At 73.1% G+C, this 112136-nt stretch carries 108 protein-coding genes, 2 tRNA genes and 1 other RNA gene (1 of these 111 cut by a window edge); 62 read left to right on the top strand and 49 right to left on the bottom strand.

Features of this window, described 5'->3' with window-relative positions:
- The 3 genes in view from rsgA to ABD249_RS05415 are tightly spaced (at most 36 nt apart) and all read left to right on the top strand, a layout consistent with a single transcriptional unit that may run on beyond the window.
- Positions 1-870, top strand: the 3' portion of a protein-coding gene (gene rsgA, locus ABD249_RS05425) for a ribosome small subunit-dependent GTPase A (RefSeq protein ID WP_344341240.1). The gene continues 162 nt to the left of window position 1, outside the view; the window shows 870 of its 1032 coding nt (coding positions 163-1032); the start codon falls outside the window, past its left edge; the stop codon is at positions 868-870.
- A 36-nt stretch (positions 871-906) separates the two neighbouring features.
- Positions 907-1401: a DUF3817 domain-containing protein gene (locus ABD249_RS05420; protein ID WP_344341238.1), complete on the top strand. Its 495-nt coding sequence runs from the start codon at positions 907-909 to the stop codon at positions 1399-1401.
- A gap of 35 nt (positions 1402-1436) precedes the next feature.
- Positions 1437-2207 carry an inositol monophosphatase family protein gene (locus tag ABD249_RS05415; RefSeq protein ID WP_344341236.1) on the top strand — a complete coding sequence of 257 codons (771 nt, stop codon included), beginning with the start codon at positions 1437-1439 and terminating at the stop codon, positions 2205-2207.
- Positions 2208-2266: 59 nt separating this feature from the next.
- On the opposite strand, the gene ABD249_RS05410 is transcribed toward ABD249_RS05415, so the two are convergent.
- Positions 2267-2737, bottom strand: coding sequence for a VOC family protein (locus tag ABD249_RS05410; RefSeq protein ID WP_344341234.1), 471 nt, complete (start codon positions 2735-2737; stop codon positions 2267-2269).
- A gap of 46 nt (positions 2738-2783) precedes the next feature.
- Here ABD249_RS05410 and ABD249_RS05405 point away from each other — a divergent pair, with 46 nt between their 5' ends.
- Complete coding sequence (locus ABD249_RS05405) at positions 2784-3074, top strand: rhodanese-like domain-containing protein (RefSeq protein WP_344341232.1); 291 nt, start codon at positions 2784-2786, stop codon at positions 3072-3074.
- Between the two features lie 144 nt (positions 3075-3218).
- On the opposite strand, the gene ssrA is transcribed toward ABD249_RS05405, so the two are convergent.
- Positions 3219-3590: a transfer-messenger RNA gene (gene ssrA / locus ABD249_RS05400) on the bottom strand.
- A gap of 172 nt (positions 3591-3762) precedes the next feature.
- Positions 3763-4791 (bottom strand): 6-phosphofructokinase, encoded by a 1029-nt coding sequence (locus ABD249_RS05395; protein WP_344341230.1) that lies wholly within the window; start codon positions 4789-4791, stop codon positions 3763-3765.
- A 127-nt stretch (positions 4792-4918) separates the two neighbouring features.
- Between ABD249_RS05395 and ABD249_RS05390 the strand changes: the two genes are divergently transcribed.
- Genes ABD249_RS05390 through ABD249_RS05380 form a run of 3 tightly spaced genes read left to right on the top strand, consistent with a single transcriptional unit; the run spans position 4919 to position 8615 of the window.
- Positions 4919-6355 (top strand): hypothetical protein, encoded by a 1437-nt coding sequence (locus ABD249_RS05390; protein WP_344341228.1) that lies wholly within the window; start codon positions 4919-4921, stop codon positions 6353-6355.
- Positions 6352-7422, top strand: a complete 1071-nt coding sequence (locus ABD249_RS05385; protein WP_344341226.1) for a hypothetical protein — start codon at positions 6352-6354, stop codon at positions 7420-7422. The genes ABD249_RS05390 and ABD249_RS05385 overlap by 4 nt, the downstream gene beginning before the upstream one ends.
- The gene (locus ABD249_RS05380; RefSeq protein ID WP_344341224.1) at positions 7419-8615 is read left to right on the top strand and encodes a hypothetical protein; all 1197 of its coding nucleotides are present in this window, start codon (positions 7419-7421) and stop codon (positions 8613-8615) included. The genes ABD249_RS05385 and ABD249_RS05380 overlap by 4 nt, the downstream gene beginning before the upstream one ends.
- A gap of 57 nt (positions 8616-8672) precedes the next feature.
- Here ABD249_RS05380 and smpB read toward each other — a convergent pair whose 3' ends face one another.
- The 5 genes from smpB to prfB form a co-directional block, all read right to left on the bottom strand.
- Positions 8673-9149 (bottom strand): SsrA-binding protein SmpB, encoded by a 477-nt coding sequence (gene smpB / locus ABD249_RS05375; RefSeq protein WP_344341222.1) that lies wholly within the window; start codon positions 9147-9149, stop codon positions 8673-8675.
- Positions 9150-9219: 70 nt separating this feature from the next.
- Complete coding sequence (gene ftsX, locus ABD249_RS05370) at positions 9220-10134, bottom strand: permease-like cell division protein FtsX (protein WP_344341220.1); 915 nt, start codon at positions 10132-10134, stop codon at positions 9220-9222.
- Entirely contained in the window at positions 10131-10865 is a 735-nt protein-coding gene (gene ftsE / locus ABD249_RS05365) for a cell division ATP-binding protein FtsE (RefSeq protein ID WP_344341218.1), read from the bottom strand. Before ftsE ends, ftsX begins: the two co-directional genes overlap by 4 nt.
- A gap of 76 nt (positions 10866-10941) precedes the next feature.
- Positions 10942-12357 carry a 4-hydroxyphenylacetate 3-hydroxylase N-terminal domain-containing protein gene (locus tag ABD249_RS05360; RefSeq protein ID WP_344341216.1) on the bottom strand — a complete coding sequence of 472 codons (1416 nt, stop codon included), beginning with the start codon at positions 12355-12357 and terminating at the stop codon, positions 10942-10944.
- Positions 12354-13475 (bottom strand): peptide chain release factor 2, encoded by a 1122-nt coding sequence (gene prfB, locus ABD249_RS05355; protein ID WP_344341214.1) that lies wholly within the window; start codon positions 13473-13475, stop codon positions 12354-12356. The genes ABD249_RS05360 and prfB overlap by 4 nt, the downstream gene beginning before the upstream one ends.
- Before the next feature lie 265 nt (positions 13476-13740).
- Here prfB and mvk point away from each other — a divergent pair, with 265 nt between their 5' ends.
- The 9 genes from mvk to ABD249_RS05310 all read left to right on the top strand — a co-directional run bounded on the left by mvk (position 13741) and on the right by ABD249_RS05310 (position 22140).
- On the top strand, positions 13741-14691 hold the full coding sequence (gene mvk / locus ABD249_RS05350; RefSeq protein WP_344341211.1) for a mevalonate kinase: 951 nt from the start codon (positions 13741-13743) through the stop codon (positions 14689-14691).
- A complete protein-coding gene (gene mvaD / locus ABD249_RS05345; RefSeq protein WP_344341209.1) occupies positions 14688-15656 on the top strand; it encodes a diphosphomevalonate decarboxylase in 969 nt (322 codons plus the stop codon). The genes mvk and mvaD overlap by 4 nt, the downstream gene beginning before the upstream one ends.
- Positions 15653-16735 (top strand): phosphomevalonate kinase, encoded by a 1083-nt coding sequence (locus ABD249_RS05340; RefSeq protein WP_344341207.1) that lies wholly within the window; start codon positions 15653-15655, stop codon positions 16733-16735. Before mvaD ends, ABD249_RS05340 begins: the two co-directional genes overlap by 4 nt.
- Complete coding sequence (gene fni / locus ABD249_RS05335; RefSeq protein ID WP_344341205.1) at positions 16728-17807, top strand: type 2 isopentenyl-diphosphate Delta-isomerase; 1080 nt, start codon at positions 16728-16730, stop codon at positions 17805-17807. Before ABD249_RS05340 ends, fni begins: the two co-directional genes overlap by 8 nt.
- Complete coding sequence (locus tag ABD249_RS05330) at positions 17804-18847, top strand: hydroxymethylglutaryl-CoA reductase (RefSeq protein WP_344341203.1); 1044 nt, start codon at positions 17804-17806, stop codon at positions 18845-18847. Before fni ends, ABD249_RS05330 begins: the two co-directional genes overlap by 4 nt.
- On the top strand, positions 18844-19980 hold the full coding sequence (locus ABD249_RS05325) for a hydroxymethylglutaryl-CoA synthase (RefSeq protein ID WP_344341201.1): 1137 nt from the start codon (positions 18844-18846) through the stop codon (positions 19978-19980). Before ABD249_RS05330 ends, ABD249_RS05325 begins: the two co-directional genes overlap by 4 nt.
- A gap of 109 nt (positions 19981-20089) precedes the next feature.
- Positions 20090-20473, top strand: a complete 384-nt coding sequence (locus tag ABD249_RS05320) for a hypothetical protein (protein ID WP_344341199.1) — start codon at positions 20090-20092, stop codon at positions 20471-20473.
- 22 nt (positions 20474-20495) lie between these two features.
- Positions 20496-21713 carry an MFS transporter gene (locus tag ABD249_RS05315; protein ID WP_344341197.1) on the top strand — a complete coding sequence of 406 codons (1218 nt, stop codon included), beginning with the start codon at positions 20496-20498 and terminating at the stop codon, positions 21711-21713.
- A 115-nt stretch (positions 21714-21828) separates the two neighbouring features.
- The gene (locus tag ABD249_RS05310; RefSeq protein WP_344341195.1) at positions 21829-22140 is read left to right on the top strand and encodes a hypothetical protein; all 312 of its coding nucleotides are present in this window, start codon (positions 21829-21831) and stop codon (positions 22138-22140) included.
- A 15-nt stretch (positions 22141-22155) separates the two neighbouring features.
- On the opposite strand, the gene ABD249_RS05305 is transcribed toward ABD249_RS05310, so the two are convergent.
- The 7 genes from ABD249_RS05305 to ABD249_RS05275 are packed head-to-tail and all read right to left on the bottom strand — an operon-like array spanning position 22156 to position 26306.
- Complete coding sequence (locus ABD249_RS05305) at positions 22156-22620, bottom strand: hypothetical protein (RefSeq protein WP_344341193.1); 465 nt, start codon at positions 22618-22620, stop codon at positions 22156-22158.
- On the bottom strand, positions 22617-23066 hold the full coding sequence (locus tag ABD249_RS05300) for a hypothetical protein (RefSeq protein ID WP_344341191.1): 450 nt from the start codon (positions 23064-23066) through the stop codon (positions 22617-22619). Before ABD249_RS05300 ends, ABD249_RS05305 begins: the two co-directional genes overlap by 4 nt.
- Positions 23041-23433, bottom strand: coding sequence for a TadE/TadG family type IV pilus assembly protein (locus ABD249_RS05295; protein ID WP_344341189.1), 393 nt, complete (start codon positions 23431-23433; stop codon positions 23041-23043). Before ABD249_RS05295 ends, ABD249_RS05300 begins: the two co-directional genes overlap by 26 nt.
- Complete coding sequence (locus tag ABD249_RS05290) at positions 23433-23600, bottom strand: hypothetical protein (RefSeq protein ID WP_344341187.1); 168 nt, start codon at positions 23598-23600, stop codon at positions 23433-23435. Before ABD249_RS05290 ends, ABD249_RS05295 begins: the two co-directional genes overlap by 1 nt.
- 32 nt (positions 23601-23632) lie before the next feature.
- Complete coding sequence (locus ABD249_RS05285; RefSeq protein ID WP_344341185.1) at positions 23633-24577, bottom strand: type II secretion system F family protein; 945 nt, start codon at positions 24575-24577, stop codon at positions 23633-23635.
- Positions 24565-25428 carry a type II secretion system F family protein gene (locus tag ABD249_RS05280; protein WP_344341183.1) on the bottom strand — a complete coding sequence of 288 codons (864 nt, stop codon included), beginning with the start codon at positions 25426-25428 and terminating at the stop codon, positions 24565-24567. The genes ABD249_RS05285 and ABD249_RS05280 overlap by 13 nt, the downstream gene beginning before the upstream one ends.
- Positions 25425-26306 carry a TadA family conjugal transfer-associated ATPase gene (locus ABD249_RS05275; RefSeq protein WP_486303397.1) on the bottom strand — a complete coding sequence of 294 codons (882 nt, stop codon included), beginning with the start codon at positions 26304-26306 and terminating at the stop codon, positions 25425-25427. The genes ABD249_RS05280 and ABD249_RS05275 overlap by 4 nt, the downstream gene beginning before the upstream one ends.
- Here ABD249_RS05275 and ABD249_RS05270 point away from each other — a divergent pair.
- The 20 genes from ABD249_RS05270 to ABD249_RS05175 all read left to right on the top strand — a co-directional run bounded on the left by ABD249_RS05270 (position 26293) and on the right by ABD249_RS05175 (position 42145).
- Complete coding sequence (locus tag ABD249_RS05270) at positions 26293-27678, top strand: recombinase family protein (RefSeq protein WP_344341179.1); 1386 nt, start codon at positions 26293-26295, stop codon at positions 27676-27678. The genes ABD249_RS05275 and ABD249_RS05270 overlap by 14 nt on opposite strands.
- A 186-nt stretch (positions 27679-27864) precedes the next feature.
- Positions 27865-28182, top strand: coding sequence for a MerR family transcriptional regulator (locus ABD249_RS05265; protein ID WP_344341177.1), 318 nt, complete (start codon positions 27865-27867; stop codon positions 28180-28182).
- Positions 28179-28472 (top strand): hypothetical protein, encoded by a 294-nt coding sequence (locus tag ABD249_RS05260; RefSeq protein WP_344341174.1) that lies wholly within the window; start codon positions 28179-28181, stop codon positions 28470-28472. The genes ABD249_RS05265 and ABD249_RS05260 overlap by 4 nt, the downstream gene beginning before the upstream one ends.
- Positions 28469-30289: an AAA family ATPase gene (locus ABD249_RS05255; RefSeq protein ID WP_344341171.1), complete on the top strand. Its 1821-nt coding sequence runs from the start codon at positions 28469-28471 to the stop codon at positions 30287-30289. The genes ABD249_RS05260 and ABD249_RS05255 overlap by 4 nt, the downstream gene beginning before the upstream one ends.
- 289 nt (positions 30290-30578) lie before the next feature.
- Positions 30579-30914, top strand: a complete 336-nt coding sequence (locus ABD249_RS05250; protein WP_344341168.1) for a hypothetical protein — start codon at positions 30579-30581, stop codon at positions 30912-30914.
- The gene (locus ABD249_RS05245) at positions 30911-31102 is read left to right on the top strand and encodes a hypothetical protein (RefSeq protein WP_344341165.1); all 192 of its coding nucleotides are present in this window, start codon (positions 30911-30913) and stop codon (positions 31100-31102) included. The genes ABD249_RS05250 and ABD249_RS05245 overlap by 4 nt, the downstream gene beginning before the upstream one ends.
- Positions 31099-31413, top strand: coding sequence for a hypothetical protein (locus tag ABD249_RS05240; protein WP_344341162.1), 315 nt, complete (start codon positions 31099-31101; stop codon positions 31411-31413). The genes ABD249_RS05245 and ABD249_RS05240 overlap by 4 nt, the downstream gene beginning before the upstream one ends.
- Positions 31410-32963: a hypothetical protein gene (locus ABD249_RS05235; protein WP_344341159.1), complete on the top strand. Its 1554-nt coding sequence runs from the start codon at positions 31410-31412 to the stop codon at positions 32961-32963. The genes ABD249_RS05240 and ABD249_RS05235 overlap by 4 nt, the downstream gene beginning before the upstream one ends.
- A 42-nt stretch (positions 32964-33005) precedes the next feature.
- Positions 33006-34082, top strand: coding sequence for a phage portal protein (locus tag ABD249_RS05230; protein WP_344341156.1), 1077 nt, complete (start codon positions 33006-33008; stop codon positions 34080-34082).
- A 2-nt stretch (positions 34083-34084) separates the two neighbouring features.
- Complete coding sequence (locus ABD249_RS05225; RefSeq protein ID WP_344341154.1) at positions 34085-35725, top strand: hypothetical protein; 1641 nt, start codon at positions 34085-34087, stop codon at positions 35723-35725.
- A gap of 24 nt (positions 35726-35749) precedes the next feature.
- The gene (locus ABD249_RS05220) at positions 35750-36337 is read left to right on the top strand and encodes a hypothetical protein (protein ID WP_344341151.1); all 588 of its coding nucleotides are present in this window, start codon (positions 35750-35752) and stop codon (positions 36335-36337) included.
- Complete coding sequence (locus ABD249_RS05215; protein ID WP_344341149.1) at positions 36334-36708, top strand: hypothetical protein; 375 nt, start codon at positions 36334-36336, stop codon at positions 36706-36708. Before ABD249_RS05220 ends, ABD249_RS05215 begins: the two co-directional genes overlap by 4 nt.
- Before the next feature lie 4 nt (positions 36709-36712).
- The gene (locus tag ABD249_RS05210) at positions 36713-37159 is read left to right on the top strand and encodes a hypothetical protein (RefSeq protein ID WP_344341147.1); all 447 of its coding nucleotides are present in this window, start codon (positions 36713-36715) and stop codon (positions 37157-37159) included.
- A 3-nt stretch (positions 37160-37162) separates the two neighbouring features.
- Positions 37163-37687 carry a hypothetical protein gene (locus tag ABD249_RS05205; RefSeq protein WP_344341144.1) on the top strand — a complete coding sequence of 175 codons (525 nt, stop codon included), beginning with the start codon at positions 37163-37165 and terminating at the stop codon, positions 37685-37687.
- Between the two features lies 1 nt (position 37688).
- The gene (locus ABD249_RS05200; protein ID WP_344341142.1) at positions 37689-38930 is read left to right on the top strand and encodes a hypothetical protein; all 1242 of its coding nucleotides are present in this window, start codon (positions 37689-37691) and stop codon (positions 38928-38930) included.
- Positions 38931-38937: 7 nt separating this feature from the next.
- The gene (locus ABD249_RS05195; RefSeq protein ID WP_344341140.1) at positions 38938-39318 is read left to right on the top strand and encodes a hypothetical protein; all 381 of its coding nucleotides are present in this window, start codon (positions 38938-38940) and stop codon (positions 39316-39318) included.
- Positions 39315-40487: a hypothetical protein gene (locus ABD249_RS05190; protein WP_344341137.1), complete on the top strand. Its 1173-nt coding sequence runs from the start codon at positions 39315-39317 to the stop codon at positions 40485-40487. Before ABD249_RS05195 ends, ABD249_RS05190 begins: the two co-directional genes overlap by 4 nt.
- Position 40488: 1 nt before the next feature.
- Positions 40489-41088, top strand: a complete 600-nt coding sequence (locus ABD249_RS05185; RefSeq protein ID WP_344341135.1) for a hypothetical protein — start codon at positions 40489-40491, stop codon at positions 41086-41088.
- Positions 41089-41090: 2 nt separating this feature from the next.
- Positions 41091-41801 carry a M23 family metallopeptidase gene (locus ABD249_RS05180; RefSeq protein WP_344341133.1) on the top strand — a complete coding sequence of 237 codons (711 nt, stop codon included), beginning with the start codon at positions 41091-41093 and terminating at the stop codon, positions 41799-41801.
- A complete protein-coding gene (locus ABD249_RS05175; protein ID WP_344341130.1) occupies positions 41798-42145 on the top strand; it encodes a hypothetical protein in 348 nt (115 codons plus the stop codon). The genes ABD249_RS05180 and ABD249_RS05175 overlap by 4 nt, the downstream gene beginning before the upstream one ends.
- On the opposite strand, the gene ABD249_RS05170 is transcribed toward ABD249_RS05175, so the two are convergent.
- The gene (locus tag ABD249_RS05170; protein ID WP_344341128.1) at positions 42142-42576 is read right to left on the bottom strand and encodes a hypothetical protein; all 435 of its coding nucleotides are present in this window, start codon (positions 42574-42576) and stop codon (positions 42142-42144) included. The two genes, ABD249_RS05175 and ABD249_RS05170, sit on opposite strands and share 4 nt — an antisense overlap.
- 36 nt (positions 42577-42612) lie before the next feature.
- Complete coding sequence (locus tag ABD249_RS05165) at positions 42613-43017, bottom strand: hypothetical protein (protein WP_344341125.1); 405 nt, start codon at positions 43015-43017, stop codon at positions 42613-42615.
- A gap of 169 nt (positions 43018-43186) precedes the next feature.
- Between ABD249_RS05165 and ABD249_RS05160 the strand changes: the two genes are divergently transcribed.
- Positions 43187-43960 (top strand): DsbA family protein, encoded by a 774-nt coding sequence (locus ABD249_RS05160; protein ID WP_344341123.1) that lies wholly within the window; start codon positions 43187-43189, stop codon positions 43958-43960.
- Positions 43957-44547 (top strand): hypothetical protein, encoded by a 591-nt coding sequence (locus ABD249_RS05155; RefSeq protein ID WP_344341121.1) that lies wholly within the window; start codon positions 43957-43959, stop codon positions 44545-44547. The genes ABD249_RS05160 and ABD249_RS05155 overlap by 4 nt, the downstream gene beginning before the upstream one ends.
- On the opposite strand, the gene ABD249_RS05150 is transcribed toward ABD249_RS05155, so the two are convergent.
- From ABD249_RS05150 to ABD249_RS05140, 3 genes are all read right to left on the bottom strand, one after another.
- The gene (locus ABD249_RS05150; protein WP_344341118.1) at positions 44471-46003 is read right to left on the bottom strand and encodes a dynamin family protein; all 1533 of its coding nucleotides are present in this window, start codon (positions 46001-46003) and stop codon (positions 44471-44473) included. The genes ABD249_RS05155 and ABD249_RS05150 overlap by 77 nt on opposite strands.
- Positions 46000-47847: a dynamin family protein gene (locus ABD249_RS05145; RefSeq protein ID WP_344341116.1), complete on the bottom strand. Its 1848-nt coding sequence runs from the start codon at positions 47845-47847 to the stop codon at positions 46000-46002. The genes ABD249_RS05150 and ABD249_RS05145 overlap by 4 nt, the downstream gene beginning before the upstream one ends.
- Before the next feature lie 89 nt (positions 47848-47936).
- Positions 47937-50543: an IniB N-terminal domain-containing protein gene (locus ABD249_RS05140; protein ID WP_344341113.1), complete on the bottom strand. Its 2607-nt coding sequence runs from the start codon at positions 50541-50543 to the stop codon at positions 47937-47939.
- A 267-nt stretch (positions 50544-50810) separates the two neighbouring features.
- Here ABD249_RS05140 and ABD249_RS05135 point away from each other — a divergent pair, with 267 nt between their 5' ends.
- The gene (locus ABD249_RS05135; protein WP_344341110.1) at positions 50811-51860 is read left to right on the top strand and encodes an Hsp70 family protein; all 1050 of its coding nucleotides are present in this window, start codon (positions 50811-50813) and stop codon (positions 51858-51860) included.
- Positions 51857-53776 carry a LuxR C-terminal-related transcriptional regulator gene (locus ABD249_RS05130; RefSeq protein WP_344341107.1) on the top strand — a complete coding sequence of 640 codons (1920 nt, stop codon included), beginning with the start codon at positions 51857-51859 and terminating at the stop codon, positions 53774-53776. Before ABD249_RS05135 ends, ABD249_RS05130 begins: the two co-directional genes overlap by 4 nt.
- A 4-nt stretch (positions 53777-53780) precedes the next feature.
- Here the strand turns inward: ABD249_RS05130 and ABD249_RS05125 are convergent, their stop codons facing one another.
- Positions 53781-56594 carry a helix-turn-helix transcriptional regulator gene (locus ABD249_RS05125; protein WP_344341104.1) on the bottom strand — a complete coding sequence of 938 codons (2814 nt, stop codon included), beginning with the start codon at positions 56592-56594 and terminating at the stop codon, positions 53781-53783.
- A gap of 435 nt (positions 56595-57029) precedes the next feature.
- On the opposite strand from ABD249_RS05125, the gene ABD249_RS05120 reads away from it, so the two are divergent.
- On the top strand, positions 57030-57269 hold the full coding sequence (locus ABD249_RS05120; RefSeq protein WP_344341101.1) for a hypothetical protein: 240 nt from the start codon (positions 57030-57032) through the stop codon (positions 57267-57269).
- Positions 57270-57299: 30 nt separating this feature from the next.
- Here the strand turns inward: ABD249_RS05120 and ABD249_RS05115 are convergent, their stop codons facing one another.
- On the bottom strand, positions 57300-57530 hold the full coding sequence (locus ABD249_RS05115; RefSeq protein WP_344341098.1) for a hypothetical protein: 231 nt from the start codon (positions 57528-57530) through the stop codon (positions 57300-57302).
- A gap of 83 nt (positions 57531-57613) precedes the next feature.
- Between ABD249_RS05115 and ABD249_RS05110 the strand changes: the two genes are divergently transcribed.
- Positions 57614-57826: a hypothetical protein gene (locus tag ABD249_RS05110; protein ID WP_344341095.1), complete on the top strand. Its 213-nt coding sequence runs from the start codon at positions 57614-57616 to the stop codon at positions 57824-57826.
- Between the two features lie 16 nt (positions 57827-57842).
- Here ABD249_RS05110 and ABD249_RS05105 read toward each other — a convergent pair whose 3' ends face one another.
- The 4 genes from ABD249_RS05105 to ABD249_RS05090 form a co-directional block, all read right to left on the bottom strand.
- Complete coding sequence (locus ABD249_RS05105) at positions 57843-58103, bottom strand: hypothetical protein (protein ID WP_344341092.1); 261 nt, start codon at positions 58101-58103, stop codon at positions 57843-57845.
- Between the two features lie 108 nt (positions 58104-58211).
- On the bottom strand, positions 58212-59039 hold the full coding sequence (locus ABD249_RS05100; protein ID WP_344341090.1) for an alpha/beta fold hydrolase: 828 nt from the start codon (positions 59037-59039) through the stop codon (positions 58212-58214).
- Between the two features lie 103 nt (positions 59040-59142).
- The gene (locus ABD249_RS05095) at positions 59143-59862 is read right to left on the bottom strand and encodes a flavodoxin family protein (protein WP_344341087.1); all 720 of its coding nucleotides are present in this window, start codon (positions 59860-59862) and stop codon (positions 59143-59145) included.
- A gap of 58 nt (positions 59863-59920) precedes the next feature.
- A complete protein-coding gene (locus ABD249_RS05090; protein ID WP_344341084.1) occupies positions 59921-60667 on the bottom strand; it encodes an SDR family NAD(P)-dependent oxidoreductase in 747 nt (248 codons plus the stop codon).
- An 80-nt stretch (positions 60668-60747) separates the two neighbouring features.
- Here ABD249_RS05090 and ABD249_RS05085 point away from each other — a divergent pair.
- From ABD249_RS05085 to ABD249_RS05065, 5 genes are all read left to right on the top strand, one after another.
- Positions 60748-60830 (top strand) — tRNA-Leu (locus ABD249_RS05085).
- Positions 60831-60873: 43 nt separating this feature from the next.
- Entirely contained in the window at positions 60874-61620 is a 747-nt protein-coding gene (locus tag ABD249_RS05080) for a DedA family protein (protein ID WP_344341081.1), read from the top strand.
- Positions 61621-61707: 87 nt separating this feature from the next.
- Complete coding sequence (locus ABD249_RS05075; RefSeq protein WP_344341078.1) at positions 61708-63915, top strand: glycoside hydrolase domain-containing protein; 2208 nt, start codon at positions 61708-61710, stop codon at positions 63913-63915.
- A 51-nt stretch (positions 63916-63966) separates the two neighbouring features.
- Positions 63967-65241: a glycosyltransferase gene (locus ABD249_RS05070; RefSeq protein WP_344341075.1), complete on the top strand. Its 1275-nt coding sequence runs from the start codon at positions 63967-63969 to the stop codon at positions 65239-65241.
- Between the two features lie 143 nt (positions 65242-65384).
- A complete protein-coding gene (locus tag ABD249_RS05065; protein WP_344341073.1) occupies positions 65385-66743 on the top strand; it encodes an HNH endonuclease signature motif containing protein in 1359 nt (452 codons plus the stop codon).
- Positions 66744-66834: 91 nt separating this feature from the next.
- Here ABD249_RS05065 and ABD249_RS05060 read toward each other — a convergent pair whose 3' ends face one another.
- The 6 genes from ABD249_RS05060 to ABD249_RS05035 are packed head-to-tail and all read right to left on the bottom strand — an operon-like array spanning position 66835 to position 70715.
- A complete protein-coding gene (locus ABD249_RS05060; protein WP_344341071.1) occupies positions 66835-67299 on the bottom strand; it encodes a GNAT family N-acetyltransferase in 465 nt (154 codons plus the stop codon).
- Positions 67296-67982 carry a metal-dependent transcriptional regulator gene (locus tag ABD249_RS05055; RefSeq protein ID WP_344341068.1) on the bottom strand — a complete coding sequence of 229 codons (687 nt, stop codon included), beginning with the start codon at positions 67980-67982 and terminating at the stop codon, positions 67296-67298. Before ABD249_RS05055 ends, ABD249_RS05060 begins: the two co-directional genes overlap by 4 nt.
- 9 nt (positions 67983-67991) lie before the next feature.
- Positions 67992-68594, bottom strand: a complete 603-nt coding sequence (gene rdgB / locus ABD249_RS05050) for an RdgB/HAM1 family non-canonical purine NTP pyrophosphatase (RefSeq protein ID WP_344341066.1) — start codon at positions 68592-68594, stop codon at positions 67992-67994.
- A complete protein-coding gene (gene rph, locus ABD249_RS05045; protein ID WP_344341063.1) occupies positions 68591-69313 on the bottom strand; it encodes a ribonuclease PH in 723 nt (240 codons plus the stop codon). Before rph ends, rdgB begins: the two co-directional genes overlap by 4 nt.
- A gap of 1 nt (position 69314) precedes the next feature.
- Positions 69315-70148 carry a glutamate racemase gene (gene murI, locus ABD249_RS05040; RefSeq protein WP_344341061.1) on the bottom strand — a complete coding sequence of 278 codons (834 nt, stop codon included), beginning with the start codon at positions 70146-70148 and terminating at the stop codon, positions 69315-69317.
- Between the two features lie 9 nt (positions 70149-70157).
- Entirely contained in the window at positions 70158-70715 is a 558-nt protein-coding gene (locus ABD249_RS05035; RefSeq protein ID WP_344341059.1) for a GNAT family N-acetyltransferase, read from the bottom strand.
- A gap of 35 nt (positions 70716-70750) precedes the next feature.
- On the opposite strand from ABD249_RS05035, the gene ABD249_RS05030 reads away from it, so the two are divergent.
- Positions 70751-72040: a nicotinate phosphoribosyltransferase gene (locus ABD249_RS05030; protein ID WP_344341056.1), complete on the top strand. Its 1290-nt coding sequence runs from the start codon at positions 70751-70753 to the stop codon at positions 72038-72040.
- A gap of 36 nt (positions 72041-72076) precedes the next feature.
- Here the strand turns inward: ABD249_RS05030 and ABD249_RS05025 are convergent, their stop codons facing one another.
- The 3 genes from ABD249_RS05025 to ABD249_RS05015 are packed head-to-tail and all read right to left on the bottom strand — an operon-like array spanning position 72077 to position 75067.
- Positions 72077-72346, bottom strand: coding sequence for a DUF3039 domain-containing protein (locus ABD249_RS05025; RefSeq protein ID WP_344341054.1), 270 nt, complete (start codon positions 72344-72346; stop codon positions 72077-72079).
- Positions 72347-72350: 4 nt separating this feature from the next.
- Positions 72351-73784, bottom strand: a complete 1434-nt coding sequence (locus ABD249_RS05020) for a hypothetical protein (protein ID WP_344341051.1) — start codon at positions 73782-73784, stop codon at positions 72351-72353.
- Positions 73760-75067, bottom strand: coding sequence for an ABC transporter ATP-binding protein (locus ABD249_RS05015; protein ID WP_344341049.1), 1308 nt, complete (start codon positions 75065-75067; stop codon positions 73760-73762). The genes ABD249_RS05020 and ABD249_RS05015 overlap by 25 nt, the downstream gene beginning before the upstream one ends.
- Before the next feature lie 467 nt (positions 75068-75534).
- On the opposite strand from ABD249_RS05015, the gene ABD249_RS05010 reads away from it, so the two are divergent.
- The 4 genes from ABD249_RS05010 (at position 75535) to ABD249_RS04995 (ending at position 78725) form a co-directional block, all read left to right on the top strand.
- Positions 75535-76224, top strand: coding sequence for a phosphocholine cytidylyltransferase family protein (locus ABD249_RS05010; RefSeq protein ID WP_344341046.1), 690 nt, complete (start codon positions 75535-75537; stop codon positions 76222-76224).
- Positions 76225-76300: 76 nt separating this feature from the next.
- Complete coding sequence (locus tag ABD249_RS05005) at positions 76301-77098, top strand: ABC transporter permease (protein ID WP_344341044.1); 798 nt, start codon at positions 76301-76303, stop codon at positions 77096-77098.
- Positions 77098-77835, top strand: coding sequence for an ABC transporter ATP-binding protein (locus ABD249_RS05000; protein WP_344341042.1), 738 nt, complete (start codon positions 77098-77100; stop codon positions 77833-77835). Before ABD249_RS05005 ends, ABD249_RS05000 begins: the two co-directional genes overlap by 1 nt.
- A 17-nt stretch (positions 77836-77852) precedes the next feature.
- On the top strand, positions 77853-78725 hold the full coding sequence (locus ABD249_RS04995; RefSeq protein WP_344341039.1) for a hypothetical protein: 873 nt from the start codon (positions 77853-77855) through the stop codon (positions 78723-78725).
- 31 nt (positions 78726-78756) lie between these two features.
- Here the strand turns inward: ABD249_RS04995 and ABD249_RS04990 are convergent, their stop codons facing one another.
- A complete protein-coding gene (locus ABD249_RS04990; RefSeq protein WP_344341037.1) occupies positions 78757-80040 on the bottom strand; it encodes a CDP-glycerol glycerophosphotransferase family protein in 1284 nt (427 codons plus the stop codon).
- Between the two features lie 32 nt (positions 80041-80072).
- Between ABD249_RS04990 and ABD249_RS04985 the strand changes: the two genes are divergently transcribed.
- A complete protein-coding gene (locus ABD249_RS04985; RefSeq protein WP_344341034.1) occupies positions 80073-81137 on the top strand; it encodes a glycosyltransferase family 2 protein in 1065 nt (354 codons plus the stop codon).
- Here the strand turns inward: ABD249_RS04985 and ABD249_RS04980 are convergent.
- Positions 81134-83749 (bottom strand): CDP-glycerol glycerophosphotransferase family protein, encoded by a 2616-nt coding sequence (locus tag ABD249_RS04980; RefSeq protein WP_344342527.1) that lies wholly within the window; start codon positions 83747-83749, stop codon positions 81134-81136. The two genes, ABD249_RS04985 and ABD249_RS04980, sit on opposite strands and share 4 nt — an antisense overlap.
- 224 nt (positions 83750-83973) lie before the next feature.
- Entirely contained in the window at positions 83974-85503 is a 1530-nt protein-coding gene (locus ABD249_RS04975; RefSeq protein ID WP_344341032.1) for a S1C family serine protease, read from the bottom strand.
- A gap of 100 nt (positions 85504-85603) precedes the next feature.
- On the opposite strand from ABD249_RS04975, the gene ABD249_RS04970 reads away from it, so the two are divergent.
- Entirely contained in the window at positions 85604-86812 is a 1209-nt protein-coding gene (locus ABD249_RS04970; protein WP_344341030.1) for an aminotransferase class I/II-fold pyridoxal phosphate-dependent enzyme, read from the top strand.
- Between the two features lie 15 nt (positions 86813-86827).
- On the opposite strand, the gene ABD249_RS04965 is transcribed toward ABD249_RS04970, so the two are convergent.
- Positions 86828-87631 (bottom strand): carbon-nitrogen hydrolase family protein, encoded by an 804-nt coding sequence (locus tag ABD249_RS04965; RefSeq protein ID WP_344341027.1) that lies wholly within the window; start codon positions 87629-87631, stop codon positions 86828-86830.
- 69 nt (positions 87632-87700) lie between these two features.
- On the opposite strand from ABD249_RS04965, the gene ABD249_RS04960 reads away from it, so the two are divergent.
- Together ABD249_RS04960 and ABD249_RS04955 are read left to right on the top strand one after the other, a co-directional pair.
- The gene (locus ABD249_RS04960) at positions 87701-88021 is read left to right on the top strand and encodes a thiamine-binding protein (protein ID WP_344341025.1); all 321 of its coding nucleotides are present in this window, start codon (positions 87701-87703) and stop codon (positions 88019-88021) included.
- Entirely contained in the window at positions 88018-88731 is a 714-nt protein-coding gene (locus ABD249_RS04955; RefSeq protein WP_344341022.1) for an AIM24 family protein, read from the top strand. Before ABD249_RS04960 ends, ABD249_RS04955 begins: the two co-directional genes overlap by 4 nt.
- Positions 88732-88946: 215 nt before the next feature.
- Here the strand turns inward: ABD249_RS04955 and ABD249_RS04950 are convergent, their stop codons facing one another.
- The 5 genes from ABD249_RS04950 to ABD249_RS04930 form a co-directional block, all read right to left on the bottom strand.
- Positions 88947-91304 carry a hypothetical protein gene (locus tag ABD249_RS04950; RefSeq protein WP_344341020.1) on the bottom strand — a complete coding sequence of 786 codons (2358 nt, stop codon included), beginning with the start codon at positions 91302-91304 and terminating at the stop codon, positions 88947-88949.
- Between the two features lie 4 nt (positions 91305-91308).
- On the bottom strand, positions 91309-92532 hold the full coding sequence (locus ABD249_RS04945) for a hypothetical protein (RefSeq protein WP_344341018.1): 1224 nt from the start codon (positions 92530-92532) through the stop codon (positions 91309-91311).
- Between the two features lie 428 nt (positions 92533-92960).
- A tRNA-Met gene (locus ABD249_RS04940) sits at positions 92961-93037 on the bottom strand.
- Between the two features lie 63 nt (positions 93038-93100).
- A complete protein-coding gene (locus ABD249_RS04935; RefSeq protein WP_344341015.1) occupies positions 93101-96088 on the bottom strand; it encodes a UPF0182 family membrane protein in 2988 nt (995 codons plus the stop codon).
- Between the two features lie 121 nt (positions 96089-96209).
- Positions 96210-97274, bottom strand: a complete 1065-nt coding sequence (locus ABD249_RS04930) for a YlbL family protein (protein WP_344341013.1) — start codon at positions 97272-97274, stop codon at positions 96210-96212.
- A gap of 83 nt (positions 97275-97357) precedes the next feature.
- Here ABD249_RS04930 and ABD249_RS04925 point away from each other — a divergent pair, with 83 nt between their 5' ends.
- Both ABD249_RS04925 and ABD249_RS04920 read left to right on the top strand, forming a co-directional pair.
- Entirely contained in the window at positions 97358-98722 is a 1365-nt protein-coding gene (locus ABD249_RS04925) for a zinc-dependent metalloprotease (protein WP_344341011.1), read from the top strand.
- A gap of 73 nt (positions 98723-98795) precedes the next feature.
- Positions 98796-99566, top strand: a complete 771-nt coding sequence (locus ABD249_RS04920; protein ID WP_344341008.1) for a hypothetical protein — start codon at positions 98796-98798, stop codon at positions 99564-99566.
- Here the strand turns inward: ABD249_RS04920 and ABD249_RS04915 are convergent.
- Together ABD249_RS04915 and nudC are read right to left on the bottom strand one after the other, a co-directional pair.
- Entirely contained in the window at positions 99457-101142 is a 1686-nt protein-coding gene (locus ABD249_RS04915; protein WP_344341006.1) for an ATP-dependent helicase, read from the bottom strand. The two genes, ABD249_RS04920 and ABD249_RS04915, sit on opposite strands and share 110 nt — an antisense overlap.
- On the bottom strand, positions 101139-102038 hold the full coding sequence (nudC, locus tag ABD249_RS04910; RefSeq protein ID WP_344341003.1) for an NAD(+) diphosphatase: 900 nt from the start codon (positions 102036-102038) through the stop codon (positions 101139-101141). The genes ABD249_RS04915 and nudC overlap by 4 nt, the downstream gene beginning before the upstream one ends.
- 66 nt (positions 102039-102104) lie before the next feature.
- Between nudC and ABD249_RS04905 the strand changes: the two genes are divergently transcribed.
- Positions 102105-103202 (top strand): phosphotransferase, encoded by a 1098-nt coding sequence (locus ABD249_RS04905; protein ID WP_344341001.1) that lies wholly within the window; start codon positions 102105-102107, stop codon positions 103200-103202.
- A gap of 10 nt (positions 103203-103212) precedes the next feature.
- Here ABD249_RS04905 and ABD249_RS04900 read toward each other — a convergent pair whose 3' ends face one another.
- Both ABD249_RS04900 and ABD249_RS04895 read right to left on the bottom strand, forming a co-directional pair.
- Positions 103213-106386 (bottom strand): ATP-dependent helicase, encoded by a 3174-nt coding sequence (locus ABD249_RS04900; RefSeq protein WP_344340998.1) that lies wholly within the window; start codon positions 106384-106386, stop codon positions 103213-103215.
- Positions 106383-109409, bottom strand: a complete 3027-nt coding sequence (locus ABD249_RS04895; RefSeq protein WP_344340995.1) for a PD-(D/E)XK nuclease family protein — start codon at positions 109407-109409, stop codon at positions 106383-106385. The genes ABD249_RS04900 and ABD249_RS04895 overlap by 4 nt, the downstream gene beginning before the upstream one ends.
- Positions 109410-109507: 98 nt before the next feature.
- Between ABD249_RS04895 and ABD249_RS04890 the strand changes: the two genes are divergently transcribed.
- Together ABD249_RS04890 and ABD249_RS04885 are read left to right on the top strand one after the other, a co-directional pair.
- Positions 109508-109726: a DUF3107 domain-containing protein gene (locus ABD249_RS04890; RefSeq protein ID WP_344340993.1), complete on the top strand. Its 219-nt coding sequence runs from the start codon at positions 109508-109510 to the stop codon at positions 109724-109726.
- Positions 109726-110019 (top strand): hypothetical protein, encoded by a 294-nt coding sequence (locus ABD249_RS04885; protein ID WP_344340990.1) that lies wholly within the window; start codon positions 109726-109728, stop codon positions 110017-110019. The genes ABD249_RS04890 and ABD249_RS04885 overlap by 1 nt, the downstream gene beginning before the upstream one ends.
- 41 nt (positions 110020-110060) lie before the next feature.
- Here the strand turns inward: ABD249_RS04885 and ABD249_RS04880 are convergent, their stop codons facing one another.
- A complete protein-coding gene (locus ABD249_RS04880) occupies positions 110061-110777 on the bottom strand; it encodes a ferritin-like fold-containing protein (protein WP_344340988.1) in 717 nt (238 codons plus the stop codon).
- Between the two features lie 99 nt (positions 110778-110876).
- On the opposite strand from ABD249_RS04880, the gene ABD249_RS04875 reads away from it, so the two are divergent.
- On the top strand, positions 110877-112136 hold a 1260-nt coding region (locus ABD249_RS04875), incomplete at its 3' end, for a DEAD/DEAH box helicase (protein ID WP_425546284.1).

Raw genomic sequence — 112136 nt, 5'->3', positions numbered from 1 at the left:
TACACGGTCGTCGTGCGCGACGGCGAGCCCGACGAGGCGACGATCACGACCACGCGAGCCCGCGAGCTGCGGAAGCAGGCCATCGTCGCCGGCGACCGCGTCGACGTCGTCGGCGACACGACGGGCGACGAGGGATCCCTCGCACGCATCGTGCGCATCCAGCCGCGCACGACGCTCCTGCGCCGCTCGGCCGACGACTCCGACGAGTTCGAGCGCGTCATCGTCGCGAATGCCGACCTCATGCTCATGGTCGTCGCCGCCCGCGACCCCGAGCCGCGCCCCCGCCTGGTGCACCGCTACCTCGTCGCCGCCTACGACGCGGGCATCACGCCCATCCTCGTCGTGACGAAGACCGACCTCGCCGACCCCGCGTCCCTCCTGGCGAACTTCGAGGGGCTCGACATCGAGACGTGGCGCTCGCGCTCCGACGACCCGCCCGTCGCCGCGCTGCGCGAGCGGCTCGACGGCCACGTGACCGTCGCGGTCGGCCACTCGGGCGTCGGCAAGTCGACCCTCGTCAACGCGCTCGTGCCCGCCGCGGGCCGAGCGGTGGGCCACGTCAACGCCGTCACGGGCCGCGGTCGGCACACGTCGTCGTCGACGCAGTCGTACCGGCTCGGCAGGGGCTGGGTCATCGACACCCCCGGCGTGCGCTCGTTCGGGCTCGGCCACATCGACGTCGCCTCCATCCTCAAGGCCTTCCCCGACATCCAGGCCGTGAGCGAGCAGTGCCCGCGCGGCTGCACCCACCTCGCCGACGCACCAGACTGCGGCATCGCCGAGGCCGCGGCGCGCGGCGAGCTCGACCGCACGCGCGTCGACAGCGTGCAGGGCCTGCTCGCGACGCTCACGGTCGAGGATCGATGGTGACGGCGCGCGCATAGGCGCCGCTGGGAGGATGGACGGGTGACGTCCGACGCGCCCATCGCCTCCCGCTCGCCCATCGCCACCCCGCACGGCCTGTACCGGCTCGTCGCGATCGCCGAGGCGGTGTCGTGGACGCTGCTGCTCGCCGGCCTCGCCGTGCGCGCCATCAGCGGCGAGGGCGCGGGCGTGTCCGTCGGCGGCGGCTTCCACGGCTTCGTCTTCCTCGCCTACGCCGGCACCGCCGTGCTCATGACGATCCACCAGCGGTGGCGGCCGGGCGTCGCGGCCGTCGCGATCGCGAGCGCGGTCGTGCCCTACGCCACGATCCCCGTCGAGCGCTGGCTGCGCCGCACCGGCAGGCTCGATGGCGCCTGGCGGCTCGAGGCGACCGACGACCCGCGGGACGCACGGCCCCTCGACCGGCTCGTGCGCTCCCTGCTGCGCCACCCGGTAGCGTTCGCGATCGGGGCGATCGCGCTCGTCGCCGTCGTCTTCACGGTGCTGCTCGTCGTCGGCCCTCCCGGCGGCCGCTGACGCGTCCGGGCCTCGCCGCTCGGTAGCGTGGGGGCGTGCGCCACGCCGACGACCTCGCCCTCGCCCTCCGCATCGCCGACGAGGCGGATGCCATCTCGATGGATCGCTTCCGAGCGGCCGACCTGCGCGTGTCGACGAAGCCCGACGCCACCCACGTCACCGACGCCGACCAGGCGGTCGAGGCCCGCATCCGCGCCATCGTCGCGGCCGAGCGGCCCGGGGACGCGTTCTTCGGCGAGGAGACCGGCACGACCGGCGAGGGCTCGCGGCGCTGGATCGTCGACCCGATCGACGGCACGGCCCACTTCCTCCGCGGGGCGCCCGTCTGGGCGACGCTCATCGCGCTCGTCGTCGACGACGAGGTCGTCGTGGGCGTGTGCTCGGCGCCCGCGATGGGACGTCGCTGGTGGGCGTCGCGCGGCGACGGCGCGTGGGCGTCGCCCGGCGAGCAGCGCCTGCGGGTCTCGGGGCTCGCGACCCTCGCCGACGCCGCCATCTCGTACAACTCGATCCAGGGCTGGGACGGCGCCGGCCGCATCGACGACCTCGTCGCCCTGCAGCGCGACGTGTGGCGTGCGCGCTCCTACGGCGACGCGTGGAGCTACATGCTGCTCGCGGAGGGGGCGCTCGACGCCGTCGGCGAGTTCGACCTCAAGCCGTACGACATGGCGGCGCTCGTGCCCATCGTCGAGGAGGCCGGCGGCCGCTTCACGTCGATCGACGGGCAGGAGGGCCCGTGGCACGGCTCGGCGCTCGCGACGAACGGCGTGCTGCACGACGAGCTGCTGCGGCGCCTCGCGCGCTGACGCGCGAGCCCGCGGTCGAGCGCCGGCGAAGACCGCGTCGGCGGCGCTCCCGCGACGGCTCAGCCCGCGTGCGCGCGCTCGAGGTCGGCGACGACGATGCGCGTCATCCCCATGAGCGCCTGCGCGACGGCACCGGCGTTCGGGCCGGACATGAGCCGGCCCATCGACGACGGCACGATCTGCCACGACAGCCCGAAGCGATCGACGAGCCAGCCGCAGCGGCTCTCGCGGCCGCCGTCGGCCACGAGCGCATCCCACAGGCGGTCGACCTCCTCCTGCCCGTCGGCCTCGAGCACGAGCGACACCGCCTCCGACAGCGGGAACTGGGGCCCGCCGTTCAGCAGCGTCACGCGATGCCCGCCGACCGTGAGGTCGACGGTGAGCGCCTGGCCCCCCAGGCCGCCCGGGAAGGCGTCGTCGTCCGGATACCGGCTGACGTGCAGGATCTCGCTGTCGGGCACGAGGGAGACGTACAGCGCAGCCGCCTCCTCGATGCCGCCGTCGAACCACAGGGACGTCGAGACGCTCATGGATCGGAGCGTACGCCCGCGGCGGTCGCGCGGCTAGGGTCGAGGGATGCGCGAGATCACCGTAGATGACATCGCAGGCGACCCGGCGGTGCCGGTCGTCGACGTGCGAGAGCAGGACGAGTGGGATGCGGGGCACGTGCCGCACGCGATCCACATCCCGATGGGCGAGGTCGTGGAGCGCCTCGACGAGGTGCCCGACGGCGCGGCGATCATCTGCCACTCCGGCGGACGCAGCGCCCGCGTGGTGCAGTACCTCGAGTCGCAGGGCCGCGTGGCTGCGAACGTCGTCGGCGGCACGTCGGCGTGGATCGCCGCTGGCCACGACGTCGCGCGCTGAGGCCTCGCGTCGCGGACGCCCCGAGCGGTCGGCGCGTACGCGGCCGTGCGCGGACGCGAGCGGACACGGCGACGGCATGACGAAGGCCCGCAGGCGATGCCTGCGGGCCTCGAGGCTCCTTCGCGCGTGACACGCACCGACGGTTGGTGGAGATGGGGGGAATCGAACCCCCGTCCATCGCTCGGACCGTGCGGCTTCTCCGAGTGCAGTCTGAGGGTGTGCGTTCTGCTCGGCCCCTACCTTTGTCCCAGACACCTAGGTAGACGGGCCCAGTCACAGTTCGAGTCCCGCGAACCCCTGTGACGCAGGTTCGCAGCAAGCTCCCTAGATGACGCCGGGATCCGGGGCAGGAGCAGACCCGGTCCGACGGACTTCAGGCTCGCTTAGGCAGCGAGGGCGAAGTCGGTGCGCTTTGCGTTGGCACCTATGGTTTTCCAGGGATCGTTGACGAGATGACCCTGGGTCCTCGACTCGCTTCCCGCAGCGACTGAGGCGATGTCGAAACCGATCATCCCCGTGCTGCGGTGCGCGTCACGCGCTGTGGAGTTGTCAATCCGCCGCGGTGCGCGGCAGCCCTCCATCATACGTGCCCGGCGCGTGCTGCGGCAAGCGCGGCTGGGCGACGCCGCGCCACCGCGACGACGCGGCCCGCGCGGTCGACGCCCGCGTGCCGGTGCGCCGCGCCGGATCAGCCGAAGAGCAGCTCCGCCTCGCGGTAGCGCTCCTCGGGGACGACCTTCAGCGTGCCGAGGGCGTCGGCGAACGGCACGCGCACGACGTCGGTGCCGCGCAGCGACACCATCTGGCCCCATGCCTGGTCGTGCACGGCCTCGATGGCGGCGAGCCCGAAGCGCGTCGCGAGCACGCGGTCGGCGCCCGTGGGCGCTCCGCCGCGCTGGATGTGGCCGAGCACGGTCGAGCGCGACTCGATGCCGGTGCGCGCCTCGATCTCGGGCGTGATGAGCTCGGAGATGCCGCCGAGGCGAGGCCGGTTGAAGGCGTCGAGGCCCTTGTGCGAGTGCGCCTCCTCCATGCCCTCGAGGCGGAAGCCCTCCGACACGACGATGAGCGGTGCGCGGCGGCGGTCGTACACCTGCTGCGCCCAGTCGCAGATCTCGTCGATCGAGCGCGGCTGCTCGGGGATGAGGATCGCGTGCGCGCCGACGGCCATGCCCGCGTGGAGCGCGATCCAGCCGACGTGGCGGCCCATGACCTCGAGCACCATGCAGCGCATGTGCGAGTCGCCGGTCGTGCGCAGGCGGTCGCCGGCCTCCGTCGCGATCTGCACGGCCGTGTCGAAGCCGAACGTGTAGTCGGTCGCGTCGAGGTCGTTGTCGATCGTCTTCGGCACGCCGATGATCGGGATGCCGGCGTCGCTCAGTCGCTTGCCCGCCGCGAGGGTGCCCTCGCCGCCGATGGCGAGGACGGCGTCGATGCCGAGCCGCTCCATCGTGGTGGCGATGTTCGCCGGCCCGCCGCCGTCGCCCTCGAAGGGGTTCGTGCGGCTCGTGCCGAGGATCGTGCCGCCGACGCGCGAGATGCCGCGGACGGACGAGCGGTTGAGCACGCGCACGTCGCCGGCGACGAGGCCGCGCCAGCCGTCGCGGATGCCGACGAACTCGTGGCCGTGCTGCTTGATGCCGCCGAGCACGGCTGCTCGGATGACGGCGTTGAGTCCGGGGCAGTCGCCGCCGGACGTGAGGATCCCGATGCGCATGGCTCCATCTTCCCGTCCGCCGCGACGCGTGTCGAACCGGGCAGTTCTCCCCATCGCGGTCGCAGCGGGCACTGCCTACCCTGGAGGTCACGGTCGCACGGGCGACCACCCGCACGGATGGACGCGCATGGCAGACGAGGGCGCACCGGGGCCGAGCCCCGCCTACGACCCCTGGCGCGCCGACGGGGCGCGGCCGGACGCGCGCGCGGGCACCGGGCACGGCGTCCCGTCGCCGTCCGCGGATGCGGCGCCGGCCGGGCCGCGCCCGCCCGTGCGCAACGCCGACGGCTCGTGGACGGTGGAGGTGCACGACGACGGCGCGCACCGCGGCGCGTCCGGCGCATACCCCGAGCCGCGTCGCCCGCTCACGGCGGCGACGCCCGTGCAGCAGCCGCAGCCGTGGATGCAGCAGCCGGGCCCGGGCGGGCAGGCCGGCGCCTCGCAGGCCATGCCGCCGCAGGGGCCGCCGCCGCGCCGTCGCAGCCGCCGCCTCGGCCTCGTGCTCGGCATCGCGATCCCCGTCGCGCTCGTCGGCGCCGGTGCCGTCGCGGCGGCGCTCGTCGTGCCCGGCGTCCTCGTCGAGCGCGATGCGCAGGCCGCAGCCGACGACTACGCCACGCAGACGGCGGCGTGGGCGTCGGTGTACTCCGACGCGGCGCTGCAGCCGCTCGCCGAGCTCGACACCGCCGCGTTCGACGCGGCGCTCGCCGGCGTCGCGACGGGCGTGGGATCGGGCTCCTACGACGAGGTCGTGCCGGACGTCGCTCCCCTGCGCGCCTCGTGCGACGCGTTCGCGTCGCTGTCGGGCCAGGCCGCCATGCTCTCCGCGCCGCGGCCGTCGCTCCGCGTCGTCGAGGGCGGCGAGCGCAACGACGCGTACGCGCAGGCCGTCGCCGACGCCGCCGCCTCCCAGGGCCGCCTCGACGCGGCCGAGACGCTGGCCAACGACGTCGACGCCCCGTTCTCGGCCCTCGCCTCCGGGTGCGCGCTCGTGCTCGCCCAGGCCGACGCCGACGCCGCGTTCGCCGACGCCTACGACGCGTGGCTCGCGACGCTCACCGTGCCTCAGGGCGGCACCGAGCGCTACGACGTGAGCGCGAGCGAGTGGATCACGTTCACGTGCAACGCCGACACCGGCTGCGCCCCCTTCGTCGACCGCGCCGCGCGCGCGGCGTCGGGCGATGCGTGGGACGCGGCGTTCGTCGCCTACGACCAGGCCATGGCGCAGTCGTACCGCGACCACTGCCCGGCCGAGGACCTCCGGCCGGTGTGCGACGCGTGGGCGACGATGCACGACGGCAACGCGCAGCTCGCGGCCGCCGTCGGCGCCGCGTATCGCAGCGAGGACGTGACGGGCGGCGCCGTCGCCGGCGACGCCTCCCCCGCGCCCGACCTCGTGGCCGCCGTCGACGCCTTCGCGGCCGGCGAGCAGACGAACCGGGCGACGGCGTCGGCGCAGACGAGCGCGGCGACGGGTGCCGCGACGATGCTGCAGGTCGTCGCCGACGTCGTGCGCACCGAGGGCCAGGCCATCCGCGACGCCGCCGCCGTGGTGCGCGGATGAGCGACGAGCCGGGCGCGACGTCCGCCACCGCGCCCGCCGCCCCGCCGGCCGGGCCGCGCCGGAGGACTCCCCTGCGTCGCTGGCTGCCGCCGCTCGCGGCGGCCGTCCTCGTGGTCACCGCATGGATCGTGATCGCGAACGGGGCGGAGGCCGCGGGCGACGAGGCGCAGCAGTATCGGTACGACCGCGCCTCGTGGGCGTCGCGATCCGCGGAGGTGGCGTCCTCCTTCGCGAGCATCGATGCCATCGCGGCCGCGCAGGGCCTCGACCAGGCGCGCTTCGACGACGCCCTCGCGCCGGCGTGGTCGCGGGCGTCGCCGCAGCCCTGCGTCACCGACGCCTCCCTCGTGCCGTCGGCGGGCGAGGTGCCGGCGCTGCCCTCGCACCCGTTCGGGTTCGCGAGCGGCGCGTACGCGTCGGCCGCGGCGGTCGCCGACCGCGACGCGGCCGCGATCGCGGCCTTCGAGCGGCTGCCGGACGTCATCGCGGACGCCGCGACCGAGGTCGACGCCGTGTGCTCCACGGCCGGGTCCCTCGAGCTGCTGCAGGCGTCGGCCGTGCGCACGCTGCGCGACGGCCTCGCGCTCTCGTACCTCCGAGAGGCGTCGACCGACGAGATCGCATATGCGGTCGTGGAGGGCACGGGCATGGTGACCGTGCGCTGCGACGGCGTCGCCGGGTGCACGGGCATCGACCTCGAGGCGTGGGGCGTCGTGATCGCGGACGCCTGGACGGAGGACTTCGCGTGGACCGCGCAGTCGTACGCCGACGTCTACGCGACGTGCCCGGCGTCGCTCGCGGAGCCGTGCGCCGCCGTCGCCGCGGCCCACGAGGCGCGCGCCGACGCCGAGCAGGCCATCGCCGACGCCTTCCGGCTGCAGGATCCCGCGGCGATCGACGCCGCCTTCCAGCAGCGCACCGTCGCGTGGGACGCGGCGTGGGCGACGGCCGAGCAGGCCATCGCCGATGCCGGCGGCGACTCGATGGAGGCGCTGCTCGCCCAGGCGTGGGTGACCGCGCTCGAGCCGGTGGCCGAGTGCGCGCAGGAGGCGATCATCCGATGGTGACCGACGACGAGGGCGTGCAGCCCCCACCCGTGCCCGACGCATCCCCGCGCACGCCGACCGACGCCGACGGCGTGCAGCCCCCACCCGTGCCCACCGCATCGCCGCGCAGCCCGAGGGAGGGCGACGGCCCCGTCGGCCCGCGCTCTCGCCCACCGGCGCCGAGCGCCGCCGCACGCGCGCGACGCCTGGGTGCAGCCGCGCGACGGCACGCGCCGTGGGCAGCCGTGGCGGTGCTGGCGGCGATCGCCGTGCTCGTGCTGCTCGTCGGGAGGTTCGCGCCCGCCGCCGCGACGCAGTCGGCGGACTCGGTCGCCGCGTGGGACGCGGACATGGCCGCGCATCGCGGCGCGATCGCCGCGCTGACGAACGACGGCTCGCGCGGCGTGACCGCCACCGCGGTCGACGAGTCGGGCCTCTCGATCGACGACATGCTGCAGCCGTTGGACGGCGTCGACCTGCAGCCGGTCGTGTGGGCGTGCGGCGACGCCGACGCCGCCGTGCGGCTCTCGACGGCGGCGGAGGGGCTGGCCGTGCCGGTGCTCGGCCCGGGCGATCCCGAGTCGGAGGACTACGCGCGCGCCCTCTCGGAGTCGGACCAGCTCGAGCGGGAGCTCGCCGCCGCCGCCACGTACGCCGACGACGTCGCGGCCCTCGGCGGCTCCCTGGCCGCGGCGTGCGACCTCGCGGGCGAGCTCGCCCGGCCGCTGTCGGACCTCGAGGTGCGGGGCGCCGCCGTGGCCGAGGGCGAGCTCGCGCAGGTCGGCGAGACGACGACCGTGGTCTGCGCGGGCGCGTACGGGTGCCCGGCCGGCCCCGGACCGTCGCCGACGTACGAGTGGGCGGCCCTCGCCGACACGCACCGCGAGGTCGCGGCCGCCTTCGCGGCCGTGTGCCCGACGGAGCTCGAGGCGTCGTGCGCGCTCGCCGTCCCGGCGCTCGAGGCGCTCGCGAGCGACGACGAGGCCGTGCTCACGGCGTGGGCGGCCGCGAACGACGCCGACTCGACGACCGAGCAGCTGCAGGCTCTCCAGACGGCCCTCGACGATCGTGCCGATCGCTTCGAGGCCGCATGGGCCGAGGCGGAGGCCGCGGCACCCGGCGGCGACCTCGAGGGTGCGCTCGCAGGGATGCTCGCCGATGGCCTCGGCGCGCTCGGCGCGCTGATCGACGGCGTGCAGCTCGACGCGGTCTGAGGCCGCGGTCGGTCGCGTTCCGCGCGAGGGCGCGCCGCTCCGCGAGCGGATCGCGGGCTAGTCGCCGAGGCGGTTGCGGGAGCGCATGGCGCGGTCGGCCTCGCGCTTGTCCTGCCGCTCGCGCAGCGTCTGGCGCTTGTCGTACTCGCGCTTGCCCTTCGCGACGGCGAGCTCGACCTTCGCACGGCCGTCGGAGAAGTAGAGCGAGAGCGGCACGAGCGTGTAGCCGCCCTGCGACACCGCCGCCTGCAGCTTCTCGATCTGCGCCCGGTGGAGCAGCAGCTTGCGCTTGCGGCGGGGTGCGTGGTTCGTCCAGGTGCCCTGGCCGTACTCCGGGATGTGCACGGCGTCGAGCCACGCCTCGCCCCGATCGACGTACGCGTAGCCGTCGACGAGCGATGCACGGCCGGCGCGCAGCGCCTTCACCTCGGTGCCCGTGAGCACGAGGCCCGCCTCGTAGCGGTCCTCGATCGTGTAGTCGTGGCGCGCCTTCTTGTTCTGGGCGACGACCTTCTGACCCTGCTCGCGTACCATGATCGCCTCCTCGGGAATCGCATCCAGCGCAGCCCGCCACCGTAGCACGCGGGGCCGGTGCGGGCGCGTGTCAGACCTTGAGGTACCTGCGGATCGCGACGGCGGCCGCGAGGCCGGCGAAGAGCACGCCGAACCCGACGAGGCCCGGGGCGACGAGCAGGGCGTCGTCGAGCGAGACGACCGCGACGGTGCGCAGCGTCTGCGCGACGTAGCCCTGCAGCACGCCCTGCACGAGCGCGACGATCGCGGCGGCGGCGAGCAGCGATCCGACGAGCGCGGCCGCGACGCCCTCGAGGATGAACGGCGTCTGGATGAACCGGTTCGACGCGCCGACGAGGCGCATGATCCCGAGCTCCCTGCGTCTCGAGAACGCCGAGAGCCGGATGGTCGTGGCGATGAGCAGCACCGCCGCGACGAGCATGAGGATCGCGATGCCGACCGCAGCGAGGCTCGCGGTGTTGAGCACCGAGAAGATCGGCTCGAGCAGCGCGCGCTGGTCGCGCACCTCGAGCACCCCAGGCAGCCCCGCGGTCGCCTCCGCGATGACGTCGGCGTCCGCAGGCGTCACGGGGCTCACCCACAGCGCCTCGTTCATGGTGTCGGCCGTGGCGAACTCCGCGGTCGTCGTGCCGCCGAACTGGTCGATGAAGCGCGCGTACGCGGCATCCCGGTCCTCGAACTCGACGCCGTCGACGTACTGCGCGACGGCCGCCGACGCGAGCGCGTCCTCGGCGGCCTGGATCTGCTCGGGCGTCGCGGCGGCCTGCGAGCACGTCTCGGTCTGGTCGATGTCGTTGCAGAAGTAGACGGCGACCTGGGCGCGGTCGTACCAGAAGCCCTTCATCTGGGTGATCTGCATCTGCAGCAGCACCGCGGCGCCGACGAACGTCAGCGAGATGAAGGTGACGAGCACGACGGCGACGGCCATCGACATGTTGCGGCGCAGGCCCGTCCAGACCTCGCCCATGACGAGCGCGAGCCTCATCGTGCCGCTCCGAGGCTCGTGGGCTCGGCGACGACCGGGATGGGCGACGTCGTGGCGTACGAGCCGGCGACCTCGTCGCGCATGACGCGACCGGCGTCGAGCTCGACGACGCGCTTCTGCATCGCGTCGACGATCGACGAGTCGTGCGTCGCCATGACGACGGTCGTGCCGCCCTCGTTGATGCGCGCCAGGAGCGCCATGATGCCGGCGCTCGTCGCGGGGTCGAGGTTGCCGGTCGGCTCGTCGGCGAGCAGGATCGGCGGCTTGTTGACGACGGCGCGCGCGATGGCGACGCGCTGCTGCTCGCCGCCGGAGAGCTCGTGCGGGAGCCTGCTCTGCTTGCCGGCGAGCCCCACGACCTTCAGGACGTCGGGCACGGCCTCCGAGATGAAGCCGCGGCTCTTGCCGAGCACCTGGAGCGTGAAGGCGACGTTCTCGTAGACCGTCTTGGACCGCAGGAGGCGGAAGTCCTGGAAGACGACGCCGAGGTTGCGCCGGAAGTACGGCACCTTGCGGCTCGGGATGGAGCGCAGCCGCTGGCCGAGCACGTGGATCTCGCCCTGCGACGGCTGCTCCTCGCGGAGCACCATTCGGATGAGCGTCGACTTGCCGGAGCCCGAGGCGCCGACGAGGAAGACGAACTCCCCCTTCGCCACCTCGAGGGAGACGTCGGTGAGCGCCGCCCGCGCCGAGCGGGGGTAGGTCTTGGAGACCGCGTCGAACCGGATCACTCGACGAGGCTACGGCCGCGTGCGGCTCGAGGGCGGGCACGGGCGCGGCGCGGCGCGGATGCGCTCGCGCGGCGGCTCAGCCCGCGGCGCGCCAGTCTGCGATGCGCCCCGTCGCCTGCGCGAGCCCGAGGATGCCCACGTGCGTGCGCTCGGGCTGGCCCCAGTGGCTGCGCTCGTAGAGCTCGTGCCGCGCGCCGAAGCCGGTGCCGATCGCATCCCACAGCGCCCCCATGACCTCGAGGCGCTCGGCGGCGTCCGTGCCCGCCGAGCCGCGCAGGTACGGCGCGAGGTCCGGATGGTCGCCGAGCGCCGCGGCGGGGATCGGCAGGTGTGCGAGGCCGGAGGCGACGGCGGTCTCGAGCGTGACGCGCATGCGACTGTAGGCGTCGGGCGCGTACGCCGAGAACGCGAGCGCCGGCTCGACGCCCGGCCCCCACGCCTGACCGCCCTCGGCGTCGGCGGCGCCGACCGGCGCGGCCTGCTCGATCATGGCGTCGCGCATGCCGGCGACGACGTGCCGGAAGGCGATGACCTCGCCGAGCGCCGCCTGGACGCCGCGCAGCGACGACGTGCCCATGATCTCGCTCGCGCGCACCGCGAGCGCGGCGATCCACTCGAGCTTCGCCTCGAGCCGCGTCGCGGACTGGAAGGCGAGACGGGCGTTCCAGCCGACGGCCCCGCGGTTGTGGCCGAGCATCGTGTCGGCGTCGCGGATGAGCACGTCCTCCCACGGCACGAGCACGTCGTCGAGCACGACGAGCGCGTCGTGCTCGGCGAAGCGCCGCGCGAGCGGCTGGTCGTCGGTCGTCGGCACGCCGCGCGTGTAGAGCCGCAGGCCCGCTGCGCCGACGGGCACGGTGCAGGCGATGGCGAACGCGTCGTCGCGCACCTCGCCGCCGAAGTGCGACACGAGCAGCCGCTGCGCCGTGACGGCGCCGGTGACGACGGCCTTCGCGCCGCGCAGCACGAGGCCGTCGGCGCGCTCGTCGACGACGTGCAGCATGACGTCGGCGACCTGGTCGGGCGGCAGGTCGCGGTCGACGGGCGGGTTCACGAGCGCCTGCGCGTAGTGCGTGACGGCGCGCTGGTCGCGGTCGAGCGTCGCGAGCACGGCGTCCGCGCGGTCGCCGTAGAAGGGCGCGTGCGCCGCCATCGACGTCAGGACCGACGCGAGCATCTCGGGCGTGCGCCCGAGCCAGCCGTGCGTCGTGCGCTGCCAGCCGCGGATCGCCTCGCGCTGGGCGCGCAGGTCGTCGCGCGAGCGCGGGATCGCGTAGAACGCGTGGGTGCGCACCCCGCCCGGCGTCGTCGCGAGCAGCGTCTCGGCGTCCGGTCCGTGGAGCCGGTCGTAGAGCGAGGCGATCGTCGCGGCCGCGCCCGCGAAGGCGGGATGCGTCGCGACGTCGTCGACGCGCTCGCCGTCGTGCCACACCGCACGACCGTCGCCGAGCCCCGCGAGGTACTCGGCACCGGTCTGCGGCCCGTCGGTCACGAGTCGGCCTGCTCCTGCTGCTGCTGCTTGCGCCAGCGGATGCCGGCGGCGATGAAGCCGTCGAGGTCGCCGTCGAACACGGCGGACGGGTTGCCCACCTCGTGGTCCGTGCGCAGATCCTTCACCATCTGGTACGGCGCGAGGACGTAGGAGCGCATCTGGTCGCCCCACGACGCCGTGATGGTGCCGGCGAGCTCCTTCTTGCGCGCGGCCTCCTCCTCGCGCTGCAGCAGCATGAGGCGCGACTGGAGCACGCGCATCGCGGCGGCGCGGTTCTGGATCTGCGACTTCTCGTTCTGCATCGAGACGACGAGGCCCGTCGGGAGGTGGGTGATGCGCACGGCGGAGTCTGTGGTGTTGACCGACTGGCCGCCGGGGCCCGACGAGCGGAAGACGTCGACGCGGATGTCGCCCTCGGGCACCTCGACCTCGTCGACCTGGTCGAACAGCGGCACGACCTCGACGGCCGCGAACGACGTCTGGCGCTTGCCCGCCGCGCCGAAGGGGCTCATGCGGACGAGGCGGTGGGTGCCGGCCTCGACCGAGAGGTTGCCGAACGCGTAGGGCGCGTCGACCTCGAACGAGGCGGACTTGATGCCCGCCTCCTCCGCGTAGGAGGTGTCGTAGACGCGCACGCTCATGCCGTGCTGCTCTGCGTAGCGCAGGTACATGCGCAGGAGCATCTCGGCGAAGTCCGACGCGTCGACGCCGCCCGCACCGGCACGGATCGTGACGACGGCGGGGAGCTCGTCGAACTCGCCGTCGAGCAGCGTGAGCACCTCCATCTCGGAGATCGTGCGCTGCACGGCCGTGAGCTCCTTGCGCGCCTCGACGCGCGAGTCCTCGTCGTCCTCCTCGTTGGCGAGCTGCGCGAGCACCTCGAGGTCGTCGATGCGGCGCTCGACGTCGGCGAGGCGCTTGACGCGCGACTGGCGGTGGCTGAGGGCGGTCGTCACCTGCTGCGCCTTGGCCGGGTCGTCCCAGATGTCGGGCGCACCCGCCTGCTCGCTGAGCTCGGCGATCTCGCGCTCGAGGCGCGGGACGTCGGCGACGACGGCGATGTCGGAGTACGTGCTGCGCAGATCGGCGATCTCGCCGGCGATGTCGAGGTCGGCCATGATCGTCGAGCCTACCGCTCGGGCCCCGTCCTCCCGCGTGCGCCCGGCCCTGCCGCCCCGAGCGCCCGGGCCGTGCCCGCCGTCCGGACCGCGCCGTCGCCGCGCGCGCGAGCGGACGGGGGCGGGCGCCTCGCGCAAGCGCATGCGTGGGGCAATGGACCGCGCGCTACGATTCGACTCGCATGGTCCACCTCACCCGCGACACCGTCGCCCTCGTCCCGGCCCCAGGGCCCCCGATGGGCACCTCCGGCGACGGCGTCGTCGCATGACCAGCATCTCGAGCGGCACCCGCGACACCGCGACCGCCACGGCCCACGCGAAGGCGATCCTCGTCGGCGAGCACTCGGTCGTCCACGGCGCTCCCGCGATCGCGACGCCGCTCGACGCGCTGACGATCACCGCGACGGCCGCCCGGGCCGCAGGACCCGTGACGACGCTCACGACCGACGACTACATGGGCTCGCTCGACGACGCCCCCGAGGGCCTCGCGCCCACGGTCGCCGCAGTGCGCCTCGCGATGGACCACGTGCACGCCGCGCCCCTCGACGTCGAGGTGCGCAACGAGGTGCCGCTGTCGGCCGGGCTCGGCTCGAGCGCCGCGACGGCCGCCGCCATCGTGCGCGCCATCGCCCGCTGCGCCGACGTCGACCTCGACGACGCGACGCTGCACGCGCTCGTGCACCAGGCCGAGCAGGTCGCGCACGGCACCCCGTCGGGCCTCGACGCGCGCACGGTCGTCGCGCCCGGCCCCATCTGGTTCCAGGCGGGCGCCGCGCGCACGCTCCCCGTCGGCGCCGCGATCACGATCGTCGTCGCCGACTCCGGATCCCGCGGCTCGACGCGCGAGATGGTCGCGCACGTGCAGAGCCTGCGCCGCACCGAGCCCGACCACGTCGCCGACGCGATCGCGACGCTCACGCAGGTCGTCCACGACTTCGCCGCCGCGCTCGAGGTCGGCGACGTCGACGTGCTCGGGCGCGCGATGTCGACCGCGCACGCGCAGCTGCGCGGGCTCGGCGTGAGCACCTCCCAGCTCGACGCGCTCGTCGACGCGGCCACGACGGCCGGCGCGGCGGGTGCGAAGCTCACGGGCGGCGGTGGCGGCGGATGCGTCCTCGCGCTCGCCCGCGAGGCCGCCGACGCGCCCGCCATCGCGGCCGCGCTGCTCGCCGCGGGTGCGCGCGCGACGTGGACCGCCACCGTGGAGGCGACATGACCGACCACGCGACCGCCGTCGCCCATCCGAACATCGCCCTCGTCAAGTACTGGGGCAAGCGCGATGCCGCCATGTCGCTGCCGGCGACGGGCAGCCTCTCGATGACGCTCGACGTCTTCCCCACCCGCACGACCGTCACGGTCGACGCGGGGCTCGCCGCCGACGTGCTCGAGCTCGACGGGCGCGTGCTCGAGGGCACGCCGCTCGACCGGGTCGCGCGCTTCCTCGACCTCGTGCGCGAGCTCGCGGGCGACGACCGCCGGGCGCGCGTCGCGACGACGAACGCCGTGCCCACCGGGGCCGGGCTCGCCTCGAGCGCCTCGGGCTTCGCCGCCCTCGCCGTCGCGGCCTCCGCCGCCTACGGCCTCGACCTCTCGCCGCGCGACCTCTCGCGCCTCGCACGCCGCGGCTCGGGCTCCGCCTCGCGCTCGATCGTCTCGGGCGTCGCGGTGTGGCACGCGGGCGACGGCGACGAGACGTCCTTCGCCGAGCCGACCGAGGCACCCGACATGGCGATGGTCATCGCGACGGTCGAGGAGCGCGAGAAGCCGATCTCGAGCCGCGCCGCCATGGCGCGCACCGCCGAGACCTCCCCGTTCTACCCCGCGTGGGTGAGCGACACGAGCGCGACGCTCGAGCGCATGGTCGACGCGTGCGCCGCGCACGACCTCGACCTCGTCGGTCGCATCGCCGAGACGAACGCGCTGCGCATGCACGCGCTCATCCAGTCGTGCGACCCGCCCATCCGCTACCTCACGGCCGCGAGCCTCGCCGTGCTCGATCGCGTCGAGGCGCTGCGCGCCGATGGCACGCTCGCGTACTCGACGATCGACGCCGGGCCCAACGTCGTCGTGCTGTGCGCCCCGGCGGACGCCGAGCGCATCGCGGCATCCCTCGCCGACGTCGCCTCGACCGTCGTCGCCCGTCCGGGCCCGGGCGCGCACCTCGTGGAGGACGACGCGTGATCACCGCCCGCGCGCCCGGCAAGCTCTTCGTCGCCGGCGAGTACGCCGTCGTCGAGCCGGGGCAGCCCTCGGTGCTCGTCGCCGTCGATCGCTTCCTCACGGTCGACCTCTCCCCCTCGGACGCCTTCGGCCAGGTGCACTCCGAGGAGTACGGCCAGCTGCCCGTGACGTGGACGCGCGACGCGACGGGCGTGCGCATCGACCGCAGCACCCCGTACGACTACGTCCTCTCGACGATCACGCTCGTCGATCGGCTCCGTGCGCAGCTCGGCCGCAGCGACTCGTTCTTCGACCTGCGCATCTCGAGCGAGCTCGACGACCGGGGCGGCCGCAAGTTCGGCCTCGGCTCGTCCGCCGCCGTCACGGTCGCGACCGTCGCGGCGCTCGACGAGTTCTACGACCTCGGCCTCACGGCCATGCAGCGCTTCCGCCTCGCGATGCTCGCGACCGTCGCGGTCGTGCCGACGGCCTCGGGCGGCGACCTCGCCGCCTCGACCTTCAGCGGCTGGATCGGCTACTCGTCGCCCGACCGCGCCGCGCTCGTGCGCCGCATGGGCGAGACGAGCGTCGCCGAGCTGCTCGACGAGCCGTGGGAGGGCCTGAGCGTCTCGCGCATCGCGCCCCCGACCTCCGCGCGCCTCCTCGTGGGCTGGACGGGCGCGCCCGCCTCGACCGAGCGTCTCGTCGACCGCGTGCTGCGGATGCGCGAGACCGGTGCGAAGGCCCACCGCGACTTCGTCGTCGCGAGCCGCGAGCGCGTCTGCCAGCTGACGACGGCGCTGCAGGCCGACGATGCGAGCGCGGCGATGGACGCCATCCGCGGCTGCCGCAGCCTGCTGCGCGACCTCGGCAGCGCCGCCGGCATCGACATCGAGACCGATCGGCTGCGCGCGCTGTGCGACGCGGCCGAGCGCGTCGGCGCGGCCGCGAAGCCCTCGGGTGCCGGCGGCGGCGACTGCGGCATCGCGCTCGCGCCGCGCGACGCCGACGTCCACGCGATGCATCGCGCGTGGGAGGCCGACGACGTGCGGCACCTCACGATCTCGGTGACCCCGCCGCGGAGCGACGTCGATGGGTGAGCGCAAGGACGAGCACCTGCGGATCGCGCTCGACCACGAGCGCGCACGCCGCGGGCGGCCCAACGACCTCGACGACGTCGAGCTCGTGCATCACGCGCTCGACGGCATCGACCCCGCGCGCGTCTCGCTCGACGTCGAGGTCGCGGGCATGCGCTGGACGTCGCCCGTCTACGTCAACGGCATGACCGGCGGCACCGCGCACACGGGCGACGTCAACCGCACGCTCGCGATCGCCGCGCGCGAGGCCGACATGCCCATCGCCTCCGGCTCCGTGTCGATCGCGCTCGACGACCCCTCGCGCGCGCCGTGGTTCCGCGTGCTGCGCGACGAGCATCCCGACGGGTTCGTGCTCGCGAACGTCGGCGCCGACCGCTCGGCCGACGACGCACGGCGCGCCGTCGACCTGCTGCGCGCCGACGCGCTGCAGGTGCACCTCAACGCCGCGCAGGAGCTCGTGATGCCCGAGGGCTCGACGCGCTTCGACACGTGGGCCGCATCGATCGCCGCGATCTGCGAGGCCGTCGACGTGCCCGTCGTCGTGAAGGAGGTCGGCGCGGGCCTCTCGGGTCGCACCGTGGCGCGCCTGGCCGACCTCGGCGTCGCGGTCGCCGACGTCGGCGGGGCCGGCGGCACCGACTTCGTGCGCGTCGAGAACGACCGTCGCGTCGCGGGCGACTACGCGTACCTCGCCGGCTGGGGGCTGTCGACGCCCGCGTGCCTGCTCGACGCCGCGAGCGCCGGGCTGCCGCTGCTCGCCTCCGGCGGCGTGCGGCATCCGCTCGACGTCGTGCGCGCCCTCGCGCTCGGCGCGCAGGGCGTGGGCGTCGCGAGCCGCTTCCTCGCGATCGCCGTCGAGGACGGCGAGCAGGCGCTCGTCGACGAGATGCGCCGGTGGCGCGACCACGTGCGCGCGCTCCTCGGCCTCGTCGGCGCCGCCTCCCCCGCCGACGCCGTGCACGCCGACGTCCTCGTGCGCGGTCGGCTGCGCGAGCTCGCCGAGCTGCGCGGCCTCGACGTCACGTCCCTCGCGCGGCGACGCGCCCAGCCCGCTGCCGACGGAGGCACCGCATGACCGACTCCACGCCCATCCCGACCTCGTGGGTCGGCCCGATCCGCGTGTCCGGCGATGCCGTGACCGGCGAGGTCTCGGTGCCGCTCGCGACCTACGAGTCGCCGCTGTGGCCGTCGGTCGGACGCGGCGCCCGCATCTCGCGCCAGGTCGAGGGCGGCATCCAGGTCACGGTCGTCGACGAGCGCATGACGCGCTCGATCCTGCTGCGCGCGGACGACGCCGCGACCGCGGTCGCCGCGGGTCGCACGATCGTCGACCGCATCGACGACCTGCGCATGGTCGTCGCGGCGCAGAGCCGCTTCGCGCGCCTGCTCGAGATCCACACCGAGGTCGTCGGCAGCCTGCTCTTCGTGCGCTTCGCCTTCTCGACCGGCGACGCGTCCGGCCACAACATGGCAACGGCCGCCGCCGAGTCGCTGCTCGAGGCCATCCTCGTCTTCGCGCCCGAGCTCGACTACGGCTCGATCTCCGGCAACTGGTGCTCCGACAAGAAGGCCACGGCCGTCAACGGCCTGCTCGGCCGCGGCCGCTCGGTCGTCGCCGACATCCTCATCCCGACGCAGCTCGTCGTCGACGGCCTGCGCACGACGCCCGAGCGCCTCGAGGCGCTCAACACCGGCAAGAACCTCGTCGGCTCGACGATCGCCGGCGCGCTGCGCTCGGCGAACGCGCACTACGCGAACATGCTGCTGGGCTTCTACCTCGCGACGGGGCAGGACGCGGCGAACATCGTCGAGGGCTCGCAGGGCATCACGTACGTCGAGGCCCGCGAGACCGGGGTCTACTTCTCGTGCACGCTGCCGAACCTCATCGTCGGCACGGTCGGCAACGGAAAGGACCTGCCGGTCGTCGAGGACGCCCTGACGCGGCTCGGATGCCGCTCGGGCGGCGAGCCCGGCGCGGACGCACGGCGCCTCGCGGCGCTCATCGGAGCGACGGTGCTGTGCGGCGAGCTGTCGCTGCTCGCGGCGCAGACCAATCCGGGAGAGCTCATGGCGACGCATCGCCTGCTGGAACGTGGAGAGCGGAGGACGGCATGAGCGTCGGCATCGACGACATCCAGATCGCGACGGGGCACCATGTGCTCGACCTGTCGCTGCTGGCGGAGGCGCGGGGCATCGATCCCGCCAAGCTCTCGATCGGGCTGGGGCAGCTCGCGATGAGCGTGCTCGCGCCCGACGAGGACATCGTGACGATGGCGGCCGCCGCGGCGGCGCCGATCGTGGCGCGGGTGGATGCGAGCCGCATCCGCACCGTGCTCGTCGCGACCGAGTCGGGCATCGACCAGTCGAAGGCGGCGGGCGTGTTCGTGCACCGCCTCCTCGATCTGCCGTCGTCGAGCCGCGTCGTCGAGCTGAAGCAGGCCTGCTACGGCGGCATCGCGGGCGTGCAGCTCGCGGCCGACCAGGTCTCGCGTCGCCCCGACGACCTCGCGCTCGTCATCGCCACCGACGTCGCGCGCTACGACGTCGCCTCGGCCGCCGAGCCCACGCAGGGCGCGGGCGCCGTCGCGATGCTCGTCTCCGCGAACCCGCGGCTCGTCGAGCTCGACGCCGTGAGCGGCATCCACACGACCGACGTCGACGACTTCTGGCGGCCGAACGACCGCACGACGGCCATCGTCGACGGTCGGCTCTCGACGACGGCGTACCTCGACTCGCTCGTCGGCGCGTGGAACGACCTCGTCGCGCGCGGCGGACGCCCGCTCGCCGAGCTCGAGCACCTGCTGTACCACCAGCCCTTCACGGGCATGGCGCGAAAGGCGCACGCACGCCTCGCCGAGACGACGGGCGTCGAGCTCGCACCGCTCGACCCGGGCGCGACCGAGGTCGGCGCACGGCTGGGCAACGCCTACAGCGCGTCGCTGCCGGGCGCCCTCGCGGGCCTGCTCGAGTCGGGCGACCGCTCGGGCAGCGGCGTGGGCATGTTCTCCTACGGCTCCGGCTCGGTCGGCGAGTGGATGACGGGCGTCGTGACCGCCGGCGCCGGCGTCCACGACGCGGGCGTGCGCCGCGCGCTCGACGAGCGCGTGCCCGTCGACGTCGCGACCTACGAGCGCCTGCACGAGGAGCACTCGGCCTCGAGCGAGGATCGCGAGCTGCCGCGCGTGACGACGGGCCCGTTCCGCATGTCGGGCGTCGAGGGCGGTGCGCGCCGGTACGAGCGCGTCTGAGGGTCGCGCGGGCCGGGCTGTCAACCGGCCCGCGGTGGAGCCGGGCGTCGCGGGATGAGGAGTACGATCATGCAGTCACTGCAAGTTCTCCGTCCGCGAGGTTCCTCCCATGAGCGATCAGGTCCAGCAGATCCGGCCCGTCGAGACCGTCGACTCCGTGCCCATCGAGGTGCAGCGCATCATGCGCACGGGCACGATCTGGACGGCGGCGGGCGTGCTCGCGCCGGTGCTGGGTCTGGGGCCGCTCGTCGCGGCGGGCTGGCGCCCGGCCGACCTCGCCGGTGGCGTCGAGCTCGTGTTCTGGATCGGCACGCTCATCGCGACGGCCGGTCTCGGGCTGCTCATGTGGGCGGGCTGCCCCGTCATGGCCTACACGGTCGACCAGGCGTACGTGCAGAAGAAGCACTCCATCCGCATCGGCATCTGCTCGAACCTCGTCGGGATGGCGCTCGTGGGGCTCGTGATCCTGCTCTCCCCCGCCGTCGGCGCCTGAGCGCGCCGCACGAGGCGGTCGCATGAGCGACGCCGAGCGGTTCCCCTTCCGCAAGGTCGCCGCCGCGGCGTACCTGCCGACCGTGCTCTTCGCCATCGGCGAGGGCGCGATCATCCCCTACATCCCGGTCATCGCGGGCGACCTGGGTGCGAGCCTCGCGGTCGCCGGCCTCGTGGCGGCGATGATGACGCTCGGCGAGCTCGCGGGCAGCGTGCCCGGCGGCATGCTCGTGTCGCGCCTGGGCGAGCGTGCCGTCATGATCTACGCGGGCCTCGCGACCCTGCTGGCGCTCGCGCTCGCGTGGTTCGCGACCGAGGTGTGGATGCTCGGGCTCGCGATCCTCGTCACGGGCATCGCGACGGCGGTCTTCGCCCTCGCACGACACGCGTTCATGACGACGTTCGTGCCCTACCGCTACCGCGCGCGGGCGCTGTCGGCGCTCGGCGGCACCTTCCGCCTCGGGCTGTTCATCGGCCCGCTCATCGCCTCCGGCATCATCGCGCTCGGCGCGCCGGTGCAGGCGACGATCTGGATCTTCGTCGGCGGGTGCCTCGCCGCCGTCGTCGTGCTGCTGCTGCTGCCCGACCCGCAGTCGACGTTCGAGCGCGGCACGACGCACGAGGGTGCACGTCAGGCGGAGCGCGAGACGGTGCGCCTCGGCGACACGCTGCGCCGCTACGCGCGCATCCTCGGCACCGTGGGTGTCGGCGCCGCCATGCTGGCGCTCGCGCGGCGCGGGCGCGACGTCATCGTGCCGCTCTGGGCGGTCTCGATCGGCGTCGACGCCGCCTCCACGGGCCTCATCGTCGGCCTCGCGGGCGCCGTCGACTTCCTGCTGTTCTTCGTCTCGGGCCTCGTCATGGACCGCTTCGGCCGCCTGTGGGCGGTGCTGCCGTCGCTCGTGCTCATGGGTGCCGGGTTCACGACCCTCGCCGCGACGCACGCGGGCGATGGGGCGTTCGTCGGCCTCGTCGTCGGCGCAGGGCTGCTCGCCGTGGCGAACGGCATGTCGTCGGGCATCCTCATGACGGTCGGCGCCGACCTCGCCGACCGCGCGAACCCCGCGCCCTTCCTCGGCGCATGGCGCCTGACGACGAACGCGGGCGCCGCGATCGCGCCGCTCGGCATCGCCGCGCTCATCCAGGTGTCGTCGATCGTGACGGCCGGCGCGGCGCTCGTGGGTGCGTGCGCGGTCGGTGCCGTCGTGCTCGTGCGCACGCTGCCGCGCTCCCCCGGCTGAGCCGGCTCGTCGGCGAGGGGCTCGCTGCGCGTACGGCATGCGTGCGCGTGAAGCACGACAACGGCATCCTGTCAAGGATCGTCGAGGGATGCTCAGGAGCGGTCATGCTGAGGACATGCGAACCCGTAGCCTGCTCGACGCGCTCTGGGCCATGACGGTCCTCACGAGCGTCGTGCTCGTCGTCGTGACGGCGGGCAGCCTCCTCGTGGCGCTCGGCGCGGGCGCCGCGGCCACCGTGCGCCCCGACGCGTGGCACGGCGTCGTCATGGCGGCACCGGGCCTGCTGCTGTCGTCGACGGCGCTCGCGGCCCTCACCGTCCTGCGCCTGCGACGCGCGACCGAGCTCGACGTCGTCACGACGTCGATCGCGACGCAGCCCGCCGTCGTGCACGTCGTCATGCCGCAGCCCGAGCGCACGACCGTCTGACCCCGTGCTCGTCGCTCAGCCGACGAACACCGAGCGCGCCGTCACGGTGACGTCGAGCGGCACGCCGTCCGGCAGCAGCACCGAGACGATCGGCGGACGCCACGCGGCCGCGACCGAGACCTCCGCCGTCTGCCCGTCGAGCGAGCGAGCGGCGACGAGGCGCACGGCGTCGAGGTCGGTCGGCGCCGCGCGCAGCCACGCCTGCGCGGCCTCCTCGACCGCCTCGTCCGCCAGGCGCGGCGACGGCTGCACACCGTCGAACGCGACCTGCGACAGCGCGAACGCCTCCGCAGCGTGCAGCGCGGCGCCGTCGGCGAGCGTGAGCAGCCGACGGCGCTCGATGAGCAACGAGGTCGCGGCCACCACGACGACGACGAGCGCGAGGGCCAGCGCGCCGTACGCGATCGTCAGCAGCAGCGTCGAGCCCTCCTCGTCCCGCAGCAGCGACCGCGCACGCCGACCGCCCATCGCGCCGATCACGGGCGGAGCTCCGAGACGGGCTGCGCCGACGACGCCGACATCGGCACGGCGAGCCCGACGTCGAGGTCGAGCACGGGCGGCACGAGCGGCAGCGGCACGACCACCTCGACGACGACGCGCACCGTGCCCCCGCGGGCGGTGCAGTCGGTCGGCACGGGATCGCACGCGACGTCGACCGCCGACGCCGTCAGACCGAGATCCGCGAGCGCCACGACGATCGCGGCATCGGCGGATGCGAGCGCGTCGACATGGGAGTCGGCCGTCGCGATCATCCGCGCCGCCTGCCGCGCGGCGCCCTCGGTCGCGAGCGCCGCGCCCTGCAGCTGCGCCATCGCGAGCACGAGGTAGACGAGCGGCACCGTGAGGAGCATGCCGATCGTGAGCAGCTCGATCGACGCCGAGCCGCGCTCGCCCGCGCGATCAGTCCAGCGTCTCGAGCGCGGCACTGCCCTGCACCTCCAGCGTCGTCGGGCCGACGAGGCCGAGCACGGGCAGCGGCGCGCGCACCGTGAGCCGGAGCGCCGGATGCCCGGCGACGGTCGTCGTCGACGCCGTGATCGATGCCGCATGCTCGGGCCCGATCGACGTCGTCACGAGCAGCCGTGCACGCTCGACGCCCGCCTCGGCCGACGAGCCTGCGAGCGCGCCGTGGCGTGCACCCTCGGCTGCCGCGTCCTGCAGCACGGTGCGCACGTGCAGGCCGAGGGCGAGCTGCACGACGGACAGGGCGACGAGCGTCAGGAGCCCCACGACCATCGCGGTCTCCGCGACCGCTGCGCCGCGCTCGTCGCGCAGCGTCCTCGCGGCGCGCATCAGAACCCCGTGACCCGCTCCATCGCCTGCTGGAACACCTCCGACAGCGCGGGGCCCGCCACGCCCCAGATCAGGATGACGAGCCCAGCCGTCATGAGCGTCACGAGCACCCACCCGGGCACGTCGCCACGCTCGTCCTCCACCAGCCGACTCCACATGCGGCGCATCGCCGCCTCCTTCCCTCGAACCATCGGAACCTCTAGAACCCCATCTGCAGCACGTGCACGCCCGGCCACAGCGCGAATGCGACCGTCGTCGGAAGCAGCGCGAAGACCAGCGGCACGAGCATCGCGATCTCCTTGCGGCCGGCGGCCTCGAGCAGGTCGCGCCGCGCACCGTCGCGCGCGTCCTGCGCCTGCGCCTGCAGCGTCTGCGCGAGCGGCGTGCCGCGCTCGAGCGCACCGCGCATCTGGTCGACGCAGCGCGAGACGCCCGGATGCTCGAGCTCGGCGCCCAGCCGCTCGAGCGCATCCGTGAGCGGCGTGCCCGACGCGGCGTCGGCGACGACGCCGCCGAGCTCGCGACCGAGCTCGCCCGTGCCGATGCGTGCGACGCGGCGGAGCGCGTCGGCGAGCCCCTCGCCGGCGGCGAGGCTCAGCGAGAGGAACTCGAGCACGGTGGGCAGCTCGCTCGCGATGCGCGCCATCCTGCGTCGCACGGCGCGCTGCAGGAGCCAGTCGGGCAGGAGCGCGCCGCCTGCGGCACCGACGCCCGCGAGGATGACGACGATCGTGGGAGGGCCTCCGCGGGCGAGCGCGACGGCGCCCACGAGCGCGCCGACGACGGCGCCGCCTGCCGCCACGACGAGCTGCCGCGCACGGAAGCGCTCGAGCGCGAGCGGGCTGCGCGCCCTGCGCAGCCGCCCTGCCACCACGGCGGGCGGGCCGAGCACGGCGTGCAGCACGGGTGCGAGCCGATCGCCCACGGGCGCAGCGACGACGTCGAGCACGCGCGTCGGATCGACGACGCGACGGGCGACGAGGTCGCGGGCGCCGGGCGAGACGTCGAGCACGTAGGGCGCGACGCGGTGGAGCAGGCGCGGCCGACGGAGGATGGGCACGAGGCTCACGAGCATCCACAGCCCGAGCCCGAGGGTCGCGCCGAGCACGAGCGCCGCTCCGGTGCCGCCGATCACGCGAACCACCGCCCGTCCTCGGGCAGCCGGCCGAGGCGCACCATCGCGCGGTAGGCGACGACCGTGACGACGAGCCCGCCGGCGACGATCGCGAGGCCGCCTGGGGCGTTGTACGCCGCGGCCGCCTCGGGTCGCGTCGACAGCAGCAGCAGCACGAGCCAGGGCGCGGCGACGCCGAGGCGTGCCGCGCTCACGACCCACGACTGCCTCGCCTCGAGCTCGCTGCGCATCGCGAGGTCGCTGCGCAGGTACGCCGCGAGGTCGCGCAGGACGTGCGCGACCTCGCTGCCGCCCACCTCGCGCGCCATGCGGAGGGTCTCGAGGATGCGGTCGGCGACGGGATCGGCGAGGCGATCCTTGAGGCGGTCGAGCGCGTAGGCGAACGAGCCCGTCGCCCGGTGGTCGGCGCCGAACGCGTGGAAGGCCTCGCGCGTCTGCTCGGGCCCGGCCGTCGCGAGCGCGGCGACGGCGTCGGGCAGGGCGAGGCCGCTGCGCACGCCGGAGACGAGGTGGTCGACGACGTCGGGCCATGCGAGCGAGCGCGCACGGCGCCGGCGGCGCGCGCGCCAGGCGACGGCGGCGAACGGCAGCACGGCGGCGCCGGTGCCCGCGGCCGCTGCCACCGGGAGGACGGGCGTCGCCGCGAGCGCGATGCCCGCCGCGACGACGCCGGCGAGCGCCGCGATCACGACGAGGGCGGCGAGCGGCACCTCGTGCAGCCCCGCCTGCGTGAGGCGGTCGCGCACCCACGAGGCGCGCGGCGCGTCGGCACCGGGCCGCTCGACGGGACGCGGCCACAGCCATGGCGACGCGGCGAGGACGAGGCCGAGCCCGAGCAGCGCGCCGAGCAGCCAGCTCACGCGTCGTCCCGCGCGAGCAGGGCGGCGACGTCGACGCCGGCGGCGACGAGCTTCGTCGTGCGCGACGGCTGGCCACCCGTCGACCGCAGGAGCCCGCCGACGGTGTGGAAGAGCTGCGACGCCTCGATGACGAGTCCCGTCGTCGTGCCCGTGGGCGCGAGGATCTCGGTGACGCGCCGGTTGCCCCGCGCATCCATCGCGCAGTGCACGACGAGGTCGATGCACGCGGCGACGGTCGGCACGACGAATCCCGCGTCGATGTTGCGCCCGGCGAGCAGCGGCAGCGTCGTGAGCTTCTGCAGCGCGTCGCGCGCCGTGTTCGCATGGATGGTGCCGGCGCCCGCGACCCCGGAGTTCAAGGCGATGAGCAGGTCGAGCGCCTCGGCGCCGCGCACCTCGCCGACGACGAGCCGGTCGGGCCGCATCCGCAGCGACTCCTTCACGAGCTGCCGCAGGGTGATCTCGCCCGTGCCCTCGAGCGAGGGCTGCCTGCACTGCAGCGCGACGACGTCGGCGACCTGCGGGTCGAGCTCGAACGTCTCCTCGATCGTCACGACCCGGTCTCGCGGCCGGCCCGCGCCGACGAGCGCGCTCAGCAGGGTCGTCTTGCCCGCGTGCGTCGCGCCCGAGACGAGCACGTTGAGCCCCGCGACGATCGATCGCCGCAGGAAGGTCGCCGCCTGATGGCTGAGGGATCCGAGCTCGACGAGCGCCTCGAGCGAGGTGAGGCTGCGCGAGAACTTGCGGATGTTGATGCTCATCGCGCCGCGTGCGACGTCGCCGGATGCCACGTGCAGCCGCGAGCCGTCGGGCAGCGACGCGTCGACGAACGGCATCGACAGGTCGACGCATACGCTGTGACCTATGCACGCAGCCATCTACGCCCGCATCAGTCGCGACAAGGCCGGCGGCGGGCTCGGCGTCGATCGCCAGGAGGCTGACTGTCGAGCCCTCGCCGAGCGCCTGGGCTGGACGGTCACGTCCGTCTACGTCGACAACGACATCAGTGCCTACTCGGGCAAGCCCCGCCCCCAGTACCGCGCGATGCTCGACGCCGCCCGGGCCGGCTCGATTCAGGGCGTGCTCGTGTGGCACACCGACCGCCTCCACCGCCGCGTGACCGAGCTGGAGGAGTTCGTCGCGCTCGCCGAGTCGACCGGCCTCCAGGTGCAGACGGTCACGGCGGGCACGATCGACCTCACCACGGCGTCGGGCCGAATGTCCGCGCGCATCGTCGGGGCGGTCGCGCAGCACGAGGTCGACCACGCGCGCGAGCGCCTGGCACGGGCGAAGCAGCAGGCAGCCGCTGACGGGAAGTACCGAGGCGGGCCGCGCCCGTACGGCTACGAGCCCGACGGCGTGACCGTGCGCGAGGACGAGGCGGCGATCGTGCGAGAGGCGTCCGAGGGCGTGCTCGCGGGCCGCACGCTCGCAGCCATGGCGCGCGACCTCAACGAGCGCGGCGACGTGTCGGCGACCGGCAAGCCGTGGACGTACGCGAAGTTGCGTGACGTCCTCGTGCGCCCCCGCAACGCCGGCCTCATTGGTCGAGGCCGAGTGGGTCGCGGCGACGGGTCCACGATCGTCGGCTCGGCGACCTGGCCGGCGCTCGTGGATGAGGACACGTGGCGAGCCGTCGAGGCGGTGCTCACCGACCCCGCGCGACGCAAGCAGCGGGGCAACGTCACGAGGTGGCTCGGCTCGGGCTTGTTCAAGTGCGGGAAGTGCGGCGCCGGCATGCGCCCCGCCCCGTCGAAGGGCACGCACCTTTACCGCTGCACGGCCTCGGCGCACCTCACGATCCATGCCGAGCAGACGGACGCCTACGTGCTGCAGGTGCTCGCCGAGCGGGTGCGCGACCCTCGCGTGCAGGCGGCGATGCGGCCGGCGCAGGACGACGGGGTGAAGGCCGACCGAGCTCGACGTCGTGCGCTGTCCGCGCGGCTGGCCGACTTCGAGCGTGACTACCAGGCGGGCGACATCACGGGCCGCCAGCTTCGCCAGGCGACCGAGAAGGCCGAGGCCGAGGTCGCGGCGATCGACGGACGCCTCGCAGCCGCGATGCAGCAGTCCGCGAGCGCCAGCCTGTTCGGCGCACACGACCCCGGCGCGGCGCTCCTCGAGGCGCCGGTCGACGTGCAGCGCGCGATCCTCGCCGCCCTGCTCGTCGTGACGATCGAACCCACCGAGACTCGCGGCGCGAACCGCTGGACTCACCGACGCCTGCGACTCGCCGTGCCCACCGATTGACCGAGCAAATCGCAAGAGTGTAACTTCGAGATTGCACGAGCAAGCGCGGGTCGACGATGTGAGTCGGCTCCGGGATTGCTCCACCGAGAGGGATGGCCGCCCACGCGAAGCGCGGCCCCGGGTAGTGGAGCAAGTCGTCACCAGTCCAAAGCGGGCGTGCATCACCTCTGACGAGGAGATGCCCCCATGGCGCTCGTTCCCATCCCCGAGGCGGCTCGACACTTCGACGTTTCCGCCCCCACGATCCGCAACTACATCGGTCGCGGCCTGTTCCCCGTCTACCTGCCCGAAGGCAAGCGAGGCGGCGCGCTCGTCGACATCGACGAGGCCGCGGCGGCACTCGCCGAGCACGGCCTGCCCAAGCCCTACGCCGAGCGCGGCGGATTCGGTCCCGGCGCGCAGGTCGTGAGGCTCGCGCACGACGCAGCAGCGACCCTGCCGCCCATGTCCGACGAGCAGGCCGCTCGAGCCGCAGCTCTGCTCCGTGCAGGAGGTGCACGATGATCGCTCTCCAGCGTCCGACGCGCTGCGCGTGCAACGCGAACCACCGCACCGTGAAGGCGTTCCTCCAGTGCGTCCTCCACGACCGCTACACGCGCGTGAGCGGCACCGGCCACTATGCGGCCGTCTGCATCCACGACGTCGGCGACGGCCGACGCGCGACGACGTGGCCGATCGTGAACCTGTTCGAGACGCCCGAGGACGCGCGGGCTCGCTTCGACAGCGCGACGAAGTGCAGCGGCACGTGCGTCCGCCGCCACCTCCTGATCGCCGTTCCGAGCACGCTGCGATGACCGCCAACCTCGACCGCGCCCTGGCACTGGCCGAGCGCGGATGGCACGTCCTGCCCACGAAGGACAAGCGCCCCCTCGTGAGCGCATGGCAGCACCTCGCCACGACCGACGCCGGCCAGGTGTCGACGTGGTGGGTGCAGTGGCCCGACGCGCTCCCGGCGGTCGTGCCCGGCATGACCGGGCACGTCGTCGTCGACATCGACCGACACGAGGGCAAGCCCGACGGCATGATGAGCGCGCTGCAGGCCGGCGCCCCCATGGGCGCGCAGGTGGAGGGCACGTCGCTGTCCGGCGAGGGCAAGCACCTGTGGTTCTGCGGCGACTCGCCGAGCGCCGTGGGCGTCCTCCCGGGCATCGACCTCCGAGGCGTCGGAGGCTACGTCGTGGTGCCCTACGACCTGCCTCCCGTCGCGCAGGTCACGCAGACGCTGCCCGACGCATACCGCCGTACGCCGAGCTCGGCGGGCGCTCGGCAGCCGATCGCATCCTCGGCCGAGGTGCAGCAGTGGATGGCAAGCACGGGCACCGGCGAGCCGTCGGCGCGGATGCGTGCCTACGTCGCCGAGACGCCGACGCCGTTCCGCGGCCGCGACGTCCTGCACGCCCGCATCAAGCACGTCGTGTGCCTGGGCGCCGAGGGCGACCCTGGAGCGGCATGGGCGCTGCAGGAGATGGCCGAGCGGTGGGTCGACGCTCCGCACGGCGAAGGCCCGAGGCTCGCCAACGACGAGTTCGTGAACAGCCTCGCGCGGCACGTGCGCGACTGGGGCGACAAGGCCCCACTGCCCGAGGTCACGATCGTGACGAGCGACGAGGGCTCGAGCGATGAGCGGGCGGCGCAGGCCAACCCGTTCCCGCTCCTCGACCTCGTGGCGCTCCTCGACCCTGAGAGGCCGGCGCGACCGTGGCTGTGGGAGTCGATCGTGCCCGAGGGCGACCACGTGAGCATCGTCGCCGCCGGCGGCACCGGCAAGTCGCTCCTCGTGCTCGCGTTCGTGGTCGCGGTGCTGCGCGACGAGGCCGAGTTCCTGGGGCGAGGGATCGCCGCTCCCGGCCGCGTCCTCTACGTCGACATGGAGAACAGCGAGGACGACTGGGCAGAACGCCTGACCGACCTCGGCGTGACCGGGCCCGAGGCTGCAGCGTGGGCGGGCCGGTTCTACCCGCTGAGCCTGCCGAGGCTCGCCGGGCTCGACACCGAGGCGGGCGCGCAGCAGATGCGCGACCTGCTCGACCTGTACGGCGTGGGCGAGGGCGACCTGCTCGTGCTCGACTCGACGCAGCGCGTGACCGAGGGCGAGGAGAACAGCAACGACACCGTGCGACGCCTCTACAACCTCACGAGCACGGAGCTGAAGCGACGCGGCGTGACCGTCATCCGCACCGACAACACCGGCCACGGCGGCGACCGAGCACGAGGGGCGTCGGCGAAGCGGGATGACGTGTCCGCGGCGTGGGTGCTGTCGAAGGACGACACCTCGGGCGTGTTCACGATGCACCCCATGAAGCGGCGCGCGGCGGGCAGCACGGACGACATCACGTTCCGCCGCATCGACGCCGACGACCCCGACGGGCCCGGGCGCCTCACCTTCGTGCCGTCCGGCTCGGCCAGCACGGTCGGCTTCGGGCAGCGGATGGACGCAGCTCGCGCGGCGCTGGACGCGGCGCAGGTGCCGTACACGCTCGGCGTGCGGGCCGCGTGGGCAGCCGTGCAGGGTCTCACCGGCGGGGTGCCCGCGGGCGTCACGAAGCGCGACGTGCAGCGCGCGCAGGGCGACCGGAAGATGCTCTCGAACATCACGATCGTGAGCGGCTGAGCATGCCGTCCCACTGTCCCAAGCCCCTTGGGACACCCCACCGAGATGGGGTGTCCCACGGCCGAGGCGGGACAGCGGGACACCGTGGGACACCACCTCGCCTGCCCAGTCATGGCGCGGAAGTCGTGTCCCAACCCGCGCGGGACAGTGCGGGACACCACCCATCGGAAGGAGTGTCCCGCTGTCACACACCCCTAGGGGTGGGACAGCGGGACACCTCCAGGGCGGAACAGCAGCAGAACCATCGTCATACCCCCATGGGGTATGACTGCATCAGCAGGAGGCCATCATGCCGAACCCCAACGACCCCACCTATCTCGACGGCACGCGGTGCTGGATCGACGCGACCGACCTCACCGCCCTGTGGAAGTGCGACCTGTGCCACCGCGTCGACCTGCACCTCACACGCGAGGACGCCGAGGTGGGCGCACGGCAGCACCACCGCATGAGCCACCGCGGGTACGTCATCCCGCCCGCCCTGCCCCGGCCGTGCAGCCTCGACGGCTGCTCCCAGCTCGCCCGACGCAATGGCCTGTGCAACCCGCACTCGGTCGCAGCATGGCGCCAGGCCAGGCGCCCGCTCGAGCACCTGACCACCCCGACGCCCGAGGAGGCGACCGCATGACCGAGCAGCAGATCGACACCGACGAGCAGGCGCAGACGATCGAAGCGGTCGAGCGCACCCTCGTGTGCGACGTGTGCGACGAGGAGCTGGAGTGGGTCGACGGGTACGCCCTCGCCCACCGAGGCGGCGAGGTCGGCTACTTCCACACGCTCGTCGCCGTGACGCCCGAGGACAGCAGCACGCCGTGACCGCCTTCCACCGCACCGCAGCGTGGGGCGCCCTCGTGCGCCGCATGCGCCCCGTGCTGCAGGCGCAGGTCGACGCGGGCACCGCCGTCTGCCTCGACTGTGGCAGGCCCGTGCTGCCCGGCGATCGGTGGCAGGTGGGTCACCGCCTCGGGCGCGACAGCCACCCGCACCTCGCGCTCATGGACTGGAACGTGGGCACCTCGCACGGTGGGCAGAAGGGCCGCTCGTGCAACCAGCGCGCGGGTGCGAGGTACGGCAACGCGAAGCGGGCAGCACGCGCGAAGCGTTCGACCGAGATGCTGCCGTGGTGAACGAGACGCCGACGGACGGCGCGAACGCGATCGAGTCCGCGTTTTTGAGCGATCGGCACCACCCCGCCTATGGCTCCCGAAGCAGCCCCTCCCCGACCGATCCGGGCCCCGGATTCCTCTCGCACGCCCACGGCTACGAGGGGACGCGGCACGAGTTCGAGCGGGGCATGCAGGCGCTGGGATTCGACGTCATCCACCCGCAGCAGGCCGACGTGCAGCGCGTCATCGACTCGACCGGCGTCGAAGGCCGGATGCTCTACCGATTCGTCGCGGTCGACGAGCCGCGCCGCTCGGGCAAGTCCGAGGCGACGTACGGCCTCGCGATCGGGCGGTGCCTCGAGCGCCGCGGCTACCGTGTGGCCCTGACGTTCGCCACGACCGGCACGAAGGCGGCGCAGCGATTCAAGTCGGACATCTTCGGGCGCCTCGAGCGGTGGGCCGAGCGCACGGGCACGACGCTGCGCACGATCAAGTCGAACGGCCTCGAGGGCATCCACTTCGAGGACACCGACTCGCGCATCATGATCCTGCCGCCGAAGGGCGACGCGTTCCGATCCGAGGCGTTCGACCTCGCACTCGTGGACGAGGCGGGCGAGGCGAGCGCCGACGGCACGGCCATGCTCCTGCAGGCGATCATCCCGACGATGGACACGCGCCCCACGGCGCAGCTCGTCGTCGCCGGCACGCCTGCCACGTTCCGCGACGGGCAGCTCCTATGGGACGTGCAACGGAAGGCGCGCGACGGCAAGCGCCGCTACGGCGCCGTGTTCTACGGCGTGCCCGTCGACCTCACGCTCGAGGACGTCGAGACGTGGGAGCAGGTCGCGCCGCTCCTGCAGGCGTACCACCCCGGCGTCGCGTGCGGCCTGACCGACCTCGAGATCATGGAGGAGGCGTACGAGGCCATGGGCCCGGCCCGGTTCATGCGCGAGTACCTGGGCCAGTTCGGCCTGGACGCGACGAGCTCGGGCATCATCAACCCGGCGAAGTGGGAGGCGTGCGAGGCGCCGGCCGGCACGCCCCTTCCGACGCCGCCCGAGCACCACGCGGTCGCGTTCGCCGTGAGCCACGACCAGGCGTTCTCGTGCATGGCCGCGGCCTGGCGCGGCGACGACGGCCGCGCGATCGTCGGGCTCCTCGCCTACGATCCCGGGCAGGCGTGGCTCCCCGAGCGCGTGAACGGCTACGCCGACAAGCACCCGCGCGTGCCGATCGGGCACGACTCGAAGGGCACCGTGCAGACGGAGGTCGAGAAGGTCGCGCAGGCGCGCAAGCGCACCGTGCTCCACCCGCAGTCGTGGATGAACGTGCAGACGGCCGCCGCGCTCCTCGTGCGCGAGGTGCACCGCGGGATGCTCGTGCACTTCGGCCAGGCGGCGCTGACCGACGCCGCGCTCGTCGCCTCGCGCCGCGGCGACCAGTCCGCGTTCGCGTTCGGCCGCCCCACGCCCGAGGCGCAGATCGTCGCCGTCGAGGCCGCGTCCATGGCGCTGCGCCTGTACGACGCGACCCCGAAGGCGGCGCGCCGGTTCTCGGTCGTGCTCGACTGAGGCTGTAACCACGCCATACCCCCTGCGGGTATCCATGGAGTGATGGACCTCCGCGGAATCTTCGGCTCGGGGGACGCGACTGGCACCGGCCTCGCGTCCCCCCTCGCGGCGTCCGAGACGTCCCTCTCGCCGGCCGTCGCGATCGCCGAGGCGCTGGGGCTCGAGCTCTCGAAGCTGCCCCTCGGACGCGAGTCCGCCATCCAGATTCCCGCCGTCGCCCGGTCGCGGAATCTCATCATCGGGGCTGGCGCCCCGCTGCCGCTCGTCGCGCTCGACGCGACCGGCACCGTGAAGCGCCAGCCGTCCTTCCTGCACCGCATGGGCCAGGTCGTCGAGAACCCGTACGACCGCATGGCCTGGACGATCGACGACCTCGTGTTCCACGGCGTCTCGCTGTGGGCCGTCGAGCGCGGCGCGCGCACCGGCGGGTCCGTGCACGGCCCGATCCTCGACGCGGTGCGAGTGCCCTTCGACGCCTGGCAGATTCGCGCCGGCAAGATCGAGGTGCGCCTCGCACCCGGCTCCCCCATGGAGCCGGTCGACGCCGCTGACGTCCTTCTGTTTAACGGTCCCACCGGCGGCCTCCTGCGCGACGCACGCGAGACGCTGCGCGCGGCGCAGGCGATCGAGCGGGCGTACGTCGACCGCGCGCAGAACCCGATCCCCCTGACCGTCATCCGCCACCAGACGGGCGCGGGCTCGTCGGATGCGCTCACGGTCGAGGAGGCGCAGGACGTCCTCGCCGTGTGGAGGAACGCACGCCGGGGCGAGGGCGGCGCGGTCGGCTACCTGCCCCCGACGCTCGTCATGGACACCCCCGGCACGGACGCGCAGGCGCTCCTGCAGGACGCCCGCAACGCGGTGCGCATCGACATCGCGAACCACGTCGGCATCCCCGTGGCGATGCTCGACGGCGGCGTGGCCGAGGAGTCCATGACGTACCGCAACGCCGAGGGCGAGACGTCCCGGTTCTACCGCGACCTCATGTTCTGGCTCGAGCCCATCCAGCAGCGCCTGTCCATGGACGACGTGGTGCCGCGCGGCCAGCGTGTGCGCTTCGACCTGTCCGCGTTCGACACCCCGGCGCCGGCGCCCACCGGCGTCCCGACGGAGGACTGACCATGACCGACACCATCACCCCCGAGGCCGGCCTGTTCGCCGTCGTCGCCGAGCGCCCCCGCACCGTGCGCGGGCTCCTCCTGCCGCACGGCGAGGAGTCCCGCGTGAGCGCGTCGGGCACCGCCCCGATCACGTTCCCCGAGGGCACCGTGCGCCTGCCGCGCGATCCCTCGATCGTCACGCTCAACCTCGAGCACGACCGCTTCGAGCCGATCGGCCGGGCGACCTCGCTCGAGTCGACGCCCGCCGGCATCGTCGCCGAGTTCGCGATCGCCGACACCGAGGAGGGCGACGCCTACCTCGCCGACCCCTCGAAGCGTCGCCTCTCGGCCGAGCTCAAGGGCATCGTCCGCCAGGGCGCGTTCGCCGTCGCCGCCTCGCTCACGGGCGCCGCGATCGTGACCGAGGGCGCGTTCGCCTCGGCCGGCCTGTTCGCGCTCGGCGACGTGCAGGAGGCCGACGAGGAGCCCGAGGTCGAGGTCGAGTCCACGACCGCCGACGGCGACCACGTGCAGCTCGCCGCAGACACCGCGCCCGAGGACGTCACCGTGACGACTGCCGACGGTGCGACCACCCGCTACGTCCCGGCCCCTGCCGAGGACGAGAACCCCGAGGCCGCCCCGGCGGCAGGAGAGGAGGCGACCATGGCATCCGCCGTCGCACCCGCAACCGCCAGCCCGGCGGACATCGAGCGTGCCGAGGAGGCCGGCGCCAACGCCGTGTTCTCGGCCATGACGATCGCCCTCCACGGCCACGGTGCCGCGCGCGAGGAGGCCGAGCAGATGCTCGCCGCCCTCTCGGACATCAAGATCACCGGCACGGGCGCGCTGCCCGCGACCGGCGTGCTGCAGCCGGCGTGGGTCGGCGAGGTCTGGCGAGGCCGCGCGTACCAGCGGAAGTACATCACGCTGGGCACGCAGGGCTCGATCGCGGCCATGGAGGCCAAGGGCTTCGTGCTCGACCAGGGCACGGCGCTCGTGCAGAAGTGGGCCGGCAACAAGGCGCCCATCCCCTCGGGCACCGCGTCGACCTCGCTCGTCACGAGCGTGCTCGACAAGTACGCCTACGGCGCCGACATCGCTCGCGAGTTCTTCGACCTGCCCGGCGGCGAGGAGGTCATCGCTGCATGGTGGAGGGGCGTGGTCGAGTCCTACGCACGCCTCACGGACGCGGACGCACTCGCCTACATCGTCGCCGCGGCAGGTGCCCCCGTCGCCGCGGACACGTACCCGTCCGACTACCCCGCCGCGCTCGGCATGCTCATCCAGGGCATCGAGCACATCGAGGACGCCGAGGACACCCCGACGTTCGCCGTGATGAACCGGGCCGCGTGGCGCCAGGCGCTGTACGCCGGGCACGAGCGCATCCCCGAGTTCGTCAACTTCGACTTCGGCACGAAGGGCGAGGGCGTCGCTGACGGCTTCCGAGTCGTCCGTGGCGACATCGGCATCGACGACTCGCCCGCTGTGCTCGTCGGCTCGAAGCAGGGCATCCGGTTCTCCGAGCTCGGCACGACGCCGGTCACGTTCGACGCGCTCGACGTGGCGAAGGGCGGCGTCGACCGCGCGACCGTCGGCTACCTGCAGACGCTCGTCGACCGCCCCTCGTCCTTCGCCCTCATCGGCACGGCCGACACCCCGTAAGCGACTCAGGGCAGGGACGACGACATGGCGCACTTCTACCGCTACGACACGCCGGGCACCGTCCCGGTCGAGTCGTCGTCCCTGCCCTCGTTCGACGGCTTCACCCACGCGGCCGGCGACCTCATCACGCCCGACGGCGACCTGCTCGTGCTGAACACGGTGCTCGACGCCGAGGGCCTGAGCGTCTACCTCCCGCTCCTCGACCTCGCCGGCGTCTTCGTGCTGCAGGTGTCGCTGACCGGGCCGGGCGTCTCGCGCGCCATGCCCCTCGTGCGCATCCCCGTCGAGGAGCGCACGGCGCAGTGGCACACGATCGACTCGGCCCGGCACGACTGGGACGGTGCGCCGCAGGACGACGCCCGCCTGTTCGACCTCCTCGCCGTCGCTCGTGAGCAGTGCGAGGCGTACGCGCCGGTCCTCCCGCTCGGCGCCCCCGTGCCGCTGCGCTACCGGCAGGCGCAGCTCCTGCAGGCGCGCAACGTGTGGAACGCCTCGCGCACGGACCCCGGTGCCTCGACGATGGGCGCCGACGGATTCCAGGTCACGGTGTACCCGCTCGACTGGACGGTGCAGCAGATGCTCCGCCCCCGCACTCGGCCGGTCGTCGCATGAAGGCCGCGCGCGAGTACGTCGCCCGAGTGCTGGCCGAGCACCTGCCGAAGGCGTGGCGCGTGGTCGACAACGAGAACGGCTCGGACGTCATCGACCGCATCACGGTCCGTGTGCGCAACCAGCGCGTGCGCCGGCTGGCCGAGGCGTCCATGGGCGCCTACGACCACACGCTCCTCGTGCGCGTCACCTCGCACCTGACCGACCAGGCCCGCGCCGAGCGCGACCTGGAGGACGCGCTCCCCGACCTCCTCGCTGTGATCGAGGACCACCTCGGCGCCGCGTGGGACGAGGCCGAGAAGGTGCTCGACCCCGACACCCAGACCCTCGCATGGGACGTCCCCGTGCATGTCATCACCTCCCGAGAGGACTAGCCCCATGGTGCAGATCAACGTGAAGCCGATCGTGCTTCGCAACGTGAAGGTCAACATCAAGTCCGGCGCGACCGACGTCGGCGACTTCGAGAAGGCGCTCTCGCAGGTCGAGCTCACGCCCTCGTCGAGCACGGTGTCGCGGAAGGGCCTCAACCCCGAGGCCGTGTTCAACTTCCCCGGCGCCGAGACGTGGGTCGCCACGCTCGCGTACGCGCAGGACTGGACCGCCGCCACGAGCCTGTCGCGCTACCTGTTCGACAACTCGGGCGCCGAGGTCGTGCTGACGTTCCTGCCGAACAACGGCGCCGCCGTCTCGGCGGCGAACCCCGCGTTCCGCGTCACGGTCACGCTGCAGTCCGGCGCGGTCGGCGGCACGGTCGACTCGGTGGCCGTCGGCTCGGTCACCCTGCAGTGCCAGGGCAAGCCGGCGCTCATCACGAGCCTGGCCTGAGCCATGCCGGGGCGGATCGACGTCGAGAGGTCGCGGGTGCTGCAGGCCGCGATCCTCTCGCTGCGCTCCGCCCCGACCGAGGTGCGCAAGCAGGTTCGCCAGACGATCCGCGCGAAGCTCGCGCCCGAGTTCACGAAGCAGATGGCCGAGCGGGCGGCGGACTCGAACCAGGCCCGCCTGTCGTCGGCCGTGCTCGTGCGCGGGGCGCGCATCGCCGCGAGCGACCAGAACATCCGCATGTCGACGGCCGGCTCGGTGCGCGCCCTGTCCGGCGGGCTCGTGCCGAACGCGCTCGGCAAGGGCGTCGAGTTCGGCGCACACGCTGCGCGCGAGACGACGTACCGCCGCCGCTCGGTCAAGGGCAAGACGCACTCGGTCACCCGCAACACGACCGCGCAGATGCCGAAGCGGCGCCAGCGCGGCTGGGCGTTCTTCCCGACCGTGAACGACCTCACGCCGCGCTTCGCCGCGCTGTGGTCGCAGACGGCGATCCGCACCGTCTACGAGGCATTCGAGGGGAGGCGCTGACATGGCGATGGAAGTCGACCTCGCGCTCAACGCCCGCCGGTTCCAGGCCGGCACGAAGGACGCCGAGCGCGCGCTCGAGGGCCTGAGCGACGTCATCGACGACTTCACCCGTGACGCCTCCGACGCGGGCGAGGAGGGCGCGAGCTCGTTCGACGACATGGGCGACGCGGCCAAGGACGCCGAGCGCGAGTTCGACGACGCTGCCCGCTCGATCGACGATGTGCGCGACGAGCTCGGCCGCGCCGAGGACGCCGCACGCGACCTCGGGCGCAAGGGCAAGGACGCCGGCGACGACATGCACGACGGCATGCGCCGCGCGTCGGACGGCGTGAACGAGTTCCGCGACGAGGCCAACTCAACCGCGCGCGAGTCCGCCGCATCCTTCGACGGCTCGGCCGAGTCGATCGGCGACGCCTTCCAGGAGATCGCCGCGAACGCCTTCGGTGGCTTCGGTCCCGCGGGCGCCGTCGCCGGCATCGCCGCGGCGGCCGGCATCGGCCTCGTCACGGCCGGCTTCGACGCAGCGAACGAGGCCGCCGAGCTCTCGAAGGAGCGTGCGGCCGAGTGGGCCGCGGCGTTCATCGAGGCGGGCGCGACCGTGCTCGACGCCTCGACGCAGGCCGCCATGGCGCAGGACATCATCACCGACCCCGAGCGGTGGCAGGAGGCGCAGGACAACGCCCGCGAGTGGGGCGTCTCGACGGCCGTGTCCGTGGCCGCCATGACCGGCGAGACGTGGGCACTGGACGCCGCGCAGGCGAGCCTGAACGAGCGCCAGGAGGAGGCGGTGGGCACGTCCGGGGCGTACACCGACGCCTACGGGAACGTGTCGCTCGTGCAGCAGGGCGCCAACCAGGAGCTCGTGAACGGTCAGGAGGCGCTGAACGCGATCAACCAGGAGATCGAGAACGGCACGATCGGCGCCGCGACCTACTCGGACACCCTCATCCTCATGGCGCAGAACACGGACGGCGCCACCCAGTCGACGAACGAGTTCGGCGATTCCGTCTACGCGCTCCCCGACGGCACCGTGGTCACCGTCGACGCCGACACGGGGCAGGCCGTGCTCGACGTGTCGAACGTGGCCGAGGACATCAACAACCTGCCTGACGGCAACTCGACGATCAACGTCACCACCGGCCCGGTCAACTCGTCGTCCGTCGCCGCCTACATCCGCAGCCGCCCCTCCGTCGAGCTCCAGATTCGAGCCCGCACGCAGGGCGGCATCGCGATCCCCGTCTAGGAGCACCATGGCAACCGACGGATTCATCTACCGAGCCTCGACCACGCCCACGCTCGTGGTCGAGGTCGACGCCGTGCTCGGCTTCGCCGGCACGCGCGAGTCGCGCTCGACCGTGCACCCGATCCCCACCGGCGGCGTCTCGGTCGTCGTGCGCCCGCACGGGCCGCGCACGGGCACGTTCCAGTTCGCCCTCCGCGGCGCCACCGCGCAGGCCCGCGCCGAGGCCCTGGAGGCGTCGCTCGCCACCGGCGCCCGGCACTACCTCTCGGGCACCGTCGGCGGCACCTCGACCTGGCAGTGGTTCGTCACGGGCCAGGTCACGTTCGAGCGCGTGCACGACGTCCGCGGCGCCGTGTGGCTCGTCTCGGCCGAGTGGACGGCAGCATGAGCGGCCGCGTGTGGGACTGGACCGTGACGCCCGTCGGGGCGCCCGCGGCGCTGCCCGTGCTCGACGGGCAGATCACGGTCGACGACACCCGCAACCCGCAGGTGCAGGCACGGCTCACGGTGCCCTTCGGCACGTGGGCCGAGGCCAACCGCTTCGACCCGTTCACGCGCTCCGAGGTCGTCGTCGAGACGCGCTACCAGGCGTACGCGACGGGCAAGCTCGCGGCGTTCGCCAAGCCGGCGGTCGGTACCTCACCGGGCAGCCTGGCGACCCTCGACTGGAGCAACAAGGCCAGCAGCCCCGCCTACCTCGGCGCGGCGATCCCCGCGACCACCCGCCGCGTGCGACGCCTCCGCCTGTTCGTGACCGACGTCACGGTGGACGAGACGGCCGGCACGATGGAGGTCACGCTCGCCTCGGCCGACTTCCTCCTGACCGAGCTCGTCAACTTCGGCCCGCCGTGGATGCCGCGCCCCGCCGCACCGACGTTCCTGTGGACGCTGGACGACGTGTGGGGCGAGTTCTTCCGCACGTTCCGCCTGCCGCTGTGGCTGTCCGAGACGCTGCGCAACCCGACCAGCGGCTACGCCTTCCGCGAGGCGGTCGAGCCGTGGGCGACCGGCGAGAACGCGTGGACGTGGCTCAACAAGGTACGCACCGACGTGCCCGGCTGGCGCTACGTGATCGACACCGAGACGAACCAGATCGGCTTCCAGCAGGTGAGCGGCGACATCGCAGCGACGCCGGCGCAGGCGACGGCGCAGCGCCTTGGCGCGACCTCGATCACCGCGACCCGCTCGGTCGAGACGGCGTTCGAGGGCATGAACCAGTACGCCGACGCGGTGGCTGTGCAGTGGGTCGACCAGACGGCGCTCGACCGCCCCGACGTGTGGGAGTTCGCCAACGCACACGGCGACTGGCGCCTCATGCGACGGGCGTTCGTCGAGCAGCGCGACCTGCACACGACGGCGGTGCCGGCGCTGGCCGAGGCCCGCATCGAGCGCATGCGGCGCTTCCGCCGGATGGTCACGGTCACCCGCCCGATCGTCGCCAACGCCGCCCCGTTCCGCGACCTGACCGACGCCGAGGCGGCACTCGCCACCCAGTCGATCGTCTACTCGTACCCGTCGGGCGACGTCACGACGACCTATCTCGAAAGTGAGGCATGACATGGGCATCGACGCCGCGACCGGCATCTACCTGTTCGACGGGGGCGAGCCCGACTTCCCCATGGTCGACACGCTCAACCTCCTGTCCACGAGCGTGCGCGACACCGTGCTCGCGCTGCGCGGCGAGATGAGCGCCCTCGACCTCAACGCTCGCCAGAGCATGCGGAAGTTCCAGCTCACGCGCAACGGCATCGGCGACAACCCGAGCCGCTACTTCCTGGCGCGCTCGCTGGAGGACACCGCGGCGGCTTCGCCGAACCCGTTCCCCTACTCGTACTCGACGTCGGGCGTCGACAACGGCGGCTTCCTGTTCCCGGCCGGCACGTACGGCTTCGACCTGTTCGGCACCTACTCGGCGAACACGTCGGGCCGATCGACCATGAGCATGTGGGTCGGCCTCTCGACGGGTGACGCTGCCTCGGGCGGCACGCTCCTGCGCGAGTCCTCGTGGGGCGGCATCGGCTCGTTCACGGCGAGCATGGTCGTGAACCGCATCAAGTTCTCGACCGCGACGCGCGTGTGGTTCCGCACGGAGAAGATCACCGGCGGCACCGCGAACGCGACCGCCGAGCTCATCGTGACGCGCTACGAGGGCATGTAGCCATGGCACGCCTGAGCCCCGAGCGCATCGTGTTCACCTCCGGGTGGGGCGCGCGCGACCCGATCGCCACGAAGGCCGGCAAGACGCCGGCGTTCCACCTCGGCGCGGACTTCGGTCCCGAGGTCCGAGGGAAGGACGGCGTGCCGCTGTGCGCCATGATCGCCGGTCCGATCGTGCGCGTGCGCGACCAGTACGGCGCCCTCGGCGTGTTCGTCGGCGACAAGGCCACGCGCCGCGTCGACCTGTGGCACCTGGCCTCCTACGCCCTCGCGGGCGACCACGCGCACGAGGGCGAGGTGCTGGGCGTCATGGGCTCCACGGGCCTGTCGACCGGCAACCACGTGCACGTCGAGCTGTGGGAGAACGGCCGCCGCGTCGACCCGAAGCCGTTCATCGACTCGCAGGCATCCAAGGCCGTCGCGCTCGCGCCGGCCGACTACCCCCGACCCATCCGAAGGAGCGCCACCGTGACCGCATGGATCCGTGTGCAGCAGCCCGGCCACCCCGAGCACAATGTCGTCGACATCCTCACCGGCCACGGTGCGAAGGGCTGGGCGCGGGTGCCGTCCGAGGACCACCTCAAGTACCAGCTCGACGCCCACGAGACGAACCACGGTTACCGCCCCACGGTGCGCCCCGTCGGCGCGGCCGAGGCGTACCGCCTGCGCGACCTCTACGCGGCGATCGCCGCCGGCAAGGGGGCGGGCTCGTGAACCGCACCCTCATCATCCTGGCCTTCGTCGGGCTCGCCGCGGTGGGCCTCGCGGGCGGCATCATCGTGCACTGGCTCAACCCCGAGGCGCAGGCCACGTGGGGCAACTTCGTGTTCACCATGTTCGGCCTGGCGACCACCGCGGCCGTCACGGTCGGCGGCCTCAAGGTCGTGAACGACAAGGTGGACGAGGTGAAGCAGCAGACGAACGGACGCCTCACCGCCATGGACGACGAGGTGCAGCGTCTGCGCCGTGTCGCCCTCGACAACGGCCTCGACCCGGACACCGGCGAGCCCATCGCAACAGCCGTGCAGCCGATCGTCGAGCCCGATCCCGAGCCCTAACGGGTCGGCTGCACCCGGTAGTGAGTCTCGTCCGCGTTCGTCACGACCTTGCCCTTGTGCAGGGTCGTCGACCTCGCGCCGCGGTCGACGGTCACCCACGTCAGTTCGACCTTCGACCCCGGCGGCAGGGGCTGATAGAACTCGAACGGCGACGGCGGTCCGGGTAGCAGGATCGCTACCTCGCGGAACTGGGTCGGCGTGCCCGTCACGATGTCGCGTGCCGCCGCCTGCACCGAGAGCAGGTGCCGGTCCTTCAAGATGTTGTCGACGCGCCATTGGTCACCCTCGACGACAACCTCGAGCGGCGCGTCCGAGGGCTCGCGGGATCGACGTACCCGCGGCAGCACTACGTCGCGCACGAACCACGCGACGCCGAGCGTGCCCCAGCCGATAAGCAGCCCAACCACGAGAGCGACGAACGGATCATCCATGAGTGGATGCTACGACTTAGCACCCCGCGAGTGTCTTTAGCGCGGCATCGACAGGTCGACGCGGCGGCCCGTCGTCGAGAGCATGCGCTCGACGAGGTCGCGCGTCTCGTGCGGCGTGAGGCGCACGTCGAGCTCCTCGCTCGTGCCGCCGCGCGCGACGAAGACGCGCGTGCCCTGATTCACCCACACCTCCTCGACCGCGGGATCGTCGAGGTACGGCTGCAGCACCCCGTATCCGGTGATGGCGGCGAGCACCGAGCGCGTCGCCGCCTGCTCGTCGTCGAGCATGGGATGCGCACCACCGAGCGCCCGCTCGCTGTAGTGCCGCACGGCGTCGCGCACGTACCGATCGGCGAGGTCGCCGCCGCCGCGGAGGTCGATGCCGTCGCGTCGCACGCGGTCGCGGACGAGCTCGGTGATGGCGACGACGGCTCGGCTCATGGGACGCGATCCCAGCACACCGCCGGGCTCGGCGTCGGCCGCTGTCCACAGCACGGTGGCTGCTCGCTCGCGCGTGCCGACCCGGTGCCGGGTGCGCCGCGCGACCGTCTCGGCGACGTGCGCTCGGCGGCCGTCCGCGGCTGCTACTCTCGCGGACGGGGGGCGCGACATGCAGGATGGCACCTCGGATCGCGAGGCGTTGGCCGCCCGCATCCGACACGAGCACCGCCACGGGGATCCGCGGCGACGAGCGCTCGCCTGGGTCATCGGCATCATCGTCGTGGCGGTCGTCGCCGTCGGCGGCGTGACGGTCGCGCAGCTGCTCCCGAGCGGCGAGGATCCCGAGACGATCGCGACCCCGCAGCACGCCACCGAGTCGCACGGGTTCCTGCTCGCGCCGCCCGACGCGGCCGCGACGCCCGTCGCGGTGACGCTCTACGAGGACTTCCTCTGCGAGTCGTGCCGGGCGTTCCACCAGGAGAGCGGCACGTACCTCGCCGAGCAGGTCGCGGCCGGCGCCATCAGCGTCGAGTACCGCCCCATCGTCTTCCTCGTCTCGGCCACGACCGACGAGTACGCGCAGCGCGCCGCGAACGCCGCCGTGTGCGTCGCCGACGCCGCGGGCGTGCCCGCCTACGTCACGATGCACGGGCTGCTGCTCGACGAGCAGCCGGCCCACGGCGGGGCGGGCCTCAGCGACGCGCGCCTGCTCGAGCTCGCCGCCCAGGCGGGCGCGACGGGCATCGAGGACTGCGTCGCCGATCGCGAGTTCGAGCCGTGGCTCGACGCCGCGATCGACGAGGCGCTCGCCGCCGACGTGAGCGTGACGCCGACCGTGCGCATCGGCGACGTGAACGTCGTGCGCCTCTCCGACGGCCGCGAGACGGTGCCTGGCCCCGCCGAGCTGCAGTACGCCGTCGACGCCGCGGCGGCCGCCGGATGACGAACGACGCCGCCACGCCGTCGTGGGATGCCGAGCGCAGGCAGGCGCCGCAGCGCCCGCAGTTCTCGTCGAGCCTGCCCGCGGAGGACCTCATCCCCCGCCCTCGTCGCATGCTCGTCGCGCTCGTGCTCGCGATCGTCGCCGCGCTCGCATGGCTGACGATCGTCGCGCTCGGCGCGCTCGACCTCGACTCGCTGCGCCTCTCGCTCGTCGACGCGCTGCCGGAGGACCTGCGCACGGAGTACGAGGAGGCGACGCAGCAGTCGGCGGCGTCGATCATGCTCGGCGTCGTCGCCGGCCTCGGCACCCTCGTCGTCGTGGCCCAGCTGCTCGCGATGCGCGCGATCGTCGTCGCCCGCACGTCGCTCGCCCGCATCGTCTACGCGGTCGCGACCGTCGTCCAGATCCCCGTGACGCTCGTCGCGCTGCTGCTCGCCGGCGACGCGGCGACGAGCACGGTGCTCGGCGGCGTCGTCGTGGCGTCCGCGGTCGTCGCGCTCGTCCTCCTGCTCACGCCTCGAGCCTCGCGGTGGCTGCGGCAGGGAGAGGCTCCTCGATCGATCCCGATCGCAGCTGCTGCTCCATGAGCTCCGAGATGATCCGCTCGCAGCTGCGCTCGGCGATGCGGCACGCCTGACTCGTCGCCCGATCGAGCAGCGGGTTCTCGCGGAACGAGCGCCACCGGCGCAGGTGCTCGACGGCCGCCGCGAGCACGGTGTCCGGCTCCTCCGCGGCGTCGAGCCCGAGGCGACGGTGGTGGCTCGCGCCCCGACCGCCGACGAGCCGCTCGAGCTCGTGGATCGCATCCTCGGCGAGGTGGAGGCGACCGCTCGCGATGCGACCGACGAGCTGCATCTCGGTGAAGGCGTGCGCGGAGGCCATGTGCTCCTCGGCGGCGACGAGCAGGCAGTCCGAGCCCTGCACGGGCGTCGCCCGCAGCAGCTGGTGGAGCGCGAGCACGGTCGAGTAGGCCTTGAGGTCGGGCTGACGCTGCGCGAAGTGCACGTCGATCGTGCGGCGCAGCTCCTCGAGCCCGCTCCGACGCAGCAGCTCGGCGGCGAGGTCCTCCGCGTCGGCGACGCCACCGCGCACGGCGGCGATCGCGATGCGGATGCCGTACATGCCGAATCGCTCGACGAGGTCGGCGCGCACGCTGCCGGAGGGCAGCCCCTCCTCCGCGGCCGTGATGAAGAGCTCGGCGCTCACGAGCAGCTGGCGCGCCTGCTCGTCGTCGAGGGTCGCGAGCTGCCGCAGGGTCGCGAAGTCCGTCTGCCGCAGCGTCATCGCGCCCATGCCCATGAGGCCCGCGACGGGCACGATCGTCTCGCACACGCCCGTGAGCGCGGGATCCTCGCGCAGGCGGTGCACGGCCTCGTTGATCGAGAACATCGCCGTGAGCCTGCCGGAGCCGAGCTCGTCGGCGCGCGACAGCACGGCGATGGCACCCATGGCCGCGCTGCCGTGGCGCGTGCGCTCGTGGAGCGCCTTCATGTACTCGATGTCCGACTCGTGCAGCGAGCGCAGCAGGTACACGACGGCGTCGGCGCCCGCGGCGCCGTGCTCGGGCAGCAGGAACCGGTCGGTCTGGCTCGAGATGTCGTGCGACGCCGAGGCGATGCCCGGGGTGTCGATGAGGGTGATGCCCTGGATGCCGGGCGCCGGCCACGAGACGTCGAGACGCTCGACCTCCGTCGGCGAGAGGCCGGCGAGGTCGAGCTCGAGCCGGTCGGGCTGACGCCGCGTCGGGATCGAGACGGTCTCGCCGCCGACGAGCCTGCCCTGCACGCGCGGAGCCCGGCTGTAGTGGTACCAGGTGACGATGCGGGTGCACTCGCGCGAGTCGGTCGGCGCGATGCGCTCGCCGAGCAGGCCGTTGAGCAGCGTCGACTTGCCGGACTTCACGGAGCCGACGAGGGCGACGCGCAGCGGCTCGTCGAGGCGGGCCTCGAGCAGCGCGAGCTCGTCGCGCGCCTCGGGGACGAGCGCGTACAGGTCGCGCGCCTCGACGAGCAGCTCGCGGGCCGACTCGATCGGATCCCTCATGACGCGCTCCTCAGGGCGACGGATGCGTGGGCGGTCGAGAACGATGCGGCCTGCTCGCACAGGGCGCGCAGCTCGGCGAGGTCGGCGGTGAGGCGCTCGACGCGCAGCTGCCGCTCGGGCTTCGGCATGTCCGCGCCGCGCTTCGCGAGGCGCACGGACTCGGCGAGCGACTGCTTGAAGCTCTCCCCCACCCCGACGAAGTGCTCGCGCAGCACGCGCTTGCTCGAGATCGAGCGGTCGCGCGCCTCCTTGCCGACCTGGAAGATCGCCTCGTCGATGAGGCGGCGCACGGCGGCCTTCGCCTCCGCGCGGCGGCCGTCGAGCCGCGTCTGCGCGTCCTGCCGGTAGGCGAACGTGCCGACGACGAGGCCCGCGGCGAGCGAGAGCGGGTTCACGAGCGCCATGCCCGCGAGCGACGTCATGAGGCCGAACATCAGCACGCCGCCGTAGGAGCCCTTGAGGCCGATCATGAGCTTCTTGCCGATGCCGAGCCTGCCGGAGCCGATGAAGTCGAGGCCGCCGACTGCGCGCAGGGCCTGGTCGGTGCCGGCGAGCGAGAGCTCGGGCAGCGCGGCGCGGCCGTCGAGCGAGAAGTGGTCGGCGACGACGCCCGCGAGGTGGAGGCTGCGCTCGTGCGCCCAGACGAAGTTGTCGGAGACGGCCTGCGTCACCGAGTCGGCGAGCCACGCGCCGATCTGCTCCCACGAGCGCCCGGGGTCGCTCGAGTCGATGAGCCGCTCGGCCTCGCGGCCGACCTTGCGCAGCCGGTCGCGGAGGTCGAAGTCGACGTCGGCGATGAGCTCCTCGACGCCGTCGGCGAGCGTCTGCTGCCAGCGGGCCGAGCGCTGCGTGAGCTGCTCGGCGGTCTTCTGCGCACGCTCGAGGTCGTGGACGACGACGCCGCCGCTCGCGGGGTCGAGCAGCACGTCGAGCTCGCTCTGCGCGACCATCGCGAGCAGGCGGCCGACGGCGACGATCTCCTCGGCCGCGGCGAGCTGGCGCTGCGTCACGACGTCGGCGCGCACGGGGCCCTGCAGGTGCGCGGCGAGCTGGTCGATGCCGGAGCGCTCGCGGCTGCCGGGCGTCTGGTCGCGCAGCGCGACGCTGTGCAGGAAGGCGGAGGTGGGGATGATGCGGGCGTCGACGTCGGCGTCGGCGAGGTGCTCGCGGTCGGCGTCGTGGATGCTGCGCCACTGGTGCTGCAGGTCGTGCTTGCTGAGCACGAACGTCACGCGGCCGCAGAGCGCCGCTGCCTGCTGCAGGAAGCGCAGCTCGGGGTCGGTGAGCTCCTGCGTCGCGTCGGAGACCATGACGATCGCGTCGGCGTCGGGCAGGAGGGTGAGGTTCGTGGCGGCGCGGGCGTTGCCGCGTCCGACGCCGGGGGTGTCGACGAGCACGAGGCCGCCGGCGAGCGCGGCGCGCGGCAGGGTGACCTCGGCGTGCAGGGTGCCGATGGCGCCGGGGGCGCCGCTGCGCTCGGTGACGAGTCGGCGGAGCTGGTCGGGGGCGATCGGGGTGCGGATGGTGCGCGCATCCTCGGTCAGCGTGGTGACGAGGGCGGCGGAGACCTGCTGACCCCAGCGCACCTCGGTGGGCACGGCGGTCGCGACGATGTCGTCGACGGGGCAGACGTCGGCGGCGACGAGGGCGTTCACGAGCGAGCTCTTGCCCTGCTTGAACTGCCCGACGACGACGACGCGGACGGTCGCGTCGGCGAGGGTGCGCGAGGCGGCATCGATGCGTCCGAGCAGGTCGGGCCGCACGGTGCTCGCGGCGATCTGCCGGAGGCGATCGGCGGCGGAGGCGAGGGGTGCGGCCGTCTCGACGGAGAGTGATGCGGGCATTCGGGGTTCCTTCGGCACGGCGGTGGGTGGAGACCGCTGCGCGGGGACGTCGGCGACGTCCCCGCGCAGCGGCCGATGCGAGTCGGTGCCTACGAGCCGAAGGTGTAGTCGTAGCTGGTCTCGACGACCTCGACCGGGGCCTCGACGACCGTGGTCGCCGCGCCCGTCTCGTAGTAGTCGCCGTAGGTGACCGACTGGTCGACGAAGTCGTTCGAGCTCGTGTCCTCCACCGTGTACGTGTACTCGGCGGTCGTCGTCGACAGGTCGGGGGCGAAGTCCCCGGTCGTCGTCGAGGCGTCGATCGTCGTGTCGGTCGACAGGTCCGTCGTCGTGTCCGTCGACAGGTCCGTCGTCGTGTCGGTCGACAGGTCGGTGACGACGGTCGTCGACAGGTCGACGTCGCCCACGGAGGCGTCCACCGACTGGTCGAGGTCGCCCGTGGTCGTCGAGCTGTCGACGGCCGTGACGTTGCCCGTGTTGGTGGCGAGGTTCAGGTTGCCACCGACCGTGGTCGACTCGTCGCTCGACAGGTCGACGTCGCCCACCGAGTTGTCGGTCGACAGGTCGACCGCGAGGGTGCCGAACGTGACCGAGTTGTCGGTCGTGTCGGCGATCGCGACGGTGTTGCCCGAGTCGGTCGTGCGCGTCTCCGTGTTGCCGATGCCGCCCACGTTCGAGCCGTCGGCCCAGTAGTCGCCACCGATGGAGCTGTCGGTCGACAGGTCGACCGCGCCCACCTCGAGGGTCGTGTCGATCGAGTTGTCCGTCACGGTCGACGTGTTCGTCGTCGTGTCGGTCGAGTTGTCGTCGTTGCTCGACAGGTCCACGGCCACGTCGCCCACGGACAGCGAGTTGTCGTTCACCGTGTTCGTCGTCGTGTCGACCGAGTTGTCGTCGTTGCTCGACAGGTCCACCGCGACGTCGCCCACCGTGAGCGAGTTGTCGGTGTCGATCGAGTTGTCGACGTCGCCGACCGTGAGGGAGTTGTCGGTCACGATCGAGGTGTTCGTCGACGTGTCGACCGAGTTGTCGTCGTTGCTCGACAGGTCCACCGCGACGTCGCCCACCGTGAGCGAGTTGTCGGTGTCGATCGAGTTGTCGGAGTTGTTCGAGTTGTCGGAGTTGTTCGAGTTGTCGGAGTTGTTCGAGTTGTCCGAGTTGTCCGACAGGTCGACCGCGACGTCGCCCACCGTGAGCGAGTTGTCGGTGTCGATCGAGTTGTCGGAGTTGTTCGAGTTGTCCGAGTTGTCCGACAGGTCCACCGCGACGTCGCCCACCGTGAGCGAGTTGTCGGTGTCGATCGAGTTGTCGGAGTTGTCCGACAGGTCGACGTCGCCCACCGTCAGGGAGGCGTCCGTGGTGTTGCCGGTGTTCTCGGCGTTGTTCTGGTCGCCACCGACGGAGACCGAGTTGTCGGTGACGATCGACGTGTCCGTGTCGCTCGAGTTGTCGGAGCTGTTCGAGTTGTCCGAGTTGTTCGAGTTGTCGTTGCCCGAGTTCTCGGCCTGGTTCTGGTTGCCGCCGACGGTCGTCGAGCTGTCGGAGTTGTCCGAGTTGTCCGAGTTGTCCGACAGGTCGACGCTGACGTCGCCGACCGTGATGGACGCGTCCGTCTCGTTGCCCGTGTTCTCGGCGTTGTTCTGGTCGCCGCCCACGTCGACGGAGTTGTCCGAGTTGTTCGAGTTGTCGGAGTTGTTCGAGTTGTCGTTGCCCGAGTTCTCGGCCTGGTTCTGGTCGCCACCGACGGTCGTCGAGCTGTCCGAGCTGTCCGAGTTGTCGTTGCCCGAGTTCTCGGCCTGGTTCTGGTTGCCACCGACGGTCGTCGAGTTGTCGGAGTTGTCCGAGTTGTCCGAGTTGTCCGAGTTGTCCGAGTTGTCGGAGTTGTCCGAGTTGTCGGAGTTGTCGTTGCCAGTGTTCTCGGCGTTGTACTGGTTGCCGCCCACCGAGACCGAGCTGTCCGTCGCGTTGCCGGTGTTCTCGGCGTTGTTCTGGTCGCCGCCGATCGAGTTGTCCGTCGCGTTGCCGGTGTTCTCGGCGTTGTTCTGGTCGCCGCCGACGGTGTTGCCCGTGTTCTCGGCGTTGTTCTGGTCGCCGCCGATCGAGTTGTCGTTGCCCGTGTTCTCGGCCTCGTTGTTGTCGCCGCCGACCTTGTCGCCCTCGGCGAGCGCGTCGCCGCCGGCCATGACGCCGCCGTCCTGCACGACGGTCTGGTCGCCGCCGAGGACCATGTTGCCGTCGCCCTGGTTCTGGATGATGTCGCGGCCCGCGGCCTGCGCGGTGTCGCTCGCGACGACGTTGCCGTCGCCCACGACGATCGGGTCGTCGGTGACGAGGTCGCCGCCGACGGCGAGGCCACCCTCGCTCGCGAAGACCTGGCTGACGTCGCCGTCGGACCAGATGTTCTGGATGAGGCCGCTGTTCTCGAAGTTGCTCACGTTCGTGACGAGCTGCTTGATCATCGCGGCGGGCGCGATGGCCGCGGCGGCGGCACCGCTGCCGCCGGCCGACGCGAGGGCGACGGCGCCGGGCGCCGAGTTCGCGATGAGGGGCGTGATGGCGTCGACGTCGGCGCACGAGACGTCGCCGAGGCCGGCCTCGGACAGCACGGCCTCGGGGTCGGCGCTGAACGAGTCGGCGCGCATCGGGTCTGCGAGCAGCTCGAGGATGAACCGCAGAAGTTCGGTGGTGGTGGACATGATCGCTCCTTGAAGTACTGCACCTCGACCACATGCGCGGTGGGTGACGTTTGCTCACCATATGAGCGGCGTCCCCCGCCGCACGTCGGGGGCGATGCCCCTGCCTGGGTCCCTAGCGACCGGCCGTCCTCATCCCTCGCGACGGAGGATGACTAGGGGATGCACTAGGGGATCCGGGCTCGACGGATCCACCTCGAGACCCTGATCCGGCCTCATGCCGCTCACTAGGGTTGGCTCATCGCACGGGGGGAGCTTCGGTTGGTCGGCATGGAGGTCGGGGCGACGACGGTCCGCAGGAGCGACGCGTCCCCCACGCCCATCGAGGCGGAGACGGCGCCCCTCGACCTGCTGCATCGCGTCGCCGTCGACGAGCCGTTCGTGCGGCTCGACGGCGACCGGCCGGAGCTCGAACCCGTCGCCGCCGTCTACGCGGCGGTCGTCGAGGAGGCGCTCGAGGGCCTGGCGACCTCGGCGGAGGATCCCATCGCCCTCGCGGTGCCCGGCTGGTGGCCTCCGAACGCCAGGTCGCGGGTCGCTCGAGCGCTCGAGGCCAGGGGCGTCGTCGCCGTGCTCGTGAACGACGCCGAGGCCGCCGTCGCCCAGGCGACCGCCGAGGGCGTCCGGCTGCCGAGCACCGTCGCCGTGCTGAGCCTGCGCTCGATGCAGACGAGCGTCGTCGTCGTGCGCGACTGCCGCACGCGTCCGACGGCCCTGCTGAGCCCTGCGCCCGTGCTCGAGGAGGGCGGGCATCTGCTCGACGTCGCCGTGCTGCAGCACGTGCTGCGCGGACTCGACGACCTCGACGAGGGCATCGACCGCGAGGCGCCCGCGCTCGTCGCCGCCGCCCGCGACGCGCTGACGCGATGCCGCGCGGCGCGCGAGGCCCTCTCGACGAGCGTCGCGCAGTCGCTGCACTCCGAGCCCTTCGGCACGACGCGGCGCATCCGGCTCCTGCGCAGCGAGCTCGAGGAGCTGTCGAGCGACTGGACGGATGCCGTGGTCGGCCTCGTGCGCACGGCGCTCGAGCAGACGCCCGACGACGTCGACACCGTGCTGCTCACCGGTGGGCTCGCGAGCATGCCGGCCGTCAGCCAGCGGCTCTCCGCGGATCTGGGCGTCGAGGCCATCGTGCCCGCCGATCCGCAGCGCACCGCCGTCCACGGGGCGCCGCTCGTGCTCGCGGCGCTGCTGCGCGATGCGCGCGTGCCGCGCTGGCAGCGGCTCGCACGCTCCGTGCGGACGCTGGGTCGAGCCGGTGCGCGGCGCGACGCCGGTCGGCGATCGAGCCAGGACACGACGGACTCGGCGCAGCCATGACGCGCGACGATGCGGACGCGGCGGGCGTCGACGACCGCGCAGACGAGCGACGTCGGCTGCTGCTGCACGTCGCCGCGTCGAGCCCGCACAGCGCCCTCGAGCTGTCCGCCCGCCTCATGCGGTCGCGGCAGGCGGTGCAGGAGGACCTCGACGCGCTCATGACCGAGGGCAGGGTGCACCTCCACGAGGGCAACCTCCACGCCGCCGCCGGGGCGCGCATCATCGCCGAGGCGCCGGATGCGCAGCTGCGCGAGCTCTTCGACCAGGTCCTCGCCGAGCTCGAGTCGGGCACGAGCGCGCGGCCCGCGACCCTCGTCGCGCTCGCCGAGGCGGGCTGCCACGATGCAGCGCTCCTCCGGCTGCTCGTGCGCGCCGCAGGGGATCGCCAGGAGGATGCCGGCCTGCTCGCCGCGCTGTCGCTCGTCGTGCGCGCCCGCGGCGAGTCGGAGTCCGAGGTCGCCCTGCTGCGCGCGGCCGACGCCGCCGGCCGCGGGCGCGCCGACGCGGTGCTCGCCCTCACCGAGCCGCTGTTCGGCTCGGCGTCCGAGGCCGTGCGCGCTCGCGCGGCGATCCTCGCCGCCGGCGCCCACATGCAGGGCAACCGGCTCGAGCAGGCGTCGGCGCTCTTCGAGCACGCCGGTCGCGGTCGTGCGGGGACGGACGCCGTGTGGGCCGTCGTCGCCGCGATCGGCCGGGGCGACGTGGAGGAGGCGCGGCGGTGGCGTGCGGCGATGGGCGCCGCGTCGCTCACGAGCCGCGACGCGGGCTTCGCCGATCTCGCCGATGGTCTCCTGCTGAGCGTCGAGGGCGCGGGCGACGGTGCGCTCGACGCGCTCGCTCGCTCGGTCTCGACGCTCGCGCCGCTCGGCGCCGGCGTCGTGATGTTCGAGACGCCCGCAGCCCTCGCCGCGCTCATCGCGATCGGCCGCGGAGAGCCGGCGACGGCCGAGCTGCTGCTCGAGCGGGCGCTGCGCGCCGAGATGGGCGGCGAGAGCGGGCGCCGCCGGCACCTGCTGCTCATCTCGTGGGCGCTCATGGTGCAGGGCCGCATGGATGCGGCCGAGGCCAGGCTGCGCGACCTCGGCAGCCGCCAGGCGCTGTGCGATCGCGACCTGCTGCTGCACTGGTGCCTCATCGCGGGCATCGCGAGGCGCCGCACCGACTCCGCGGGCATGCGCGACGCCTGGCGCGAGATCCGCGCGCTCACGTTCGGGCTGCAGATGACGCTCTACGACCTCCTGCCGCTCGGCGAGATGATGGTCGTCGCCGCGCGGCTGCGCGACGCCGACCGCATGCGGCAGATGACGACGTCGGCGGTGGCGGCGATGGAGCGGCTCGACTCCCCCATCGCCTGGTCGGCGTCCGTGAGCTGGCACGGCGTGCAGGCGGCCTTCCAGGCCGAGGACCCCGCAGCCCTCATCCCGCACGCGAATGCGCTCGTGCGGGCCGAGCGCATCAGCCCGTACGCGGCGACGCTCGCGCAGGCGGGGCAGATCTGGCTCAGCGTCCTGCGCCGCGAGGCCGACTTCGACTCCGTCGAGGCGAGCGTGCGTGCGCTCGCCGCCGTCGGCCACGTCTGGGACGCAGCGCGGCTCGCCGGCCAGGCGGCGCTGCAGCATCCCGAGCGCGAGACGGCGCTGTCGATGATGCAGCTCGCGCGCTCGATCAGCAACGAGCACGAGCGCGAGACGACGCGCGAGGTGAAGTCCTCGGCGCTCACGGCGCGCGAGCAGGAGGTCGCGAGGCTCGTGCTCGACGGCCAGGGCTACCGCGCGATCGGCGCTCGGCTCTTCATCTCGCCGAAGACCGTCGAGCACCACGTCGCGCGCATCCGGTCTCGCCTCGGCGCGAGCAGCCGTGGAGAGCTGCTCGAGCGCCTCCACGACATCCTCGCGGGCGGCGACCGCCGGGCCTGAGCCGCTAGCGGCTCCCCTGTCCGCTGCGCAGGATGCGGGCGACCTCGCCGCGCGAGGTGAGCCGCAGCTTCCGCAGCACGTTCGACACGTGCGAGCGCACCGTCGTGATCGAGACGACGAGCGACTCGGCGATCTGGTTGTTCGAGCGGCCGTTCGCCAGGTGCTCGGCGATCTGCCGCTCGCGCTCGGTGAGGAGCGCGAGACGTCCGAGGCCGCCGACGGCTGCGTGCTCGGCCTCGCCGTCGAGCAGCCGCTGCGCGCGCGGGAGGTATGCCCTCGCGTCGATGCGCTCGAGCAGGCGGATCGCCGCGCGGACCTGCACGGCGCCGGCCTCGGCCTCGCCGGTCTCGATGAGGAGCCGTCCCAGGTCGAGCAGCGTCAGCGCACGCGGCAGGGCGGGGATGTCCTGCTCGATGGCCACGTCGAAGTGCCAGCGCGCCCCCTCGAGGTCGCCCTGCGCCTGCGCGAGCCGAGCCCGCAGCCACGCGATGGCGCCCCAGTACTCCTGCCACCGCATGCCCCGCCAGTGCGCGAGGAGATCGATGAGCGTCGCGGCCTCCTCGACGCGGCCCGTGTCGAGCAGCGCGTGCGCACGGTAGGTGAGGTAGCCGTGGCGCGTGTTCGTGAGCCGCTCGGTCGCGTCGTCGGACGTCACGGCGAGCACGCCCTCCGCATCGCCGGCGGCGCGAGCGACCTCGCACTCGGCGAGCAGCGTCTGGTCGGGGGCGTAGCCCTCCCAGCGGATGGAGCGCTGGCGTCGCGCCTGCGCGAGCTGCGCATCCGCGTGCGCGTCGCCCGTGACGGCGGCCATGAAGACGCGCAGCGCCGCCCAGGTGACGCGGGTCTCGACGTCGAGCGCCATGTAGAGGTACTGCTCGGCGACGGCCATGAACTCCGCCGCCTCGGCGTAGTCGCCCTCGAGCACGAGGCAGTCGGTGTAGATGAGGCGGGCGGTGCCCGCCGCCCACGGCTCGCCGACGTGGTCGAGCATGTCGACGCCCTGCTTCGCGAGCGCGCGCCCGGCGCGCAGGTCGCCGTCGGCGATCGTCGCGCCTGCGACGGTCACGAGCGCGTCGACCTTGAGCGGCTGGTCGGGCAGGCGCTGGATGCGCTCGATGAGCCCGGGCACCGCGGCGCGCACGGCGTCCATGTCGGCGGCGAACTGGTCCTGCACCATCCAGAAGCAGTCGAGCATGAGGAGGTAGCCCTCGCGCGCGACGGTGAAGCCGAGTCGGGGTCGGGTCAGCTCCGCGACGTCCGCCGGGGCGCGGGCGATGAGGCCGCGCGCGTGCTGGATGAGCGGACGCACCATGGTGTGGTCGCCCGTGCGCATCGTGAGCATGACGGCCATGAAGGCGAAGAACCCCTGCACGGCTGCATCGTCCGGGCCGGTCGGCTCCGCCGCCATGAGCGCGCTCGCGCGATCGAGCGGCAGCTCGCTGCCTGGTCGGTGCGCGCCGATGACGAGCGAGACGAACTCCTGGACGATGCTCGGCGGCAGCTGCTCGATCTCGTCGAGGAGGTCGAGCACGAAGAACCCGGTCTTCGACTCGATGTGCACGAGCGCGAGGTCGAGGAGCAGCCGCTCGCGGTCGGCCGGGTCGGTCGCCGCGGCGAGCGCGTCGCGCAGCACCTCGCTCGCCGCCGCGAGGCTCCCCCGCTCGGCAGCGCCCTCGACGTAGGCGTCGACGCGCTCGCGCAGCTCGGCGCCGAGCTCGGTCTCGCCGCGCAGCGAGTGCCGCAGCGAGATGTGCCCCGTCGTCGCGGCCGCGAGCGCCCGGTAGATCGCCTTCGCACGGTCGGGCGCGACGGTCTCGCCGATGGCGCGGGCCATGAGCGCGTGCCGGGGCATGATGCTCGACCCGATGCCGGCGACGCTGAGGACGTCGGCGTCGACGGCCTCGTCGACGCTCACGGCCTCGCCGAGCGCCTTCGCGGCGGTGCTGAGCATCTGGGGCGTGAGCTCGTGCCCGGCGAGGCAGACGATCTCGCACGTGCGCTTCGTCGGCTCGTCGAGCTGCTCGAAGCGGTGCACGAGCGGGTCGCTGCCGCCTGCGGTCGCCGTGAAGGGTGCGTCCCACACGAGGTGCAGCTTCGCGATCTCGCTCTCGGTGAGCGCGGAGAGGATGCTGTCGACGGCGAGGAACGAGCCCTCGGTCTCGGCGAGGATGCGCTCGGCGGTATGCATCGAGATGCCGGCGCCGTGGCGCTCGAGCACGAGCGCGGCGATGTCCTGCACCGTGAGGGGCTCGAGCTCGTGCAGCTCGTCGAGCGGATCCTCGTCGGCGGAGGTGGCGAGGAACTCGCCGAAGCCACCGCCCTCGTGCGGGGTCCGCGTGCCGAAGGCGAGGACGACGCCGCTGCGCGTGAGCCGCGGGATGAGGTAGCGCAGCACGCGCTGCGAGCGGGGGTCGATCCACTGCGCGTCGTCGATGACGATGAGCCGCAGCGCGGGCGCGGCACCGCCGATGAGACGCTGCACGCACTCCCGGCCGATCGCGAAGGGATCGTCCTGCGCCGAGGGCGCCAGGTACCAGTCGGGGATGCGCAGGCCGGCGACGAAGCGCTCGACGAAGCTGTACGACTCGTTGCGCTCGATCTCGTCGGCGCGGAGGAAGGCGGTGCGCTCGCCCGCGGCGATGGCGGCCTGCACGAGGTCGCGCAGCAGGAAGGTCTTGCCCGCACCGGGCAGCCCCTCGACGACGAGCATCATGCCGTGCTGCTCGAGACCGCGCTCGAGGGCCTCGCGAGCGAAGCCGCGGTACGCGGGCCGTGCCGACGACGCGGGCTTGAGGGTCGTTCCGGATGCTGCGGTCATGTCTCCTCGCCCTCTTCGGCAGGCTCGTGGCCTGCCCGCAGTGTAAGTGGAGAATGCTCATGTTGGCCGAGAGGATGCGGGGTTGACGCGGGCCGATCGAGCGCTCTCGAGGTCATGTCCTGGGGTGTTCGGCACGGCTGGACGACTCGGATGGCATGCCGACGACGTACCCCGGGATGCGCCTCCACCGCGCCAGGCCGCGCCAGGACGGGCCTGTGGCGGCAGCACGTCGCGCATCGTGGACGCGACGCAGCGTCTCTGCGACGACGCCTCCGGGTCGCACGCGGCGATCCTCGACCCCTGCGCCTCGGCTGAGGAATCTTCCCGCCGATGTACCCCGTTCGCCGGTCGTGGCGACGCGGTGGGCCTACCACGAGCGATCCTCACCGCGCAGGGGGCAGCGCGATGGACGCGGCCGGGGCTACGGTCGCCAGCATGACCACGCCAGCCAGCCCCGTCGCCGGCGCCCCCGTCGCCGGGGCCGCCGTCGTCGCGATCCTCGACATCGGCGGCCTCGATCGCCGGTTCGTGCCCCGCGGCACCCGCGGCGTCGTCGAGTCGCGCACCTCGTCGGCGACGAGCCTCGTGCGCTTCGACGGCGTCGGCGCCGTCGACGTCGACGACGTCGAGATCGGCGCGGTGTCCGCGCCGTCCCCGGCGAGCACGCGCGGCTGACCGCGCAGGGTGCGCGCCTCGCGGACCGCGTCAGGTCGCGAGCGGCATGAGGAAGTCGAGCAGCGTCGCATCCTCGGGGGGCCGCGCCATCCCGCGGTGCCGAGGGCAGTAGACGCTGCGGCCGGCGACGGAGTCGACCGTCCATCCTCCGTCGAGGAGGCCGAGCAGGCTCGCGGCGAGGCTTGACGCCGACGGCGTCGCCGCCTCGCTCTCGACGCGGCGGCAGCCGGGTGCGTCGCAGGCGAGCTCGAGGGCGATCATGCGACCAGCCTCCCACCGTCGGCTATGCGGACGGCCTGCGCGGCGCCTCCCGGCTCGCTCGCGTACCCCTGCGAGCATGTGCCATGGCGTTCTGGCGCGGGTACTGGACGATCGGCGGCGCGCTCGTCGTCGCCCTGGCCCTCGTCCTGCCGCTCGTGCTGCCCGAGGCTCCGTGGTGGACCGGCCTCCTCGTCGGCGCGCTCATGCTCGCGGTCGCCTTCCCGCCGACCCGCACGGCCAGGCGCCGCTGGCTCGAGGACCCGGGCGGGCGGCACGACCCGGACGAGGCGCGCTGATCCGGCGCCGAGCGGCTCAGATGCCGTCCACGACGTCGTCGACCGTCGAGGGCTCGGCGACTGCGGCGGGCTGCACCGCAGCCGGAGGCGCGACGTCGGCCTCGGGGATGAGGTCGACGACCGCCATGCCGTGCACGCGACCGCCCTCGACGCTCGTCGTGACGTCGACGATGCGGCTGTCGAGCGGGAGGGCGTCGATCGCCTCCCGCAGCTGGATCGACGCCTCCTCGAGGGTGTCGCCGGAGAACGTGAGGATGCGTTGGAGGTCGAAGAGCATGCCTCGACGCTAGGCTGCGCGGGCGGCACGAGCGCACCCTCGCGCCGGGTGGCTCGACCTGGTACGACGAAGGGCGGCGGCCGTCGGCCACCGCCCTCCCCCGCCGCGTCAGGCGTCGACGCCGGGTGCCTCGTCCTGCACGAAGCGCAGCAGCGCGGCGTCGAACTCGTCGGCGTGCGAGGTCGTGAGGCCATGCGGCGCGTCGTCGACGACGACGAGCTCCGAGTGCGCGATCGCGGCGTGCGTGCGAGCGCCGGAGCCCTCGAAGGGCACGGTGGCGTCGCCGGAGCCGTGGATCACGAGCGTCAGCACGGTGACCTTCGCGAGGTCGTCGCGGAAGTCGGTCGTCGCCCAGGCGTCCATCGCGGCGACCGCTGCGGTCTGGGACGACTGCATGCACATGTCGACCGCGGCCTTCAGGTCGCCGTCGCCCACGCGCACGTCGCCGTCGACGGAGTAGAAGCCGCGCACGAACTCCTCGAAGAACGCGGCGCGGTCCTCGACGAGGCCGCCGCGCAGCTGGCCGTAGAGGTCGTCGCCGAGCGGGCCGTCGGGGTTGTCGTCCGTCGTGTGCATGAAGGGCGTCACGGACGCCGCGAAGACGACCGAGCGGATGCGGCTCTCGCCGTGGCGCGCGACGTAGCGCGCGACCTCGCCGCCGCCCATCGAGAAGCCGACGAGCGTGACGTCGACGAGGTCGAGGCTGCGCAGCACCGACTCGAGGTCGTCTGCGAACGTGTCGTAGTCGTAGCCGTCCTCGGGCTTGTCGGACTGCCCGAAGCCGCGGCGGTCGTAGTCGACGACGCGGAAGCCCGCGGCGGTGAGCGCGCGGCGCTGCGGCTGCCAGGACTCGGCCGACAGCGGCCAGCCGTGGATGAGGACGACGGGGCGGCCCTCGCCGCCGGAGTCGGTGATGTGCAGCTGGACGTCGGTCATGATGATGGTGCTCCCTTCGAGCAGTCGAGTCGATGGTGGTTCGTACCGCGTCATGCGCGGGGTTTGGAGGGCGCGGGACCCTTGACGCGGATCCGCGCGCCGACTAGCGGTACTCGGGGTTCTGGAACCCCCATCGCGAGCCCCCGTCCCACGCGCCCGGCAGGTTGCCCTCGGCGGGGATGCCGCCCGCGGCGCGGAGGATGCCGGCGAGGTGCATGAGGTTCCACGCCATGAACGTCACGTTGCGCTGCGTGAAGTCGTTGTCGAACCCGGCGCGCGAGCCGTCGTCGAGCTCGTCGCCGTACGACGGCCCGGGCCCCGCCTCGCCGATCCACCCGGCCTCCGCGTTCGGCGGGATCGTGCATCCGAGGTGCTGCAGCGCGTGCAGGATCACGCTCGTGCAGTGCTTGAGGCCGTCCTCGTTGCCGCCGACGAGCGCGCCGGCGACCTTGCCGTAGTACACCGGCAGCCCGTCGTCGCCGACCTCGCCCGAGTGCGCGTAGAGCCGCTCGATGGCGAGGCGCGTCTGGCTCGAGTTGTCCCCGAGCCAGATGGGGCCCGCGAGCACCAGGATGTCGGCGGCGAGCACCTGCTCCCAGATGCGCGGCCAGTCGTCGCGTGCCGCGCCGTGCTCGGTCACGTCGGGCTGCACGCCCGGCGCGACGACGTGGTCGACGAGGCGCACGACGTCGACCTGGACGCCCTGCTCGCGCAGGACGTTCGCGCTCGCCTCGATGAGGAGGTCCGTGTGGCTCGAGCCCGGCGAGGGCGTCAGGGTGCCGTTGAGGTAGAGGGCGCGGAGACCCGCGTATCGAGATGCCATGCCTCTACGCTGTCGACATCCGGCGGCGGGCGCCTGGGCTTGACTCGCGGAGATCGGGTCAGTCGCGGTAGGCGTTGATGAGGCTGCCCTGCCACGTGTCGGGCACGAGCTGCAGACCCTTCGCGATCGCGGCGAAGCGCCGGTCGGAGTGCACGACGGGCTGGTTGCGCCGCAGGCCGCGCACGCCGCGTCGCGCGACGTCCTCGGCGCTCGCCCACATCCACGCCGGACCGTCCTCGACGATGCCCATGCGGTCGTGGAACTCGGTGTGCACGAAGCCCGGGCACAGCGCGGTGGCGCGGATGCCGTCGTCCGCGTAGCGCGAGCGGATCGCGCGCGACAGGTTGACGGCATGGCTCTTGGCCGCGGAGTAGGTGCCGAAGGGGATGAACGCGGCGAAGCTCGCGACGGTGAGGATCCAGCCGCGGCCGCGCTCGCGCATGCCGGGCAGCGCCGCGTGCGCGAGTCGCAGCGGCACGAACGACAGCAGCTCGTGGAGCCGGCGCTCGTCCTCGATCGTCGACTCGTGGAAGGGCGCGGCGAGCCCGAAGCCCGCGTTCGACACGAGGATGTCGATCGGGCGGTCGCGCTGCGCGAGACGGGCCGCGACGGCCTCGAGGCCGTCGTGCGTCAGCAGGTCGGCGGCGAGCACCTCGGCGCCGGTGTCGAGCGAGGCCGCGAGCGCCTGCAGCCGCTCCTCGTCGCGGGCGACGAGCACGACGTCGACGCCGACGCGGGCGAGCTCTCGAGCGATCGCGAGCCCGATGCCCGAGGACGCTCCGGTGATGAGTGCTGTGTGTCGCATGCCCCCATGCAACCAGGGTCGACGGCGAGCGCGTCGACTCGGCCATCGCATAGGGATCGCCGATACGATGAGCCGTCACCGCGGGAGTGGTGGAACTGGCAGACACGCAGGACTTAGGTTCCTGTGCCCGCTGGGCGTGGGGGTTCGAGTCCCCTCTCCCGCACCGTCCGCCTGCGATCGTCACGGCAACCATCGTCGAAGGGGTCATGGTGCATCACCTGCCAGCCAACGCGCTCTTCGACGTCGAGGGCCTCATCGTCGGAGCGGGCGGCTGGGCGCTCGTGCTCGTGTGCGCGATCGTCTTCGTCGAGACGGGGCTGCTCGTCGGCTTCCTGCTGCCCGGCGACACCCTGCTCGTCATCACGGGCGTGCTGTCGTACTCCGGCGTCATCCACCAGCCGGTGTGGCTGTGCATGCTCGCCATCTGGCTGTGCGCGGTCGCGGGCGACCAGCTGGGCTACCTCATCGGCTACAAGGTCGGGCCACCGATCTTCCAACGGAAGTCATCCGGCCTCTTCTCGCACAAGACGATCGAGCGCACGAACGGGTTCTTCGTGAAGTACGGCCCGTGGGCCGTCATCGTCGCGCGCTTCATCGGCATCGTGCGAACGTTCATGCCCGTCGCGGCGGGCGTCGGGCGCATGCCGTACCGGCGCTTCCTGCGCTACGACGTCGTCGGCGGGCTCCTGTGGGGCGCGGGCCTCACGTTCCTCGGCTGGGCCGTCGCGCACATCCCGGGCGTCGCCGACGTCGTGACCGAGTACATCGACCTCGTGCTCGTGGGCGTCGTCGCGCTCGCGGCGTGCTTCATCGTGTTCCACGCCATCCAGTCGCGTCGCGAGGTGCAGGCGGAGCGCCGCAGCGGCGCCGACACGGGGCAGGTCTCGACGCTCGACCTGTCGGACCAGGTCGACGAGGCACGCCGCCGACCGGGCCGCGAGCCCAGGCCCTGACGCCGCCTCGGCGCCCACCGAACCTGCCGCTCCAGATGGTCATGCCCGCGTAACACGGGCGTCACAGGCGGTGGACACCATGGCTCCATGGTGCGCATCGCCGACGTCGACCCCTTCCTCGGGACGGCTCCGACGCACCTGCCGCCACCCTCCGGCATCGCCGCGACGTGGTGGTGGCCGAAGCCGCAGATCGGCAACACGCATCCGGGCGCGACGGCCCCGCTCGGCATGGTGTCGGCGTGCGCCTACTCGGGCGCGTATCCGACGGGCTACGGCCGGTACGACCTGTCGACCGAGGGCGTCCCGCCCGCCATCCGCGACGACGACGTCGCGAGCGGCTTCACGCACTTCCAGCAGTCGGGCACGGGAGCGATCCGCAAGTACTACAACTACTTCCGCGTCACGCCGCTCACGGAGCCGCTCGACGGGCTCGGACGGCAGCTCGGGCTGCACGACCAGGTCGCCTCCCCCGGCAGCTACGCCGCACGCCTCGACAACGGCGTGCGCGCCGAGATCACGGCCGGCCCGAAGTCCGTCGTGCACCGCTACACGTTCCCCCGGCACGCCGACGCGCGCGTCGTCGTCGACTGCTCGATCGGCGGGCTGCAGATCCCGTTCGGCGAGACCGTGCCGCTGCGCGCGCACCTCGAGCTCGTCGCACCGGGCGTCGCCCAGGGCGAGATCGTCGTCGAGGGCGCGCCGCTCGCCGTGCACGTCGAGGTCCGCAGCCCGCGCTGGCGCCAGATGCTCTGGTACGACCGCCGCCTCATGCCGGGCGGATCGCGGCTCGACTTCGACTCCATCCGCCCGACGACGCTCCGGCCGTTCGGCCTCATGTGGGCGGGCCCGACCGAGCAGGGCGACCAGGTGGAGGTCGCGATCGGCTTCTCGCTGCGCGGGCCCGAGCAGGCGCGCGCCAACCTGCACGCCGACTGCGGCACGTCGATCGAGGGCAGGTTCGACGACCGGCTCGCCGCGACGCAGGCGCTGTGGGAGCACGAGCTCGGCGGCATCGCGATCGAGACGACCTCCGACCGCAGGCGCGAGATCTTCGGCACCGCGCTCTACCACTCGCTCGTGAAGCCGGCGTTCGCGCAGGACGAGAGCCCCTTCTGGCCGCGCGACGGGGCGTTCGTCTTCGACCTGTGCACCATGTGGGACATCTACCGCACGCAGCTGCCGCTCCTGACGGCGCTCGCGCCCGATCGCGCCGTCGCGCTCGCCAACTCCCTGCTCGTCACCGCCGAGGAGGAGGGCAACTTCCCGATCGGCTACCGCATGGCGCGCGGTGCCGACCGCTTCGCCAGGCAGGGCTCCGCGCTCGCGCACACCTTCATCGCCGACCTCGCGCAGCTCGGCCTCGAGGGCGTCGACTGGGAGCTCGCGATCGTGCACATGCTCGCCGACCTGCGGCGCGGCTACGGCGAGGACCTGCTGCGCGGCGGCATCGCGCATCCGATCACGCACATGCTCGACCTCACGTTCGGCTACCACTGCACGGCCCGCGTCGCCCGCCTGCGCGGTGACCGTCGGCTCGCGAGCGAGCTCGACGAGATCGCCGCGCGCTGGCCGGACGCCTACGACGCGCAGACGGGCCTCGTGCGCGAGTCGACGTACTACGAGGGCGGCCGGTGGAACTACTCGTTCCGCCTCATGCACGACATGGCGGCGCGCATCGCGATCGCCGGCGGCGACGACGCGTTCGTCGCGCTGCTCGACCGCTTCTTCGGCTTCGACGCGGAGCCCGTGCGGCAGCCGGGCGTCGCGCCGGGCGCGGACGAGCTGCTCGCCGGCTACGCGCTCGGCCGCTTCGAGGGCCTCAACAACGAGCCCGACATGGATGCGCCGTGGGCGTACCACTACGCCGGCCGGCCCGACCGCACGGCCGAGGTCGTGCACGCCGCGCTCGAGCACCAGTTCGGCACCGGCGCGGGCGGCCTGCCCGGCAACGACGACTCCGGCGGCATCTCCTCCTGGTACGTGTGGGCGACGCTCGGGCTGCTGCCGGTCGCCGGCCAGAACGTCACGCTGCTGTCGACGCCGTCGGTGCGCGCGGCTCGGATGCGGATGCCGGGTGGCGAGCTGCGGCTCACGACCGCGGGCTTCGTCGAGCCGACCCCGGGCTCCCCCGTGCAGCACGTGCGGTCGGTGCACCTCGACGGCGTCGAGGTGCCCGGCTCGTGGCTCACGACCCGCGCGCTGCACCGCGGCGGCCACCTGCACGTCGAGCTCGGCCCCGAGCCGATCGGCTGGGGCACCGTGCACCGGCCGCCCTCGCGATCCGACACCGCCTGACCCATGCCGCCCCGCTCGCACCACCGCGCCTTCCCACCACCAGGAGGACCCATGTCGCACCAGACCCACCGCCGGCTCGTCATCGTCGTGCGCGCCGATCCCGTGATCTGCGGCCACTCCGTCGAGGCGCGCAACCTCGCAGAGGCGGCGCTGCAGCGCGGCTTCGACGACGTGCGCATCGTCACGTGGCCCATCGAGCTGCTCGAGGCGGCGGGGCTGCCGCTCAAGCCGCTCGACACGATCTCCCCCTACTCCCCTGGCATCGTCGTCGAGCGCCCCGCCCCGATCGGCGACTACAAGATCGTCGACGGCCGGTACACGTCCGGCGTCGTGGGCAGGCTCGTCGAGCTCTTCACCGACGGCGTGCCGACCGTGTGCATGTCGCTCTACCTCTCGCCGCACACGCTGTGCGTCGCCGAGGCGATGCGCATCGCGCAGTCCACCGGCCTCCCCGTGCGCGTCACGACGATCGCGGAGGCCGTCGGCAGCGACGTGACGAACGTCGTGCGCGCCGCCGTCGCCGACGACCGCTTCGGTGCCGCCGCGCAGGTGCTCGCGTCGTACCTCTCGCAGGACGTGCCCGTCGCGGTCTCGGAGTACACGCGCGACGTCATCGTCGAGGAGGCCTCGGCGGTCGACGCACGCCACGGCACCGACTTCGCCGAGCAGTGCAGGCGCCGCGTGTCGATCTCGTACCCGGCGATCGACACGACCTCGTGGCTCGCGCTCGACCCCGCCGAGACCGACCGGGTGCTCGCCCGGCACGGGCTCACGGCAGGCGGCTACGTGCTGTCGCTGTCGCGACTCATGCCCGCGAAGGGCATCGACGACCTCGTCGCGGGATTCTCGACGTCGGAGGCGGCGGCGGGCCTGCAGCTCGCGATCGTCGGCCGCGGACCGAGCGAGGCCGACCTGCGCGCGGTCGCGGCCGCGTCGCCCGCCGCGTCGCGCTTCCACTTCCTCACCGACGTGTCGGACGCCGAGAAGCCGCACATCATGGCGGCATCGGCGGCGTACGTGCTCGCCACGAAGCCGACGGAGCAGTTCGTCGAGACGTTCGGCATCACGCTCGTCGAGTCGATGCTCGCCGGCGGCGGCCCCGTCATCACGACCGACTGCGGCGGCACGCTCGAGGCCGTCGGCGACACGGCGATCATCGTCGAGGCCGGCTCGTCGGCGGCGATCGCGACGGCGCTCGACGACGCCCTCGCCATGACGCCGGCGGAGCGCGCGGCCCATGCCGTGCGCGCGCGTGCGTACGCGATGCGGTTCGACCGGCTGGCGGTCTTCGACCACCTCTTCGAGCGGGTGCTGCAGCCGGCCTGACGTCCCCCAGCCCACCCGCTCCCTGAGGTGCGAGCGAAGCGAGCCTCGAAGGGCCGCCCCCAGCCCACCCGCTCCCTGAGGTGCGAGCGAAGCGAGCCTCGAAGGGCCGCCCCCATGTCGGTGGTCCGCGCGAGGATCGGTGCATGGCGCAGCAGATCGAGGGCATCCCGACCGGGATCACCCCTGCCGCCCTCGACGCCATCCAGGCGAACGCGCTCTCGCAGCTCGCCGCCGTCGACGCGGGCGTGCAGGCGTTCGAGGCGTACCGCCTCCGCCTGCTCGCCGCGCTCGGCCACCTCGCCCTCGAGCGTGCAGGAGGGCCGTCGAGCGAGCGCTGCGCGATGGAGATGCGCACGGTCGCGGCCGAGGTCGGCGCGCAGGCGCGCGTCTCCGACCGCACCGTCGAGCGGCAGATCGGCGACGCAATGCTGCTCGTCGACACCTGGCCCGTCGTGCTGGAGGCGTTCGCGGACGGCCGCATCGGCCGAGGCCACATGCGGGCGATCACCGAGGCCGGCGGGGTGCTCGCGTCCTCCGACGTGACGCCCGAGCAGCGCGCGACGTTCGAGCGGCAGATGGTGGCCCTCGCCGAGACGACCACGCCGGCACGCGTGTCGAAGGTCGCCCGTCGCGAGGCCGACGAGCATCTCGCAGAGCCGCTCGTCGAGCGGCACCGGGCGGCATGCGAACGCCGGCACGTGCGCGTCTCGCCGATGGACGACGGCATGGCCTGGATCGGCGCGTACGTGCCCGCCGTGCTCGCCCAGGGCATCGACCACCGGCTGCGCGCCGGGGCGCGAGCGAGGTCGAAGGACGACCCGCGCACCGCGGACCAGTGGCGGGCCGACGCGCTCTGCGAGCTGCTGCTCACGGGATCGGGAGCACCGGTCGTCGAGCGGACGCCGAGCGGCGCCGAGATCGAGCACGCGGGGCTCCTGTCGACGATCGCGCCGGTCGTCCAAATCACCGTGCCCGTCACGACCCTCGCCGGTGCCTCGGACGCACCCGGCGTCCTCGACGGCGCGCAGCCCGTCGACGCCGAGACCGCACGCATCCTCGTCGGCGTCGCGACGACGTGGGAGCGACTGCTCACCGATCCCGTCCGCGGCACGGTGGTCGAGGTCGACACGTACGTGCCGACCGCGGCGCAGCGCCGGCTGCTCGTCGCCCGCGACCAGCACTGCCGGTTCCCCGGCTGCGCCGCCAAGGCCCGCGACGACGACGCCGACCACAGGATCGCGTGGGAGGACGGCGGCACGACCAGCCTGGGCAACCTCGCCCATCTCTGCCGGCGACATCACACGATGAAGCACGCCACCGCCTGGTCCGTCAGCCAACCCCGGCCCGGCGAGCTCCGTTGGCGCTCACCGCTCGGGCGCACCTACGTCGACAGGCCGCCACCGGTCGGACCGACGTTCGACGGGCTCCCGCCCGACACGAACGCTCGTCCCTCCGGCAGCCGGTGGGGCAGTCCGAGCGACGCCGCCCGCACCCCGTTCTGACGTCATCGGACGAGCCGCGCTCGCGTGCGCCCCCGTGCCGTCGCGCGCGCTCGACGTCGTCCCAGCGGCTCCACGCCGTCGCGCGGTCGGCTCACGGCACCGCGAGCGGACGCTCGAGGATGAGCGTCGGCCCGTCCCAGTCGAGCCCCTCGACCTCGCGCACGGGCAGGAAGCCGCAGGAGCGGTAGAACGCGCGGGTGGCGGCGTAGCCGTCGTCCTCGAACGAGGGTCCGACGGTGTGCACCTCGAACGCGGCGGCTCCGGCACTCGCCGCCCACGTCGCCGCGGCGTCGACGAGCGCTCGCCCGATGCCTGCGCCGCGCTGCTCGGCGTGCACCGCGATCAGCGCGAGCTCGACCAGCGCCGGCGACCGGCGCTCGACGAGCGCCGCACCGACGACGCGGTCGTCGACGACCGCGACGAACGAGGCACTGGCCGTCCGCACCTGCTCGACGTAGGCGACGATCGCCTCCTCGATGCCGAACCAAGCCGGCAGCGATCGCAGGAGGCGCTCGACCGCTGCCGGGTCGCGGCGCTCGACGACCTGGACGCTCACGCCTCGTGCGCGTGCGTCGGCTCCTGGCACGGCGCGCTGAGCCAGATCGACGCGGCCACGTCGTCGCCGACGGTGTGCTCGACGCCGTCGACCTCCACCGTCAGGCCGCCCGTGAAGCGACCGCGGCCGACGTAGCGCATGCGCTCGTCGAGCTCGACGCCCTGATCGGCGAGGAAGCGCAGCAGCTCGGGGTCGGCGTCGGAGATGCGCACGACGGTGCCCAGGTAGCCGTCGTGCGCGTCGGCGAGCACCGTGGCGCTCGGCTGCCGCGTCGTGCCGTCGGCGGCGGGGATGGGATCGCCGTGCGGATCGCGCTCCGGATCCCCGAGCGCATGGGCGATCGACTCGACGAGCCGGTCGCTCATGCCGTGCTCGAGCACCTCGGCCTCGTCGTGCACCTCGTCCCACGCGTAGCCGTGCTGCTGCACGAGCCACGTCTCGATGAGCCGGTGCCGACGCACCTGCCGCAGCGCGAGCGCGCGGCCCTCGTCCGTGAGCGCGATCGTGCCGTACGGGCGGTGGTCGACGAGCCCCTGCGCGCTCAGCTTCTTCACCATCTCGGTGACGGTCGACGCCGCGAGGCCGAGGTTCGTCGCGAGCCGCGACGGCGTCACGGGCTCGGGCTGCCACTCCGTGTAGGCGTAGATCGCCTTCACGTAGTCCTCGACGGCGGTCGTCTGCATGGCGTCAGGCTAGTCGGCGGAGGCAGCCGGTGCGGCCGGCGCCGCGGGCGCCGCGAGGACGGCGGCGAGCGCACGGAAGGCGCGGCGGCGGTGGCTCAGCGCGTCCTTCTCCTCCGCCGACAGCTCGGCCGCCGACACGGGCGCGTCGTCGGGCTGGAAGATCGGGTCGTAGCCGAACCCGCCCGTGCCCGCGGGCGCCTCGAGCACCGAGCCGCGCCAGACGCCCATTTCGACGAGCTCGCGCTCGCCGTCGACGTAGGCGGCCGCGCACACGAAGGCCGCGCCGCGGTCGGCGACGCCCTCGAGGTTGCGCAGCAGCAGCTCGAGGTTGTCGCGGTCGTCGCGCGTGCCCGCGTAGCGCGCCGAGAAGATGCCCGGGGCGCCCTCGAGCGCGTCGACGGCGATGCCGGAGTCGTCGGCGATCGACGCGATGCCGGTCTCCTCGAACGCCTCGCGCGCCTTGATGAGCGCGTTCTCGGCGAACGTCACCCCGTCCTCGACCGCCTCGGGGCCCTCGTAGGCCTCGAGCGCAGCCTCGGGGAGGTCGTCGGCGAGGATGCGCTGCAGCTCGGCGACCTTGTGGTCGTTGTGGGTCGCGACGACGATCCTCATGCGAGCACCTCCCGCTGGATGGTGGCGAGGGAGTCGCATCCGCCGACGGCGAGGTCGAGCAGCGCGCCGAGCTCGGTGCGGTCGAACGGCGCGCCCTCGGCGGTGCCCTGGACCTCGACGAACAGGCCGCGGCCGGTGACGACGACGTTCATGTCGGTCTCGGCGCGGGAGTCCTCGACGTACGCGAGGTCGAGCATCGGCTCGCCGCCGACGATGCCGACGGAGATCGCCGAGACGGAGTCGATGAGGGGCTGCGCGGACGCGGGGATGCGCCTCTGCCCCTTCGCCCACTCGATGGCGTCGGCGAGCGCGACGTACGCGCCCGTGATCGACGCGCAGCGCGTGCCGCCGTCGGCCTGCAGCACGTCGCAGTCGACGACGATCGACAGCTCGCCGAGCGCCTTCATGTCGACGACGGCGCGCAGCGAGCGGCCGACGAGGCGCGAGATCTCGTGCGTGCGTCCGCCGATGCGCCCCTTGACGCTCTCGCGGTCCATGCGCTCGTTCGTCGAGCGCGGCAGCATCGAGTACTCCGCCGTGACCCAGCCCTTGCCCTTGCCGGCCATCCAGCGCGGCACCGACGGCTGCACCGAGGCGGTGCACAGCACCTTCGTGCCGCCGACGGAGATGAGCGCCGAGCCCTCCGCCTGCGCGGACCAGCCGCGCTCGATGGTGACCGGGCGCAGCGCGTCCGTCGTCCTGCCGTCCTTGCGTGCCATGTCAGATCCTCTCCGGGAGGTCGATGACCCCCGTCTGCGTGAACTCCACGTGCGTGACCTCGGGGCCGAGGAAGCGCCTGGCGAGGCGCAGGAAGGGCTCCTGGTCCTCGGTCGTCGCCTCGAAGGCGTAGGTCGCCTGGGTCGTCGGCGGGGCGAGCCTCCCGGCGTCCGACAGCTGGCGGTACACGTCGGATGCGGTCTCCTCGGCGCTCGAGATGAGGCGCACGTCGGGGCCCATGACGTAGCCGATGGCGCCGGCGAGCAATGGGTAGTGGGTGCAGCCGAGCACGAGCGTGTCGACGCCGGCGGCGCGCAGCGGCGCGAGGTGCTCGCGCGCGGCGGCGAGCACGGCGTCGCCGGTCGTGACGCCCGCCTCGACGAAGTCGACGAACGGCGGGCAGGCCGCGGCGTCGACGTGGTGGATGCCGGCCTGCGCGAACGCGCGCTGGTAGGCGTGCGAGCCGATGGTGCCCTCGGTGCCGATGACGCCGATCGCACCGGTGCGCGTCGCGCGGATCGCCGCGCGCACGGCGGGCTGGATGACCTCGACGACGGGGATGCCCATCCCCTGCTCGTAGCGCTCGTGCGCGAGGTCGTACATCGCCGCCGACGCGGTGTTGCAGGCGATGACGAGCATCTTCACGTCCTGCTCGACGAGCGTGTCGAGCGCCGCGAGCGCGAGCGTGCGCACCTCGTCCTGCGAGCGCGGGCCGTAGGGCGTGTGCGCGGTGTCGCCGACGTAGGTGATCGACTCGTTCGGCAGCTGGTCGATGAGCGCGCGGGCGACGGTGAGGCCGCCGAGCCCGCTGTCGAAGACTCCGATCGGGCGCTGCACCGGACCAGCCTAGCCGCGGGCGGCGGTGGGCCCGCCGCGCAGCATGCGGCGCATCGGCACGTGGTTCCACGTCGGCCCCGTCGAGACCTCCTCGCCCCACAGCGCGAACCCGCGGCGCTCGTAGAAGCGACGCGCGCGCTCGTTGCCCGCGATGAGCCACAGCATCGTCGGCTCGTCGTCGAGCACGCGGGCGAGGAGGCGGTCGGCGAGGCCGGTGCCGTGCCACGCCGGCGCGACGTAGAGGGTGTCGAGCGCGCGGTCCACGGGCACGGGCTCGAACCCGAGGCCCGTCTCCCACGCCATGGGGCTCGCGGTCGACGACGCGGCGCCCACGATCGCCCCCTCGTGCCACGCGACCGCGAGGCGGCCGACGCCGCTCGCGAGCTCGGCGCGGATCTCCTGCGCCTGCGCGTCGAGGGTCGCGAGGTGCCGCTCGAGGAAGTCGTCGTGCACGAGCCCCTCGTACGTGCGTGCCCGCTCGATCGTGACGAATCGCGCCCAGGCCGCCGCGTCCTCCTCCGTGAGCGGCTCGACGGTCGGCTGGGTCCGCTGTGCTGCTGCATCCATGACCGCACCAGCCTAGGCACGCCTAGGCTGGCGAGGTGACGACGGCACTGCAGACCGACCGGTACGAGCTGACGATGATCGACGCGACCCTCGCCACGGGGCGCGGGCTCCGGCCGAGCGTCTTCGAGGTGTTCGCCAGGCGGCTGCCGGGCGCCCGCCGCTACGGCATCGTCGCCGGCACGGGCAGGCTGCTCGACGCCATCGAGCGCTTCCGCTTCGACGAGGCCGACCTCGCGTTCCTGCGCGAGCACCGCGTCGTGAGCGACGCGACGCTCGACTGGCTCGCCGACTACCGCTTCACCGGCGACATCCGCGGCTACGGCGAGGGCGAGGCGTACTTCCCCGGCAGCCCGCTGCTCGTCGTCGAGGGCACGTTCGCCGAGTGCGTCGTGCTCGAGACGCTCGCGCTGTCGGTGCTCAACTACGACTCGGCCGTCGCGAACGCCGCGACGCGCATGGTGCAGGCGGCCAAGGGGCGTCCGCTCGCGGAGATGGGCTCGCGCCGCGCCAACGAGGACGCCGCGATCGCCGCCGCGCGCGCCGCGTACGTCGCGGGCTTCGGCGCGACGTCGAACCTCGCCGCCGGCGCCGCGTGGGGCATCCCGACCATGGGCACCGCCGCCCACTCGTTCACGCTCCTCCACGACTCCGAGGAGGAGGCGTTCGCCGCGCAGATCGCCGCGCTCGGCACCGGCACGACGCTGCTCGTCGACACGTACGACATCGAGCAGGGCGTCGAGACGGCCATCCGGGTGGCCGGCACGGGCCTCGGCGGCGTGCGCATCGACTCGGGCGACCTCGTCGACACCGCGCAGCGCGTGCGTGCGCAGCTCGACGCGCTCGGTGCGACGGACACGCGCATCACCGTGACGAGCGACCTCGACGAGTACGCCATCGCGGGCCTCGCTGCGAGCCCCGTCGACGCGTACGGCGTGGGCACGAGCGTCGTGACCGGCTCGGGCTCCCCCGCCGCCGGCATGGTCTACAAGCTCGTCGCCCACCAGGCGGACGACGGCTCGTGGATCGACGTCGCGAAGCGCTCCGACGGCAAGGCGTCGCACGGCGGCGAGAAGACCGCGGTGCGCGCCCTCGTCGGCGGCGTCGCGACCGAGGAGACCGTGCACGTCGGCGGCGAGCCCGACCTCTCGCGCGGGCGCGCGCTGCAGGTGCCGCTCGTCGAGCAGGGCGTCATCGTCGACGCCCACCGCGGTGCCGCGGGCGTCGCCGCGGCGCGCGAGCGCTGCGCAGCCGCGATCGCCGAGCTGCCGAGCGACGCGACGCGCCTCGCCCGTGGCGAGCCCGTCATCCCGACGGTCTACCGCTGACCGCGGCTGCCGGCCCGCCGGCGGCGGGCCCGCGGCTCACTCGCCCTTGAGACCCTCGTAGATGTCCTTGCACGTGGGGCAGATGGGGAACTTCTCCGGGTCGCGACCCGGCGTCCACTTCTTGCCGCACAGCGCCCGCACGGCCTTGCCCGTGATGGCGGACTGCAGGATCTTCTCCTTCTTCACGTAGTGCGAGAAGCGGTCGTGGTCGCCGTCGTCGACCTGCTCCTGCCGCAGCAGCTCCTCGAGCTCGCGGTCGAGCACGTCCGTGCCGCCTCCGGTGCCTGGGGTCGCGGGATCGCTCATGCCCTCAGTCTCGCATGGCGGCGGCGAGCACCTCGGGTCCACGGCGGTCGAGGATCGCCCCGCCGATCGCGATGCCCACGATCGCGACGAGCGCGGCGTAGCCGGCGCCCATCCATGCCCAGTCCGCACCGGGGGCGTCGAGCTCGAGCACGATGGGCGCGACGATCGGCGACGAGACGGCGACGGCGGCCACGAGCGCGCCGGCCTGCGTGAGGACGGCGGACCACGACTGCGTCGCGGACGACTGGAAGATGCTGGCGTCGGGACCGGCGACGGGATACGGCCACGCGGCGCTCACGATGGAGGAGACGGCGATGCCCGAGCCGAGCAGCGCGAGGCTGCCGCCTGCGAGCGGGGCGAGCAGGGCGTCGTCGCCGTGCAGACGCACGGCGACGACGGAGGCGAAGAGCACGAGCGCCGAGGCGACGACCGCGACCGGGAGGGCACGCCCGAGGCGGTCCTGCCAGCCGGGCACGCGCGCCGCGAGGTGCATCCACCAGGCCGAGCCGTCGTAGGCGGTGTCGTCGTGGATCGCCCAGCCCGCGAAGAGGGCGAGCGCCGCGACGGGCAGCAGCGTCCACGTCTCGCGCGGGAGGCCCGCGAGCCAGAGCGGGATGGCCAGCAGCACCGGCAGCGCCACCACGGCGACGACGATCGCGACGTAGCGGCGATCGCGCGCCCAGCCCGTGACGGTGCGCGCGAGGACGACGGCCCATGGCAGCGCGGGCACCGCGCGCAGGAGCCCGAGGTGCTCGCGCAGGCGCGGTCGGGCGACGCGGTGCATGCGCCAGGCGACGATCGCGCACCACGCGGCGGCGAGCGCCACGATGGCGCCGAGCGCGACGAGGAGACGGCTCGGCTCGAGCAGCCACGCGGTGGAGGCGACGAACGGCGTCGTCGCGAGCGCGCCGAGGCCCTCCTCGACGCCGCCGAGCAGCGGGGCGACCGCGAGCGCCGCGACGACGACGAGCAGCCCGCCCGCCGTCCACGGCCACGTGTCCCGCGCGGCGCCGACGTCGGCGACGAGGCGCGCGAGCGCGGCCGTGATCGCGAGCAGGACCGCCGCGACGGGTGCGAGCGCGGAGCCCTCGTCGAGCCCGCAGGCGATGCCGACGCCGAGCGCGAGCACCGTGAGGGGCGACACGAGCGCGCCGAGCGCCGTGCCTGCCGCGACCGTCAGCGGAGGCAGGATGCCGCGGAACGCCCGCGGGTCGAGCGCGGCGTCGCGCGGCCCGATCGCCCCGACGCCCACGGCTGCGACGACGACGACGCTCGTCGCGAGCAGCGACGGCAGGATGCCCTGCGCGCCGAGCGCGATCGCGCCCGCCGCGAGGACGAGGGCTGCGAGCCACGGCAGCAGCGCCCGACCGATGCCGCGCGGATCGCGCGGCAGCGACGCGAGCGCCGCGAGCCTCAGTCGCGCGACGGCGAGAGCCACGGCAGCTCCTGGGCGGGCGAGGCGCCGACGATGCGCGCGAAGCGATCCTCGAGGCTCAGGCCGTCGCGGACGTCGTCGACCGAGCCCGAGGCGCGCACGACGCCGTCCTGCAGCACGACGACGTGGTCGCACGCGCGCTCCACGAGGCGCATGTCGTGGCTCGTGAGCACGACGGCGCCGCCGCGCCGCCGGAGGTCGCCGAGCACGGAGAGGATGACGTCGGTCGAGACGGGATCGATGGACTCGAACGGCTCGTCGAGCACGACGACGCGCGGCGCGTGGATGAGCGCCGCGGCGATGCCCACGAGCTGCTGCATGCCGATCGAGTAGTCGGCGACGAGGCGGTCGGCGTCGGCGGTGAGCTCGAAGCGCTCCAGCAGCGTCGCGGCGCGCGTGATGGCGTCCTTGCGCGGCACGCGCCGCAGGAGCGCGGCGTGCACGAGCAGCTGCCTGCCCGTGAGCCGGTCGAACAGCCGCATGCGGTCGGGCACGACGCCGAGCTGCGCCTGCACGCCGCGCGCTCGCACGTCCTGGCCGTGGACCTCGACCGAGCCCGACGTCGGCCGCATGAGGCCCGCGGCGATCGAGAGCGTCGTCGACTTGCCGGCGCCGTTGGGCCCCACGACCCCGTGGCACTCCCCCGCGCGCACGACGAGATGCACGTCGTCGATCGCGACGGTCGCGCCGAAGCGGCGCGTCACGCCGTCGAGGGACAGCACGACGGCGGGAGCGCCGTCGGTCGTGGACGCGGTGGTGCCGGGCGTGCGCGACGGCGATGCGTCGAGGTCGTCGCGGAGGTCGTCGCGGGCATCGTCGGTGGCGGGCTCGCGGCGGGCGATCGTCGAGCGCGCGTCCGGGTCGCTCTGCACGATGACGACCTCGACGGGCTCGTCGGCATCGGTGGGCTCGGGGAGGATGGGCTCGGAGACGGCGGGCGCGGAGGGGGCGACAGCCTCGCCTACTGCGGTTGACTCGGGCTGGGCCTGCGACTCGGGCTGGGGCTCGGGCATGGCGCGGTCCAGCGGCTCAGGCTCGACGATCGGCTCGGGCTCGGGCTCGGTGATCGACTCTGGCTCGGGCTCGATGGTCGGCTCGGGCTCGGGCGCCGCCTCGGTGAACCTCGCCGGCTCCTCGACGGGCTCCGGCTCGACGGGCACCTGCTCGACGGGCACCTGCTCGACGGGCACCTGCTCGACGGGCACCTGCTCGACGGGAACCGGCTCGACGGGAACCTGCTCGACGGGAACCTGCTCGACGGGAACCTGCTCGACGGGCGCGGGCACGGCCTGGGCCTTCGCCTCGGCGGCCTGGCGGGCGCGGTTGCGAGCGCGCGTGGCCGCAGCCTTGCGCGCAGCCTCGCGCCGCCGAGCCGCCTGCTCCTCCGGACTCAGCTCCGCGAACGGTCGTCTCTGATCTCCGGCACCCACGTCGTCCACGTTACCGACCGCCGCCGGACGCGCGATCCACGCATCCCCACCGCGATCGGATGCCGACGCGGGCTGCGTCGACGGCGCGGGCGACGCCCGCGGCGAGGGCCGCGCAGCCGGGTCGTCGCGCTCCATCCGCAGAGCCTGGCAGGTGCAGCCGAGAGCCCGCCGAACGACGAGCGCGCCCGCCTCCCACCACGCAAGGGGGTCGTTTGCTACGATGGAAGGCGGCACAGTGAGGTGTCACCCAGGTTCCCCCTGGGTGAACGTCAGGGAAACAGGCCATCCTGGAGCCCGCCCGCACCACCGCATTGGAGATGGCAATGACCACGCAGACCGTGATCCTCGCAGCCGGCATGGGCTCGCGCCTCGGCCGTTCGCTGCCCAAGAGCCTGACCGTGCTCAACGACGGTCGCACGATCATGCAGCAGCAGGTCGAGAACATCCACGCGGCGTTCGACGACGCGCGCATCACGACCGTCGTCGGCTACAAGGCCGACCACATCATCGACGCGTTCCCCGAGAACACGTACGTCTACAACGACGAGTACGACGTGACGAACACGTCGAAGTCGCTGCTCCGCGCCCTCCGCGCGTCGAAGCCCGGCGGCGTGCTGTGGATGAACGGCGACGTCGTCTTCCACCCCGCGCTGCTCTCCCGCGTCGCCGAGCGCGTCGCGGCCGACCAGTCGACCGTCGCCGTCGACACCTCGAAGGTGTCCGACGAGGAGGTCAAGTACACGCTCGACTCCCGCGGCGACATCCGCGAGCTGTCGAAGACCGTCACGGGCGGCCTCGGCGAGGCGATCGGCATCAACTTCGTCTCCTCGACCGACAAGGCGACGCTCATCCGTCACCTGCAGCGCTGCGACGCGCAGGACTACTTCGAGCGCGGCATCGAGACCGCGATCGCCGAGGCCGGCATCCGCGTGCAGCCGCTCGACATCTCGGACCTGTTCGCCGTCGAGGTCGACTTCGCCGAGGACCTCGACCGCGCGAACCTCTACGTCTGATCCCGCACCAGCACCCGACGCCGGTCGCCCCGTGGCGACCGGCGTCGCTGCGTGCTCGGCGACCTAGGATGCTGGGGTGACCGCTCCGACGCACGCCCGCGACTCCTGGTCGACGGCCCGTCGCTACCGGCACAGCCTGTGGCTGCTGACGTCGCGCGACCTGCGCGTGCGCTACTCGACGTCGTTCCTCGGCTACCTGTGGAGCGTGCTCGACCCGCTCGCGATGAGCGCGATCTACTACTTCGTCTTCACGGTCGTCTTCCAGCGCGACGTGGGGTTCGAGCCGTACATCGTGTTCCTCCTCGCCGGGCTCCTGCCGTGGATGTGGCTGAGCGGCGCCGTGTCCGACTCGACGCGCGCGTTCATCAAGGAGTCGCGCCTCATCCGCTCGACGAAGGTGCCGCCGACGATCTGGGTCGCCCGCCTCACGCTCGCGAAGGGCATCGAGTTCGTCGCGTCGCTGCCGGTGCTCGCGCTCTTCGCGATCCTCGCCGGGGCGACCGTCGGCTGGGAGGTCGTGCTCTTCCCGCTCGGCATCCTGCTGCAGGCCGCGCTCGTCCTCGGCATCGGGCTGCTCGTCGCGCCGCTCGTGGTGTTCTTCCGCGACCTCGAGCGCGCCGTGAAGCTCGTGCTGCGCTTCGCGTTCTACGCGACGCCCATCATCTACGACCTCGGCGACCTGCCCGAGGGGCTGCAGACGCTCGGCGCGTTCAACCCGCTCGCGGGCATCCTGTCGCTCTACCGCTCCGCGTTCTTCCCGAGCGCCCTCGACTGGACGGCCGTGGGCATCTCGGCGGGCATGACGGCGCTCGTGCTGCTCGTCGGCGCGCTCGTGTTCCGCGCGAGCATCCGCGCCGTGCTCAAGGAGGTCTGATGGCCGTCATCGACGTCGCCGGCCTCGGCATCCGCTTCAAGCGCACCCGCTCGTCGCGCCGGTCGTTCAAGGACCTCTTCGCAGGCCGCGACCGCCGTACGCGGCCGGGCGAGTTCTGGGCGCTGCGCGACGTGTCGTTCGCCGTCGAGGCGGGCGAGGCCATCGGCGTCGTCGGCCGCAACGGCCAGGGCAAGTCGACGCTGCTCAAGCTCGTCGCCGGCGTCGTGCTGCCCGACGAGGGCACCGTGTCGGTCACCGGCGGCGTCGCGCCGCTCATCGAGATCACCGGCGGGTTCGTCGCCGACCTCACGGTGCGCGAGAACGTCTACCTCACCGCGGGCCTGCACGGCATGACGAAGGCCGAGATCGACGCGGCGTTCGACGACATGATCGCCTTCGCCGGCATCGAGGACTTCGTGGGCACGCCCTACAAGCACCTGTCGAGCGGCATGAAGGTGCGCCTGGCGTTCTCGGTCATCTCGAGCCTCGACGAGCCGATCATGCTCGTCGACGAGGTGCTCGCCGTCGGCGACAAGGCGTTCCGCGAGCAGTGCTACGAGCGCATCGAGCGTCTGCTGGCCGACGGCCGCACGCTGTTCTTCGTGTCGCACAACGAACGCGACCTCAAGCGGTTCTGCAGCCGCGGACTCTACCTCGACAAGGGCCGTCTCGTGATGGATGGACCGATCGACGCCGTGCTGTCACGCTACGGAGAGGATCACGGGGGGAAGGCATGAGCGAGATGGAGCAGGACATGTCCTGGCTGGAGAAGACGATCGACACGGTGGTCGCCAAGCAGCGACCGCTCGTGGTGAACCATCTGCGCGAGGTGCGCAGGAAGCACCCGGACATGACGCCGGAGCAGCTCGTCGCACGGCTCGAGCGGCAGTTCCTCGCCGCCGTGTCGACCTCGGGCGCCGCGGTGGGGGCGACCGCGGTCGCGCCGGGCGTCGGCACCGTCGCGTCCGTGGGGCTCACGGTGGCCGAGACGGTCGCGTTCCTCGAGGCGAGCGCGTTCTTCGCGCAGGCCGTGACCGAGGTCCACGGCATCCACGTGCGCGACCCCGAGCGCTCGAAGGCGCTCGTCATGTCGCTCATGCTCGGCAAGGAGGGCTCGTCGCTCGTGAAGCGCATCACCGAGCAGTCGCTCGGTCGCGGCGCGGCCGGCGACGCGTTCTGGGGGCAGCTCATCACGACGACGCTGCCGTCCGGCTTCGTCGCCAACACGGTCGTCGACTACCTGAAGCGCGCGTTCCTGCGCCGCATGACGGCCACGACGGGGCGCTCGATGCTCGGGCGTGCGCTGCCCTTCGGCATCGGCGCCGTCATCGGCGGCGTCGGCAACCACATCCTCGGTCGACACATCGTGCAGGCCGCGCGCGACGCGTTCGGCCCGGCCCCCGTGTCGTTCGACCCGGACCTGCAGCCGCTGCCGAAGGTGCAGCGCCCCAGGCGCCTGCGCCGCGGATCGATGACCGACGAGATGGATCGCGGGCTCGAGGCGAATCGCAGGACGGGGTTCGGCGGCGGCGCGCTCGACCGCCTGCGGCGACGCCCGAAGGACGACGAGCCGCCCGCGGGCGACCAGGCGCCGCGCGACGAGGCACCGGGCGGTCCGACCGCCTAGCCCGACCGCGCACCGACGCTACGGCCCGACGCTACGGCGTCGGGCCGTCGTCGTCCGGGCCGTCGTCGTCGATCTCGACCTCGAAGCCGTCGGTCGCGTGCCGCTCGGCGTGCAGCCGCCAGATGCCGAGCAGTCGCTCGATCGCCGCGTGGAAGCGCGCGGTCGCGGTGCCGGGCGTCGTGTCGCCGAAGTAGTGCGTGCTCCACCGGCCGAGCCGCGCGAGGGCTGCCTCGTCCTCCGCGACGCGGTCGATCTCCGCGAGGGGGTCGGCGATGCCGGCCTCGAGCCACTCGCACGCGCCGAGGTAGCCGCGCTCGTCGACGTCCGCCTCGGGCGACACCGGCCGAGCGATGAGGATGGGCCTGCCGACCGCGAGCCGGTCGTAGACCATCGCCGAGACGTCGGTGATGGCGACGTCGGCGTCCGCGAGCTGCCAGCCGAGCGCCGGGCCGTCGTCGTACACGTGGTGCGCCGTCGGATCCTCGCGGTTCGCGGTCCGGATCATCGCGACGATGCGCTCGTGCGCCGCCCGGTAGTCCGCGTCGAGCACCCCCGAGCGCGGATGCGGGCGGTAGACGAGCCGGTGGGCGTCGCTCGCGAGTACGGCGGCCGCGACGTCGAGGCCGTGCGACGCGATCGATCCGTAGGCGCCGGCGGGGCGGTCGCCCTCCCACGTCGGCGCGTAGAGCACGACGCGGCGTCCGTCGCGCGGGTACGGCACGTCGCCGACGAAGTGGTCGGCCTGCGGCCTGCCGATCTCGAGCGTGCGCCGCTCGAGGTCGTAGTCCCACAGCTTCGCGCCGAGGCGGTCGCGCGCGGCCTGGCCGGCGATGAGCGCGTAGTCGTAGGCCTTGAACTGGTTCGTCGTCATGTACATCTTGTCGGACTCGCCGTGGTTGATGAACACGTGCCACATGCGGCCGTAGCGCAGCATCTGGAAGTTCTTCGCGTTCTGGTTCACGTAGAGCACGAGGCGCGGGCCGCGGTGCTCGAGGAACGCCTCGAGGTCGGCGATCTGCGTGACCGAGAAGACGGGCAGGTCGGTCTCCTGCCACAGCTGCAACGCTGCGCCCGGGCTGCGGGCGAGGATGCCGACGGGATACGTGCGCGCGAGCTCGCGCAGCGGCGCGTACCACTGGCGCAGCTGGTACAGGTTGACGGGTCCGTCGGCGTAGTAGACGACGATCTCGACGTCGCCCGGGTGCACCGTCTCGCGCTGCGCCCGCACGCGCTCGACCTCGGCGCGGTTGCGCCGGGACAGGAGCCCGTTCCGGAGGAGTCGGCGGGCGGCGGTGAGGTCGCGTCGCAGCGGCATGCCCTCCAGCCTACGTCTGCCATGCTTGCTCGGTGACTCAGCAGCATCCATGGCCGGGCGTCTCGTACGTCATGCCGGTGCTCAACGAGGCACGGTACCTCGCCGCCGCGGTCGGCACCGTCATGGCGCAGGACTACCCGGGCCCGCGCGAGCTCGTGCTCGCCCTCGGACCGTCGACCGACGGCACCGACGCGGTCGCCGAGCGCCTCGCCGCCGCCGATCCCCGCATCCGCCTCGTGCCCAACCCGGGCATGGACATCCCCATCGGCCTCAACCTGGCGATCGCGGCGAGCACGCACGACGTCGTCGTGCGCGTCGACGCGCACACGCAGATCCCCGTCGACTACACGCGCATCGCCGTGCGCTCCCTCGAGGCCTCGGGCGCGGCGAACGTCGGCGGCCTCATGCTCGCGACCGGCGACACCCCGCTGCAGCGCGCCGTCGCCCGCGGCTACCGCTCGCGCATCGGCCTCGGCGGCGGCTCGTACCACGTCGGCGGCGAGGCCGGCCCGACCGAGTCGGCGTACCTCGGCGTCTTCCGACGCGACGCGCTCGTCGACGTCGGCGGCTACGACGAGACGCTGCGCCGCGGCGAGGACTGGGAGCTCAACTACCGCCTCCGCGCCGCCGGGCACCTCGTGTGGTTCGACCCGGCCCTGCAGGTGACGTACTGGCCGCGCGAGACGTGGCCGAAGCTCGCGCGCCAGTTCCACTCGACGGGCGTGTGGCGCGGCGAGCTCGTGCGCCGCATGGGCGCGAGCAACGGCGTGCGCTTCTTCGTGCCGCCGGCGCTCGTCGTGGCGATCGTGCTCGCGGCCGTCGTGGGTGCGGCGACGGCCGTCGTCGCCGTCGTCGGCACGGTGCCGGCGTGGCTCGCGATCGTCGCGGCCCTGCTTGGCGTCGGGCCCGCCTCGTACGCCGCGCTGCTGCTCGGCGTCGTGGCGACGACGCCCGGATCCCTCGGCGACCGGCTGCGCTTCGCGGGCGTCGTCGCCGTCATGCACCTCGCGTGGGGCTCGGGCTTCCTGCAGGGCGTCGTGCGCGGCGCGGGCACGAATCGCGACACGTCGCGCAGCGAGGGGCCCGCGCCGGCCTAGGTGCGCTGCGCCGAGGCGGCGCTGCGCCCGTCGAGCATGCCCTCGGCGATCATGCGCTCGACGACGCGCTCCCCCGCGTGCCCGTCGTCGAGCGGCGCGAAGCGCGCACGCCATGCGGCACGGCGCTCGGCCCAGCCGTCGTGCGGGCCCGCGGCGAGCACGGCGGCCGCGACCTCGTCGAGCGTGCGCGCGAACGGACCGGGCGCCGCCGCGGCGAGGTCGAACGTGAAGCCGCGCAGCCGGTCGCGGTAGTCGTCGAGGTCGGGCACGGCGAAGACGGTGGGCAGCTCGATGCCGGCGGCGTCGAACATGACGGACGAGTAGTCGGTCACGAGCACGTCCGCGGCCACGAGCAGCTCGGCGACGTCGGGGTAGGTCGTCGCATCGACGACGCCGGCTCCGTGCAGCTCGAGCCCGCCGCCCGCGTACGAGCGCGCATGGCCCCGCACGACGACGCGCCAGCCGTCGCCGAGCACCGCGGCGAGGGCGGCGACGTCGACGTGGTCGACGAGCGCGACGCGATCGTCGCGCCACGTGGGGGCGTAGAGCGCGACGCGCACGTCGCTCGGCACGCCCAGGCGCGCGCGCACGGCGTCGCGGTCGCCCGAGCGCAGCACGTCGCCGCGCGGGTAGCCGAGCTCCCACACCGGGCCGCGGAAGGCGTAGGCGGCGCGCAGGTGCTCGGCGGCGAAGGGGTTCTGCGCGAGCAGCACGTCCCATCGCCGCCCCTCGCGGATCGACGCGACGCGCGTGCGCAGGCCCTGCCCCGCGCGCTCGAGCGCGAGGCGCTTGAGCGGCGTGCCGTGCCACGTTTGCAGCACGCGCTGGTGCGGCATCCTGCGCTGGCGCTTGCGGAGCCAGTCGTTCACGACGAGCGCGCGAGCGCCGGCGCGTGCACGCCACCACGCCTCGGAGCCCTCGACGACGCGCACGGCCCCCGCGGGGATGGGCACGGAGCCGTCGACGGTCGACCACGCGCGCTCGATCTCGGGCCGCAGGGCTGCGAGGGCGCGGTCGATGCCCGCGGGGTTGCAGGACGCCGCGGTGCCGTAGAAGGCCTCGAGCATGACGACCGGCGCCGGCGCCGGCGCCGGCGCAGCGAGGTGCCTGCGCTGCAGCGCGCGCTGGGCGCCGGGCGCGCGCTCGGCATCGGTGAGCGGCGGCGCGAGGACGATCGCGACGGATGCCTCGCGCGCCTCGACGGCGATGCGCGCGTCGAGCGCGAGCTCGGTCCGCGGCAGCGACGCCGGCGGCGCGAGCTCGATGCGCGCGCCCGTCGCGTCCACGACCTCCACGACCCAGGCGTCGCTCGGGAGCACGAGCGCGGGCCCGCCCCACCGCGCCCTCGTGAGCGGCACGGACGCCTCGACGAGGCCCGCGACGACGACGAGGTCGCCCGCGATCGTCTCGCGCGCGCCGCGCAGCCGGACGCCGACCGGCGTCGTCGCGCCCGGGTCGATGCGCAGCCGCATGCGCTCGCCGTCGCGCCACGTCGCGACGATCGACGCGGGCGCGACCGGCTCGGCCGGCGCCTCGCCGTGCCCGAGGCCCGCGTCGATCGCCTGCAGCACGCGCGCGGTCGAGCCGCCGAGGAGCCGCACGTGGTCGGCGACGAGCACGCGAGCGTGGGCGAGGCGCTCGTCGCGCGCCGCACCGGGCTCGGCGACCTCGCTCGCCCACGCGAGCAGGCCGTCCCACGTGCGCTCGTGCCTGCCGCCCGAGAACGCCGCGTACGCGTCGTACAGGCCGCGCGCGGCGGCGTAGGAGGCGACGTCGGGCGCGAGCAGCAGCGTCGGCACGTCGAGGGTCGCCGCGTCGTACGCGATCGACGAGAAGTCCGTCACGAGCAGGTCGACGCCCGGCAGCGCGGGCGTGACGTCGACGAGCGCGTCGTGGCCCAGGAGCCCGATGCGTTCGCTCACGGCCGGACCGGCCGCGTAGTCGCCGAGGCCGTGGGGATGCGAGCGCACGACGAGGCGCGCGTCGTGCAGCGCGAGCCACGCAGCGATCCGCTGCCACTCGTCGGCGGTCGGCACCGCCGGGTCCGGCTTGCCGTCGCGCCACGTCGGCGCGTAGAGCACCGTCGCGCGGCCGCGGGCGCCCGAGCGGTCGAGCAGCGCGGTCGCAGCCGCCCTGCGTGCGACGTCGTCGCCGGCCGCGAGCACGTCGACGCGCGCGTCGCCGAGCACGCGGACGACGTCGGGCCCGAGCCCGAGCGCGCTGCGCAGCCGGCTCGCCGCCCGCTCGGAGGCGACCGGCAGCAGCCGGATGCGCGACGCCGAGCGCCGGTGCGCCTCGCGCAGGAGCGTGCGGACGGGGCCGACATCGGGCACGCCCGCGATGCGGAGCCAGCCCGGCGCATCCCGGTGCAGGTGCTTCAGCGGGATGCCGTGCCACAGGTGCACGACGTAGGCGCCGTGGACGCCCGCGCGGCTGACGTCGCCGAAGCCGTGCGTCACGACGACGACGCCGGCGCGCAGCGTCGCCACGAACGCGCCCCAGCCGCGCACGGTCCGCAGGCCGTGGCGCGCGGCGTCCGCCGCATCCCGGTCGGTGCGCACGACCCAGGCGACGTCGTCGCCACGTGCCTGCGCCGCGAGCGCGAGCGGCAGCGCGCCCTCTCCGACGCCCGAGCCGCAGCCGACGACCCAGCGACGGCGATCCCGAGGGACGACGAGGGACGCCGCCGCGCCGAGCGCGACGGCCGGCAGGGCGAGCAGCGTGCGCGCCGTGCGCCGCGAGACCTGGAGTGCGATGTCGCCAGCATACGAGGACGCGGCGCGTCATCGCCGTGTGCGATGACGCGCCGCGTCCGTGCCGTGCCGCGCGCGTGCCGCTACAGCGTCCCGAGCGTCACGTCGACGTCCTGCTCCGAGCCCGCCCGCAGGATCGTGAGCGTCACGTCGGCGCCACCGGCGGCCGCGCGCACCTGCGCGGTGAGGTCGGTCGCGCTCGTGACGGCCGTGCCGTCGACGGCCGTGACGACGTCGCCGGACTGCAGGCCCGCCTGCGCGGCGGCGCCGTCGGCGACGACGTCCGCGAGCTGCGCGCCCGTGTGGCCGATGCTCGCGTCGGTGACGTCCGAGACGGACGCCCCGAGGAGGCCGTGGGTCGCCTCGCCGTTCGCGACGATCTCGTCGACGACGCGCTGCACGAGCGACGCCTCGATCGCGAAGCCGATGCCGATCGAGCCGCCCGTGGACGAGTCGTCGGACATCGACGCGATCGCGACGTTCACGCCGATGAGCTGCCCCGCGGCGTTGAGGAGCGCGCCGCCGGAGTTGCCGGGGTTGATCGACGCGTCGGTCTGGACGACTGGGATCGACACGGTCTCCTGCGCCGCCTGGGCGCCCTGCTGGCTCCAGAAGCCGAAGGGCGACTGCTGCGACTGCGCCGAGTCCTCCTCGGTGGCGCTCGAGGAGATCTGCAGGCCGCGGTCGACCGCGGACACGATGCCGTCGGTCACGGTCGTCGAGAGGCCGAGCGGCGAGCCGATCGCGATCGCCGTGTCGCCGACCGAGACGGCGTCGGAGTCGGCGAACGCGACGACGGGCAGGTCGGCGTCGACGCGCAGCACGGCGAGGTCGACGGTGGGGTCGGTGCCGACGACGGTCGCCGCGAGCAGCTGGCCGTCGGTCGTCTGCACGGTGATCTGCGCGTCGGCGGCCGTGCCGTCGAGCGTGACGACGTGGTTGTTCGTGACGATGATGCCGCCGTCGGCCACGACGACGCCCGAGCCCGTGCCGGAGCCTGCCTGCGACGACACCTGCACGGTGACGACCGACTGCGACGCCGTGTCGGCGACGTCGGCGATCGTCTGCGGGTCGGTCGAGGAGGCGCCGGTGATGGTGACGTCGCTGACGGACGAGGTCGGCGAGGTGCCACCCTGGGCGACGAGCGTCGCCGCCGTCGCGCCGGCGGCGCCGCCGAGGACCGTGCCGCCGAGGAGGCCGACGAGCGCGAGGACGGCCACGGGCCGACGGCGCCTGCGCGGCTGCGGCGCGGAGGCGGCCGGGTATGTCGCCCACGGCGTGCCGCCGCCCTGGCCGCCCGCCGCCCCGCCGGTCATCATCGGCGTCGACGCCGGCTGCTGCCACGTGGACTGCGGCGCGGTGGCGTGGTGGACGGGAGCGGGCGCCTGCGCCGCGTGCTGGCCCCAGGCCGGCTGGTGCGCCGACGGAGGCTGCGCCGACGGGGGCTGCGCCGACGGGGGCTGCGGCAGCGGCTGCTGCTGCGGCTGCTGCTGCGTCGTGGGAGGCAGCGGCACCTCGGTGCGCGCCTGCCCCCAGCCTGCCTCGTCCTGAGGCTCGTGCGGCCGACCGGTCGCGTCTTCCGGCGGCACCTGGCCGCGTTCGTCGTTCGTCATGACACCCATGTGACGCCTCCCACCCATGCGGTCCCTATGCGGCGCCGATGTCGCGGATTCGGAACCTGGACGCGTGCTGCACGTGGGCTACCGTGGGCGCATGACCGATGCACCGTGGCGGAGGACAGCGCAGGCAGCGGGGCTGCTCGGGTCGACCGGGAGCATCGCCCCGACGATCTTCGCCGAGATGACCGCGCTCGCGACGCGCACGGGCGCGGTGAACCTCGGGCAGGGCTTCCCCGACTTCGACGGCCCCGCGATCGTGCTCGAGACGGCGCAGCGTGCCATCCGCGACGGCCTCAACCAGTACTCCCCCGGCCGCGGGCATCCCGAGCTCGTCGACGCGATCGTCGAGCACCAGCGCCACTGGTACGGGCTCGGCACGACGACCGCCGAGGTGCTCGTGACCGCCGGCGCCACCGAGGCCCTCGCCGCGACGATGCTCGCCTACCTCGAGCCCGGCGACGAGGTCGTCGTCTTCGAGCCCTGCTACGACGCCTACGCGGCCATCGTCGGGCTCACGGGTGCCCGGCTCGTGCCCATCCCCCTCGCTCCCCCGACGTTCGAGCCCGACCTCGATCGCATCGAGCGGGCCTTCACGTCGCGCACGCGCATGGTGGTCGTGAACTCGCCGCACAATCCCACGGGCATCGTGTTCGACGAGGACGTGCTCCGGCACGTCGTGCGGTGCGCCGAGCGCCGCGATGCGCTCATCGTCACCGACGAGGTGTACGAGCACCTCGTCTACGACGGCCGCCACGTGCCGATGGCGCAGATCGACGGCGCGCGCGATCGGCTCGTGTCGATCTCCTCCGGCGGCAAGACGTTCTCGACGACGGGCTGGAAGGTCGGCTGGCTCGTGTCGACGCCCGAGCGCGTCGCGCAGATCACGTCGGTGAAGCAGTACCTGACGTTCGTGAACGGCGCCCCCTTCCAGCCCGCGATCGCCGCGGGGCTGCGCATGGACGACGAGGCGTTCGACACGCTCGCCGCATCCTTCGCACGCAAGCGCGACCTCCTCACGCGCGGGCTGCGCTCCGTGGGCTTCACGGTGCCCGACGCGCAGGCGGGCTACTTCGTGCTCGCCGACGGCTCGGCGCTCGGCTTCCCCGACGCCACCGACCTCGCGCGGCGCCTGCCGGAGCTCGCGGGCGTCGTCGGCGTGCCCGTGGCACCCTTCGCACGCCCCTCCCGGCACGACCTGCGGCCATGGATGCGCTTCGCGTTCTGCAAGCGCGACGAGGTGCTGCGCGACGCGGTCGAGCGCCTCGGTGCGCTGCGCGGGCTCGCGCAGGCGCCGCCCGCCTAGCCGCGCGGGCCGTCCTCAGTCGAGCGCGATCGCGTGCCTGCGGTTCGCGAGCGAGGGATTGCGCGCGCGCACGCTCGCGGTGCGGTCCGCGTCGATCGGGGCGACGGCGATCCCCGCAGCCTCGCCCAGCTGCGCGAGCGGCACGCCCATGGGGTCGACGATGAGCGACCGACCCGCGCCGACGGGCGGGGCGTGGTCGGCGGCGACGACGTGCACGGTGTTCTCGATCGCGCGGGCGGTGACGAGCGTGACCCAGTGGTGCTCCTTGAGCGGGCCCCGCACCCACTCGGCCGGCACGACGAGCACGTCGGCGCCCGCGTCGACGAGCAGGCGCGACTGCTCGGGGAAGCGCACGTCGTAGCAGGTCTGGATGCCGACGCGGTGGCCGTCGACGTCGAACACGGGCCGCTGCGCCCGGTCGCCGGGCGTGAGCCAGTCGGACTCGCTCGCGCCGAAGGCGTCGTACAGGTGCACCTTGCGATACGCCGCGAGCAGCCGCTCGCCGTCGACGGCGACGACGGTGTTGGCGACGCCGTCCGACAGCCGCTCCACCATCCCCGCGATCACGACGACGTCGGCCGTGGCCGCCGCCGCCTGCAGCGCGACCACGAAGGGGCCGTCGAGCGGCTCGGCGACCTCGGGGGCGAGCGCCGCCATGTCGACGTCGAAGGCCTGCGAGTACTCGGGCAGCACGACGAGCCGCGCGCCGCGGGCGGCCGCGTCGGCGACGAGCGCGGCGATCGCACGACGGTTCTCGGCGGGATCCGCGCCGGGCGCCCACTGGACGGCCGCGGCGACGAGGGGCTCGATCGATGCCATGGCATCAGCCTATGCAGCACGATCCCGGCGTCGGCGCGAGAGGATGTCGCCACTGACGAAGGGAGCGACATGCTCGTCGCATTCTCGGTCGCGCCCGGCACCGCCGGGTCCGACGGATCCGTCCACGACGCGGTGGCGAAGGCGGTGCGCATCGTGCGCGACTCGGGCCTGCCGAACCGCACGGACGCCATGTTCACCACCATCGAGGGCGAGTGGGACGAGGTGATGGCGGTCGTCAAGGCGGCGACCGACGCGATCCTCGAGATCTCCCCGCGGGCATCGCTGGTGCTGAAGGCCGACATCCGGCCAGGATGGGCCGGAGAGCTCGACGGTAAGGTCGACCGGCTCGAGCAGGCGCTCGAGGAGCCCGCACTGGAGGAGGACCGATGAAGAGCGAGCTCTTCGCGCAGGCGTACCACGAGAAGCAGACGCAGGAGCGCTGGGTCAAGCAGTCGGACCGCATGATGCGCGTCAACGTCACCGGCACCGACGTCATCGCCGCCAAGGGCTCGATGGTCGCGTACCAGGGGCAGATCCAGTTCCAGCACGAGGGCTCGGGCTCGGTGGAGAAGTTCCTGAAGAAGGCCGTGACGGGCGAGGGCGCGCCGCTCATGCGCATGCAGGGGCAGGGCGAGGTCTTCCTCGCCCGCGACGCGCAGAACATCTTCACCGTGACGCTCGAGAACGAGGGCCTCACGGTCAACGGCGAGAGCCTGCTCGCCTTCGACCACACGCTGCAGTGGGACATCAAGATGCTGCGCGGCGGCGGCTTAATGGCCGGCGGCCTCTTCAACCTCGAGATCGGCGGCCAGGGCACCGTCGCCGTGACGTGCGACGGCGAGCCCCTGCTGCTCGACTGCTCGCAGCAGCCCACGTTCGTCGACCCGCAGGCGGCCGTGTGCTGGTCGTCGAACCTGCAGCCGCAGGTCGTCAACTCGATGAACATGCGCTCGCTGCTGCGCGGCGGCACGGGCGAGGCGTTCCAGCTCGCCTTCCACGGCCCGGGCTTCGTCATCGTCCAGCCGAGCGAGGGCCGACCCCAGACGACCGGCCAGAACGGCGGCGGCTCGAGCGGCGGCATCGGCAGCCTCTTCGGCTGAGCCGAAACGCCGCGAACCCGCGTCAACCGAAACCGCCCCTCCCCTGCGAGTAACTAGCCACGAAAGAGAAAACGCCGTCGTGCGGCACGGTTAGCGCTATCGCCACCTTCTCAACGAATGTTGCAACGGATGCTGCGATCGCTTGCTGGCCGTGGGGCTCGCTCCCGTCGAGCGTTCGGCTCAGACTAGAGGTTCTCGGTCAGACACTCGAAGGATCAAGTCAAGCGTTGCTGCAACAGACGCAGCATTGCGAGCATCAGGGGAGGCCACTTCGACGTCTCTCCGTCGCGCTCCAGCCGACCTAGCAACCCCCGCAAAGTACCGTCCGACAACCGAAGCCCGACTGTACGATGCGAGACTCCTGCGGTCGCAGACAGCAAGAACTCGTAGGCGGCGTCGCCACCGGGATCGCGCGCGTGTCGCAGCACATGCTCGAGGAGACTGACCATCGCACGGCTCGCGATAGCACTCGAACGGAAGTCCAACTCGCCTGCGCGTGCCCCACGGAGGATGCTTGCCTGGATCATCGGATCGTTGAAGCGGTCGAAGACGGCCGGGTGCAAGGCAAAGCCATGGAGGCGGAAGCTAGCCGGTGCCCGAGAAGTGCCGTCACCACTCCCCAGACGAGACTCCGCCATCAGATGAGCCACTGTCGCGTGAATCTCGGCCTGTGACGGCTTCAGATCAGTTCCGAATCTGCGGTCCGAGTTCCAATCAAAAGGCCAAAGTGCGAACATCGGCCCGACGTCGACGATGGAGCCGCCGCGCGAGCCCGCGAACATCGAATCCGCATGGCGGGCCTGGATGTCAACACGCCGATCTCCGAGGGATTCGAGAAGATCGAGATCAGTCACCGGATTGCAGAGTTCAGCCGCCTCAGAGAGTAGCCCGAGTTCGACACTCCATGAATCGTCTGAACCGAGTATGCGAGGCTCACGCGTGACCTGCCACCCAACCGACAGTCTGCTCGTCGAAGCGCTACTTTGAACGCCTAGGGTTCGCCCCAGGATGTCTCGGGCCTGCGGCGACTCGGGGTGCAGCGCGCCGACCACGAAGCGCCACTCAAAGCCCGCGAGTCGGCGCAGCTCTCTATTCTTGACGTGAAGCATCCGGCCCGAGGACAGCACGCCAGCACAGAGCAGGACGCGGTCAGTGGACAGAAGGTCCTGCGGGCTCTCGCCCGCACAGCCTGGAGACAACCAAAGGTCACCGGAGCGCCTAGATCCCTCAGGCAGGGTGTGCCTGGCCACCACTTCAGCGAGGGCGCGAGAACTGTCATCTGGCAGTGCCAAGACTGCTGTCGCTCCGAATCCCTCATTGGCTTGGGCACCGATTTCCCGAAGTCGCTCAAGAGATGCCAGGTGATTCGAATCGACGAGGTGCCGGATGGAAAGCTCTGTGTCGTAGGTCTTGCCCAGGGCCGCAGGTTGAATAGCCCCAGACCCGGCTAGGTCCTCGAAATACTCCTCGCCGCGGAATCTTCGACTAGTTGCTCCGGCCTCACGAGGCCTGTCGGTCAACTTCAGCACACGAAGTTCCATTTCCGACGTTCGAGGGAAGAAGGCGTCCCCCTCCAGTTCGATAACCCCAGAGCCCCGTTCACAGAAGTCGCAACGCCCGCCCGCTCCCGGCCTGAATGTGAGGAACGGCGCAACTGCAGTGTTGCGGATTGAGCGAACGGGAAGCTCGTCTCGATCAGTGAGGTCGAAAAGAACGGAACCCGAATCCGCTTTCAAACTCGTCTGCGAGATGACAAACACGTTCAGTGTGCGAGCAGCATCGGATCGGCGATCCCGGATGAGCTCCCTCGCAAGACCGCCAGAGGTCGTGCTGGAGATAAATACAACGTCGAGGCCAGGGTTGGTTCGGAGCCCTGAAATCCCGTCCCAGCCACCAAACGAATCGATGCTGATTTCGTCTGTTGACTGCTCCAAACGCTGTCGGAGCTCACGCACTGCGTAGAGCAGCGGGAGGATGCCAGCCGTGTCGGCCCACCAGGTAGCGGGGCCTCCTCGAGGGCACGTCGCAATGACGACCGCGGCGGCGAACAGCGCGTGTTGCGCCCTCGCGAATACTTGACTGGCCCGAATGAAGTACTCCGTGTGCGCACCACCAGGGTGGGCGAAGTGCGTGCCAGCGCTGGCCCGGGAAACAGCAGCGGTATCTCGGAAAATCTGATGGACTGCGCTCGTCGCCAACGCGCGTAGGCGAGCCGGGTCTACCTCAATGACATTGGCATCGGATCGAAGAGCAACAAGCTCGCGCCACTCGCCATCAGACGCGACCGCGAAATAGCGGCTTCGTACTCGGTCGTTCTCCACCACGCGATCTCGAAAGTCCTGGTACGAACGCAGGTCGTCGAACGCTGAGGTGATGTCGCCTGGCACCACGAACCAAAGCTCTGAAACGTCGGATCGTTCCGTGGTCACTCGACGTGCCCAAGCAACAGTTTGAGCGAAATCAGAGAAACGCCGGCCGCTCCAATGTACGGCAACCACATGGAAGGTAGATCGGACGTCAATTACATCTGCGACGAAAACAAAGCGATTTGCGTCGACCTCCGAAGCGAGCAATACTTCACTCTCCTTCGTAGTGATAGTCAACGGGAAGAGAGATTGAGATGGCTGTTCCAACCCGCGGCGCGATGTTGAAGCCGTCCTCAGGCACCCAGTCAATAAACTGCGAAGGGGCGGGAGCGCCAGCTGTCTTCGGTATCGGCTCATATGGACGCGTGACGAAGTTGCGCATCATCTCCGTGGTACCTGTGCGAATGATCATGAAACCATTTAGGTTGGTCAGCAACTGCTGCACCTGAGGAAGACCGATATTGCCAGTGGGCCCGGATCGCGTGGTTGCAACGCTCTTCGACAGCGCTTTGATCAGAAATTGCATCTCATTCGCGGGTGAGAACTCTGATGCCTTTCCGATCGCGTGAGCCGCCGACCTGGCCAGCCCAGGGCCGGAATCGATTATTGAGATCACCGCAAGAGTGACCGCCACCGGGCGCTGACCACCGCGTTCTGCCTCGCGGAGAGTGAGCACAGAACGTACGTAGCGATCAAAATGTGACGTGTCCTCGCTTGGCCAGGACCTCCGCGTCTCCGAGGCCTCAACTATCCTGCAGTTCGTTGGCGGCGCGAGTGGAGGAGTGGATGCATGCCATTCCGTGTTCTGCACTAGCTCGAACACGACCGCTCCCAGCGCATCGACCACGCTGTCAGCACCACGCAACTTCCTCGCGAGGATGTCCTGCGCGCGCTCACGAACACGTATCAGGCGATGCGCTAGAGGCATGAATTTCTGCCCCTGCAAAGTTGCCGGGTGCCATTCTTGCCATCGATCCCGGCGCACGACATCTCGCTCGCCCTCACGCGTCAGAACTTCGCCGATGTGGCCCATCGGCGCTCGCAAGCTTGAAGTGCGCTCCAAAGGTGACCAAAGATCGTGGAAAAGCGTTCTTGCGGATTCCTCGATCTCGACGCCGCCTTGCCCCTTAATGTGGAGGTCCGGACTGCGTTGAAATGGCAGTAGATGATTGGCAAGTACGAGTGCCCTTGGACGACAAAAGTCTTGCGCTGAAGGGTGAGGAAGATAGTTGTGCTCCGCCAGGGCGTGTCGAAGTACCACTCGCTCGGACTCTGGCGTAGCTCCTGAACTTGCCGTCATTGCGGCTGCGACAAGGTGGGGCACCGACTCCTCGACCAAGTTCGCGTCCGACGTGACGAACTTGGCATCCGGTACGCTCGCTGCCCATCCGATGATCGACTGGATCAGCTCGGCGCGCACGATCGGGTCGCGCATTTGCGGATCTGTCGGAGCCGGCAGTTCCAGGTGCAGAGGGCCTTCCCTCCGCGCCAGCGCGAGATGGAACGCATCCGACTCGGCCCGAGACGTACCCGTGAGCAACATGCCGTCGCCTCTCCGTTTCGGTTCTCGGAAGTTATCAGATTAGGGCTAACGACCCCACGGGTGCCCTGGAATCGGACATCCCCACCTCAAGCTTCGAGCGCAAGGTGGCTCCGCGTGAAGGTAGGCGGCCAACTCAGAGCCTTGCGAGGCCCGCCACACGGCTCAAGGCACCGAAACCAACCGTCGGTCAGGTGCCGGAGAGCCGTCTCGCAGCATCTTCGGGCCAGTCGACCCAAGTTCGAAGTAGATGTCGCTCGCCCTTACGCTCTCGAGCAAATGCGAGAAGGCCCGCCATTCCTGGCGGGCCTTCTCGTGTCACATGGTTGCGGGGACAGGATTTGAACCTGCGACCTCCGGGTTATGAGCCCGGCGAGCTACCGAACTGCTCCACCCCGCGGCACGAGATGAAACTCTAGCACGGATGCGGAGCGGTCTCGAACCACGGGGCGGAGCCGCGCGTCTACGGCGTGGCCTCGCCCGTGTCCTCGCCCTCGGCGGGCAGCCCGGAGAGCTGCTCGATGAGGGAGTTGGCCTCGGTGACGGCCGCCTGCAGGCGCTCGTCGGCCTGCGCGGCACCCACGACGTCGTTCTCGGCGTAGGCCGCCTGACGCTCCTCGAGCGCCGTGGCAGCCTCCTGGAGGGCCGTCTGCAGCTGCGACTGGAGGTCGCCGGTCGGCGCGGTGCCGCCGTCGCCCTCGTCGCCGCCCGAGCCCTCGACGGGCTCGCCCGTCGCCGGGTCGACCTCGACGGGATCGATGCCCTCGTCGCCGGTCGTGGCGCCGGAGTCGCCGCCGAAGAGCTCGTCGAGCGCCGCGTCGAGCGTCTCCTCGAACGCGATCTCGTTGCCGAACGACACGAGCACGCGCTGGAGCACCGGATACGACGTCGAGCCCGTCGACTGCAAGTAGACCGGCTGCACGTAGAGCATGCCGCCGCCGACCGGCAGGGTGAGCAGGTTGCCGTAGACCACGCGCGACTGTCCCTGCTGGAGGATGTTCAGCAGGTTGCCGACCGTCGCATCGGTGTCGAAGTTGTTCTGCGCCTGCCCGGGCCCGGGGATCTGCTGATCCTCGGGGATGTTCTGCAACGTGAGCTGGCCGTAGGAGTCGGCCACCTCGCCATCCGACGCCCCGGCATCCGAGTTCACCGACAGGTACCCGTAGAGCAGCTCGCGGTCGCTCGACGGCGGGATGAACGTCGTGTACAGCGAGTACGCGGGCTCCTCGCCGTTGATCGCCATCGTCAGGTAGTACGGCGGCTGCGACGTGTCGTCGCCGTCGGCGTTCGTCGGGTCGGCGGGCGTCGTCCACGCGTCGTTGCCCGAGTAGAAGGCGCTCGCGTCGGTGACGTGGTACTGCCCGAGGATGTCGCGCTGCACCTTGAACATGTCGGCCGGGTAGCGCACGTGGGCGAGCAGGTCGCCCGACATCTCGCTCACCGGGCGCAGCGTGCCGGGGTAGATCTGCTGGTACGCCTGCAGGATCGGGTCCTCGGCATCCCACGCGTACAGCTCGACCGAGCCGTCGAATGCGTTCACGACCACCTTCACCGAGTTGCGGATGTAGTTGATCGTGTCGCTCGCGGTCTGCGCGGGCGTCGGGTTCGACGAGTCCTCGATGGCCGCGGCCAGCGAGGTCTGCGTCGAGTACGGGTACTGCGACGTCGTCGTGTAGCCGTCGACGATCCACACGAGCTCGCCGTCGACGACCGACGGGTACGGGTCCTCGTCGAGCGTCAGGTACGGCGCGACCTGCTGCACGCGCTCGAGCGGGTCGCGGTTGTAGAGGATCTGCGAGTCGTCCGCCACGGCGTTCGAGAACAGGATCTGCTCCGACTGGAACTTGATCGCGTACACGAGGCGCGACAGGAAGCCGCCGACCTCGGGACCGCCCTGGCCCTCGTACGGCGTCACGGTGCCGGCGCCGATGTTGCCCTCGGCGCTCGTCGCCTCCGGGTCGCCCTCGGCCTCGGTCTCGGCCGTCGAGTCGTCGTCGGTGCCGCCGCCGACGATCGAGTACTCGGGGCTGTTCTCGCCGAAGTAGATGCGCGGCTCGAAGTCGCCGAGCGCACCCGTCGCCGGGATGCCCGACTGCAGGAACACGGGGCGGCCGTCGGCCGTGCGCTGGTTGCCGTACGCACCCACGAGGCCGTAGCCGTACGTGTAGATGATGTGCTGGTTGTACCAGTCCTGCTGCTGCAGGAACTCGGGGCTCAGCTCGCGCAGCGCCACGACGGCGTCCTGCGTCTGGCCGTCGATCTCGTACCGGTCGACGTCGAGCGACTCCTCGAAGGCGTAGTACTGACGCAGGCCCTGCAGAGCCGAGAACGCCACGCCCACGACCTCGGGATCCTGGAGTCGGATGTTCGCGGTCGTCGCCTGGTCGGCGGCGAGCGCCCCCGCCTCGGGGTTCGTCTCGACGTCGACGTCGACCTCGGTGAGCTCGTCGACGCCGTAGGCGGCGCGCGTCGCGTCGATGTTCGCCTGGATGTAGGGCAGCTCGAGCGTTCCGGCCGACGGGTCGACCTGGATGCGCTGGATGATCGCCGGGTAGCCGAAGCCGATGATGATCGACGCGACCACGAGCAGCGCCGTGCCCACGAGCGACAGGCGCCAGCGGCCGATGACCGCCGTGACGATGAAGAAGATCGCCACGAGCGCCGCGATGCCCGCGAGGATCTGCTGGCCGGGGATGCCGGCGTTGGCCTCGGTGAAGCCGGGGCCCGTGTCGACCTCGCCGCCGAGCGACGGCGACGTGAGCGACTGGTACTGGGTCAGCCACTGGCTGAGGGCGAACGCCGCCATCCACAGGGCGACGACGATGCCGATCTGGATGCGGGCGCTGCGCGAGATGCGCAGCTCGCGACCCGTGACGCGCACGGCGCCGTACAGGTACGCCGTCGCGATCGTCGCGAGGCCGCACGCGAAGAGGACCGCGAGCGCGAACGACACGACCTCCTGGTAGAGCGGCAGCTCGAACACGTAGAACGAGGCGTCGAGGCCGAACTGCGCATCCGCCTCGCCGAAGGGCTGGCGGTTGAGCCACAGCAGCGCCGTGTCCCAGCGCGACGCGGCCGCGAGGCCCGCGAAGAGGCCGAAGACGGCCGGCACGACCCACATCGCCAGGCGGCGCAGCGGGGCGACGAGCTCCTGGTAGCGGTCGAGCTGGCTCGAGAGCTGCGCGTACATGGGGCGCGAGCGGAAGGCGATCTGCATCGAGACCGCGAGCGGTACGGCCATCGCGAGGAATCCGATGGCGAACATCGCCGCCATCGCGATCCAGCGGACCTGCAGCACCTGCACGAAGCCGAGCTGGTCGAACCAGAGGACGTCGGCGTAGAAGCCGGAGAAGAGCATGAACCCCACCACGATGGCCGCGACGACCGCGAGCGTGATGATGAGGGGCGAGCGCCGCAGTGCGGTCTGCGCAGGACGAGGTGTGTCGGACAAAGGTCGGCTCCAGGGTCGACGGGGGGTCCGACCATGGTACCCGCGGGGCCTATGACCTCCGTCTGAGGCTGTGACCTCCGTCTGAGGCTGCGGGCGCCCCCGCCGTCCGGGGTTGCGGGCGCTACGGCGCGGTGCACGTGGGCAGCGCCGAGACGTCGCCGCCGCTCGCCACGGTCTCGATCGCCGTAATGGCGTCGTCGAGCGTGTCGACCGCGACGACCTGGAGGCCGCCCGGCACGTTGCCGACGACCTCGCCGCAGTTCTCGACCGGTGCGAGGAACCACTCGGCGCCCGCCGCGAGCGCGCCGTGCATCTTCTGCTCGATGCCGCCGATCGGCCCGACGTCGCCCGTGGCCGAGATCGTCCCCGTGCCCGCCCAGTCGACGCCGCCCGTGAGCGAGCCCTCGGTCAGGCGGTCGACGATCCCGAGCGCGAACATCATGCCGGCGCTCGGCCCGCCGACGTTCGGCAGCTCGATGGAGACGTCGATCGGGAAGGTGAAGGCGTTCTGCGGCACGATGCCCACGAGCGGACGACCCTGGTCGAGCACGGGCTCGATCGACACGGTGAGGGGGGTCCCGTCGCGCTCGACGTCGAACGTCGACGCGCCGTCGACCGCGGCGATCGCCTCGCGGATGGAGTACACGTCGTACGCGACCTCGCCGTTCACCGACAGCACGCGGTCGCCGACCTCGAGCACGCCCTCGGCGGGGCTGCCCTGCAGGACCTCGGCGATCGTGACCTCGGCGTCGATCTCGTAGCCCTCGTGCAGCAGCGCCGCCGCGACGGCCGCCGCCTGCGACGACTCCATCTCGATGCGGCCCGCCTCGTTCGACTGCTCGATCGACTCCTGCGGCGCGTAGACGAGGTCCATCGGCAGGATCTCGTCCGACGGATCGAGGAAGGCGCCGGCGACGTCGACCCACGTGAGCGGCCGCTCGGGGTTGCCGGCGATCGACACCGTCAGGAGCGTCAGCGACCCGTCCGCGTCGGGGTGGTCGAGGTCGCTCGGCACCGAGATGAGCGGACCCGCCTCGGTCTCGCCGAGCGTGTCGAACGTCGGGCCCGGCTGCTCGACGACGTAGGGCGAGGGCAGGAACGCCATGCCCAGCAGGGCGCCGAGGGCGACGAACACCGCGATCCAGCCGCCGATCGAGGCGCCGTCGCGACGTCGAGGGAAGAGCATCCACGCCTCCTGTTCGCCGTCGGCGCATGCTGGGATGCCCGCGAGACGCCCGCCGGTCGCGAGCCCGGCGCTAGCGTAGTCCCATGGCCGATCAGCCCCCCGACCAGGACCCGGACCGCGATCCTGAGCAGGAGCTGCGCGACATGCTGCAGCAGCTGCTCGGCGGTCAGATCGATCCGCAGCAGCTCGCCGGCGCGGCCGGCATCCCCGCGGATCCCGCGCTCCTCCAGCAGCTCATGGCGCAGCTCCAGTCGGCGCTCCAGCGCACGGGCGACGGCATCGACTGGAACGTCGCACGCCAGCAGGCCGTGCAGGTCGTCAGCCGCGATCCCGGCAGCGTCTCCTCCGAGGAGCGCGAGGCCATGCAGCAGGCCGCGCGCCTCGCCGCCACGTGGCTCGACGTCGCGACCGGCATCGGCACGATCTCCGAGATCACCCTCCTCTCCCGCCAGCAGTGGGCCGAGGCGACCATGCCCGTCTGGCAGGAGATGAGCGAGCCCGTCGCGTCGTCGATCGCCGACGCGCTGACGGACGCCATGCGGCAGCAGGCGCCCGAGGAGGCGCAGGACATGATCGCCGGCGCGGGCAGGCTGCTGCGCAACGTCGGCGGCACGCTCTTCGCCATGCAGCTCGGCCAGGTCGTCGGCCGGCTCGCGAGCGAGGTGCTCTCCGGCGGCGACGTCGGCTTCCCCCTGCTCGACGAGCAGGCGGCGATGCTGCCGGTCAACCTCCAGGGCCTGCCCGCGAGCCTCGAGATCCCCGCCGACCAGGTGCACATCTGGCTCGCGACGCGCGAGCTCGCGCACGCCCGCCTCTTCCACCACGCGAAGTGGCTGCGCCTGCACGTGCTCTCGTCGGTGCGCGAGTACGCCGAGGGCATCCGCATCGACATGGAGCGGCTCGAGGAGCTCGCGAGCGACCTCGACATGTCGAACCTGCAGGATCCCGAGCAGCTGCGCGAGGCGCTCACGTCGGGCTCCCTCATCCCGCCGAAGACCGAGGAGCAGCTGCAGAGCCTCGCCCGCCTCGAGACGACGCTCGCCCTCATCGAGGGATGGGTCGACTGCGTCACGGCCGAGGCCACCTCGCGACTCCCCCGCCGCGACGCCATCGCGGAGGCCGTGCGCCGCCGCCGCGCGACGGGCGGTCCCGCCGAGCGCGCCTTCGGCACGCTCGTCGGCCTCGAGATCCGTCCGCGCAGGCTGCGCGAGGCGTCCGCGTTCTGGCGACAGGTCACCGACGCCGTCGGCGCCGAGCGCCGCGACTCGCTGTGGGACCACCCGGACCTGCTGCCGACCGCCGAGGACGTCGACGATCCCGCACGCGTCATCGCGGCGCTGCAGGGCGGCGCCCCCGAGCCCGACGACGTCGACCGCGCCCTCGAGGACCTCCTCGCCGACGACCGCGACGACCGCCCGCACGAGCGCGAGGACGGCACGGCCGACTGACGCACGGCGGCGGGCTGCCGCCACCTGTGGACAGCGGGAGCGACGCCCGGGCGTGGGCGGCATCCTGACGCGCATGCTGCGCCTGGATCCCGCCCTGCCCATCATCTGGACGTCGCCGACGACCGTGCGGATCGGCGCGCAGCTCGCGCTCGCCACGCTGCACGACGTCGACGACGCCACGGCGTCGCTGCTCGACCGCATGCACCGCGGCGTCGTGCCGGCCGAGCCCGCCGTCGTCCTCGGCGACGACCGCGCCGCCAGGCTGCTCGCGGCGCTCGCTCCCGTGCTCGCGAGCCGCGAGCGGCCGCGGCTGCGCGTCGAGGTGACGGGCGCCGGACCGGTCGCGGGCACGCTGCGGCGCGTGCTCGAGGAGGACGGTCACCGCGTCGCGCGGCGAGCCGTCGACGTCTCGATCCCCGTCGCCGACTGGCGGCTCCCCGACCTCGAGCGGCAGCGGCTGCTGCGACGCGACCGCGTGCACGTGCCCGTCGTCGTCGGCGACCAGCGCATCGTCGTCGGGCCGTGGACGGTGCCGGGGACGAGCGCGTGCCCGCGGTGCGCCGACCTCGCCGACACCCGTGCCGCGCTCCCCCACGGGCTGCCGCCCATCCCCGCCGTGCCGGCGTCGGCGATCGCGCAGACCGTCGCGCACGTCGCGGTGCTCGTCAACCTCGCCGCGCTCGGCGAGGCGACGCCCAGCGCGGGTGCGAGCATCGCGCTCGCGACGGGCGGGCTCAGCGTCGAGCGGTGGTCGCCGCACCCCGAGTGCGGCTGTCGAGCTCTGCCAGGAACCGCGAGGGCGTCCGCGGCATCCGCCCCGACGCCGCTGCGTGCGACAGGCTGAGCGACGTGCGCGCACGGGTGATGCCGACGTAGCAGAGCCTGCGCTCCTCGTCGACGGCGTCGAGCGACGTCGCGTACGAGATGGGTAGGAGGCCCTCCGACATGCCGACGATGCACACGTGCTCCCACTCGAGGCCCTTCGCGGCATGCAGCGTCGCGATCGTGACGGCCTCGACGCCCGGCTCGTGGTCGCTCGCGGCGCGGCGGGCGAGCTCGTCGGCGAACCCCGCGGCGGTCGCGCCGGGCGGCGCCTCCTCCGCGAGCGTCACGAGCGCGTGCAGCGCATCCCAGCGCGCACGCTCCTCGCCCTGCGTCGCGGGCGGCTCGTGCGCGTAGCCCAGCGGATGCACGACGTCGACGACCGCCTGGAAGAGCGGGCGGCCGTCGTCGGCGGTCTGGCGCAGCATGAGCATCGCCGAGCGCACGGCCGGCAGCTCGAAGAAGCGCTTCGCACCCGCGAGCCGCACCGAGAGGCCCGCGTCGGCGAGCGCCTGCTCGATGCCGGCCGACTGCGCGTGGAAGCGCACGAGCACCGCGATCTCCGAGGCGCGCGCACCGCCGTCGACGAGGCGCCGGCAGCGCTCGGCGACGGCGCGCGCCTCCGCGCCGTCCGACGGGTGCATCGCGACCTCGGGCTCGGGACCGGTGCGCTCGGCACGCAGGTGGATGGCGTCGCGGCCGCGCATGAGGCGGTTGGCGGCATCGACGATCTGCGTCGTCGAGCGGTGGCTCTGCTCGAGCCGCACGACGGTCGCGTCCGGGTGCCTGCCGATGAACTCCGGGAGGCTGCGCGCGTTCGCCCCGGCGAAGGCGAAGATCGTCTGGCTCGGGTCGCCGACGACGCACACCTCCTCGCGGCCGCCGAGCCACGCGTCGAGCAGTCGCTGCTGCAGCGGCGAGACGTCCTGGTACTCGTCGACCGTCAGGTGCCGGTACTGGCCGCGCACGGTGTCGGCGGCGATCGGCTCGCGCTCGATCATGCCGGTCGTCGCGAGCAGCACGTCCTCGAAGTCGATCTGCCTGCGGTCGTCCTTCAGCCGCTCGTACGCCTCGTGCAGCTCGATCATGCGGCTCACGGGGAGGTCGCCGGGCATCGGTCGACCGTGCGCACCCGCCGCGTACGCCTCGAGGGTGAGCGCGCGCGCCTTGCGCCACTCGATCTCGGCGGCGAGGTCGCGCAGCTGCGCCGTGTCGACCCGCAGGCGCAGCTGCAGCGCGGCGTCGGCGATCGTGCGCCCCTTGCTCGGCAGCACCTCGGGCATGCGCCCGCCCGCGAGCCGCGGCCAGAAGTGCGCGAGCTGCGCGAGCGCCGCCGAGTGGAACGTGCGCGCCTGCACCTCCGCGCCGAGCGCACGCAGTCGCGTGCGCATCTCCCCCGCCGCCTTCGTCGTGAACGTCACGGCGAGCATGCGACGCGGGTCGTAGACGCCCACGGCGACGCCGTAGGCGATGCGGTGCGTGATGGCGCGCGTCTTGCCCGTGCCCGCACCCGCGAGCACGCACACCGGCCCCTGGACGGCGAGCGCGACCTCGCGCTGCTGGTCGTCGAGCCTCGCGAGGATCTCGTCCGGCGTCACCGATCCAGCCAGCGCTGGATGAGGTGCGCGGCGATCGACGCGCTGCCCGGCAGCGGCACGGCGCCGCCGCGGATGTCGTCGCGCGTGAGCCACCGCACCTCGACGATCTCCTCGCCGTCCGGGCGTGCCGCCTCGGGGTCGAGCGCGACGGCCTCGAAGCCGACCATGATGCTGCGCGGGAACGGCCACGGCTGGCTCGCGACGTAGCGCGGATCCCGCACCGTGACGCCCGACTCCTCCGCGACCTCGCGGATGACGGTCGCCTCGAACGACTCGCCGAGGTCGACGAAGCCGGCGAAGAGCGAGAAGCGATCCGTCCACGCGGCGTTGCGGCCGAGCAGGATGCGCTCGTCGGACGCGTCGGTGACGAGCACGATCACAGCGGGGTCCATGCGCGGGAAGTGCTGCGAGCCCGCACCGTCGCGGCCGACCCAGCCGCCCTGCACGAAGCGCACGGGCGAGCCGTCGACGCCCGAGAAGAGCGTCTGCGCCTGCCATCGCGCGAGCGCGACCGCCTGCGTGAGGATGCCGGCGTCCTCGTCGCCCAGCTCGGCGCCGACCTCGCGCAGGCTGCGCCACGTGCCGAGCTCGCCGCCGTCGCCGGCGCCGTCGACGACCGAGCCGTCGACCGCGGCCGAGAGGACGACGCCGCCCGGGACGCCGTCGATGCCCGCCGTGCGGCCGAGCCACGCGATGCGCGCATCCTCGGGCACGCGGTCGACGGGCACGCGCACGATGGCGCCGTCCGCGACGAGCGTCCGGTCGCCGTCGACGAGCACGACCCGCGTCGACGGGTCTGCGAGCGCCTCCTCGACCGCGCCGTCGCGCATGCGCGAGGCGTGGTCGCGGTCGAGCGAGGTCCGCGAGAGCGGTGGGATCGTGCGCGAGTCCGACACGAGCGTCCTTCCCGTCGCAGCGCGTGGCGAGGCAGGAGCCGGGGATGCCCGCCGTACCCTCACATCATGGCTGCGAACCCCTTCACTCTAGCCGCGCTGGCGACCTCCGCCGTGCCCGGCATCGAGGTCGTGGGGGCCGTCGACGACGGCTCCGACGACGAGTCGGAGGCCGTGGCGGCGCGCATCGCCGACGGACGGGTCGTGCGCATCGTCGTGCCCCGCACCCCCGCGACCCTCGCGCGACTGCGCGACCAGGCCGTCACGCTCCACGTCTTCACGCGCGCCGTGCGCGATCGGCTGCCGTTCGAGGCGCCCGAGACGCTCGGCACCGCACCGCTGCAGCGCACGGCCGTCGTCGTCTCGACGCGCCTGGGCGGCACGACGCTGCGGCTGTCGGACGTCTCGCCCGCGAATCCCGGGCTCGCCGCATCCATCGGCACGGCGATCGCGGCGCTGCACGACCTGCCGACGAGCATCGTCGTCGAGGCGGGCCTGCCCCACCGCTCGATCGCCGAGATCCGGCAGGGGCTCGTCGACGTCTTCGATCGCGTCGCCGCGACCGGTCGCGTGCCCGCGCCGCTCCTCGCACGCTGGGAGATCGCGCTCGAGGACGCCGCGCTGTGGCAGCTCCAGCCGCGCGTCGTGCACGGCGACCTGCAGGCGCCCGCGTTCCGTCGCGAGCAGTCGACCATCACCGGCATCGACGGCTGGCACGCGCTCGGCCTCGGCGACCCCGCCGTCGACCTCGCATGGCTGCTCGGCAACGAGCACGCATCCTCGGTGGACGAGGCGTTCGTCGCCTACGCGGGCGTCCGCGGCGCCGACCGCCAGCTGCGCCGACGCGCCATGCTCCACGCCGAGCTCGACGTCGCGCGATGGCTGCTGCACGGCGTCGAGTCGCAGGACGCGGCGGTCGTCGCGGACGCCGAGGGCATGCTCGCGCGCCTCGCCGACCGCGTCGCCGACGACGACGACGAGTCGACGGCGCTGCAGCCCGAGCGGCTCCACACCATGGACCTCGCCGACGTGCAGCAGCTGCTCGACGAGCGCGGCACGTCGGTGGCGAGGCCCGGCGCCGCCGGCTCGATGGCGTCGGGCACGGCGAGCGAGGCCGAGACGGTCGAGGTCGGCGACGTCGACCTGCCGGAGTCGTCCCGCCGCTGACGCTCGGGGGTCACCCCGCCCCCGACCCCCGCGGACCCGCTGCAGCCTGCTCGAGGGTGCCGCGCGCACGATCCCAGGCCTCGCGCAGCTCGTCGAGGCTCAGGACGTGCTCCGGCCGCACGACCTCGTCGTGCTCGACGAAGTACAGCTCGGCGCGCACGCTCTCGGGGTCGACGCCCGCGTGGAGCGCGTACGCGGCGCGGTACAGCGCGAGCTGCAGCCCGCGCTCGGCCACGTCGGCGCGCGAGCGCGGCAGCGCGCCCGTCTTCCAGTCGACGAGCACGAGCTGCTCGCCATCGCGCAGCACGGCGTCGATGCGGCACACGACCGACGTCGAGCCGAGCGGCAGATGCACCTCGAGCTCGGTGGCCACGTGCTCCATGCGCGCATACGGCGAGGCGAGGAACGTCTGCCGCAGCCGCTCGAGCCGTTCGACGTCGACGGCGACGAGGTCGCCGCCGAGCGGCTCGCCGCCTGCCAGCCGGTCGTCGTCGACGAGGTCGGCCATCCCCGTCGTGCCGCGCCGCTCGACCCACTGGTGGAACAGCGTGCCCAGGCGCGTCGCCCGGAACGGTCGCCGCGGCATCGGTCGCACGCGCGCGACCGCCTGCGCCTGCGGATCGGCGAGCCAGTCCTTCGCGGTCGACGCCGAGATGCGGCTCGGCGCCTGCGCGAGGGCGGGGGCGTCGCGCTCGGCGAGCAGCAGCGCGATCTCCTCGTCGAAGCGCGTCGCTGCTGCGGCATCGGCCGCGACGACGGCCTCGGCCGCGCGCTCGACGACGTCGCGTCGCCGGCCGAGCGGGTCGGGCGGCCAGACGGCCTGCTCGAGCTCGAGCATCGTCGGGTTCTCGTCGTGCTCGGGCGCCTCGGCGAGCGCGACGCCCAGCACGTCCGCGCCGTCGCGGAGGAATCGGCTGGGCTTCGCGACGCGCTTGTTGCGCCCGATCCACCATGCACCCGAGAGCCAGAGCGAGGCCCGCGCGCGCGTGACGGCCACGTAGGCGAGCCGGCGCTCCTCGGCATGGAACTGGTCGGCGAGGCCCTGGACGTACGCCTTGCGCTCGACGCCGTACTCGCGCAGGTCGGCGACGCCGCTCGGATCGAACGCGGGCAGCTCGCCGGCGTCGCCGCGCAGCGAGAAGGGCACCGCCCCGACCGAGAGCCAGCCGCGGGCGTCCTGCCGCTGCATGGGCAGCGTGCCCTCGGTGAGCGAGGGCACGGCGACGAGATCCCACTCGAGGCCCTTGGACGCGTGGATCGTGAGGATCTGGACGACGCCGGGCTCCGGCTCGGGGGCGGGCGCGTCGAGCGTGTCGTCGCGCGCGGCGCGCTCGAGCCACGCCACGAGCGCCTCGAGCGTCGCCGCCTGGTCGGTGAGCGCGAACTGCTGCACCTCGGCGACGAAGGCGTCGAGCGAGCGCCGCGGAGCACGCGCGGGGTTCGCGAGCACCTCGACGTCGAGCCGCAGCTGCCGCTCGACGAGCCGCACGAGCTCCGGCAGCGGCAGGCTCCGCTGCGCGCGCAGGCGGCGGAAGGTGCGGGCGGCGTCGCGGAGGCGGTCGCGGCCCGCCGGGGAGAGCCCCTCCCACACCGCGGCACCCGGGTCGGCGTCGAGGACGTCGTCGAGCGCGTCGACGAGCGACGCCGCCGCGTCGTCGTCGGTCGACTCGCGATCGGCGGCGCGTGCGCGCTCGGAGACGTAGCGGGTCGCGATCGCGCGCGCGTGGTCGCGCAGCACGGCGAGGTCGCGCGGGCCGACGCGCCAGTGCGCGCCCGCGAGGAGTCGCAGCAGCGCGCCGCCCGCCCGGGGATCCGCGAGCACCGCGAGCGCCGAGCGCATGTCGACGATCTCGGGCTCGGCGAGGAGGCCGCCCGTGCCGACGACGTGGCACGCGATGCCGCGCCGCGCGAGGGCGTCGGCGAACGTCCACATGCGGCCGCGCACGCGCAGCAGCACCGCGGCCGTCGTGGGCGGGCTGCCGGCGCCGCGCTCGGCGAGCCAGGCGGCGAGGGCCTCGGCCTCGTCGTGCTGGGTCTCGAAGAGCTCGAGCGCGACCTCGCCGCGCGCGGCGCCGGGGCGCGGCTCGAGCCGCTCGACGCCGTGCGCAGGCAGCGTCGACGCGATGCGGTTCGCGACGTCGAGCACGCCGGCGGCGTTGCGCCAGCTCGTCGAGAGCGCGAAGCGCGCCGTGCCACCGAAGTCCGCGTGGAACCGCGCGAGCGTGCCCGCGCTCGCGCCGCGCCACCCGTAGATCGACTGGTTCGGGTCGCCCACCGCCATGACGGGATCGCCGCGGAAGAGGGTCGTGAGCAGCCGCACCTGCGACACCGAGGTGTCCTGGTACTCGTCGAGCAGCACGACGCCGTGCCTGGCCCGCACCTCGTCGACGAGCCTGGGCGCGGCCTGCAGCGCCTGGAGCGCGAACCGCACCTGGTCGCTGAACTCGATGACGCCGAGCTCGCGCTTGCGCCGGTCGTAGGTCGCCGCGAGGGCGGCGAGCGGCTCGAGCGCGCGCATGGCGAGGACGTCCTTGTCGCGGTCGCGGCCGATCGTCACCTGCCCCGTGCCGACGTCGAGGCCCGCGATCCGCTCGAACGGCCGGGCGAAGCCGTCGAGCACGCCCGGCTCGAGCGCGTTGTCGCCGAGCTCGGACGCGAGCCTGCGCAGGCCGTCGACGACGACGTCGTTCGACCGCAGCGCCGCGAGCCGCAGGTCGTCGCTCGCGAGGGCGACGTCGCGTGCGAGGAGCCACGCGGCGGTGTCGCCGAGGAGGTCGGCGTCGGGATCGCGCCCGAGCACGAGCGCGTGCTCGCGGTAGAGCTGGCTCGCGAACGCGTTGTAGGTCGAGACCGTCGGCTCGATCGTGGCGACGGCGGGATCGAGCAGGCCGGCCTGCACGAGCTGCCCGATGCGCTCGACGAGCCGGATGCGCAGCTCGCTCGCCGCCTTGCGCGTGAAGGTCAGGCCGAGGACGCGCTCGGGCTCGACGAGCCCGTTCGCGAGCAGCCACAGCACCCGCATCGACATCGTCTCGGTCTTGCCGGAGCCCGCGCCGGCGACGACGAGCGCAGGCTCGAGCGGTGCCGTGATGACGGCGGCCTGCTCGCTCGTCGGCGTGCGCACGGGGCCGTCGTCGCCGGAGGCCTCGTGCAGGCGCTCGGCGATCTCGGCGGGGCTGATCATTCGGTCACCTGTCGTCGGACGTGGATCTCGCACTGGCCGTGCGCGAACTCGTTGAGGCAGTGCTCGAGGGGCACGGCCGTGAACGTCGCCGCCGCCATGCTCGCGGCGACCTCGACGACGCGCGCCTCGAACTCGGCGAGCTCGTCGGCGTCGAGCGGGGCCTGATCGCCGATCGGCCTCGCGTCGCGCGGGTAGAGCAGCCTCGCGCCGGCCGACGTCGTCTCGGGCGGCACCGTCGCGATCGCGCCGCGCGCGGCGGCGAGCTGGTAGGCGCGCAGCTGCGCGTGCGCGGCGATCGCCGGCCCGCTCGGCTTGTCCTTGCCGGTCTTGAGGTCGACGATGCGCACCTCGGGCCCGCGGCGCTCGATCCAGTCGATCGAGCCGCGCAGCACGACGTCGCCGATCGCGAGCTCGAAGGCGCGCTCGTGGTCGCCGACGTCGATGCGCCAGCCCGCGGCGCGCTCCTGCCGCACGTAGGCGGCGATCGCCTCGACGACCTGCTCGACGATCGCCCGCTCGCGCGCCGACTCCCACGGCGAGCGGAAGGCGAGCTCGGACCAGCGCGCCTCGACGGCCGCGAGCAGCGCCACGGGGTCGGCGGCGTCGGCGTGCTCGACCGCCGCGTGCACGATCGTGCCGATCGCCTGCGGCGTCGCCGACGGCGTGGGCGCGAGCCTGCCGACGGCCCAGTCGACCGGGCACGCCTCGAAGCCCTCGAGCGCCGACGGGGAGACGCGCATCGCGTCGTCATCGTCGACGAGCGGCGCGTCGGTCGTGACGGGCGCGAGGCCGGCCCACTGCGAGGGATCGGCGCCCGGCACGCCCTCGCCCGCGAGCCGCGCGAGCGCAGCCGCAGCGTCGCGCCTGGCCGCCTCGGACGCGCGGTCGTCGACGAGCAGCCTGCGGAGGGTGCCGACGAGCTCGCGCAGCGTGCGACCGCGCGCGTCGACCTCGGGCGGCGCCTGGGGCAGCCCGGCGAGCCAGCGCGCCGGCCGCTCCTCCTCCGTGTCGATCGCGACGACGTGGACGCGCGAGCTCGCGCGCGAGATGGCGTGGACGAGCATCCGCAGCTCGTCGTCCGCGACGTCGGTCACGGTCGTCGCGCCGCCGATGGCATGGGCGCCGAGCAGCTGCGCGCCCAGCAGCGAGCCGCGCGGCCGCAGGTTCGGCCACATGCCCTCCTGCACGCCCGCGACCACGACGGTGTCGAGCTCGACGGACACGAGCTGCGCCGGCGTGCCGATGCGCACCGACTCGGCGACCTGTCGACCCGCGAGCGAGTCGAGCTCGAGCGCCGCCGACCGCCACGTGCGCACGAACTCCTCCGCCCGGACGTCGGGATGCCGCTCGGCGTGGCGCGCGGCGTGGTCGAGCAGCGCGACGACGGCGTCGAGCCGCCGGTGCGCCCACGCGGCGTCGCCGCCGCCCGCGAGCGCGGCGTCGCGCCATGCTTCGGCCACGCCGGCGCCGTCCCACAGGCGCCAGAGCAGCTCGACGGCCGTGTCGGGGTCGTCTCCGGTCGCGAGCCCGGCGGCATGCCGGAGGCGGGATCCGAGCGCGCGGGCGATGCGCGCCTCGGGGCCGCCGACCCCGTCGAGCGCAGCGTCGTCGGCGAGGGCCTCCGCGAGCAGCGCGTCGCCCGAGGCCGGCGCGCGGCCCTCGGCGATCGCCCGATGCCGCACCGCGCGACGCAGGCGTCGCAGGCCGACGGCGTCGAGGCCGACGAGCGGCGACGACAGGATGCGCCGGGCGCCCTCCGGGCCGATGGGCTCGACGCCGGTGACGACGGCGAGCATCGCCACGAGGTCGTCGGCGACGCTCGAGCCGCGCACCGCGGATCCGCCGCCCTCGCGCAGCGTCGGCACCTCGAGGTCGGCGAGCGAGCGCTCGAGCTCTGCGGCGAGCCTGCCCGATCGGGTGACGACGGCCATCGTGCCCCACGGCACGCCGTCGACGAGGTGCCGTCGCCGCAGGAGGCGCGCGATGCGCCGCGACTGCTCGACCGCGCCGTCGACGAGGTGCACGGCGACCGACCCCTCGGGCCCGACGGCGTCGGCGACGCGATGCGTGCCGCCGAGCGCCGTGCCGATGCGCGCCGACAGCGACCCGATGGCCTCGCGCAGCGCCGAGCCGTGGCGGTGGTCGTGGGCGAGCTCGATGCGGCGCGAGAAGCCGAGCCGTGCGCCGAGGGCGCCGACGATCGACGGATCGGCACCGCGGAACATGTCGGTCGCGGTGTCGGGGTCGCCGAACGCCACGACCGTCGTGCCCGTCGCGCGCAGCGCCGCCACGAGCCGGGCGGCGCCCTCCGTGAGCTCCTGCGCGTCGTCGACGACGAGGAGGCGCAGCCGCCGCTCGCCCGCCGCGACCGTCGCGGCGGCGCTCGAGAGCAGCGTCGCGGCGTCGACCGCGCCGACGCCGTCGCGATGCGCGAGCGCGAGCACCTGGTCGAGCTCGTGCTGCACGGCGGCGGCCGCCGCCCACTCCGGTCGGTCGTGCGTGCGCGCGAGCCCCTCGAGGGCGACGCGGTCGAGGTCCTGCTCGCGCGCCCTCGCGAGGACGTCGCGCAGCTCGGTGCGGAAGCCCTGCTGCTCGCGCACCGTCGGCCCGAGGTGCTCCGGCCACGCGGGGCCGCCGCCGAGCTCGACGTGGCCGGTCAGGAGGTCGGCGAGCATCGCGTCCTGCTCGGCGCCCGAGAGCAGCTGCGGGCGCTCGTGCCCGGCGGCGAGCGCCTCCTCGCCGAGCAGCGCGTACGCGAAGGACGCGGCCGTGCGCGCGAGCGGCCCGGGCGTCACGACGTCGACGCGGGCCGCGAGGCGGTCGCGCAGCCGCGTCGCCGCGGCACGGGATCCCGCGAGCACGAGGACGTCGCCGCCCGACCAGCCCGGTCGCGCGAGGCGCTCGGCGACGAGCTCGACGACCGTCGTGGTCTTGCCCGACCCGGCGACGCCCAGCACGGTGGCGCTCGCCTCCTCCGGCAGGTCGAGGACGGCGCGCTGGGAGGCGTCGAGGGTCGTGGGCATCCCCCGACGGTACGGGTCGCCGCCGACACCGAGGCGCACCCCGCCGCCGTCAGCGAACGCGCACGATCCGCGCTCGACGAGCACGTATCCTGTGGACCATGGACATCCGCATCGGCATCAAGGACACCGCGCGCGAGATCGCGTTCGACTCCGCGCAGACGGTCGCCGAGGTCGAGCAGGCCGTCACGGCCGCGTTCGACGGCGGCCACCTCGCCCTCGACGACTCCAAGGGCCGTCGCTACCTCGTGCCAAGCACGCAGATCGCCTACGTCGAGATCGGGTCGGAGTCGACCAGGCGCATCGGGTTCGTGGCCTGATGGAGCTCATCTGGATGCCGGTGCTCGGCGCGGCGATCGGCGCGATCCTGCGCTACGTCGTGCCCGGGCGCGGCACCCACGGGCTGCTCCTGCTGCCCGCGATCGGCGCGTGCACCACGGCGATCGCCTGGGTGCTCATGGTCGTCGGCGGCCTCAGCCTCGGCGAGCCGTGGATCTGGCTCATCGCGCTCGTCGCCCCGGCCGTGACGTGCACGATCGCCGCCGTGGCCCTCGCCCGCGTGCGCCCCGAGCGCGACGCGCAGCGGCTGCAGCGCCTCCTCGCGACGCGCTGACGCGCTGACGATCGGACGCGCGCCTCGGCGCGCCGTCCGGCCTAGGCCGTGAGGCCGAGCGCGTCCATGCGGCGCGTGTGCGCGGCGACGATGTCGTTGAACGCCGGCTCGAGCCTGCGCGTCGCCCCGGGGGCGGCGTCCGCCGGCCCGTGCACCGCGAGGTACATCTGCAGCAGCGTGTCGCCCACGAGGCGCCTGCCCCACAGCGCCATGCGCGCCGCGAGGCGCGGGTTCGCGACGATGGCGCGCTGCAGCTCCTCGACGAGGAGCGGCTGGCCCGTCTCGCGCGTGAGCACGCGCACGACGGCGTCGCGATCGTCGTCCGGCAGCCCGCCGCCGTAGGCGACGAAGAAGTCGGTGAGCAGGCCGGTCGTGACGTGGAGCGACAGCACCTGCTCGTACCAGTCGACGCCCGCGACCTCCTTGGCGAAGCGCTCGCTCGACGCGTAGAACGGCTCCATGGCGCGCAGCGGATCCGTGTCGCGCGGCAGCAGCCGCACGAGGTCGCGGTAGCGCGTCGACACGATGCGCAGCGCCTCGACGAGGTTGGCCTTCGCAGCGAGGGTCGGGGCGTCCTTGACGGCCTGGCCCGCCTGCTGCAGCACGACGAGCTGCAGCGCGAGCAGCTGCCCGAGGTACTGGTCGAGGCGCGGCTCGAGGTCCTGCAGGAGGACGCGATCGCCCTCGGCCACGACCGTGCGGGCGCGCAGCAGCGACCTCGTCACCTCGCGCGGCGTGCGATCGAACCATCGGACCACGGCGTCGAGCCTAGCCACCCGGGGCGAGCCCGACGGGCATCCAGGGCTGCCACCGCTAGGCTGGCCGCGAAGACGACGCATCCCAGAGACGGACCACACTTGACGTTCGCAGCACTGAACATCGATGCCGACATGGTCGAGGCCCTCGCCTCCCACGGCATCCACGACCCCTTCCCGATCCAGCAGCAGACCATCCCCCTCGGTCTGAGCGGTCAGGACATCATCGGCCAGGCGAAGACCGGCACCGGCAAGACGTTCGCGTTCGGCCTGCCGATCGCGCAGCGGCTCGGCGCCGACCCCGAGCCCGGGGTGAAGGCGCTCATCGTCGTGCCGACCCGCGAGCTCGCGGTGCAGGTGACCGAGGACATGGTGCTCATCACCGGCAACCGGCCCACCCAGATCGCCTCGATCTACGGCGGCAAGGCGTACGAGGGCCAGATCGAGCAGCTGAAGGCCGGCGCGCAGATCGTGGTCGGCACGCCCGGCCGCCTCCTCGACCTCGCGAACCAGCGCATCCTCGACCTGTCGAAGGTCACCGAGATGGTGCTCGACGAGGCCGACAAGATGCTCGACCTCGGGTTCCTGCCCGACATCGAGCGCATCTTCTCGCTCACGCCGCCCGTGCGCCACACCATGCTCTTCTCGGCGACGATGCCCGGACCGATCGTGGCGCTCGCGCGCCGCTTCATGTCGCGGCCCATCCACATCCGTGCGACGGATCCCGACGACACGATCGCGCAGGCGAACATCCGCCACCTCGCGTACCGCGCGCACTCGCTCGACAAGGACGAGGTCATCGGCCGCATCCTGCAGGCGGAGGGGCGCGGCAAGACCGTGGTCTTCACGCGCACGAAGCGTGCGGCGTCGAGGCTCTGCGAGGAGCTCATCGACCGCGGCTACGAGGCGGCGGCCGTGCACGGCGACATGAGCCAGGAGGCGCGCGAGCGCGCCATGGCCTCGTTCAAGGCCGGCAAGAAGGACGTGCTCATCGCGACCGACGTCGCCGCCCGCGGCATCGACGTCGACGACGTGACGCACGTGATCAACCACACGATCCCCGAGGACGAGAAGACGTACCTCCACCGCGTCGGCCGCACGGGCCGCGCGGGTCGCACCGGCATCGCCGTGACGTTCGTCGACTGGGAGGATCTGCACAAGTGGACCTTCATCGACCGCGCGCTCGAGCTCGGCATCCCCGAGCCCGCCGAGACGTACTCCTCGTCGCCGCACCTCTTCGAGGAGCTCGCGATCCCCGTCGGGTCGAAGGGTCGCCTGCGGGCGACGCCGCCCGACCGTCTCGCCAAGCGCGAGCTCGCGCTCGCCGCCGCGCTCGGCGCCGACGGCCGCGGTCGTGGCGAC

Origin of the sequence: Agrococcus versicolor (assembly GCF_039531815.1) — a bacterium.
GTDB lineage: Bacteria > Actinomycetota > Actinomycetes > Actinomycetales > Microbacteriaceae > Agrococcus > Agrococcus versicolor.
This window is presented reverse-complemented; position numbering and strand designations above follow the sequence as displayed.

Excerpts from the sequence above, each read along its gene's own strand:
- ABD249_RS05065 (WP_344341073.1), top strand. The coding sequence starts at position 65,385 with ATGGCGCAGCAGATCGAGGGCATCCCGACCGGGATCACCCCTGCCGCC.
- ABD249_RS05270 (WP_344341179.1), top strand. The coding sequence starts at position 26,293 with ATGCACGCAGCCATCTACGCCCGCATCAGTCGCGACAAGGCCGGCGGC.
- ABD249_RS05230 (WP_344341156.1), top strand. The coding sequence starts at position 33,006 with ATGGACCTCCGCGGAATCTTCGGCTCGGGGGACGCGACTGGCACCGGC.
- ABD249_RS05320 (WP_344341199.1), top strand. The coding sequence starts at position 20,090 with ATGAGCGATCAGGTCCAGCAGATCCGGCCCGTCGAGACCGTCGACTCC.
- ABD249_RS05075 (WP_344341078.1), top strand. The coding sequence starts at position 61,708 with ATGGTGCGCATCGCCGACGTCGACCCCTTCCTCGGGACGGCTCCGACG.
- ABD249_RS04975 (WP_344341032.1), bottom strand. The coding sequence starts at position 85,503 with ATGACGAACGACGAACGCGGCCAGGTGCCGCCGGAAGACGCGACCGGT.
- ABD249_RS05325 (WP_344341201.1), top strand. The coding sequence starts at position 18,844 with ATGAGCGTCGGCATCGACGACATCCAGATCGCGACGGGGCACCATGTG.
- ABD249_RS05110 (WP_344341095.1), top strand. The coding sequence starts at position 57,614 with ATGGCGTTCTGGCGCGGGTACTGGACGATCGGCGGCGCGCTCGTCGTC.
- ABD249_RS05215 (WP_344341149.1), top strand. The coding sequence starts at position 36,334 with ATGAAGGCCGCGCGCGAGTACGTCGCCCGAGTGCTGGCCGAGCACCTG.
- ABD249_RS05080 (WP_344341081.1), top strand. The coding sequence starts at position 60,874 with ATGGTGCATCACCTGCCAGCCAACGCGCTCTTCGACGTCGAGGGCCTC.
- ABD249_RS05095 (WP_344341087.1), bottom strand. The coding sequence starts at position 59,862 with ATGGCATCTCGATACGCGGGTCTCCGCGCCCTCTACCTCAACGGCACC.
- ABD249_RS05105 (WP_344341092.1), bottom strand. The coding sequence starts at position 58,103 with ATGCTCTTCGACCTCCAACGCATCCTCACGTTCTCCGGCGACACCCTC.
- ABD249_RS04995 (WP_344341039.1), top strand. The coding sequence starts at position 77,853 with ATGTCCTGGCTGGAGAAGACGATCGACACGGTGGTCGCCAAGCAGCGA.
- ABD249_RS04920 (WP_344341008.1), top strand. The coding sequence starts at position 98,796 with ATGCTGCGCCTGGATCCCGCCCTGCCCATCATCTGGACGTCGCCGACG.
- ABD249_RS05125 (WP_344341104.1), bottom strand. The coding sequence starts at position 56,594 with ATGACCGCAGCATCCGGAACGACCCTCAAGCCCGCGTCGTCGGCACGG.
- ABD249_RS05150 (WP_344341118.1), bottom strand. The coding sequence starts at position 46,003 with ATGAGGGATCCGATCGAGTCGGCCCGCGAGCTGCTCGTCGAGGCGCGC.
- ABD249_RS05315 (WP_344341197.1), top strand. The coding sequence starts at position 20,496 with ATGAGCGACGCCGAGCGGTTCCCCTTCCGCAAGGTCGCCGCCGCGGCG.
- fni (WP_344341205.1), top strand. The coding sequence starts at position 16,728 with ATGGGTGAGCGCAAGGACGAGCACCTGCGGATCGCGCTCGACCACGAG.
- ABD249_RS05205 (WP_344341144.1), top strand. The coding sequence starts at position 37,163 with ATGCCGGGGCGGATCGACGTCGAGAGGTCGCGGGTGCTGCAGGCCGCG.
- ABD249_RS04990 (WP_344341037.1), bottom strand. The coding sequence starts at position 80,040 with ATGCCGCTGCGACGCGACCTCACCGCCGCCCGCCGACTCCTCCGGAAC.
- ABD249_RS05395 (WP_344341230.1), bottom strand. The coding sequence starts at position 4,791 with ATGCGCATCGGGATCCTCACGTCCGGCGGCGACTGCCCCGGACTCAAC.
- ABD249_RS05025 (WP_344341054.1), bottom strand. The coding sequence starts at position 72,346 with ATGAGCGATCCCGCGACCCCAGGCACCGGAGGCGGCACGGACGTGCTC.
- ABD249_RS05115 (WP_344341098.1), bottom strand. The coding sequence starts at position 57,530 with ATGATCGCCCTCGAGCTCGCCTGCGACGCACCCGGCTGCCGCCGCGTC.
- mvk (WP_344341211.1), top strand. The coding sequence starts at position 13,741 with ATGACCAGCATCTCGAGCGGCACCCGCGACACCGCGACCGCCACGGCC.
- ABD249_RS05330 (WP_344341203.1), top strand. The coding sequence starts at position 17,804 with ATGACCGACTCCACGCCCATCCCGACCTCGTGGGTCGGCCCGATCCGC.
- ABD249_RS05155 (WP_344341121.1), top strand. The coding sequence starts at position 43,957 with ATGACGAACGACGCCGCCACGCCGTCGTGGGATGCCGAGCGCAGGCAG.
- ABD249_RS05055 (WP_344341068.1), bottom strand. The coding sequence starts at position 67,982 with ATGCAGACGACCGCCGTCGAGGACTACGTGAAGGCGATCTACGCCTAC.
- ABD249_RS05295 (WP_344341189.1), bottom strand. The coding sequence starts at position 23,433 with ATGCGCGCCGCGAGGACGCTGCGCGACGAGCGCGGCGCAGCGGTCGCG.
- ABD249_RS05310 (WP_344341195.1), top strand. The coding sequence starts at position 21,829 with ATGCGAACCCGTAGCCTGCTCGACGCGCTCTGGGCCATGACGGTCCTC.
- ABD249_RS05160 (WP_344341123.1), top strand. The coding sequence starts at position 43,187 with ATGCAGGATGGCACCTCGGATCGCGAGGCGTTGGCCGCCCGCATCCGA.
- ABD249_RS05405 (WP_344341232.1), top strand. The coding sequence starts at position 2,784 with ATGCGCGAGATCACCGTAGATGACATCGCAGGCGACCCGGCGGTGCCG.
- ABD249_RS05140 (WP_344341113.1), bottom strand. The coding sequence starts at position 50,543 with ATGTCCACCACCACCGAACTTCTGCGGTTCATCCTCGAGCTGCTCGCA.
- ABD249_RS05035 (WP_344341059.1), bottom strand. The coding sequence starts at position 70,715 with ATGGATGCAGCAGCACAGCGGACCCAGCCGACCGTCGAGCCGCTCACG.
- smpB (WP_344341222.1), bottom strand. The coding sequence starts at position 9,149 with ATGGTACGCGAGCAGGGTCAGAAGGTCGTCGCCCAGAACAAGAAGGCG.
- ABD249_RS05135 (WP_344341110.1), top strand. The coding sequence starts at position 50,811 with ATGGAGGTCGGGGCGACGACGGTCCGCAGGAGCGACGCGTCCCCCACG.
- ABD249_RS05225 (WP_344341154.1), top strand. The coding sequence starts at position 34,085 with ATGACCGACACCATCACCCCCGAGGCCGGCCTGTTCGCCGTCGTCGCC.
- ABD249_RS05170 (WP_344341128.1), bottom strand. The coding sequence starts at position 42,576 with ATGGATGATCCGTTCGTCGCTCTCGTGGTTGGGCTGCTTATCGGCTGG.
- ABD249_RS05090 (WP_344341084.1), bottom strand. The coding sequence starts at position 60,667 with ATGCGACACACAGCACTCATCACCGGAGCGTCCTCGGGCATCGGGCTC.
- ABD249_RS05165 (WP_344341125.1), bottom strand. The coding sequence starts at position 43,017 with ATGAGCCGAGCCGTCGTCGCCATCACCGAGCTCGTCCGCGACCGCGTG.
- ABD249_RS05070 (WP_344341075.1), top strand. The coding sequence starts at position 63,967 with ATGTCGCACCAGACCCACCGCCGGCTCGTCATCGTCGTGCGCGCCGAT.
- ABD249_RS04895 (WP_344340995.1), bottom strand. The coding sequence starts at position 109,409 with ATGCCCACGACCCTCGACGCCTCCCAGCGCGCCGTCCTCGACCTGCCG.
- ABD249_RS04900 (WP_344340998.1), bottom strand. The coding sequence starts at position 106,386 with ATGATCAGCCCCGCCGAGATCGCCGAGCGCCTGCACGAGGCCTCCGGC.
- ABD249_RS04970 (WP_344341030.1), top strand. The coding sequence starts at position 85,604 with ATGACCGATGCACCGTGGCGGAGGACAGCGCAGGCAGCGGGGCTGCTC.
- rdgB (WP_344341066.1), bottom strand. The coding sequence starts at position 68,594 with ATGAGGATCGTCGTCGCGACCCACAACGACCACAAGGTCGCCGAGCTG.
- ABD249_RS04930 (WP_344341013.1), bottom strand. The coding sequence starts at position 97,274 with ATGCTCTTCCCTCGACGTCGCGACGGCGCCTCGATCGGCGGCTGGATC.
- ABD249_RS04885 (WP_344340990.1), top strand. The coding sequence starts at position 109,726 with ATGGAGCTCATCTGGATGCCGGTGCTCGGCGCGGCGATCGGCGCGATC.
- ABD249_RS05185 (WP_344341135.1), top strand. The coding sequence starts at position 40,489 with ATGGGCATCGACGCCGCGACCGGCATCTACCTGTTCGACGGGGGCGAG.
- ABD249_RS05195 (WP_344341140.1), top strand. The coding sequence starts at position 38,938 with ATGGCAACCGACGGATTCATCTACCGAGCCTCGACCACGCCCACGCTC.
- prfB (WP_344341214.1), bottom strand. The coding sequence starts at position 13,475 with ATGGCCGACCTCGACATCGCCGGCGAGATCGCCGATCTGCGCAGCACG.
- ABD249_RS04955 (WP_344341022.1), top strand. The coding sequence starts at position 88,018 with ATGAAGAGCGAGCTCTTCGCGCAGGCGTACCACGAGAAGCAGACGCAG.
- ABD249_RS04925 (WP_344341011.1), top strand. The coding sequence starts at position 97,358 with ATGGCCGATCAGCCCCCCGACCAGGACCCGGACCGCGATCCTGAGCAG.
- ABD249_RS04965 (WP_344341027.1), bottom strand. The coding sequence starts at position 87,631 with ATGGCATCGATCGAGCCCCTCGTCGCCGCGGCCGTCCAGTGGGCGCCC.
- rph (WP_344341063.1), bottom strand. The coding sequence starts at position 69,313 with ATGGCACGCAAGGACGGCAGGACGACGGACGCGCTGCGCCCGGTCACC.
- ABD249_RS05245 (WP_344341165.1), top strand. The coding sequence starts at position 30,911 with ATGACCGAGCAGCAGATCGACACCGACGAGCAGGCGCAGACGATCGAA.
- ABD249_RS05390 (WP_344341228.1), top strand. The coding sequence starts at position 4,919 with ATGGCAGACGAGGGCGCACCGGGGCCGAGCCCCGCCTACGACCCCTGG.
- ABD249_RS05275 (WP_486303397.1), bottom strand. The coding sequence starts at position 26,306 with ATGGCTGCGTGCATAGGTCACAGCGTATGCGTCGACCTGTCGATGCCG.
- ABD249_RS05260 (WP_344341174.1), top strand. The coding sequence starts at position 28,179 with ATGATCGCTCTCCAGCGTCCGACGCGCTGCGCGTGCAACGCGAACCAC.
- ABD249_RS05265 (WP_344341177.1), top strand. The coding sequence starts at position 27,865 with ATGGCGCTCGTTCCCATCCCCGAGGCGGCTCGACACTTCGACGTTTCC.
- ABD249_RS04905 (WP_344341001.1), top strand. The coding sequence starts at position 102,105 with ATGGCTGCGAACCCCTTCACTCTAGCCGCGCTGGCGACCTCCGCCGTG.
- ABD249_RS05255 (WP_344341171.1), top strand. The coding sequence starts at position 28,469 with ATGACCGCCAACCTCGACCGCGCCCTGGCACTGGCCGAGCGCGGATGG.
- ABD249_RS04960 (WP_344341025.1), top strand. The coding sequence starts at position 87,701 with ATGCTCGTCGCATTCTCGGTCGCGCCCGGCACCGCCGGGTCCGACGGA.
- ABD249_RS05010 (WP_344341046.1), top strand. The coding sequence starts at position 75,535 with ATGACCACGCAGACCGTGATCCTCGCAGCCGGCATGGGCTCGCGCCTC.
- mvaD (WP_344341209.1), top strand. The coding sequence starts at position 14,688 with ATGACCGACCACGCGACCGCCGTCGCCCATCCGAACATCGCCCTCGTC.
- ABD249_RS05290 (WP_344341187.1), bottom strand. The coding sequence starts at position 23,600 with ATGCGCCGCATGTGGAGTCGGCTGGTGGAGGACGAGCGTGGCGACGTG.
- ABD249_RS05180 (WP_344341133.1), top strand. The coding sequence starts at position 41,091 with ATGGCACGCCTGAGCCCCGAGCGCATCGTGTTCACCTCCGGGTGGGGC.
- ABD249_RS05145 (WP_344341116.1), bottom strand. The coding sequence starts at position 47,847 with ATGCCCGCATCACTCTCCGTCGAGACGGCCGCACCCCTCGCCTCCGCC.
- ABD249_RS05220 (WP_344341151.1), top strand. The coding sequence starts at position 35,750 with ATGGCGCACTTCTACCGCTACGACACGCCGGGCACCGTCCCGGTCGAG.
- ABD249_RS04890 (WP_344340993.1), top strand. The coding sequence starts at position 109,508 with ATGGACATCCGCATCGGCATCAAGGACACCGCGCGCGAGATCGCGTTC.
- ABD249_RS05410 (WP_344341234.1), bottom strand. The coding sequence starts at position 2,737 with ATGAGCGTCTCGACGTCCCTGTGGTTCGACGGCGGCATCGAGGAGGCG.
- ABD249_RS05200 (WP_344341142.1), top strand. The coding sequence starts at position 37,689 with ATGGCGATGGAAGTCGACCTCGCGCTCAACGCCCGCCGGTTCCAGGCC.
- ftsX (WP_344341220.1), bottom strand. The coding sequence starts at position 10,134 with ATGAGGCTCGCGCTCGTCATGGGCGAGGTCTGGACGGGCCTGCGCCGC.
- ABD249_RS05000 (WP_344341042.1), top strand. The coding sequence starts at position 77,098 with ATGGCCGTCATCGACGTCGCCGGCCTCGGCATCCGCTTCAAGCGCACC.
- ABD249_RS05250 (WP_344341168.1), top strand. The coding sequence starts at position 30,579 with ATGCCGAACCCCAACGACCCCACCTATCTCGACGGCACGCGGTGCTGG.
- ABD249_RS05120 (WP_344341101.1), top strand. The coding sequence starts at position 57,030 with ATGACCACGCCAGCCAGCCCCGTCGCCGGCGCCCCCGTCGCCGGGGCC.
- ABD249_RS05100 (WP_344341090.1), bottom strand. The coding sequence starts at position 59,039 with ATGACCGACGTCCAGCTGCACATCACCGACTCCGGCGGCGAGGGCCGC.
- ABD249_RS05130 (WP_344341107.1), top strand. The coding sequence starts at position 51,857 with ATGACGCGCGACGATGCGGACGCGGCGGGCGTCGACGACCGCGCAGAC.
- ABD249_RS05385 (WP_344341226.1), top strand. The coding sequence starts at position 6,352 with ATGAGCGACGAGCCGGGCGCGACGTCCGCCACCGCGCCCGCCGCCCCG.
- ABD249_RS05210 (WP_344341147.1), top strand. The coding sequence starts at position 36,713 with ATGGTGCAGATCAACGTGAAGCCGATCGTGCTTCGCAACGTGAAGGTC.
- ABD249_RS05190 (WP_344341137.1), top strand. The coding sequence starts at position 39,315 with ATGAGCGGCCGCGTGTGGGACTGGACCGTGACGCCCGTCGGGGCGCCC.
- ABD249_RS04945 (WP_344341018.1), bottom strand. The coding sequence starts at position 92,532 with ATGCGCGACCCGATCGTGCGCGCCGAGCTGATCCAGTCGATCATCGGA.